The sequence below is a fragment of the Pseudomonas sp. UTLPPB19802 genome (assembly GCF_059730225.1).
This window is the reverse complement of sequence record NZ_AP048545.1, coordinates 2,527,969-2,641,624: the sequence shown is the minus strand read 5'-3', so window position 1 is coordinate 2,641,624 and position 113,656 is coordinate 2,527,969. Positions and strand designations below refer to the sequence as shown.

Here is a 113,656-nt window from a genome sequence, read left to right as displayed (position 1 = left end):
CGACATGGTTGCCCCAAGCGGCGAAGGCGCCGTGCGTTGCATGCAGATGGCAATGTCCACCGTTGACGGCCCGATCGACTACCTGAACACCCACGGCACCTCGACTCCGGTCGGCGACGTCGCGGAAATGAAGGGCGTGCGTGAAGTCTTCGGCGACAAGGCTCCGGCCATCAGCTCGACCAAGAGCCTGTCCGGTCACTCGCTGGGTGCCGCTGGCGTGCACGAGGCGATCTACTGCCTGCTGATGATGGAAGGCAACTTCATTGCCGGCTCCGCCAACATCGAAGAGCTGGACCCGGAAGTCGCCGACCTGCCGGTACAGACCCAGACTCGTGAAAACGTTCAGTTGAACAACGTCATGAGCAACAGCTTCGGCTTCGGTGGCACCAACGCCACCCTGGTCCTGAAGCGCTGGCAGGGCAAGTGAGTCCAGCCTGATCGCGACATGAAAAACGCCCCGACTGGTTCGGGGCTTTTTTTTGCGACAACCGCCAGACTCGCTTGTAGTGCCCAGTGTGTTCAGCACAACAGGCGTGACCATCAAATAAAAGCTGAACACCATCATGACTCGGTGTTCTATAGAATTCAGGGACTTTCCCGCCACGTTCTCCAGGAGGTTCGTCATGACCATCACCATCAATACCGAATCGAACGAAGGTTTTCGTCACAGCGTGCAGATCGACGATCATGAGTTGTTCACCGACGTGCCCAAGAGCATCGGCGGGGAAGGCTCGGCGCCTGAGCCCCACGACTATTTCGACGCTGCGCTGGGCACCTGCAAGGCCCTGACCCTCAAGCTGTATGCGCAGAAAAAAGGCATCCCCCTGACCGGCGTTACGGTCGAGGTCAAGCGTGATAACAGCCAGGAGCAGAAAGGCAAGTATGGCCTGCAGGTCAAGCTGACCCTCAAGGGCGTGCTGAGTGACGCCCAGCGCGACGAACTGCACAAGGTCGCCGACCGCTGCCCGATCCACAAGTTGATGACCACCACCGAAGTGAGCATCGAGACACTGCTGGCCGAAGGCGCCTTCAGTCAGTAAGGGCAGTGACGCAAAAGCGGGTTATGCTCTGCGCATTGCCCGCCTAGCCTGGAAGCCCCATGAGTACACCGTTGGTGATTCGTCCTCGCGCCGAGGATGTCGAAGGTCAACCCATCCTGCGTCCCCTGCCCTCGGCCCAATGCCGCAGTGTCGGCCCGTTCGTGTTTTTCGATCACATGCTGGAAACCCGCTATCCGCCGGGCAGCGGCATGGATATCCGGCAACACCCGCATATCGGCCTGTCGACCCTGACCTACCTGTTCGAAGGCCGGTTGCAGCACAAGGACAGCCTGGGCTCCGACCAGCAGGTCGGCCCCGGCGAGGTGAGCTGGATGACCGCCGGCAGCGCCATCGCCCATGTCGAACGCACACCGGCCGACCTCACCGCCAGCGGCTCGGCGCTGCACGGCCTGCAGGTCTGGCTGGCATCGCCCAGGGAACATGAACAGGGTGCCGGGCACTACAGCCATCATCCGGCGGCCAGCCTGCCAACCAGCGAAAACCTGGGGGTGAAGATCCGCCTGATCGCCGGCAATGGCTTCTGCCTGACATCACCCGTGCCGGTGCTGTCGCCCACGGTCTACGCCGAGATACTGATGGAGTCGGCGACTACCCTGCTGCTGCCCGACGAGCACGAGGAACGGGCGCTGTACGTGTTGGCCGGCGAGGTCGAGCTGGATGGTGAACGCCTGGAGCCACGCAGCCTGGTAGTCCTGCCCAAGGGCGAGAGCCCGACACTGGCGGCCGAGGGTGAGGTGCATCTGGTTTTGATCGGCGGGGCGCCGCTGGATGGGCCGCGGCGGATGAACTGGAACTTCGTTGCCAGCGATCCGGCGCTGATCGACCAGGCTCGCGCACGCTGGGCTGCGGGAGACTGGCCGAAGGTGCCTGGGGAAACCGGGCGGATCGAGTTGCCGCACAAGCCCGGTGCATAACGGTACCGAGCCTGGGGCAGCTTCGTTTACGGCCCCTGGGGCCCCTTCGCAAGCAAGGCCCTGCTCCTACAGATTGTCGTCGCTTACCTTGTATGAGCAGGGCTTGTCGGGACGCTGCATCGCCGCGAAAGCGACCTGAAGATCGCCGGAGATCTCAGCCGGCGAACACTTCCTCCAGCAGGTTGTGCATGGCCGTGAAGGCGCGGCTGGCGGTCTTCGCGTCATACATCATCTTGCCCGGCACATTCGCATGCGGGTCGGTGAACGAATGCACCGCACCGCCGTAGCTCAGTAGTTGCCAATCGACCCCGGCAGCATTCATTTCCTCTTCGAAAGCCGGCAGTTGCTCCTTCGGCACCAGTGGATCGGCAGCACCGTGCAGCACCAGCACCGAACCCTTGATGTTGTTCGCATCCGCCGGGTTCGGCGTGTCCAGCGTGCCGTGGAACGACACCGCAGCCTTCAGCGGCGCACCGGTCCGGGCCAATTCCAGTGCACAGCAGCCACCGAAGCAGAAGCCGAAAGCCGCCAGCCTGGAAGTATCGACCGCCGCCAGCGCCTGCCCCTGCAAGGCTTCAAACGCCCTTTGCATGCGCTTGCGCAGCTCGGCCCGATCATTCTTCAGCGGCATCATTGCCGCACCCGCCTCGTCGCCGTTTTGCGGGCGTACCGCGCTGCCATACAGGTCGGCGATCAATACCACGTAGCCCTTGGCCGCTACCGACTGGGCGATCTTTTCCGCCCCGGCGCTGACACCCATCCAGTTCGGCGCCATCAGCAGGCCCGGACGCGGGCCCTTGTGGCTGGCATCGAAAGCCAGGCGGCCTTCGTAGGATTGGCCATCAATCTGATAGGCCACGGAACTGACAGTGATTTGGCTCATTACATACTCCGTAAAGGCATCCATAAAATGAAAAACCCGCCGAAGCGGGTTTTCCTACAGCGTTATCAGGCCGACAACTCGACCAACAGCTTGTTCAGTCGGCGCACATAGGCTGCCGGGTCCTTCAAGCTGTCGCCGGCCGCCAGGGCCGCCTGGTCGAGCAGGATGTGCGACAGGTCGCCGAAGCGATCCTCGTCCGGCTCGGCATCAAGCTTCTCGATCAGCGGATGGCTCGGGTTGAATTCGAAGATCGGCTTGGAATCCGGAACCTTCTGCCCGCTGGCCTCGAGGATCTGGCGCATCTGCAGGCCCAGGTCCTGTTCACCGATCGCCAGGATCGCCGGCGAATCGGTCAGGCGATGGGACACCCGCACTTCGCTGACAGCTTCGCCCAGGGCGGTCTTGAGACGCTCCACCAGGCCTTCCTTGCTCTTGGCGACTTCCTCGGCAGCCTTCTTGTCCTCTTCCGAGTCCAGATTGCCCAGGTCCAGATCGCCACGGGCGACATCGACGAAGCTCTTGCCATCGAATTCGTTGAGGTAGCTCATCAGCCACTCGTCGATACGATCGGTCAGCAGCAGCACTTCGATGCCTTTCTTGCGGAAGACTTCCAGGTGCGGGCTGTTCTTGACCTGGGCGTAGGTTTCGCCGGTCAGGTAGTAGATCTTGTCCTGGCCTTCCTTGGCGCGAGCCAGGTACTCGGCCAGGGACACCACCTGCTCGCCTTCTTCGCCCTGGGTCGAGGCGAAACGCAGCAGGCCGGCGATTTTTTCCTTGTTGGCGAAGTCTTCCGCCGGGCCTTCCTTCAAGACCTGGCCGAAGTTCTTCCAGAAGCCCTTGTACTGCTCGGGATCGTTCTTCGCCAGTTTTTCCAGCATGTCGAGGACACGCTTGGTCAGCGCCGACTTCATCGAGTCAATGATCGGGTCTTTCTGCAGGATTTCCCGCGAAACGTTCAGGGACAGGTCGTTGGAGTCGACCACACCCTTGATGAAGCGCAGGTACAGCGGCAGGAAGGATTCGGCCTGGTCCATGACGAACACGCGCTGCACGTACAGTTTCAGGCCCTTCGGCGCTTCACGCTGGTACAGGTCGAACGGGGCGCGGGCCGGCACGTACAGCAGCGAGTTGTACTCCAGCTTGCCTTCGACCTTGTTGTGGCTCCAGCTCAGCGGGTTCTCGTAGTCGTGGGCGATGTGCTTGTAGAACTCCTGGTATTCCTCGTCCTTGACCTCGGTACGCGGACGGGTCCACAGCGCGCTGGCACGGTTGACGGTTTCCCATTCCTGCGCCGGCTGCTCCTCGCCTTCGGTGGCAGCGGCTTCCTTCGGCACTTCGATCGGCAAGGCGATATGGTCGGAGTACTTCTTGATGATGTTGCGCAGGCGCCAGCCGTCGGCGAACTCATCTTCACCGGATTTCAGGTGCAGGACGATGCGGGTACCGCGATCAGCCTTGTCGATGGTGGCGACTTCAAACTCGCCCTCGCCCTTCGACGACCAGTGCACGCCTTCGCTGGCGGCCAGGCCGGCACGACGGCTGAACACTTCAACCTGGTCGGCGACGATAAAGGCCGAGTAGAAGCCCACGCCGAACTGGCCGATCAGGTGCGAATCCTTCTTCTGGTCGCCCGAGAGATTCTTCATGAAATCGGCGGTGCCGGACTTGGCGATGGTCCCCAGGTGGGTGATCACATCGTCACGGCTCATGCCGATACCGTTGTCTTCGAGGGTGACGGTCTTGGCGTCCTTGTCGAAGCTCACACGGATTTTCAGCTCCGCGCCACCTTCCAGCAACTCGGGCTTGGACAGGGCTTCGAAACGCAGTTTGTCGACGGCGTCGGAGGCGTTGGAGATCAATTCGCGCAGAAAGATCTCCTTGTTCGAGTACAACGAATGGATCATGAGGTGCAGCAGTTGCTTCACCTCGGTCTGGAAGCCCAGGGTTTCCTTTTGAGTTTCCACACTCATGGTCATCAAACTCCAATTGGATGGCAGTGGCCGCCTTGCAAGGTTGGCGGCGGGTTGTCATCAAATTTGGGGGCTGTGTTGGGGATTTCAAGTGCCCGCTAACGCTTCCTCGATCTTGAAGTGGGCTCGGGCGGTGGCAATCGGTTCTGCCTCGGTACTTTGCCAGGCAGTCACGGCCACGTTCGCAATCCGCCGCCCCTGGCGGCAGACCTGGCATTTGGCATAGGTGTCGCGAAACTGCCCGGCCCGCAGATAGTCGACCGAGAAGTCGATGACCTTGGGCACCCCCGGCGAGCCGGTGAACACCAGCAGGTGCAGGGCTGCCGCCAGCTCCATGAAGCCGGCAATGACCCCGCCATGGATCGCCGGCAATAAAGGGTTACCAATATTGTCCTTGCTCGCCGGCAGGCGGAACAGCAACTCATCGCCCAGCCGCGAGCACTCGATGCCGATCAGCTTGGCGTAGGGAATGCGTTGCAGGAGCTGGCCGTAGTCACCCTGCCGATGAGCCTGCTGGAGTTCGTCCTTGAATGCCTGGCTCATGCTGCACCACCGCTGATCGAACTGCCAAAGCTGCGGCTGCCCTTGAGACCCTTGCCCATGCGCATGAAGGTCCCGACCACATGGGCGATGGGATTGGCTGGATCGTCCTGGTAGGCATGGCCACGGGCAAAGATGATGTCGCGGGTCACCCGATAGCATTCGGCGTAGCCGTGGACGTCCTTGCCCGGTTCGGCCGGGTGCATGTAGTCGATGCGCAGGTCGAGGGTTGGACAGACCTCGAACTCGGGCAGCACGCACAAGGTCGCCATGCCGCAGGCGGTATCCATCAGCGAACTCAGGACACCGCCATGGATCACACCGCTCTGCGGATCACCGACGATCTCGTCGCTGTAGGGCAGGACCAGGGTCAGCCCGCGTTCGTCGACACCGTGCAATCGCAACCCGAGTACCTGGCAATGCCTGAGGGCACTGAGAAAACGCGTGGCGCGCTCAAAAACGGCGGTTTGGCTCATGAATGACAATCCTCGTCGGGCTACCGGTAGCGACAAATTATGGACATTGAAAAAAGTTCCATCTCTCAAACACTTATATATCTTTGGAAATAAAGGAACTTAAGCCATGGGTGGGCGTTCAAAAGGCCAGTAGTCATTATTTCCACAAAGGAGCAACAACCCCATGCGTAAGACTTTAGCTATTGCCTTGATGCTGACCGCTTCCCTGGGTCTCGCTGCCTGCGATAAGAAATCCGAGGACAAAGCTCAAGACGCAAACCAACACGCCGAGCAAGCTCAGCAAAAAATGAACGAAGCTCAGGATAAGGTGAACGACGCCGCCAAGGAAAACGCCGAAGCTGCCAAAGCTCAGGCTGAATCGAACAAGGCTGCCGCCGAAGAAAGCGCCAAGGAAGCCACCGGCTCCTGAGTACGCCAAGTTTCTTCTTTCCAAAGAAGAACTCCTGCAAAAAGTAAAGCCCGCCGAGTGCGGGCTTTACTTTTTGCACAGATAAAATATGTGCTGTTTTTTCCAACTTCCAATAAGCACAAACATACTGCACAGGGCACTTAACTGATCGGCAGCCGTTACCTATATCCCCCCGATACCAACCTCCCCAAAAAACAAAAAGCCCCATGTCGCATCCGACACAGGGCTCCCCGTTCCATCCCGACCCTGCTCATGACAGGCGGACAAAAACCTCACATCAGGCCATTGCCTCGCTGGGCTTGCCCAACATCCGGTCGATGACAAACGCCACCACCAGCATCACCACGGAAGGCACCAACCAGGCCAACCCCTGCTCGCTAAGCGGCAAGTGGGACAGCTGCGAAGGCAACCAATCCGCCAGCCCAGCGCCCTTGAGCGCATCGATCATCCCGAACAGCAGAGAAACCAACATGACAGGCCCGACGATCCGCCCTTGCGAATGCCAGAACTCCTTGCAGAAGCTCAAGGCCACCAACGCAATGCAAGGCGGATAAATCGCCGTCAGCACTGGAATCGAGAACGCGATCAGCTTGGTCAGCCCAAGGTTCGACACCAGCAGCGAAAACGCTGCCAGGATGATTACCAGGGTCTTGTACGACAGCGGCAGGACACGGCTGAAGTACTCGGCACAGGCACAGGTCAGGCCGACCGCCGTCACCAGGCATGCCAGCGAAATCAGTACGGCAAGGAACCCGCTGCCCAGCGAACCGAAGGTATGCTGGACGTAGGCATGCAGTACTGCGGCACCGTTGGTAGCACCCACCGCGACTTCATGGCTGCCGGACCCCAGGCGGAACAGACTGACATACACCAGCGCCAGGCCAACGCCAGCGATCAACCCGGCGATGATCGCGTAGCGGGTGATCAACCGAGGCGACTCCACGCCGCGCGAACGGATGGCGTTGACGATGACGATACCGAACACCAGGGCACCCAGGGTATCCATGGTCAGGTAGCCATTGATGAAGCCCTGGGAGAACGGTGCCGCAACGTACTCGGGAGTGGCCGTGCCGATATCACCGGCCGGCAGCGCAAAGGCCGCGATGCCCAGTACCGCCAGTGCAATGATCTTCAGCGGCGCAAGGAAACGCCCGACAGTGTCCAGCAGGCGCCCCGGATACAGGGAAATGAAGAACACCAGCAGGAAGTACACCGAACTGTAGAGGAACAGCGCCAGCGGGCTTTCGCCGGTCAGCGGCGCCAGGCCCACTTCGAAAGACACGGTCGCGGTGCGTGGCGTGGCAAACAGCGGGCCAACCGCCAGGTAGCAGACTGCAGCCAGCAGGCCACCGGCGACCTTGCCGATCGGGCTGCTCAGGTCATCCATGGCGCCGCCGACCTTGGCCAGGGCCACGACGGTGATGACCGGCAGGCCGACTGCGGTGATCAGGAAGCCCAACGCCGCCATCCAGACGTGAGGCCCGGACTGCAAGCCGACGATAGGCGGGAAGATGATATTGCCGGCGCCGACGAACAGCGCAAACGTCATAAAGCCAAGTGCCAGGATGTCCTGGCCTTTCAACACTTTCATTTAAGGAAATACCACACTGCTGAATCGGAATTTAGAGGGGGATTTCCCTTAGGGTTAGGGAAATGCTGTCGACCCGTATGGGGTTGACCCGTTTAGCGCGCAGCCACCCTTTTGGGGCGCAAACGCAAAATGGCTGCCAGAGTACCGAATTTGCACAAAAAACGCACTGTTTGAGGGCGAGTTGTCCGATAAGCGACACCTGGCTGTCGCGATTTCATATGAAAGCGCAACCCCCCCCCCAGTGCCGATACGCCAGAAAGCACAAAGGCCACCCGAAGGTGGCCTTTGCCTGAAGCAGGAAGTCAGCCGAAGCTTACTTCTTCACTTCCCAACCGGTCAGCTCGGCCAGGGCCTTGCCGATGTCGGCCAGCGAACGCACGGTTTTCACACCAGCGTCTTGCAGGGCAGCGAACTTCTCGTCTGCTGTGCCTTTGCCGCCGGAGATGATTGCACCCGCATGGCCCATGCGCTTGCCCGGAGGAGCAGTCACACCAGCGATGTAGGAAACAACCGGCTTGGTCACGTTAGCCTTGATGTAGGCAGCCGCTTCTTCTTCAGCCGAACCGCCGATCTCGCCGATCATGACGATCGCTTCGGTCTTCGGGTCTTCCTGGAACAGCTTCAGGATGTCGATGAAGTTCGAACCAGGGATCGGGTCGCCACCGATACCAACGCAGGTCGACTGGCCGAAACCGGCGTCGGTGGTCTGCTTCACGGCTTCATAGGTCAGGGTGCCGGAACGGGAAACGATACCGACCTTGCCTGGCAAGTGGATGTGACCTGGCATGATGCCGATCTTGCACTCGCCCGGAGTGATGACGCCTGGGCAGTTAGGGCCGATCAGGGTAACACCCAGCTCGTCGCACTTGACCTTGGCATCCAGCATGTCCAGGGTAGGAATGCCTTCGGTGATGCAGACGATCAGCTTGATGCCGCCGAAGGCCGCTTCCAGGATCGAGTCCTTGCAGAAAGGAGCTGGAACGTAGATCACGCTGGCGGTGGCGCCAGTGGCAGCTACAGCGTCTTTCACGGTGTTGAACACTGGCAGACCCAGGTGCTCGGTGCCGCCTTTGCCCGGAGTTACGCCACCGACCATCTGGGTGCCGTATTCGATCGCTTGCTGGGTGTGAAAGCTACCCTGCGAACCGGTGATACCCTGGCAGATAACCTTGGTGTCTTTATTGATCAGGACGCTCATTATTTGCCCTCCGCAGCTTTGACAACTTGTTGAGCAGCGTCGGTCAGGCTGGTAGCAGCGATGATGTTCAGACCGCTTTCTGCCAGTACTTTAGCGCCCAGTTCAGCGTTGTTGCCTTCAAGGCGCACAACAACCGGGATTTTCACGCCGACTTCTTTCACGGCGCCGATGATGCCTTCGGCAATCATGTCGCAGCGAACGATGCCGCCGAAGATGTTGACCAGTACTGCAGCGACGTTGGTGTCGGACAGGATGATCTTGAACGCTTCGGTAACGCGTTCCTTGGTAGCACCACCGCCCACGTCGAGGAAGTTGGCTGGCTTGCCGCCGTGCAGGTTGACGATGTCCATGGTACCCATGGCCAGGCCGGCACCGTTGACCATGCAGCCGATGTTGCCTTCCAGCGCGACGTAGTTCAGTTCGAACTTGCCAGCGTGGGCTTCGCGCGGATCGTCCTGGGACGGATCGTGGAAGGTTTTCAGCTTAGGCTGACGGTACATGGCGTTGGCGTCGATGTTGATCTTGGCATCGAGGCAGTGCAGGTCGCCGTCGGCCTTGATCACCAGCGGGTTGACTTCCAGCAGGGCCAGGTCGTGGTCCTGGAACAGCTTGGCCAGACCTACGAAGATCTTGGCGAACTGGGCAACCTGCTTGCCTTCCAGACCCAGCTGGAATGCCAGCTCGCGACCCTGGAATGGCTGTGCGCCAACCAGTGGATCGATAGTGGCCTTGAGGATCTTCTCAGGGGTGTCGTGAGCGATTTTCTCGATGTCCACGCCACCTTCGGTGGAAGCCATGAACACGATGCGACGGCTCGAACGGTCAACGACAGCGCCCAGGTACAGCTCTTTAGCGATATCAGTGCACGATTCAACCAGGATCTTGGTGACCGGCTGACCATTGGCGTCAGTCTGATAGGTCACCAGACGCTTGCCCAGCCACTGCTGTGCGAAGGCTTTGGCGTCTTCTTTGCTGCGAACCAGCTTGACGCCGCCCGCTTTACCGCGACCACCGGCGTGGACCTGGGCTTTGACTACCCACTCGGAACCACCGATCTTGTCGCAAGCTTCTGCTGCTTCTTCCGGGGTGTCTACCGCGTAGCCTTTGGATACTGGCAGGCCGTATTCAGCGAACAGCTGCTTACCCTGATACTCGTGAAGATTCATGCTTTTTACCGTCTTCGTTAGGTACTGCGCGTTCGGTGCTGCTCTGATGACCAGGGCCGCACCACCTGTGACTGCTGCTTGCATCGCCTTCCGGTTGCCCGGTGCAACGACGCAAGACTGCGTCCAGCGGATGTTCCGCGGTGAGTCTTGCGCACAAGGCTCGCGACGGGCGATCCGCCGTGGTTTCTTATTATTCGCTTAGCGTTTTTTCTTGTTGGCAATGTGGATGGCACCGCCATTCACTGCCAACGCCGCTTCGTGCAACGCTTCGGACAGGGTCGGATGGGAGAAGACCATCATGCCCAGATCTTCGGCACTGGTACCGAATTCCATACCGATCGCACCTTGCTGTACCAGCTCGGCAGCGCTTGGGCCGATCACGTGGACGCCCAGTACGCGGTCGGTCTTGGCATCGGCGATGACCTTGACGAAACCGCCGGTATCGTTGGCTGCCATGGCACGGCCACTGGCGGCGAACGGGAAGGTGCCGACGTTAACTTCAACGCCTTCAGCTTTCAAGGCCTGTTCGGTTTTACCGACCCATGCAATTTCCGGATGGGTATAGATAACCGATGGGATCAGGTCGTAGTTCATCTGGGCCTTGTGGCCCTTGATGCGCTCGACAACCATGATGCCCTCTTCCGAGGCCTTGTGAGCCAGCATCATGCCGCGAACCACGTCACCGATGGCGTAAACGCCCGGTACGCTGGTGGCACAGTGATCATCAACGAAGATGAAGCCACGCTCGTCGATGGTCACGCCGCTATCGGCAGCCAGCAGGTCGGTGGTCACTGGACGACGGCCTACGGCCACGATCAGCTTGTCGAAGGTGATGGTCTGTTCGCCGTTGGCGTCGGTGTAGTTAACCAGGACTTCTTCGCCATTGACCTTCGAGCCGGTGACGCGAGCGCCCAGCTTGATGTCCAGGCCCTGTTTGGTCAGGGTTTTCAGCGCTTCCTTGGAAACGGCGGTATCGGCAGCCACCAGGAAGGTGTCCAGGGCTTCCAGGACAGTCACCTCGGCACCCAGGCGGGACCACACGGAACCCAGTTCCAGGCCGATCACGCCGGCACCGATCACGCCCAGGCGCTTCGGTACGCTCTGGAATTCCAGGGCGCCGGTCGAATCGACGATCACGTTCTGGTCAACTGGAGCAGGCGGGATGTCGATCGGACGCGAACCTGGAGCCAGGATCACGTTCTCGGCTTCGATCACCTGGACTACGCCATCGGGACCGGTCACTTCGACTTTCTTGCCGGCCAGCAGTTTGCCGTGGCCCTGGATCGAAGTGACGCCATTGGCCTTGAACAGGGTGGCAACACCGCTGGTCAGGTTCTTGACGATGTTGGCCTTGCGACCGACCATCGCCGCGACGTCGATTTTCACGTCGCTGGCGGTGATGCCGTGGACGCCGAATGCCTCCTGGGCTTCATGGTACTTCCAGGAACTGTCCAGCAGCGCCTTGGAGGGAATGCAGCCAACGTTCAGGCAAGTACCGCCGAGGGCCAGCTTGCCCTCTTTGTCCTGGTACTTCTCGATGCAGGCAGTCTTGAGGCCAAGTTGCGCAGCCTTGATGGCAGCCACATAGCCGCCAGGACCCGCACCGATCACTACCACGTCGAATTTCTGAGTCATGTGTCATTCCTTATCGAATCAAACCGGACGGTTCCTTTTGGGAACCGTCGTGGGATGGAGCTGATCATGCGTGCGCAGGCGGGATCGAACACCTTGCCCGCGCCGACGGCAATCAGATATCCAGCAGCAGACGAGCCGGGTCTTCCAGCAGGTTCTTGATGGTGACCAGGAAAGACACGGCTTCCTTGCCATCGATCAGACGGTGATCGTAGGACAGTGCCAGGTACATCATCGGCAGGATGACGACCTCACCCTTGACCGCCATCGGGCGCTCATTGATGTTGTGCATGCCCAGGATGGCCGCTTGTGGCGGGTTGACGATCGGCGTCGACAGCAGAGAACCGAATGTACCACCGTTGGTGATGGTGAAGGTGCCGCCGGTCATTTCGTCGATCGACAGTTTGCCGTCACGTGCCTTCTTGCCGAAGGTGGCGATGCCGTTTTCGATTTCGGCCAGGCTCATCAGCTCGGCGTTACGCAGTACCGGTACCACCAGACCACGGTCGCTGGAAACCGCCACGCCGACGTCGGAGTAGCCGTGGTAGACGATGTCGCCACCGTCGATCGAGGCGTTGACCGCCGGGAAGCGTTTCAGCGCTTCGGTGGCAGCCTTGACGAAGAACGACATGAAGCCCAGGCGTACGCCGTTGTGGGTCTTCTCGAACAGTTCCTTGTACTTCGAACGCAGGTCCATGATTGGCTTCATGTTCACTTCGTTGAAGGTGGTCAGCATCGCCATGTTCGACTGTGCTTCGACCAGGCGCTTGGCCACGGTGGCACGTACGCGAGTCATCGGTACGCGCTTCTCGGTGCGATCGCCGGCAGCGAACACAGGCGCGGCAGCGGCCGGGGCAGCAGCCTTGGCTGGAGCGGCGGCAGGTGCGGCTTTCTTCGCGGCAACGGCAGCGACCACGTCTTCCTTGGTCACGCGACCACCCTTGCCGGTACCGGCAACGGAAGCGATGTTGATGCCGTTCTCTTCAGCCAGCTTGCGGGCAGCCGGTGCAGCGATCGGATCGTCTTCGCCGTCGGCGGCGGCAGGCGCAGCGGCCTGGGCAGCAGGAGCAGCGGCGGCAGCTGGAGCGGCGGCGGCGGCTGGAGCGGCGGCGGCGGCGCCACCTTCCTCGATGGTGCCCAGTACCTGTGCGGACAGGACGGTATCGCCTTCGTTGGCGATGATGGCGCCCAGGACGCCGTCGGCCTCAGCCAGGACTTCCAGGACAACCTTGTCGGTTTCGATGTCGACGATCAGGTCGTCGCGCTTGACCGCTTCGCCCGGCTTCTTGTGCCAGGTGGCAACGGTGCCATCGGCAACCGATTCCGGAAATTGGGGGGCTTTGATCTCGATAGCCATTATCTGTGGTTCCTTAAATTCGGTTTCAGGTGCGCGAGGCGTTAAACAGTAAAGGCATCTTGCAACAGTTTTTCCTGCTGCTCAGCGTGCATCGAGGCATAACCACACGCCGGCGCAGCAGACGCGTCACGTCCGGCGTACTCGAGTACGAGGGACTTGTTGTGACCGCTGAGGATACGGCGGAAGTGATGCTGGCTGCTGTACCAGGCGCCCTGGTTCATCGGTTCTTCCTGGCACCAGACCGCATGCTTGAGGTTGGTGTACGGCGCCAGGATTTCGACCAGGTCGTCCTCGGGGAACGGATACAGCTGCTCGATACGCACGATGGCGATATCGTCACGCTCTTCGGCACGGCGTTTTTCCAGCAGGTCGTAGTAGACCTTGCCGCTGCACAGAACGACGCGCTCGACCTTTTTCGGGTCCAGGGTGTCGATTTCCGGGATAACGGTCTGGAACGAACCTTCCGCCAGATCTTCCAGCGTGGAGATGGCCAGCTTGTGACGCAGCAGCGACTTCGGTGTCAGCACGATCAGCGGCTTGCGCAGCGGACGGATGACCTGGCGACGCAGCAGGTGGTAGATCTGGGCCGGGGTGGTCGGCACGCAAACCTGGACGTTGTGCTCGGCGCACAGCTGCAGGTAGCGCTCCAGACGGGCCGAGGAGTGCTCCGGACCCTGCCCTTCATAACCGTGCGGCAGCAGCATGGTCAGACCGCACAGGCGACCCCACTTGTGCTCGCCACTGGTGATGAACTGGTCGATAACCACCTGGGCACCGTTGGCGAAGTCGCCGAACTGGGCTTCCCAGATAACCAGCGCGTTTGGCGTGGTGGTCGAGTAGCCGTATTCGAAGGCCAGTACCGCTTCTTCCGACAGGAAGGAGTCGTACAGGTCGAAACGCGGCTGCTGGTCGTACAGCTTCTGCAGAGGGATGTAGGTGGTTGCATCCTTCTGGTTGTGCAGGACGGCGTGACGGTGCGAGAACGTACCGCGACCGATGTCCTGGCCAGTCATGCGGATCGGGTGACCTTCGAACAGCAGGGTCGCGTACGCCATGGTTTCGGCGTAGCCCCAGTTGATCGGCAGGCCGCCGGCTTGCATCTTCTGGCGGTCTTCGTAGATTTTCGCGACCTGGCGCTGAACCACGAAGCCTTCTGGTGTTTCCAGCAGCTTGGCGGACAGTTCCTGCAGGGTCTTCAGGTCGAAGCGGGTGTCGTGACGCGCGGTCCAGGCGTGGCCCAGGTATGGACGCCAGTCGACGAACAGTTCCTTGTTCGGTTCCTTGACCAGGCTCTTCACCACGTGCAGGCCGTTGTCCAGGGCGTTGCGGTAATCGTCGACCTTGGACTGGACGCGTGCGTCGTCCAGCACCTTGGCCTGGACCAGACGCTCGGCGTACAGCTCGCGGGTGGTGCGCTGCTTGGTGATCTGCTGGTACATCAGCGGCTGGGTGCCGCTCGGCTCGTCGGCCTCGTTGTGGCCGCGACGGCGGTAGCAGACCAGGTCGATCACCACATCACGCTTGTACTGCATGCGGTAGTCGACGGCCAGCTGGGTCACGAACAGCACGGCTTCCGGATCATCACCATTCACATGGAGGATCGGTGCCTGGATCATCTTCGCAACGTCGGTGGCGTACTCGGTGGAACGCGAGTCCAGCGGGTTGCTGATGGTGAAACCCACCTGGTTGTTGATCACGATGTGGATCGTGCCGCCAGTCTTGAAGCCGCGGGTCTGCGACATCTGGAAGGTTTCCAGGACCACGCCCTGACCTGCGAACGCAGCGTCACCGTGGATGGAAATCGGCAGTACCTTGTCACCGCTGGCATCGTTGCGACGATCCTGGCGAGCGCGCACCGACCCTTCGACCACCGGGGAAACGATTTCCAGGTGGGACGGGTTGAATGCCATGGCCAGGTGGACTTCGCCGCCGGTGGTCATCACGTTGGACGAGAAGCCCTGGTGGTACTTCACGTCACCGGAGCCCAGCTCGACCTTCTTCTTGCCTTCGAACTCGTCGAACAGCTCGCGCGGGTTCTTGCCGAAGGTGTTGACCAGCACGTTCAGGCGGCCACGGTGGGCCATGCCGATGACGATTTCCTTGGCGCCGTAGGAACCGGAACGCTGGATCATCTCGTCCAGCATCGGAATCAGGCTCTCGCCACCTTCCAGACCGAAACGCTTGGTGCCCGGGTATTTGGTACCCAGGTACTTTTCCAGGCCTTCAGCGGCGGTGACGCGCTCGAGCAGGTGGCTCTTGATGTCCGGGGAGAACGCAGGACGGCCACGAACGCTTTCCAGACGCTGCTGGAACCACTGGCGCTGCTCGGAGTCGACGATGTGCGTGAACTCGGCGCCGATGGTGCGGCAATATGTCTGCTGCAAAGCTTCGTGAATTTCGCGTAGGCTCGCTTCCTCTTTGCCGATGAACAGGTCGCCGGCACGGAAGGTCGTATCAAGATCGGCATTGGTCAAGCCGTAATGATTGATCGACAGGTCAGCAGGTGCAGGACGCTGCCAGAGTCCCAGCGGATCGAGCTGGGATGCCTGGTGGCCACGCATCCGGAAGGCCTGGATCAATCGCAGCACTTCAACCTGCTTCTTCTCGTGCTCACTGCTCACGCTGCCGGCGGAAACCGGCTGGGCGCGGCGCTGGTTCTTCGCCAGCAACACGAAATGATCGCGGATCGTCGAGTGCGATACATCAGTGGCAGAGTTGCCGTCGGAAGGCAACGTCTGAAATTTGGTGCGCCATTCTTCTGGCACAGCGTTAGGGTCGTGCAGGTAGAGCTCATAAAGCTCTTCCACATAGGCTGCGTTACCACCTGAAAGATAGCCGCTTTCCCACATGCGCTGCATCACGCTTTCTTGCATGCTTGGTCACCCTCGGTTAGGGGACACCACCGGCGAATACACCAAGCACGCTTGAAGCAGTCGCAATACAGCGACCAAAACAAGCCACTCAGAATCACGCTGATAGTCCGGGTACCAGCCCGGATGCCCCTGCTGGTCTTCATTTCTTCAAAATAAGAGCGACAGCCTTGTAAGCCATTGCTCTGGTTAAACTGCGGCGCCGGTTGAAGCCTGCGCCGCAGCCTCTACGGGTGTTGCGGTCCTACGGTTACAACAGCTGAGTCACACGCCGCTCTGCAGCAGCATGTTACGGATGTGACCAATGGCCTTAGTCGGGTTCAGGCCCTTGGGACATACGTTGACGCAGTTCATGATGCCGCGGCAGCGGAATACGCTGAACGGATCATCGAGCGAAGCCAGGCGCTCGGAAGTCTTGGTGTCGCGGCTGTCTGCCAGGAAGCGATAGGCTTGCAGCAGGGCAGCCGGGCCCAGGAACTTGTCCGGGTTCCACCAGAAGGACGGGCAGGACGTCGAGCAGCAAGCGCACAGGATGCACTCGTACAGGCCGTCGAGCTTCTCGCGATCTTCCGGCGACTGCAGGCGCTCGATGGCCGGAGCCGGCGTGTCGTTCTGCAGGAATGGCTTCACCTTCTCGTATTGCTTGTAGAAGATGCTCATATCGACGACCAGGTCACGGATAACCGGCAAACCTGGCAGCGGGCGAACGATCAGCTTGTTACCCTTGACCACGGCGGACAGCGGCGTGATGCACGCCAAGCCGTTCTTGCCGTTGATGTTCATGCCATCGGAGCCGCAAACGCCTTCACGGCAGGAACGACGATAGGAGAAACCCTCGTCCTGTTCCTTGATCAGCGCCAGCACATCCAGAACCATCAGGTCCTTGCCACCGGTATCGACCTGGAACACCTGGGTTTTAGGTGCCGAATCGGTGTCGGGGTTGTAACGATAAACTTCGACTTGCAACATAGCGGCCACCCTTAATAAGTCCGGACTTTAGGTTCGAAAGTCGGAACAGTCTTCGGCGAGAAGTTCACGGCACGTTTCGCAACGCGTTTCTCACCCGGGAAGTACAGGGTGTGGCACAGCCAGTTTTCGTCGTCGCGGTCTTCGAAGTCTTCACGGGCGTGGGCGCCGCGGGACTCTTTACGCACTTCTGCAGCGATGGCGGTGGCTTCGGCCACTTCCAGCAGGTTCTGCAGTTCCAGGGCTTCGATACGTGCGGTGTTGAATGCCTGGGACTTGTCGTTGATCTTGACGTTGGCGATACGCTCGCGCAGTTGAGCCAACTGGGCGATACCCTTCTGCATGTATTCGCCGGTACGGAATACACCGAAGTAGTTCTGCATGCAGCTTTGCAGCTCGCGACGCAGGGTAGCCACGTCTTCGCCATCGCTACGCTCGTTCAGCGCGGACAGGCGAGCCAGGGCGGCCTCGATGTCGGCGTCGGTAGCGTCATCGTATTCGATGCCGTCGGTCAGGGCTTTTTCCAGGTGCAGGCCGGCAGCACGGCCGAATACCACCAGGTCGAGCAGCGAGTTGCCGCCCAGGCGGTTGGCGCCGTGAACCGATACGCAAGCCACTTCACCCACTGCGAAGAGGCCAGGGATGATGGCGTCTTCGCCGTCGGCGTTCTGGGTGATGGCCTGGCCATGAATGTTGGTGGCAACGCCGCCCATCATGTAATGGCAGGTTGGCACGACCGGAACCGGAGCAACGACCGGGTCGACGTGGGCGAAGGTCTTGGACAGCTCGCAGATGCCTGGCAGACGGCTGTGCAACACTTCCTCGCCGAGGTGGTCGAGCTTGAGCATCACGTGGTCGCCGTTCGGGCCGCAACCGTTGCCGGCGATGATTTCCTTCACCATCGAGCGGGCAACCACGTCACGACCAGCCAGGTCCTTCGCGTTCGGAGCATAACGCTCCATGAAACGCTCGCCGTGCTTGTTGATCAGGTAGCCACCTTCACCGCGGCAACCCTCGGTTACCAGTACACCGGCGCCGGCGATGCCGGTCGGGTGGAACTGCCACATCTCGATGTCTTGTACCGGTACGCCAGCACGCAGGGCCATGCCGACGCCGTCACCGGTGTTGATCAGGGCGTTGGTGGTGGAAGCGTAGATACGACCGGCACCGCCGGTGGCCAGCACGGTGGCCTTGGAACGGATGTAGCTGGTTTCGCCGGTTTCGATGCAGATGGCGATCACACCGACGAACGCGCCGTCCTGGTTCTTCACCAGGTCAACGGCGTAGTACTCGTTCAGGAAGGTGGTGCCGGCTTTCAGGTTACCCTGGTACAGGGTGTGCAGCAGGGCGTGACCGGTACGGTCGGAAGCCGCGCAGGTACGTGCCGCCTGGCCGCCCTTGCCGAAGTCCTTGGACTGGCCGCCGAACGGACGCTGGTAGATACGGCCGGATTCGGTACGGGAGAACGGCAGGCCCATGTGGTCCAGCTCGAACACCGCTGCCGGACCTTCCTGACACATGTACTCGATAGCGTCCTGGTCACCGATGTAGTCGGAACCCTTGACGGTATCGTACATGTGCCAGCGCCAGTCGTCGTTCGGGTCGGCCGAAGCGATTGCGCAGGTGATGCCACCCTGGGCGGATACAGTGTGCGAACGGGTCGGGAACACCTTGGTGATCACGGCCGTCTTGTGACCGCCTTGCGCCAACTGCAGTGCGGCACGCATGCCTGCGCCGCCGCCGCCGATGATGATGGCGTCGAAAGAAATCGTTGGAATGTTAGCCATGAATCAGATACCCCAGAGAATCTGCACACCCCAGACGAAGTACGCGAACATTGCAACGCCGCATACCACCTGGAAAAGGAAACGCACTACAGTCGCGGACTTGCCGAACGCCATCGGCGTCAGGTAGTCGGTCGCGATGGTCCACATGCCGACCCAGGCGTGAGCGCCCAGGGCCACCAGGGCCAGCAGACTGAAGATGCGCATCCAGCCGTGAGAGAACAGCTCGTGCCATTGACCGTAGCCAAGGCCTGGGTTCGCGATGATGTATCCGATCAGGAACAGGAAGTATGCCGCGAGAACAACCGCCGACACGCGCTGCGCCATCCAGTCATAGAGGCCCGAACGCGAGAGGTTCGTGACGTTAGTTACCATATCCAAACTCCTGCCAGAACGATTACCACCACGGAAACGGCGATAACGATTTTCGAGCCCAGCTTGCCGCCTTCCAGCGTCTCACCGATGCCCATGTCCATGATCAGATGGCGCACACCGGCGACCAGGTGATACAGCAAGGCGGACAGGATGCCCCAAATCACTAGCTTGGCTAGCGGACTGGTCAGACACGCTTTCACCTGACCGAAGCCTTCCTCGGAGCTCAGCGACTTGTCCAATGCATAGAGCATGATGGCCAGGCTGACAAAGAGGATGACACCGGAAATACGGTGAAGAATGGACGTGTAAGCAGTGACTGGGAGTTTGATGGTCCTTAGGTCTAGGTTTACAGGTCGTTGGCTTTTCACGGCTTTTTTCACACTGAAGAGCCCCTAACAATCAGGGCAAAGTTGTTGGGCAAGTGCACTGGTCAGGTACCCACCACCCAGGGAGTGACGACCCCCAATAAATCGGGCCCAAAAGCCCATGGCGGTCGGACGCCGAGTATAGACAGTTAGGCTACTAATGACAACGCAAAGGACTACCTCCAATGGTGCATTGCGCTAACCGGATAAAAGGCGTAAATAGCCGTCAATTTCGAGGAAAAATGCTGCTCAAAGCCTTCTGGCGTACGACTTTTGGCAAATTGACTTTCGAATTTATCTCACTATAGTGGTGCGGGCCCTGCGTGGGGGGCCTGTCAGATGATTTCAAGCATAAATAGGAGGCCACATGGCTGACAAAAAAGCGCAGTTGATCATCGAGGGCGCAGCCCCCGTCGAGCTGCCCATTTTAACCGGCACCGTTGGTCCCGATGTAATCGACGTGCGGGGCCTGACGGCCACGGGCCGGTTCACATTCGACCCTGGCTTCATGTCGACCGCGTCCTGCGAATCGAAAATCACCTATATCGACGGTGATAACGGCATTTTGTTGCATCGTGGCTACCCGATCGAGCAACTGGCCGAGAAATCCGACTACCTCGAAACCTGCTACCTGCTGCTCAACGGCGAACTGCCGACCGCAGAGCAGAAAGCCAAGTTCGTCAGCAACGTGAAGAACCACACCATGGTTCACGAACAGCTGAAGAGCTTCTTCAACGGCTTCCGCCGCGACGCCCACCCGATGGCCGTCATGTGCGGCGTGGTTGGCGCCCTGTCGGCCTTCTACCACGACTCCCTGGACATCAATAACCCCCAGCACCGCGAAATATCGGCGGTCCGCCTGGTGGCCAAGATGCCAACCCTGGCAGCGATGGTTTACAAGTACTCCATGGGCCAGCCCATGATGTACCCGCGCAACGACCTGTCGTACGCGGAAAACTTCCTGCACATGATGTTCAACACCCCGTGCGAGATCAAACCGATCAGCCCGGTACTCGCCAAGGCCATGGACCGGATTTTCATCCTCCATGCCGACCACGAGCAGAACGCCTCCACCTCCACCGTGCGCCTGGCCGGCTCCTCGGGTGCCAACCCGTTCGCCTGTATCGCCGCCGGTATCGCCGCACTGTGGGGCCCTGCCCACGGCGGTGCGAACGAAGCGGTACTGACCATGCTCGATGAAATCGGCGATGTCTCGAACATCGACAAGTTCATCGCCAAGGCCAAGGATAAGAACGATCCGTTCAAGCTGATGGGCTTCGGGCACCGCGTCTACAAGAACCGCGACCCACGCGCCACCGTGATGAAGCAGACCTGCGACGAAGTGTTGAAGGAACTGGGCATCAAGAACGATCCGCAGCTGGAACTGGCCATGCGCCTGGAAGAGATCGCCCTGACCGATCCGTACTTCATCGAGCGCTCGCTGTACCCGAACGTCGACTTCTACTCGGGGATCATCCTCAAGGCGATCGGCATTCCAACCAGCATGTTCACCGTGATCTTCGCCCTGGCACGGACCGTCGGCTGGATCTCCCACTGGAAGGAAATGCTCTCCAGCCCGTACAAGATCGGCCGTCCACGCCAGCTGTACACCGGCTACGAGTCGCGTGACATCACCAAGCTGGAAGACCGCAAGTAAGATTTGCCTTGCGTAACACCTTTGCCGCACCGGAAACGGCCTCTACCCAGAGGCCGTTTTCATTTGTGTCATCGTGATCGGCGTTGCCTGGACTGGCGTATTCGCGGGCAAGCCCTGCCCCCTACAAGGTTCGTGTCGATCCGAGTATCCATGGACGACTGAAACCTGTAGGAGCAGGGCTTGCCCGCGAATGCGCCCTCCCGGCGGCCCCTCTCCAATAAAATAAAAATGCCCCGGTCTCTCGACCAGGGCATCGGCTTGCTCACTGCTTATATATAGAAGCCTATACAACCTCTCAGTGGGAAACCGCCCCACTCGCCCCGAGGCCCGTCTGCGAACGCACGAACTGCGGGAAGAACAGCGCCCGCTCATTTTCAGCCGCAGTCGACTTGTCGGTGATGGAGAAGAACCAGATACCGATGAAAGCAATGATCATCGAGAACAGCGCCGGGTACTCGTAGGGGAAAATGGCCTTTTCATGGTGCAGGATCTGCACCCAGATGGTTGGGCCAAGAACCATCAACCCGACCGCACTGATCAGCCCCATCCAGCCGCCAATCATCGCCCCGCGGGTGGTCAGCTTCTTCCAGTACATCGAGAGCAGCAGTACCGGGAAGTTGCAGCTGGCGGCAATGGAGAACGCCAGGCCGACCATGAACGCGATGTTCTGGTTCTCGAACAGGATGCCCAGGCCGATTGCCAGCACGCCAAGCGCGACAGTGGTGATCTTCGAGACGCGGATCTCGTCCTTCTCGTTCGCCTTGCCCTTGCGGATCACGCTGGCATACAGGTCATGGGATACCGCCGACGCACCGGCCAGGGTCAGGCCAGCCACCACCGCGAGAATCGTCGCGAAGGCCACCGCCGAGATGAAGCCGAGGAACACGCTACCACCCACGGCATTGGCGAGGTGTACCGCCGCCATGTTGTTACCGCCCAACAGCGCACCTGCTGCATCCTTGAAGGCCGGGTTGGTGCTGACCAGCAGGATCGCGCCAAAACCGATGATGAAGGTCAGGATGTAGAAGTAGCCGATGAAGCCAGTCGCGTACAGCACGCTCTTGCGCGCTTCCTTGGCGTCACTGACGGTGAAGAAGCGCATCAGGATGTGTGGCAGGCCAGCGGTACCGAACATCAGTGCCAGGCCGAGGGAGAACGCCGAGATCGGGTCTTTCACCAGACCGCCGGGGCTCATGATCGCCTCACCCTTGGGGTGAACCTTGACCGCCTCGGAGAACAGCATGTTGAAGTCGAAGTTGACGTGCTTCATCACCATCAGCGCCATGAACGAAGCGCCCGACAGCAGCAGCACGGCCTTGATGATCTGCACCCAGGTGGTCGCCAGCATGCCGCCGAACAGCACGTACAGGCACATCAGGATACCCACCAGGATCACCGCCACATGGTAGTCCAGGCCGAACAGCAGCTGGATCAGCTTGCCGGCACCGACCATCTGCGCGATCAGATAGAACGCCACCACCACCAGCGAACCGCAGGCCGACAGCGAGCGGATCTGGGTTTGCCCGAGGCGATAGGACGCCACGTCGGCAAAGGTGTACTTGCCCAGGTTGCGCAGGCGCTCGGCGATCAGGAACAGGATGATCGGCCAGCCCACCAGAAAACCGATGGAGTAGATCAGGCCATCGTAGCCGGAAGTGAACACCAGCGCGGAAATCCCCAGGAACGAGGCCGCCGACATGTAGTCACCGGCAATCGCCAGGCCGTTCTGGAAGCCGGTGATCTTGCCGCCTGCCGCGTAGTAGTCGGCTGCCGACTTGTTGCGCTTGGACGCCCAGTAGGTGATGCACAGGGTCGCCCCGACGAACACCACGAACATCACGATCGCCGCGACATTGAGGGGTTGCTTGTGTACTTCACCGGTCAGCGCGTCGGCTGCCCAGAGAGTGGGGGCAAAGGCCATGATGCCCAGGGCCGCAAATAGACGCCGGATCATTGCTGGGCCTCCTTGAGGATTTCATTGTTCAGGTCGTCGAATTCGCCGTTGGCGCGACGCACGTAGATAGCGGTCAGGATGAAGGCCGAGACAATCAGGCCGACGCCCAGGGGTATGCCCCAGGTGATCGACGACGTCGGGCTGAGCTTGGCGCCCAGTACCTGTGGTCCATACGCAATCAGAAGAATGAAAGCCGAATACAAGCCAAGCATGATCGCCGAGAGAATCCAGGCGAATCGTTCCCGCTTCCTGACCAGCTCCTTGAAACGCGGACTGTTCTGGATCGAGAGGTAAATGCTGTCGTTCATTGTTTTTATCCTCGCAGCACAGATGAGATGAAACATTTTTCACTTTAGGCGGGTCTGCAACCGAAACCAGACGACCTTAGTATTAGAACGACACTAGTCCAGTTTCATCATCCCAGCCCGTGCGCAGGCCAACGTTCAACGAGCAGAAACACGAAGGCCGCCGGACGATAACGCCGGGCGGCCTCGGGTAGTGCAGGCTAGAGCCTTCGGGAAATTATTGGGTCCACTCGCTGACGCGATCGGCGTGCTTGGCCACCCAGTCCTTGGCCGCCACTTCAGGCTTGGCACCGTCCTGGATCGCCAGCATGACTTCGCCGATTTCGTCCTTGGACGCCCATTGGAATTTCTTCAGGAACGCCGCCACTTCCGGCGCCTTCTTGTCCAGTTCCTTGCTGCCGATGCTGTTGACGGTCTCGGCCGCGCCGTACACGCCCTTGGAGTCTTCGAGGAAACGCAGCTTCCACTTGGCGAACATCCAGTGCGGCACCCAGCCAGTGACGGCGATCGACTCTTTCTTCTCTTCGGCACGGGTCAACTCGGCGATCATTGCCGCGCCCGAACTAGCCTGCAGTTTGTAGCCGTCGAGACCATAGTCCTTGATGGCCTGCTCGGTCTTGATCATCACGCCCGAGCCTGCATCAATACCGACGATCTTTTTCTTGAAGCTGTCATCGGTCTTGAGGTCGGCGATCGACTGGGCCTTGACGTACTCCGGCACGATCAGGCCAATCTTGGCATCCTTGAAGTTGGGGCCGTAGTCGACCACCTTGTCCTTGTTCTTGGCCCAGTACTCGCCATGGGTCACCGGCAGCCAGGCGGACAACATGGCATCGAGCTTGCCGGTGGCAACCCCCTGCCACATGATCCCGGTGGCCACGGCCTGCAACTTCACGTCATACCCCAGCTTCTGCCTGATCACCTCGGCGGCCACGTTGGTGGTGGCCACGCTATCGGACCAGCCATCGACATAGCCGATGGTCACGGTCTTGGTTTCGGCACTGGCCAGGCTGGAACTGATGGCAAGCACCAGAGCGGCACCTGCGCCTAAGAGTCGTCGCATCTTCATCGTTACTTCCCCGAAAGTGCTGCGCCCGACGGATGCCGGACGGCCTCAACGTATAGTTATGGTGCACGGCGCCCCCTTCACGCCTCACGGCCAAACCCGTTCGATCATCAGCGGAGTACTGATACCCGGATCATCAACCCAGTGCGCCGACCAACCTGATCCGACAGCGACCTCAAGACAGCGAGAAGCGACATCAGAAAGCCAGCAACCAACCGGTTGGGCATGCGCCTCGCCCAGCGCCTGCGGACTTTCCATGACAAAATACTGCGCGAGCCCAAGGCCAAGGCATTTCCGGGTAATATGCGCGGCTTTGCCCCCAGATAGCCCGACCATGCCTGCCACCGCCCGCTTCCCGCTATTGCCCTATCTGTTCGCCTGCCTGCTGGGCCTCCTGGCCCTCTGCGGATTCTGGTACGGCCTCGGCCAACCGGTGATCCTGCCGGACGCGGCGACGCCGACGCACAAGCTGCAATGCGCGTCCTACACGCCGTTCGACAAGGACCAATCGCCGTTCGACCAGCCGTTCAAGCCGCGTCTTGCGCGCATGGATGCCGACCTGGCGCTGCTCGCGACCCGCTTCGAATGCATTCGCACCTACTCCATGACCGGCCTCGAAGCCTTGCCGGAGCTGGCGCGCAAACATGGCCTGAAAATGATGATCGGCGCCTGGGTCAACAGCAATCCGCTGGACACCGCGAAGGAAGTCGACGCACTGATCGCCTCGGCCAATGCCAACGCCGACGTGGTCACCGCAGTGATCGTTGGCAACGAGACCCTGCTGCGCAAGGAAGTGACCGCCGCACAACTGGTCAAGCTGATCCAGAAGGTCAAGGCCCACGTGAAGCAGCCGGTGACCTATGCCGATGTCTGGGAGTTCTGGCTCAGCCACCCGGACGTCGCGCCGGCGGTGGATTTCCTGACCATCCATCTGCTGCCGTACTGGGAGGATGATCCGGCGGGCATCGATGCGGCCATCGACCATGTCGCACAGATCCGCCAGGCCTTCGGCAACCGCTTCGCGCCCAAGGACATCCTGATCGGCGAAACCGGCTGGCCAAGCGAAGGCCGCCAGCGCGAAACCGCGCTGCCGAGCCGGGTCAACGAGGCCCGCTTCATCCGCGGCTTCGTCAACCTGGCCGAACAGAACGGCTGGCACTACAACCTGATCGAAGCGTTCGACCAGCCGTGGAAACGTGGCAGCGAAGGTGCGGTCGGCGGGTACTGGGGGCTGTTCGACGCCGATCGCCAGGACAAGGGTATCCTCGCCGGCCCCGTCTCGAACCTGCCGCACTGGCCACAATGGCTGGCCTTCGGTGCCGCATTGTTCGGCGCCACCCTGTTGCTGGGCGGGCGCGTGCGCAGCACCCGTGGAGCCCTGCTCCTGCCGCTGCTGGGTGCGCTGGCCGCCTGCTCCATCGGAGCCTGGGGCGAACTGGCGCGAGTAACCAGCCGCTTTACCGGCGAATGGATCTGGGCCGGCCTGCTGGTGGGCCTGAACCTGCTGGTAATGGCCCATGCCGCATTGACGCTGGGTGCTCGCTCGGGCTGGCGCCAGGACGCCTTCGAATGGCTGGAGCAGCGCGCCGGCTGGCTGCTGGCCGCGACCGGCTTCGCCGGGGCAGTGATGATGCTGGAGCTGGCGCTGGACCCGCGCTATCGCAGCTTCCCGAGCGCGGCGCTGCTGTTGCCGGCGCTGGTATTCCTGATGCGCCCGGTGCGCGTACCACGGGGCGAGACGGCCCTGCTGGCCTTCATCATCGGTGCAGGTATCGTGCCCCAGTTGTATCGCGAAGGCCTGCAGAACCCGCAGGCCTGGGGTTGGGCGGCGGTCAGCGTGCTGCTGGTTGCAGCCTTGTGGCGCAGCCTGCGCGTTCGCCACTGACTTTCAGGCTGACCAGCAACCCGCAGAAGCATCACCAAACTGTGGGAGCCGGCGGTCCGGCTCCCACAGTGACCGCGCCTGGCATACATTTTGTGTCTACCGCTCTATCGGGCCGCCCGCACCAACCTCAAGCCAGCGATTACCACCGCGAACACCGCCAGGCTGGTGTTGTACAGCGCCAAGGCCGGAAACCCGACCAGCAACGCCAGTGCCCCCAGCCCCCAACCCAGCCGACGCGGCAGCACGAACGCCAGCGCCGCAACGCCCAGGGCAGCCCAGCCCAACACCTTGAAATGAATCAGCCAGCCCAGGTTCGAACGCACCTGGCACTGCCAGCGCAGCGCCTCATCGACGCAGATACCGACCCACTGTCCATCCTCCATCAGCCCATAACGCACGCCATAACTGGCAGCCAGCCACAGCGGCAGGACGAGAACCAACAGGATCAGCGAAAAACGACGGGACATGAACGACTCCGGTAGGCAAAAACGCCGCCCAGCATAATCGCCAAGGCGCTGCTTGCAAGCTTTAACAATGGTTAACTGGCCAGCAAACTGCGGCAAAGTGTATCGTCTATAGGCTATTGTCTGGATGAAGGCAGCACGGCTGCATTTTTTCGTCTTCGGACATGGCACTTCGGCAGCACCCCAGTGGTCATAGCCTGCGACTCCCACTCCGCATTTCCTTATTAAAGGATGTAGTCATGCTCCGTTCCCTGCGCCTCGCCACTTTCGTCGGCGGTCTCATTCTGAGTGCATCCGCGCTGGCGGTCGATGTCGACGCTGCCAGCTATGGCTATCCGTTGACCAACCCGTTTGAAGCGACCATCGCCACCACCCCACCGAACCTGCGTCCGCAACTGCCCGAAGACGATGACATCGATCAGTCGGACTACAGCGTGCAACTGCGTCCGGAACGTGAGTTCATCCTCCCGGACAACTTCTGGGCCGTGAAGAAACTCACCTACCGCGTCGCCCGCCAGGATCACGCCGCACCGCTGATCTTCCTGATCGCCGGTACCGGCGCACGCTACGACAGCAGCCTGAATGAGTACCTGAAGAAGCTCTACTATAAGGCCGGTTACCACGTCGTCCAGTTGTCGTCGCCGACCAGCTTCGACTTCATGAGCGCCGCCTCGCGCTTCGCCACGCCCGGCATTACCAAGGAAGACGCCGAAGACATGTACCGGGTGATGCAGGCCGTGCGCGCGCAGAACCCGAAACTGCCCGTCACCGACTACTACCTGAGCGGCTACAGCCTCGGCGCACTGGATGCCGCGTTCGTCAGCAAGCTGGATGAAACCCGGCGCAGCTTCAACTTCAAGAAAGTCCTGCTGCTCAACCCGCCGGTCAACCTCTATACCTCGATCACCAACCTCGACAAGCTGGTACAGACCGAGGTCAAGGGCATCAACAACAGCACCACTTTCTATGAGCTGGTGCTGGCCAAGCTGACCCGCTACTTCCAGCAGAAAGGCTACATCGACCTCAACGACGCCCTGCTCTACGACTTCCAGCAATCCAAGCAGCACCTGACCAATGAGCAGATGGCGATGCTGATCGGCACTTCCTTCCGCTTCTCGGCGGCAGACATCGCCTTTACTTCGGACCTGATCAACCGCCGTGGCCTGATCACTCCGCCCAAGTACCCGATCACCGAAGGCACCAGCCTGACCCCGATGCTCAAGCGCGCCCTGCAATGCGACTTCGACTGCTACCTGACCGACCAGGTGATTCCGATGTGGCGAGCCCGTACCGACGGTGGCAGCCTGCTGCAACTGATCGACCAGGTCAGCCTCTACGCGCTCAAGGACTATCTGCACGACAGCCCGAAAATCGCCGTGATGCACAACGCCGACGACGTCATCCTCGGTCCTGGCGACCTCGGTTTCCTGCGCAGCACCTTCGGCAATCGCCTGACCGTCTACCCCCACGGTGGTCACTGCGGCAACCTCAATTACCGCGTCAACGCCGACGCCATGCTGGAGTTCTTCCGTGGCTAAACATCTGATGCTGATCGCCGCCCTCCTCTGTGCCGGCTACGCCCAGGCTGACAACAGCAAGGCCCACGACCCGGTGGTACCCGATCCGGACGGTTTCACCGAGCCGCTGAAGAAGCTTAAGTTCAATCCTGGCCTGGACCAGCGTGAGTTCGAGCGCTCGACGCTCAACGCCTTGAACGTCTACGACCCCCTCGAGTCATGGAACCGCCGCGTCTATCACTTCAACTACCGTTTCGATCAGTGGGTGTTCCTGCCGGTAGTCGACGGCTACCGCTACATCACTCCGGGCTTCGTGCGCAGCGGCGTGAGCAACTTCTTCAGCAACCTGGGCGATGTGCCCAACCTGCTCAACAGCCTGTTCCAGCTCAAGGGCAAGCGCTCGCTGGAGACCACCGGCCGCCTGTTGCTCAACACCACCATCGGCGTTGCCGGCCTGTGGGACCCTGCGACCAAGATGGGCCTGCCGCGCCAGACCGAGGACTTCGGCCAGACCCTGGGCTTCTATGGGGTACCAGGCGGGGCCTACCTGATACTGCCGTTCTTCGGTCCCTCGAACCTGCGTGATACCACGGGCCTGGTGTTCGACCTGGCAGCGGAGTCGCAGATCAACTTCCTCAATGTCTCCCAGGCCAGCGAGAACCATCCGGAGATCTACGCCCTGCGCGCCATCGACAAGCGCTACACCACCAGCTTCCGCTATGGCCAGCTGAACTCGCCGTTCGAATACGAGAAGGTGCGCTACGTCTATACCGAATCGCGCAAGTTGCAGATTTCCGAGTAAACCGCGAGGCTATGGGGATACCCTGGCGGGAGCCGGCAATCCGGCTCCCGCAACACAAGGACGAACCATGTACAACCTGATCGCTTCCGACCTCGACGGCACCCTGCTGCTTCCAGACGACCGTATCGGCGAATTTTCCCGCTCGGTCCTCAACCAACTGGTGGCGTCCGGTCGGCACGTGGTGATCGCCACCGGCCGCAGCCGGCCCGAAGTCGAAGCGATCCTCCATGACTACCCACTGCCGGTACACCTGATCACCTCCAACGGTGCCTGCATCACCAGCGCCTGCAAGCAACTGATCGCCTGCGAGCATCTGCCCGAAGATGTCGTCCGCCGAGTACTCGATGCCACGGCAGGGCTGCCGGGGCTGATGATCAACGCCTATTGCGACTCCCGCTGGATCACCAACGCCGACCAGGCGCTGCTCGATACCTTTACCCTGCAGGAGGGCTTCCCACCCACCCTCCTCCAGGCCAGGGATTTTCCGCTGGAGGGCGTCGAGAAAGTCTTCTTCATCCACCCGCAGCACGACCATGAGGCCCTGGTGCGGCTCGACGAACAACTCGGTGAGCTGCTCGGCGATAGCGTGCACAGCACGTTCTCGTCACCGTTCTGCCTGGAACTGATGGCCAGCAACGTGTCCAAGGGCAGCGCCCTGGCACGCCTGGCACAGTTCCTCGACGTACCCTTGAGCCAGTGCATCGCCTTTGGCGACGGCATGAACGATGTGGAAATGCTCACCGTCGCCGGCAAGGGCCTGGTCATGGGCACCGCCCACCACAAGGTGATGCAGGCCCTGCCACGGCATGAAACCATCGGTGCCTGCAGCGAGGAGGCAGTGGCTCGCTACCTGGCCGCCAACCTGCTGGAGCAGCCCGCTCAGCTGGCCGACGCCGCCTGGAACATCACCGCCTGAGGCAAGCCGAGAAACCGGCACAGCTCATCGCGCTTGGCCAACGCATCGCGGCGCCCCAATTCGATCAGCTCACTGCAATAACCGGCCTCGAACAACAGATAGCTGAGCACCCCGGCCCCACTGGTCCGTGTTGCACCAGGCCCGCGCAGGAAGGTGCGCAACGCCGGTGGCAACTCGTGTCGATGGCGCGCGGCTATCTCGTCGAGTGGCCGGCTGGGCGCGATCACCAATACATCGACCGGTGCCAGCCCCAGGCTGCGGGGCTGATGAGGAGGCAACATCCGGCCGAACTGGTTCAGGCGCTGCAACAGTTCGATATCGCTTTCCAGGCTATCAATGAAGGTGCTGTTGAGCATGTGCCCACTGATCTGCGCCAGGCTCGGCTGCTGCCCGGTGAAGGTGCGCTCGACAACTGCATTGGCGTCCAGCCCGCGCGAGTTGCCACTGACCCCGACCACCAGCACGCGACTGGCGCCCAGGTGCAGCGCCGGACTGATCGGCGCCGACTGCCGCACTGCACCGTCGCCGAAGTATTCATGGTCCAGCTTGACCGGTGCGAACAACAGCGGAATGGCCGAACTGGCCAACAGATGATCGACGGTCAACTCGGTCGGTACGCCAATACGCCGATGGCGCAACCAGGAATCGATGGCACCCTTGCCCTGGTAAAAGGTGACCGCCTGCCCCGACTCGTAGCCGAAGGCGGTCACGGCCACCGCCCGCAGTTGCTGGTGCTCGATGGCCTGCTCGATACCCGGTAGATGGATTTTCTCGTTGAGCAGGTCGCGCAGCGGCGAGCTGTTGAGCAAGGCCACCGGTACCTGGGCGCCCAGGCCGAGCAGGCTGTGGCCGAAAAACCGGGTAGCCTGGTGAATCACCCCCGGCCAGTCGCTGCGCAGCACCCGATGGCTGCGAAAGCTCTGCCAGAACGCGCTCAGACGCTCGATGGCCGCGACGAAATTCATCGCCCCGCTGGCGAGGCTGACCGCGTTGATCGCGCCCGCCGATGTGCCGACGATCACCGGAAACGGGTTGCTTGCCCCCGACGGCAGCAATTCGCCAATCGCCGCCAGCACGCCCACCTGATACGCCGCCCGGGCGCCTCCTCCCGAAAGAATCAGACCGGTCACCGGTTCAGTTGGGCTCATCGCGACACTCCGTCAGTCAGCTAGCTACCTGATACACCAGGCCCTTCCCCGACAGCAAGGGGCAACCCCCGCTTATCGTCGTTTTTTGTCGTAGAGTCGTGGTTCTCCCGCCGGCCGGCTCTTGAAGCGCCGATGAGTCCACAGGTATTGCTCGGGACAGGCACGCAAGGAAACCTCGACCCAGCGGTTGATCCGCAGGCAGTCGGCTTCCTCGGACTCAGCCGGAAAGTCCGTCAGCGGCGGATGGATCACCAGCCGATAGCCACTGCCATCGGCCAGCCGCTCCTGGGTGAACGGCACCACCAGCGCCTTGCCCAGGCGGGCGAACTTGCTGGTAGCAGTGACGGTCGCCGCCTGGATACCGAACAGCGGCACGAAAATGCTCTGCTTGATCCCGTAGTCCTGGTCCGGCGCATACCAGATCGCCCGGCCGGAACGCAGCAGCTTGAGCATTCCGCGCACGTCGTCGCGCTCCACCGCCAGCGAATCGAGGTTGTGCCGCTCGCGCCCACGGCGCTGGATGAAATCGAACAGCGCGTTACCGTGCTCGCGGTACATGCCGTCGATGGTGTGTTGCTGGCCCAGCAGTGCGGCGCCGATTTCCAGCGTGGTGAAATGCAACGCCATCAGGATCACGCCCTTGCCTTCGCGCTGGGCCTGCTGCAGATGCTCGAGCCCTTCGACATGGGCCAGGCGCGCCAGGCGCGGCTTGCTCCACCACCAACTCATGGCCATTTCAAAGAAGGCGATGCCGGTGGAAGCAAAGTTTTCCTTGAGCAGGCGTGTGCGTTCGGCGGCGGACTTTTCCGGGAAGCACAGCTCGAGGTTACGCGCGGCAATCCGCCGACGCTCGCCGGCGACCCGGTACATCAGCGCACCCAGGATGCGGCCGATCCGCAGCAGGGCCACATAGGGCAGCTGGACGATCAGCCAGAGCAGCCCCAGCCCCAACCAGAGCAGCCAGTAGCGTGGGTGAAAAAAAGCGGTTCGAAAACGCGGGCGATCCATTAATGATTCCGGACAAACACAGGGCCGTGCATTCTACAACGGTTCGCGGCGGCTTGCGGGTCGCGGGCGTTCTCGTTATAAGTCTCGGCACTTTCAGCGACAAGCAACGTTATGCCGACCATGAGCCAAACCGAACCGCTAGACCAGGATCCCGTGTTCCAGCTGAAGGGCAGCATGCTCGCCATCACGGTGCTGGAACTGGCGCAGAACAACCTCGAAGCCCTCGACCGCCAACTGGCCGCCAAGGTGATCCAGGCGCCGAACTTCTTCAGCAATACCCCGCTGGTGCTGGCGCTGGACAAACTGCCTGCCGACCAGGGCGCCGTCGACCTGCCCGGACTGATGCGGGTGTGCCGCCAGCACGGCCTGCGGACCCTGGCGATCCGTGCCAACCGCATCGAAGATATCGCCGCCGCCATCGCCATCGACCTGCCGGTGCTGCCACCGTCCGGCGCGCGCGAGCGGCCGGTCGATCCGACCGAAGGCGAAGTGAAGAAAATACCGGAAAAACCACCGGAACCAACGGTCAAGCCGACGCGGATCATCACCACGCCGGTACGAGGTGGCCAGCAGGTCTATGCCCAGGGTGGCGACCTGGTGGTGGTTTCTTCCGTCAGCCCCGGCGCGGAACTTCTGGCCGATGGCAACATCCATGTTTACGGACCAATGCGTGGTCGTGCCCTGGCTGGCGTCAAGGGTGACACCAAGGCCCGTATTTTCTGCCAGCAACTGAGTGCCGAACTGGTCTCGATTGCCGGCCAGTACAAGGTTTCCGAGGATTTGCGCCGCGATCCGCTGTGGGGTTCGGGCGTTCAGATCAGCTTGTCCGGCGATGTGTTGAACATCATCCGTCTTTAACGGATACTTGCCGCCATTTCCGAAATGTCGCCTTCTTCGTAGCGAAAATGGCTTGAAGGGTCTAGGAAAACACGAAATGTAAAAATTACCGCCGGTACTTTAAACATTTCGTCGCTTCCAGGGCCAAGCCATGCGACTACAGTTGTTTTTCAGCGACGTTCTTCAGGGGCTAGTAAAGAGTCCTTTTTCCTTAGGGGTGAAACACCTTGGCCAAGATTCTCGTGGTTACATCCGGCAAGGGTGGTGTGGGTAAGACCACCACCAGCGCCGCCATCGGTACCGGCCTCGCGCTGCGCGGCCACAAGACAGTCATCGTCGACTTCGACGTCGGCCTGCGTAACCTCGACCTCATCATGGGCTGCGAGCGCCGCGTGGTGTACGACTTCGTCAACGTGGTAAACGGCGAAGCCAACCTGCAGCAGGCCCTGATCAAGGACAAGCGCCTGGAAAACCTGTACGTGCTGGCCGCCAGCCAGACCCGTGACAAGGACGCGCTGACCAAGGAAGGCGTCGAGAAGGTCCTGATGGAACTCAAGGAAAGCTTCGAGTTCGTGGTCTGCGACTCCCCGGCCGGTATCGAGACCGGTGCCCACCTGGCCATGTACTTCGCCGACGAAGCCATCGTCGTGACCAACCCGGAAGTGTCTTCGGTCCGCGACTCCGACCGCATGCTCGGCCTGCTGGCCAGCAAGTCGCGTCGTGCCGAGCAAGGTGGCGAGCCGATCAAGGAACACCTGCTGCTGACCCGCTACAACCCGGAGCGCGTGAGCAAGGGCGAAATGCTTGGCGTCGAGGACGTCAAGGAAATCCTGGCCGTGACCCTGCTGGGCGTCATCCCGGAATCCCAGGCGGTGCTCAAGGCATCCAACCAGGGCGTACCGGTCATTCTCGACGACCAGAGCGATGCTGGCCAAGCCTACAGCGATGCGGTTGACCGCCTGCTGGGCAAGACCGTCGAGCATCGTTTCCTCGATGCACAGAAGAAGGGATTCTTCGAGCGCCTGTTTGGAGGCAACTAAGCAATGAACCTTTTTGACTTCTTTCGTGCCAACAAAAAAGTAAGTACCGCGTCGGTTGCGAAAGAGCGTCTGCAGATCATTGTGGCGCACGAACGCGGCCAACGCAGCACCCCGGACTACTTGCCCGCCCTGCAGCAGGAGCTGGTGGAAGTGATCCGCAAGTACGTCAATATCGGGTCCGATGACGTGCACGTCGCCTTGGAAAACCAGGGCAGTTGCTCGATCCTGGAACTCAATATCACCCTGCCTGATCGTTGATCGATCCGGCCGGAGCCACGGCGGCCCGGTGATGTTCATGCAATGCTGTTGTAGGAGCCGGCTTGCTGGCGATAGGTTCAACCCGGTTTATCAGGTAAACCGCGTCGAGATGATCGCCAGCAAGCCGGTTCCCACAACGACAGCATCGTGAACATCATCGGGCCGCCGTTGGCGTTTGTTACGAGACCGTTTTAATGCCGCTGTCGAATATCCGCATCATCCATCAGGACGCCGCCGTGCTGGTGGTGGACAAGCCGACCCTGTTGCTCTCCGTCCCGGGCCGGGCCGATGACAACAAGGATTGCCTGATCACCCGCCTGCAGGAAAACGGCTACCCCGAAGCCCTGATCGTCCACCGGCTGGACTGGGAAACCTCGGGCATCATCCTGCTGGCCCGCGACCCCGATACCCATCGCGAACTGTCGCGCCAGTTTCACGACCGCGAGACCGAGAAGGCCTATACCGCGCTCTGCTGGGGCCAGCCGGAGCTGGACAGCGGTAGCATCGACCTGCCGCTGCGCTACGATCCGCCGACCAAGCCGAGGCATGTGGTCGACCACGAGTTCGGCAAACATGCGCTGACCTTCTGGAAAGTGCTGGAGCGCCATGCCGACTGGTGCCGGGTGGAACTGACCCCAATCACCGGGCGCTCGCATCAACTGCGGGTGCACATGCTGTCGATCGGTCACCCGCTGCTGGGTGACGGCCTGTACGCCCACCCGCAAGCGCTGGCAGCCTGGCCGCGGCTGTGCCTGCATGCCAGCATGCTGAGCTTCACCCACCCGCAGAGCGGCGAACGCCTGCGCTTCGAGTGCCCGGCGCCGTTCTGAACGACATACGCAGACCGTGTGGCGAGGGGGCTTGCCCCCGCTCGACTGCAAAGCAGTCGCAACCTGACCGGCTCGATCCCCCTGAATAACGCGGCCGTCTGTTTTTGGGGCTGCCTTGCAGCCCAGCGGGGGCAAGCCCCCTCGCCACAAACGTCCTGTAGGAGCCCGGCTTGCCGGCGAAGGGGACCTTGAGGCTGCTAAAAGCTTCGTCGAATCGCCGCCCGGGGCAAGCCCTGCTCCTACAAGATACGGTAGACTTGGCGCACTGCTGTCTGGAGCCACTTATGCGCGAAGAGTTGAACCAAGGCCTGATCGACTTCCTCAAGGCCTCCCCCACCCCCTTTCATGCCACCGCCAGCCTGGTCCAGCGCCTGGAAGCGGCCGGCTACCAGCGTCTCGACGAGCGCGACACCTGGCACACCGAGGCCAATGGTCGCTACTACGTCACCCGCAACGACTCTTCCATCATCGCCATCAAGCTCGGCCGGGCCTCACCGCTGCTCGCCGGCATCCGCATGGTCGGCGCCCACACCGACAGCCCGTGCCTGCGCGTCAAGCCGCAGCCGGAGCTGCAGCGCCAGGGCTTCTGGCAACTGGGTGTCGAAGTCTACGGTGGCGCCCTGCTCGCACCGTGGTTCGACCGCGACCTGTCCCTGGCCGGCCGCGTCACCTTCCGCCGCGACGGCAAGGTCGAAAGCCAACTGATCGACTTCAAGGCGCCCATCGCGACCATTCCCAACCTGGCCATTCACCTCAACCGTGAGGCCAACCAGGGCTGGGCGATCAATCCGCAGAACGAACTGCCGCCGATCCTCGCGCAGTTCGCCGGCGACGAGCGCGTGGATTTCCGCGCCGTCGTCACCGACCAACTGGCCCGCGAACACGGTCTCAGCGCCGACGTGGTGCTCGATTACGAGCTGAGCTTCTACGACACCCAGAGCGCTGCGGTGATCGGCCTCAACGGCGACTTCATCGCCGGCGCCCGCCTGGACAACCTGCTGTCCTGCTACGCCGGCCTGCAGGCGCTGCTCAACGCCGACAGCGAGGAAACCTGCGTGCTGGTCTGCAACGACCATGAGGAAGTCGGGTCCTGCTCCGCCTGCGGCGCCGACGGCCCGATGCTCGAACAGACCCTGCGCCGCCTGCTGCCGGAAGGCGAGGACTACGTGCGCACAATTCAACGCTCGCTGCTGGTTTCGGCCGACAACGCCCATGGTGTACACCCCAACTACGCCGAGAAGCACGACGCCAACCACGGCCCGAAACTCAACGCCGGCCCGGTGATCAAGGTCAACAACAACCAGCGCTACGCCACCAACAGCGAAACCGCCGGGTTCTTCCGCCACCTGTGCATGGCCGAGGAAGTCCCGGTGCAAAGCTTCGTGGTGCGCAGCGACATGGGTTGCGGCTCGACCATCGGCCCGATCACCGCCAGCCACCTGGGCGTGCGCACCGTGGATATCGGCCTGCCGACCTTCGCCATGCACTCGATCCGCGAACTGGCGGGCAGCCACGACCTGGCACACCTGGTGAAAGTCCTGAGCGCGTTCTACGCCAGCCACGAACTGCCCTGAGTCCCAGGGCAACCCCTGAGCCCGAGAGCAACCCCTGGGCCACAGCAACACTCAGGGCTGTGGGAGCAGGATTTATCCTGCCCCCACACTATCTACCCTTCCCTCTGCATCAGGCCCCATCAGCCGGCCTGATCACGCCTGATACACATCAACTCCTCCTCCGCCAAACCGACCTAAACTGAATGTGTATCCCTTCGACAAGGCCGTCGTCATGATCACACCGTTCGAGTTTCACTCGATGCTCATCCCGATCCTGGGAGGCATGCTGTTGCTGGCCGTGGGGTTCAGCTTCCGCGAGGGCCGCTCCGGCCCGGTGTTGATGTGGCTGGGCATGCTGTTGATCCTCGCCACGGTGGTCTACAAGATCCTCGCCAAACTGGCTGAATAAATGCGCGCAGCCCGGGGCTGGCGTACACTCGGTCGATCCGCATCTGTATGGTTGATTGCCTAGTGTTATCCCGTCTCCTTGCCCTGCGCACCTGCCTGTTCATCTGTCTATTGACGCTGCTGCCCCTCGCCCCTGCCCAGGCCGTCGGCCTGCCCAGCCTGTTGGGCAGCGCCGAGAAAACCCAGCCGCAACCTACCGAGCCGCTGGCCCAGTCCCTCGACGAGGTGATCAAGAACCTGGAGAACGACCAGCAACGCAGCAAGTTGCTCAGCGACCTGAAAAAGCTCCGGGACAGCACGAAGAAGGCACAACCCGCCGCCGAAGAAGGGGTACTGGGGCTGATCGGCAGCACTCTGGCCGACTTTGAAAAGCAGTTCACCGGCAGTGACAGTCCGCTCAATCGCTGGTCGCTGGAGTTCGACCAGGCCAAGCAGGAAATGCTGGCGCTGATGCTCCCGGCCAGTGAATGGCTGCCGATCATCTCGGCGTTCGCCCTGATCCTGCTGCTCTGGAGCTGCCTCGCCTGGGCGATGATCTGGCTCGGCCACCGGGTACGCCTGCGTTTCGGTCTGACCGAAGAGTTGCCGCAACACCCGCGCACCGTCGACCTGCTGCGCTTCGCCCTGCGCAAGCTCGGCCCGTGGATGATCGCGCTGCTGATCACCGTCTACCTGACCTACGCCCTGCCCTCGTCCCTGGGCAAGGACCTGGCGATGGCCCTGGCCTATGCGCTGGTGGTCGGCACCTGCTTCTCGGCGATCTGCGTGATCGCCTTCTCGCTGCTCGATGGCCCACACCGCCACCAGGCGCTACACATCCTCCGGCGCCGGGCGTTCCGCCCGTTGTGGCTGGTCGGCAGTTTCGCCGCGTTTGGCGAGGCCCTGGGCGACCCACGCCTGATCGCCAGTCTCGGCAGCCACCTGGCCCACACTGCCGCGACCTTCATCAACGTCATGGCGGCCCTTTCCACCGGGCTGTTCATCCTGCGTTTCCGCCGCCCTATCGCCCACCTGATCCGCAACCAGCCGCTGTCCCGGCGCCTAACCCGGCGTGCCCTGAGCGACACCATCGATATCCTCGGCAGCTTCTGGTTCGTCCCAGCGCTGATCCTCGTGGCGATTTCGCTGTTCGCGACCTTCTTCTCCGCAGGCGACACCAGCACTGCCCTGCGCCAGTCGCTGATCTGCACCGTGCTGGTGGTGCTGTGCATGGTGATCAACGGCCTGGTCCGGCGCCACGCCCTCAGGCCCCAGCGCGGGCACAAGCGCCACACGCTGTATTCCGAACGACTGAAGAGTTTCTGCTACACCCTGGTGCACCTGCTGGTCTGGCTGGTGTTCATCGAGCTGGGCCTGCGGGTCTGGGGCATGTCGCTGATCCGCTTCACCGAGGGCGAAGGCCACGAGGTCAGCATCCGCCTGTTCAGCCTCGGCGGTACCCTGATCTTCGCCTGGCTGATCTGGATTCTCGCCGACACCGCCGTGCACCACGCCCTGACCCGCTCGCGCAAGGGCCTGGCCAATGCCCGGGCGCAGACCATGATGCCGCTGATCCGCAACGTGCTGTTCGTGGCGATCTTCATCATCGCGCTGATCGTCGCCCTGGCGAACATGGGCATGAACGTCACGCCCCTGCTGGCCGGTGCCGGCGTGATCGGCCTGGCCATCGGTTTCGGTGCACAGTCGCTGGTGGCGGACCTGATCACCGGCCTGTTCATCATCATCGAGGATTCCCTGGCCATCGACGACTACGTCGACGTCGGTGGACACCTGGGCACTGTCGAGGGCCTGACCATCCGTACCGTGCGGCTGCGGGACATCGACGGCATCGTCCATACCATTCCGTTCAGCGAGATCAAGAGCATCAAGAACTACTCACGGGAGTTCGGCTACGCGATCTTCCGGGTGGCGATTCCCTACAACATGGCGATCGACGATGCGATCAAGCTGATGCGCGATGTCGGCCAGAAGATGCGTACCGACCCGCTGCAGCGGCGCAACATCTGGTCGCCGCTGGAAATCCAGGGCGTGGAAAGCTTCGAGTCCGGCAGCGCGATCCTGCGGGCCCGCTTCAAGACCGCGCCGATCAAGCAGTGGGAAGTGTCGCGGGCCTTCAACCTGGCGCTGAAACGGACCATGGACGAATCCGGCCTGGACCTGGCGACCCCGCGCCTGAGCGTGCAGGTGGTCACGGCCGGTGGTGGCGCAGAAAAAGAATAAGCCGGATTTTGCACACATGTGGCGAGCGGGCTTGCCCGCGCTCGATTGCGCAGCAATCGCGAGACCTGGGAATGGGGTCTGCCTGATGTAACGGGGATTTGGATTCAGGGGGGCGTTGCCCCCCAGCGCGGGCAAGCCCGCTCGCCACAAAAGCCACTCCAGCTAGCAGCCAGCAGCCAGCAGCCAGCAGCGATCAGACCACATCCACCCCGACATGAATCGCATCATGCCGCCAGAACTCCAGGTCGCAGTCGATCAGTCGCTGGTGCTGGTCGTAGTTGACCCGGGCAATGCGCAACCCCGGGCTGCCGGAGGACACCCGCAACGCCGCGGCAGCCTCCAGTGGCAATGAGGTCGGCACGATCTCGAAGCGCACCCGGCCATAGTGCAGGTCGTAGTGGCGGGCATACAGTTCGGTGATCGACTGGTTCAGGTCGAACTCGAGAATCCCCGGAAAGTACTGCGGGTTGAGGTAGTGCTCGACATACAGCACCTGCCGTTCGTCGATCCGCCGTATCCGACAGACCTGGATCACGCTGGACAGCGCCGGCAGCTGCAACCACTCGCACACCGCCGCCGACGCCGGCTGCAGCCGTGCCGACAGTACCTGGGTGGAAGGCACCCGCCCCTGGGCACTGACCATCGCATGAAAGTGGCTACGCTGCATCAGGTTGTAGGCCAGCCGGGGCGGCGAGACGAACCAGCCGCGGCGCTCCTCGCGGTAGATCAGGCCCTGGGCTTCCAGTTGCAGCAACGCCTCGCGCACGGTGATCCGGGTGGTGCTGAACAGTTCGCTGAGCTTGCGCTCGGCCGGCAGCTTGCTTCCGCCAGGCAATAGCCCGTGTTCGATCTGCTCATGGAGCGCCAGACCGATGGCTGTCACCGCCTTGGGTGCCTCTTCACGCATCAACGTTACCTATCTGGACTAGTCCAGCACTGTTTCGGGGCAGGACCGCGCAGCACCACGGTCTCCGGTTGCAGCACCCAGCCTAGGCAATGCTCATGACTGATATGTGACAAAGCGACGAAACGGTGCACGGGGACGGTCGTCTAATAACATTAAGTTCTATAAATATCAGTCACTTACAAATGGTCTACGCTTACTTCGGCGGTCACGGGTGCGATTGGGGAAAAACCTTGCAGGACCGATGCCGACATTAAAGTGTCATCCAGCAGGCTTAAATTGGCTCAGGTATTGCTGACCTAGACCAAACGTCCAACCGCCGCACTACGCATATAAAAACTGTCGATCAAGATCTTCGCGTTGAACAACGCCCAAAGGAGCTTCGGATGAAACAGCTTTTCCTGGCATCACTGTTAGGCTCGACCATCGCCCTGTGCACCAGCGCCATGGCCGCCGGTACCGATTTGCAGGCCCTGGAGGCCGCCGCCAAGAAAGAAGGTGCCGTCAACAGCGTCGGCATGCCCGATGACTGGGCGAACTGGGCCGGCACCTGGAAGGACCTGAGCGACAAGTACGGCCTCAAGCACATCGACACCGACATGAGTTCGGCCCAGGAAATTGCCAAGTTCGCCGCCGAGAAAGACAACGCCAGCGCCGATATCGGCGACGTCGGTGCGGCCTTCGGCCCGATCGCGACCAAGCAGGGCGTGACCCAGCCGTACAAGCCAAGCACCTGGGAACAGGTTCCGGCCTGGGCCAAGGACCAGGACGGCAACTGGGCGCTGGCCTACACCGGCACCATCGCCTTCATCGTCAACAAAAAGCTGCTGCACGGCTCCGAAGTGCCCAAGAGCTGGGCTGACCTGAAGGGTGGCAAATACAAGGTTTCCATCGGTGACGTGAGCACCGCGGCCCAGGCCGCCAACGGCGTCCTCGCCGCGGCACTGGCCAATGGTGGCGACGAGAAGAACATCCAGCCAGCACTGCTGCTGTTCGCCGACATCGCCAAGCAGGGTCGCCTGTCGCTGGCCAACCCGACCATCGCCACCATGGAAAAGGGTGAAGTGGAAGTCGGCGTGGTCTGGGACTTCAACGGCCTGAGCTACAAGGCCAAGATGGCCAGCCCGGACGACTATGTGGTGCTGATCCCGTCGGATGGCTCGGTGATTTCCGGCTACACCACCATCATCAACAAGTACGCCAAGCACCCGAACGCTGCCAAGCTGACGCGCGAATACATCTTCAGCGACGCCGGGCAGATCAACCTGGCCCGTGGCAATGCCCGGCCGATCCGCGCAGAGCACCTGACCCTGCCGGAAGACGTGAAGGCCAAGCTGCTGCCTAACGAGCAGTACAAGCACGTCACCCCGATCAAGGATGCCGATGCCTGGGAGAAGACCTCCAAGGCGCTGCCGCAGAAGTGGCAGGAAGAAGTCATCATCAACATGCAGTGATGCTCGACAACTGACGGTTGCACACCACTGAACTGTAGGAGCAGGGCTTGCCCGCGAAAGGGCCCTAGAGGGCGATAAAAGCTTCGCGGGCAAGCCACGCTCCTACAGTTTTTTGCATACTCCTTGAAACAGGGGCCCGGCTCATGCAGCACAACGTCATCCTGGTCGTGCTCGATGGCCTGAACCACGAGGTCGCCCGGCACGCCATGGGCCATCTCCAGGCTTACGCAGGCGCAGGACGCGCAGCGCTGTACAAACTGGAATGCGAGTTGCCCTCGCTCTCCAGACCGCTCTACGAATGCATCCTGACCGGTGTCGCGCCGATCCACAGCGGCATCGTGCACAACCACGTCACGCGCCTGTCCAACCAGCGCAGCGTATTCCACTACGCCCGCGACGCCGGCCTCAGGACTGCGGCGGCGGCCTATCACTGGGTCAGCGAGCTGTACAACCGCTCGCCTTTCGTCGCCGCCCGTGATCGCCACACCCATAACGAAAGCCTGCCGATCCAGCACGGGCATTTCTACTGGATGGACCACTACCCCGACTCCCATCTGCTCGCCGATGCCGAAAGCCTGCGCCTGCAACACGCGCCGAACTTCCTGCTGGTGCACCCGATGAACATCGACGACGCCGGCCACAAGCACGGCCTGGACAGCAGCCAGTATCGCAACAGCGCGCGCTCGGCCGACATCATCCTCGCCGACTACCTGCAAGGCTGGCTCGATGCCGGCTACCAGGTGCTGGTAACAGCCGACCACGGCATGAACAACGACCGTTCGCACAACGGCCTGCTGGCCGAGGAACGGGAAGTGCCGCTGTTCGTCCTCGGCGACGCCTTCAGTTTCAATCCCGATGCCGCCCCCCGGCAGACCGAGCTCTGCGGCACGATCTGCACCCTGCTGGGCGTGCACCACGACAAACCTGTATGCCGGGAGCTGTTGAAGTGAATTCAATCACCCGTGGCAAATGGCTCGCCCTGCTCTGCCTGGCACCATTTGCCCTGTTCTTCATCGTGTTCGAGATCGCACCGCTGGTGTGGGTGCTGATCAACAGCCTGCAGTCGGAAGACGACGGCTGGGGGCTGGCCAATTTCAACAAGATCTTCGGTTCGAAGTTCTACCTGCAAGCCATCCAGTACAGCCTGGAGATCAGCTTCTGGTCGAGCGTGTTCGGCATGCTCATTGCCCTGCTCGGCGCCTACTCGCTGCGACGGGTCGACTCGCGCCTGCGCGACTTCGTCAACGCCTTCGCCAACATGACCAGCAACTTCGCCGGCGTACCACTGGCCTTCGCCTTCATCATCCTGCTCGGCTTCAACGGCACCATCACCATCCTGCTGAAACAGGCCGGGGTCATCCAGGACTTCAACCTGTACTCGAAGACCGGGCTGATCATTCTCTATACCTACTTCCAGATTCCCCTCGGCGTACTGCTGCTCTACCCGGCCTTCGACGCCCTTCGCGAAGACTGGCGCGAGTCCGCCGCGCTGCTCGGCGCCAACGGCTGGCAGTTCTGGCGGCACATCGGCCTGCCGGTACTGACCCCGGCACTGCTCGGTACCTTCGTGATCCTGCTGGCCAACGCCCTGGGCGCCTACGCCACGGTCTATGCCCTGACCACCGGCAACTTCAACGTGCTGCCGATCCGCATCGCCGCAATGGTGTCCGGCGACATCAGCCTCGACCCGAACATGGCCAGCGCACTGGCAGTGATCCTGGTCGGGCTGATGACCTTCGTCACCGTCATCCATCAATGGCTGTTGAAAAGGAGCCACCATGTCGCGCGCTGAACCCGGCTCCGCCAGCCTCTACCACCGCGTGGTGGTCTACCTGCTGTTCCTGATCCTGCTGCTGCCGCTGCTCGGGACCTTCGTCTATTCCATCGCCAGCAGTTGGTCGGCGACCGTGCTGCCCAGCGGTTTCACCGTCAAGTGGTACCTGCAACTGTGGAGCGACCCGCGCTTTCTCAGCGCGTTCGGCCAGTCGCTGGTCGTCTGCGTCGGTTCGCTGGTGCTGTCGGTGGTGCTGATCCTACCGCTGCTGTTCGTGGTGCACTACCACTTCCCGCGGCTCGACGCGTTGATGAACATCCTGATCCTGCTGCCCTTCGCCGTGCCGCCGGTGGTGTCCTCGGTGGGCCTGCTGCAACTGTACGGCTCCGGGCCGCTGGCCATGGTCGGCACGCCGTGGATTCTGATCGGCTGCTACTTCACCGTGGCCCTGCCGTTCATGTACCGGGCGATCACCAACAACCTGCAGGCGATCAATCTGCGCGACCTGATGGATGCCGCCCACCTGCTCGGCGCCAGCACCTGGCAGGCGGCGTTCCTGGTGGTGCTGCCGAACCTGCGCAAGGGCCTGATGGTGGCGTTGCTGCTGTCGTTCTCGTTCCTGTTCGGCGAGTTCGTGTTCGCCAACATCCTCGTCGGCACCCGCTACGAAACCCTGCAGGTGTACCTGAACAACATGCGCAACAGCAGCGGTCACTTCACCAGCGCACTGGTGATCTCCTATTTTCTCTTCGTCCTGGTCCTGACCTGGGTCGCCAACCGTTTGAACAAGGACAAAAGCCAATGAGCTTCATCAGCGTCCAGAACCTGAAAAAGACCTACGCCGGCACCACCGTGTTCAGCGACATCAACTGCGAGATCGGCAAGGGCGAGTTCATCACCCTGCTCGGCCCGTCCGGTTGCGGCAAATCCACCCTGCTGCGCTGCATTGCCGGCCTGACCCCGGTTGACAGCGGCAAGATCCTGCTCGACGGCCAGGACATCGTCCCGCTGAGCCCGCAGAAACGCGCGATCGGCATGGTGTTCCAGAGCTATGCGCTGTTTCCCAACATGACCGTGGAACAGAACGTCGCCTTCGGCCTGAAGATGCAAAAGGTCAACGCCGACGACAGCCACAAGCGGGTCAGCGAAGCCCTCAAGCTGGTGGAACTGCACGACTTCGCCGCCCGTTACCCGCATCAGCTCTCCGGCGGCCAGTGCCAACGCGTGGCCCTGGCCCGTTCACTGGTGACCCGCCCGCGCCTGCTGCTGCTCGACGAACCGCTGTCGGCCCTCGACGCACGGATCCGCAAGCACCTGCGCGAGCAGATCCGTGCGATCCAGCGCGAACTGGGGCTGACCACCATTTTCGTCACCCACGACCAGGAAGAAGCCCTGACCATGAGTGACCGGATCTTCCTGATGAACCAGGGCCAGATCGTCCAGAGCGGCGACGCCGAATCGCTCTACACCGCGCCGGTAGACGTGTTCGCCGCCGGTTTCATCGGCAACTACAACCTGCTCGAGGCCGACGCCGCCAGCCGCCTGTTGCAACGGCCGGTCAGCAGCCGCATCGCCATCCGCCCGGAAGCCATCGAGTTGCACACCGACGGCGAGCTCGACGCACTGATCCGCGGCCACAGCCTGCTGGGCAACGTCATTCGCTACCGGATCGAGGCCCGTGGCGTCGAACTGGTAGTCGACGTGCTCAACCGCTCGGCCGCCGACCTGCACCCCGATGGTCGACGCCTGGCACTGTCCATCGATCCGACGGCCCTTTGTGAGGTAGCCTGATGCCTCGTTTGAAGCCTGTCCCTTTGAAGAGAGAGCTGCACTGATGGCCCTGGCAATTTTTGATCTGGATGAAACCCTGATTCACGGCGACTGCGCCACGCTCTGGAGCGAGCAGATGGGCCGCCTGGGCTGGGTCGACCCGGAATCGTTCATGCGCCGCAACAACGAACTGATGGACGCCTACAGCAAGGGCGAACTGGCCATGGAAGAGTTCATGCTGTTCAGCCTGGAGCCAATGGCCGGGCGCACCCCGGAGGAAATCGAGCACCTTGTCGAGCCGTGGGTCGAGGACGTGATCGAACCGCTGATCTACAGCGATGCCTGCACCGCCATCGCCGCCCACCGCGCCGCCGGTGACCGCATCCTGGTGATCTCCGCCTCGGGCACCCACCTGGTCAAGCCGATCGCCGAACGCCTGGGCATCGACGAAGTACTGGGCATCGAGCTGGAAGTGCTGCACGGCGTCTACAGCGGCCATACCACCGGCATCCTGACCTACCGCGAGGGCAAGATCACCCGCCTGCTGGAATGGCTCGACGCCGAAGGGGAAAACCTCGAGGGCGCCAGTTTCTACTCCGACTCGCGCAACGACCTGCCGTTGCTGCTCAAGGTCGATCACCCGCACGTGGTCAACCCGGACCCGGTGCTGCGCGAACAAGCGGAAAAGGCCGGCTGGCCGATTCACCAGTGGAAATGAACGCGGCGGCCGTTCAGCCGCCGGCCCCGACAAAATGACGATTGGCGATCCGCCGCAAGCCGAGGTTTTCCCTCAAACTGCGGCCTTCGTACTCGCGCCGGAACAGGCCCACCCGCTGTAGCTGCGGCACCACCCCCTCGACAAAATCGTCGATGGCCCCCGGCAGATGGGTAAACAGCACGTTGAAACCGTCGGCCGCCTCGGCCTCGTACCAGGCGGCCAGTTCGTCGACGATCTGCGTCGGCGTTCCCACCAGCACCTTATGCCCACTGGCCGACAGGCTGCGCAGCAATTGCGCCACGGTCGGGCGCTCACGGCGAATCAGCTCAATGACCAACTGCTGGCGGCTCTTGTGCCGCTCGGTCGACGACACCTGCGCCGGCAGCGGCACCCGGGCATCGAGTGGCAGTGCCGAGAGGTCGAAGCCAAGGTCCAGCAGATAGGACAGGCCCTTGAGCTGCGCCTGCGGATCGAGTAGCTCCTGCAGGGCCTGGTATTTTTCCTCGGCCTCGCTCACGGTCCGCCCCACCGTCGGCGCAATGCCGGGGAAAATTTTCAACGCATCCTCATCACGGCCATGCCGCGCCAGGCGTGCCTTGAGGTCGGTGTAGAAGGCCTGGCCATCCTCCAGCGTCTGCTGCGCGGTGAACACCAGTTCCGCCGTTCGCGCCGCCAGCTCGCGCCCGGCCTCGGAGGAGCCGGCCTGGGCGATCACCGGCCAGCCCTGCAATGGCCGTGGCGCGTTCAGCGGGCCGCGCACCTGGAAGTGCCGGCCCTGATGCTCCAGCACGCGCATCTTCGCCACATCGAGCCAGAGCCCGGAGGCCTTGTCCCGCACGAAGGCATCATCGGCCCAGCTGTCCCACAACCCGCTGACCACCTCGAAGAACTCCTCTGCGCGCTGGTAACGCTCGGCGTGCTCCAGGTGCTCGTCACGGTTGAAGTTCTCGCCACCGATCAGCGCAGTCACCAGATTCCAGCCGGCGCGACCGCCGGACAGGTGATCCAGCGAGGCGAAACTGCGGGCGAGGTTGTAGGGCGCGTTGTAGCTGGTGTTGGCCGTGGCGATCAGGCCGATATGCCGGGTGGTCATGGCCAACGCCGGCAGCAGCGTCAGCGGGTCCCAGCGCAGGCTGTGGGCACTGTGGGCGAGGACCTGCGGATCGAGGCTGCCGACCGCGACATTGTCGTTGAGGAACAACGCATCGAATCGCCCCCGTTCCAGGGCCTGGGCGTATTCGACGTAGCGCTGCACGTTCAGCGAGGCGTCGGCATCCGCATCCGGATGCCGCCAACTGGCGCCATGGGCACCGGCGCCCGACAGAAACGCGCCGAGGCGAATCTGCCCGGCGCGCCTAGCCACGGCTGGAACCCTCGGCCAGCGCCTGCGCCGCCGGGGCCCGCAACAGGCCACTGACCAGCGCCCAACCGGCCACCACCACCAATGCCAGGAACAGCATCACCGCGCGATAGCCGTGGATGAAGGCACCTTGCACGTCATCCGCCGCTTGCCCGGAAAACCCGTGGTAGATGCCCACCCCGACCGCCAGGCCCAGGCCACCACCGATATTGTGCAGGGTCATCAGCGACCCCATGGCCACCGACGAGACGTTCTGCGGCACCGAGGACAGGCCCAGCACCGTCGACGGGCCGAGAATACTGGCCCAGCCCAGGCCCATGACGACGAATGCCGCCAGCAGGTACACCAGTGACGTCTGCCGGTCGAAGCCGGCCTGCAGCAGCGCCGACAGCAGGAACAGCAGCAGGCCGGACTTGATCAGCAAGGCCGGGCCTTTACGGTCCACCAGGCGTCCGACCACCGGCGACAATACCGCCACGCCCAGGGTCGTCGGCAGCAACAACAGGCCGCTGGCCTGTACGCTTTCACCGCGGACCAGAGCCAGGTACAGCGGCATGACGAAGAACGCCACGCAATAGAACACCGCCAGGCTGAAGCTGGCGACGACCCCGGCGACAAAACGCCGGTTGGCGAACAACTGCAAGTCGATGATCGGTGCCGCCACGCGTTTCTCCACCGCAACGAAGGCCGCCAGCACCACCACCGCCAAGGCAATCAGGCCCAGGGTCAACGGCGTGCTCCAACCCCAGGCGGCGCCCTGGACGATCACCAGCACCAGGCTCGGCAAGCCGACCAGCAGCAACGCCGCCCCGAACCAGTCGAGCCGGGCGCCCTCCTCCTGGGAACGCGACTCAGTGACGCTGAAACTGCTGATGCCCAGGCTCAGCAGGACGAAGGGCACGTTGATCAGGAAGATCCACTGCCAGCCGAAGGCACTGGTGATCAACCCGCCCAACACCGGCCCTACCGCCAGGCCGACGCCGTTGACGCCGAACAGGATGCCGAAGGCCTTGCCCTGCTCGGCAGTGTCGAAGGTATTGGCGACGATCGCCCCCGACGCGGTATAGAGCACCGCGCAGGCGGCGCCCTGGAGAATCCGTGCGGCGACCAGCGTGTCGATGCCATTCGCCAGCCCGGCCCCCAGGGAGGCCAGCCCGAACACGCCCAGGCCGATGAACAGAACGCGCTTGCGTCCGTGCAGGTCGGCCAGCCGGCCCACCAGTACCATGAAGCTCGATAGCGCCAGGATGAAGCCGTTGATCACCCACTGCAGGCTGTCCACCGAGGCGTTGAGGTCGGCCTGCAGGGCCGGCAGCGCCGTGTTGACGATGGTGAAATCGACGCAGCCGAGAAAACTGGCAATGCTCACGCCGAGCAATGCCCACCATTTGCGTTGCTGTTGCGCAAAAACGCTCATGGGGAAACTCCTTTTTTCAGTTGAATATCGGGGGGACCGTGTTGATGCCTTCGCGGGCAAGCCCAGCTCCTACAGGGCCAGTGCGTACGCAAACCTTATGTACAACGCAAACCTGTAGGAGCCGGGCTTGCCCGCGAAGAGGCCCGAACGGCCCACACAAGGACTCAGATGGCAATCGCGCTACTGGACCAGTTCGGGTGCACGATCCCCGGCAAGGTGAACGGAATCGGAATCCCGCGTTTCTTGAACTTCAGCGGCAGCCAGCGCACCCGGTCCGGGCTGTGGGGGGCGATCAGCAGGTCGCGGCTGGTCGCCATCGCCGCCGTCATCTGCTGCGGATAGAGCACATAGTGATAGCCCTCGTCCGCCCACAACGGCAGGATGATCGGGATCTCTTCGAGGATGTATTCGCGGCACTGGGCCGCGGCCTTTTCGATGTCGGCGTGTTCGTCACGCAAACGCAATCGCTCGGTGAACACCCCGATGGTTTCCTCGATGGCCGAGCGCAGTTCCTCGCGAGTCCGGTAGACCTCGTTCAGTTGCTGGCGCAGTTCGGCATAACGGTCGCTGGCCAGCTCCTGGTTCCAGCGCGTGACGTGATAAGGCACCCGCAGCCCGTCGAGAATGCCCTGGTTGCGTGCCAGCCAGGCATCACCGTCGCGGATCGACGCCGACAGCGCCTCGCCCGGCGACTTGCCGTGCTTGTTGTGGCGTTGCAGGGTATCGGCCACCACCACTTTCACGTGGCTGAAGCCGGACTGGTTGATCAGGTGGATGGTCGAACGCAGCTTCTGGTCCTCGTGGTATTCCTGGCCGACGCTGACGGCCAGCACCACACGCTTGCCGTCGAACTCGTGTTCTTCGCCGCCCTTGTTGAAATACGCCTTGAGGTTGATTTCTTGCACAGTGCTCATGGGATTAGCTCCAGTAGGCCAAAGGCTGGTGTTCGCCGTAGTAACCGATAAAGACGCCGAGGGTGACACGGGTGCTGGTGGCCGACGGGCGCACCGCATGGATCAGTCGCGGATTGAGCAGGATCAGGTCGCCCGGCTCGGGCTTGACCACGAAGTCCGGTGGCGGCAGCAGATGGCGTTCGATGCCATAGGCGCGCTCGCCACGCAGGCGCTTGTACTCCTCCTCGTCGGGCTCGATCCCCCAGATCTCCAGCTCGCCGCCGTCCTCGGGGATCTGCAGGTAGATGTTGGTGGACAGTTGGCTCAACAACTGCCGGCCATGGCCCGGCGGCGTATTGCGCTCCAGATCGTCGGTATGCGGCGTGAGGTCGACACCCGAGCCCTGAAACCGGGCGATGCCGACGAAGCACTTCTGCCCTTCCACCTGCAGCAGGTGCGCCCCGCTGGGCCAGACTTCGTCCAGCAGCAGGCGCAGCTCGTCGATCGGCGAGGCCAGCGGCCGGAACAGCTCGCGGATCTTGCGGATATTGGGCAGTGCCAACGCGTGGTACTCGGCCCGACTCTGTTCGTCGTCGATTTCGATGTAGGCCTTGCCGACCCGGACGAACTCGTTCTGCCCGCTGAAGGCACTCTTGAGCCCGGCGAGCTTTTCCCTGGCCAGTTGCAGGGTGTCCGGCGGGCAGAAGCCCTTGAGCTGGACCCCGTAGGACCGTTTCTCCACGACATCGAGGATATGTCGTGCCTCAAGCTGTTCGGCAGTGGTCACGGTAAACATGAAACCCCCTTCAATTCCCTGAAAGTGATGGACTGGGTACGGACGTGTTGAAGCGTTGATCGAAATGCTGGTCGGCCTTGAACGCGGCCTGGATGACGCCCTCCTCCCGATACAGGTCGGCGGTGTGTTGCACGTCGTCGATCACCGTCGGCCCAACGTCGATGCGATGGGCCTGGGCGAAGCGATTGGAACGTTCGTGGATTTCCAGCGGCAGGCCGCTATAGCCGGCCTGGATCGCGGAAAAGGCCGACTGGTGGGCATTGGCCCAGTCGTAGGCACGGGCCAGGCGGCGCAGGAAATCGTCGATCTGCGCCGGCTTGTCGCGGATCGCCGCGTCGTTGGCGACCAGCAGCATGTGCCCGGCGAACAGCCCGGCACCGCTGACCAGCACCCGCGTGCCGCCTTCGAGTTGGACCATGCTGGTGTAGGGGTCCCAGGCCGACCAGGCATCGGCCTGGCCGTTGGCGAGCAGGGTCCGCGACTCGCCGGGGGCGAGAAAGATGAACTGTGCATCGCCGCCGTGCAGCCCCGCCGAACGCAGCGCCGCCAGGGCCAGGAAATGGCCGATAGAACCGCGGGTGGTGGTGATGCGGCGGCCCTTGAGATCGGCGGCGTCCTTGAGCGGCGAGTCGTCCTTGACCACGATGGCCACGGCGGTCGGGGTGACGTTGACCTTGATCACCCCGACGGTTTTCAGCGGCGCCCCGGTCGCAGCGGCGAACGCGAACGGCGCATCGCCCAGGCTGCCGATATCCACCGCCCCGGTCGCCAGGGCTTCGGCCGTGGGCGCAGCGGCGGCGAACGAGGCGAACTCGATCGGGTACGGCAGGTTGTCCAGTTCACCGGCTGCCTGCAGGAGGATCTTCAGCGACTGCTTCTGGCTGGAGACCCGCAGTGGCTCGGTGGCCTGGACGCCGGTGCAGAGCAGCAGCGCTGCCAGCAGTCCGGCACCCAGAGTGTTCGCACGCAGGTTCATGCTCAGAACGCCAGGCTGATGCGGCTGTAGTAATACCCGCCACCCAACCCGTACGGCGAGAACATGCCGTACTCATAGGTGCCGGCCCAGGCCTTGAGGCCGATCTTGTCCGGGTACACGTCGAACAGGTTGTTCGCGCCCACCGCCACGGTCAGGCTCTGGTTGACGTCATAGGCCACGTCCAGGTCGGTGATCCACTTGGCGCTGTAGGTGCGGTCGTCCCGCGGATTGTTGGCGCCCTCGGTGTACTCGCCGAAGCGGGTCAGTTGCAGGTTGGTGGTCCAGTTGCCGAGCTTGTAGTTGCCGGACAGGATCCACTTGTCCTTGGGGGTCGCCTTGGTCAGGTCAGTCTGTTGCTGGCGGTCGAACAGCACGTACTGCGAGCCCAGGCTGGCCAGGGCCGCCGGGGTGTCGGCGAGGCTGCGGATGGTGGTCTTGTTGCGGTTGTAGGCCACACTCCATTTCGCCGCACCGTACTCGCCGAAGGACTGGCTGTAGTCCGCCACCAGGTCGACGCCCTTGGTCCGGGTATCGGCGGCGTTGGCGTAGTACTGCCCGGCCAGGTTCGGCGACAGGCCGTTGTTGACCAGGATCTGCGAGACCGCCGTGCCACTGAGGATGCCGGTCTGCAGGATCCGCTTGTCGATGTCGATCAGGTAGAAGTCCGCCGTCAGCCGCAGGCGTTCCGCCGGCTCGGCGGTGAGGCCGATGCTGTAGTTGCGCGAGGTTTCCGGCTCCAGGTCCTTGGCCCCCAGCGCGCGGCCTTCGGGCGAATCCGGACGCATCTGCTTGGTGCGCACGTTGGTAGTGCTGCCGCTGGTGAACTGGGTCACGGTGCTGGTGGTGGAAAACACGCTCTGGGCCAGCGACGGTGCCCGGAAGCCGTTGCTGACCGCCGCCCGTACGGCATAGCCGGGCAGGAACTCGTAGCGGGTGGTGAGCTTGCCGCTGGCAGTCTCACCGACCCCCAGGTTGTATTTTTCGTAGCGCGCCGCCGCGCCCACATACCACTTGGGCGTGATGTTCAGGCCCAGGTCGATATAGGCCGCGTCGCTGTGGCGCTTGAGCGAATAGGCATCTTCCGGCGTAGTGCCGTTGACCGAGAACAGCCCCGGATCCGGCACCCGCCCGGCAAACGGCCCGGTGGTCGGTACGTAGCTGCCAAAGTTGTAGGAGTTCGGCTCGCCTTCCTCCAGGGCATATTTTTCCCAGCGGTGCTCGATGCCGAACGAGGTTTCCAGCGGGCTGCTCCAGCCGATGTCCAGTGCCCGGCTGAAATCCAGGTTGGTGGTCCACTGGTCGAAGATCAGGTTGCCCAGGTGGAAGTCATGCTGGCCGTAGGGGCCGTTGGAGATGTTCAGGTTGTTGGCGGTATCGAGTACCGCGCGGTCTTTGCCGTAGGTGCTGCTCAGGTCCCAGTCCCAGTCGCCCACCAGGCCCTTGGCGCCGCCGGCGATCTGGAAGTCGACCTCGTGGATCTCGCGCCGGGCCTGGCCGCCGTTGGGATACGGTGCATCGGGGATGCCGGCCAGGCTGGTGATATCCGTCGGGCGGCGGTGGCCCAGGTCCTTGTTACTGTTGCGGTAGCTGAGGGTGGAGAACGAGTACAGCTTGAGTTCGTCCTGCAGCGGCAGCTCCAGGTTGTAGGCCACGCTGCTGGTACGGTCGCGGCCCAGGCCGTATTCGCCACCCCAGCCATGCCGGTTGCTCTCGCGTGGGTCGGGCGAACCGTCGGCCTGGTTGAAGTACAACTGGCCACTAGCGGCGGCGGCGCGCTCGTAGGGTTCCTGGAGCTTGCCGTCGAAGGACAGGTTGAAGAAGCCGCCGTTTTCCCCCAGCGCCGAACCCCAGTTGATCGCCTCATGCCCGGTGGCGCCGTCGCCGTCGTAGTACTGGCCGACGGTAGTGTCGGACGTCAGCCCATCGGCATTGCGCTTGAGAATGATGTTGATCACCCCGGCGATCGCGTCCGAACCGTATTGCGCGGCCGCGCCATCGCGCAGCACCTCGATGCGCTCGATGGCGGCGGTGGGGATCAGGTCGAGGTCGACCGGCACCGAGGCGTTGCCGACCCGCGCGCCGTTGTTGATCAGCGCTGAGTTGTGGCGGCGCTTGCCGTTGACCAGGATCAGCACCTGGTCGCCGCCCAGGCCACGCATGCTCACCCCGCGAACCAGAAAGGCGGTACCGCCGCCGTTGATGGTCGGCACGTTGAACGATGGCAACAGGCGCCCGAGCATTTCCTTCAGGCCGTTCTGGCCGATGGTGCGCAGTTGCTCGCCGCTGATCACGTCGATCGGTGCCGGGCTGTCGGTGACCGTGCGTTGCTGACTGCCACGCACGCCGGTGACGACCACGGTATCGAGGGTAGGGTCGGCGGCGAACAGCGCCTGGGAAGTCGCCAGGCTGAGTACCGCGGCGCTGAACGGCGCGGTAAAACGGGTGTTGCCAAAAGAGGTGGAAGCCATGACTCGAATATCCTTCCTGTGGATCGGCTCAACGCGCCTTGGCGGCAACGGTTTCAACTTCGATCAGCGCGCCGGGCAGCACCAGGCCGGCCACCTGCACCGTGGTGCGGGCCGGCTTCAGCGGTTGCTTGTCGGTGCCGAAGAATTCGCGGAAGGCGGTTTGCAGGCCGTCGAAATCCAGCTTGCCGCCCAGTGCAGGGTCGCCCACCAGATAGATGCGCAGTTGCACCACGTCGCCCAGCCCCAGGCCTTGGCTGGCGAGGATCGTCTCGACCTTGTGCAGCACTGCGCGGGCCTGGGTCTCGGTATTGCCGGCGGTATGGATCTGGTCCTTGGCGGCCTTGGGATCGACCGGATCGGGCAGCAGGCCGGAGAGGTAGGTGACCTCGGCATTACCCGACAGGGTCACCGATTGCAGGATCGGCGAATTCGGATAGGTGGACGGTACCCGGTGGATCGAGGCGGCCTGCGAGTTGCTCGCGGCGAACAGGATCCCCAACCCCAGCAAGGCTTTCTTGAATGACATAAGGACACTCCAAGGTATTGTTTTATGCCGGCCTCGGAGGTCCGCTACCCGGCAAATCGGTGTGGCTGTTTTAGTGAGAGCGCGGCTTTTTCAGGCCGTTTGCTTGATGGGCGAGCCTTGTGCCCGCTCGAATAGATGACGGACCACCCGGCGGGCCGCGCCCGCGGCGGCTTCCTGCCAGATCCCGACGCCACTGTGGGCCAGGCCATCGCTGGTCAGGTAAACCCGGCCCTGGGCCTGGTTGAGCAGGCTGTAGTCCGGGTCGGCGACTTCGTGGTTGATCCACGGACCAAGGTTGTAGGGAATCCGGGCCCAGGCGATCGCCAGCGGCTTGCGCAGTTCCTGGCCGTGGCCGGGGTGCAGCAGTTCCACGGCCTGGCGCGACAGCTCGATCTGCTCGGCCAGGCTCTTCTCGCCGAACCGGCGGGCGGTTTCGCCATTGTTGTAGGCCGCAACCAGCACGCCCTCGGCCTGGTTGAAACCGCCGCTGGGGTACCACAGGCCGGAAGACTCCTGATTGATGAAGGAAAGCCCACCGTAGATCTGGTAGTCGCGCTCCCAGAAACGCCGGGACTGCCAGGCGACCTTGTTGGCGTAGCCGAATTGCACCGCGCCGATCGCCTGCTGGACCGGCTTGGCCAGGTTGTTCTCGACCTTGGCCAGCAACGGCAGCGGCAGGCTGCTGATCACGTAGTCGGCTTTCAACGCGTGCTTGCGCCCACTGAGGCGATCGCGGTAACCGACCTCGACGAAATCCGCCTGGTTGTCGATCGACAGTACCTCGCTGCCCAATCGCAAGTGCGCCTTCAGGTGGCGTTCGAAGGCCTTGGCGATCCGATCCATGCCGCCCACCGGCTGGAACATGGTCGGAGAGAATTCCGGGTATTCGTCGATCATCAGCGCCGTGGTCAGCGCCGGGTTGAGCAGGGTCTGCAGCGGCAGCGGGTCGCGCTTCTGCGCCAATTGATCACCCGCTCCCGGCCAGACCTTGTAGCCGGAGCGCGCCGAGCCGAGGTATTCAAGCTTGTCGGAAAGGTCGCCCCAGGTTTTCAGGAAGCTCAACAGGTTCTCACGGTCGGCGGGGCTCAGTTCCTGGTCCAGTGCGTGACGATTGACTGCCTTGGCCAGCAGCTCGGAGAAATGCCCGCGGCTGTCGTTGACGGCCTGGCGGATCTGGAGGGTCGGCGCGTTGAGGTCGGGACGCACAAGGGCATTGCGGCTGGTGTTGACCAGCACTTCCAGCTCCACCCCGAGTTCGCGGCAATAGCCGAGCATCAGTTGATGGTGGCTCGGCAGACGGCCGGGGCCGGCATTGAGGTAGAAGCCCTGGTCGAAGTCGGCAACCTGCACGCTGCCATCTGTGTATTCGACCCGGTCACCCTGGCGCACGGTCCAGTTGCGGCCACCGACGCGGTCACGGGCTTCGAGCAGGGTCACCTTGAAACCGGCCTTGTTCAGCTCGTAGGCACTGACCAGGCCACCGATGCCGGCACCAATCACGATCACACTGGCGCCCCGGCCGACAGAGGCCGTCGGCAAGGCGGCGTAGTTCTCTTCGCCGGCCACGGCCTGGCGGTTCACCCCGAGCAGGCCCATCACCGCCGTTGCCGCCTGCAGGCCGCCAACGGCGGCGACACGGGCGATCAGTTGTCTTCTGGTCAACGGCATGCAAGCGCTCCCTGCCTGTGTAGTGGATAGTTCATTCCGTTATAGCCCGCCGAAACATTCAGTTACTTCGGTCTATGGAAGCCATCCTAAGGAGCGCAACTTAATAAGAGAAATACATTTTAGGCATATGCAAATATTACTTTGTTTCATATTTTATGACGCGAATATTGCGAGAAATGCATACAGCCATGACGGGGGCTATTGAGAAGAACAGGCGCTTGAACGACCTTCATGGCGAACGGAAATTTTGTTGCGAACGGTTTCCTGTGGCGAGCGGGCTTGCCCGCGCTGGGCTGCAAGGCAGCCCCAAAACCTGAGACCTCGTACTTTACAGACGCCCCGCAGTGGCTGCCTTTGGGGCCGCTTCGCGCCCCAGCGCGGGCAAGCCCGCTCGCCACAACAAGCTCACCTGCCAAAAAATCTCACTCATCCCCAACCAGTCCGCCTGCCACAAAGGGTACCCTGGCTAGTGCTCTGCGCGTGCCTGGGCCTGGGCCAACACCCGCAACAGATTCCCACCCCAGATGTTCGCCAAATCCCGCTCCCCATAGCCCGCCGCCAGCAACCGCTCGGTGATCCTGGGCAACTGCGAGACATCCTCCAACCCCTGGACCCCACCGCCGCCATCCCAATCCGCGCCAATGCCGACATGCTCCGGCCCGACCACCTCCAGGATATGCAGCAGGTGCTTCATGTAGTCATCAAGGGTCGCCCGCGGTTCGGGAAATTGTGCCTCGACCTGGCGAATCCGCGCCGCCAGGTCCGCGACCTGTGCTGGCGTCATGCTCGCCGCCAGGCGGAACTCCTTGTACAGCGGCCCCAGCGCCTTGCCGCGCTCGGGATCGGGCCGCTGGTCGATCAGGTCGCTGGGAAAACTGTTCACCTGGACCACCCCGCCCCTGGCCGCCAACGCTTTCAAGCGTCGATCATCGAGGTTGCGCGGGTGCGCCGTAATCGCCCGGCTGGAGGAATGCGAGGCGATGATCGGCGCCGTGGACTGCGCCAGCACCTGGTCGAACACCTGGTCCGAGGCATGGGAAACATCCAGCAGGATGCCCAGCCGGTTGGCCTCGGCCACCAGCGCCCGGCCCTGGGGACTCAGGCCATGCCATTGCGGTAGCGCGGTGGCCGAATCGGCGAAATCGTTGTTCGCCGAATGCACCAGCCCGAGCATGCTCAGGCCCAGCCGTCGATAGGTCAGCAGGCGTCCGGGATCGGCGGCCAGCGGTTCGGCGTTTTCCATGCTGATAAACACCACCCGCTGCCGCCGGGCGATGATCGCCGGGACATCCTCGGCCTTGAACGCCAGGGCGAACTGCTGCGGATGGGCGGCGACCATGTCGCGAATCCGCGTGAGTACCGCCAGGCCGTGCTCGCTGGCGAGGGTCCGCCCCTCGGCGGTCAGCGGCCCCTGGGGGGTGAAGATGGCCCAGAAACCACCGTCCAGCCCGCCCTCCTCCATGCGCGGCAGGTCGACCTGGGACAGGTCGTCTTCGTAGCGGTGCCGTTGGCTGATGTCCCAGCCCGGTCGGGCCAGTTGCATCGGTGTGTCGAGGTGGCTGTCGAGAACGGTGAGGCGTTGGTGCAGGGTGTCGGCGGCCTGGGCTTGCGAGGCAAGCAGCAAGGCCACGGCAATGGCTTTCTTCAACATCGGGAGCGTCCGTGAATGCCAGGAAAAATGTGTCAGGCCGGGCCCCAGCTGAAACTGCGATCCCACAACCCCGTCACATCCAGCTTCTGCGGCAGCACCCCGGCTTCGAAGAACAGGTCGGCAACATCCTGCTGCGAACGCACTGCGGCATCGTCCACCGGCTGCAAGATCCGCGGCCCGCTCTGGGCCTTGTACTGCGCCAGGAACACCTCCCGAGGCATGCCGAGAATCTTCGAGCTCTTGGTTGCCCATTCCTCGGGATGTGCGGCAATCCACTGCCACGAACGGTACTCGCGCAGGATGTAGTCGGTGATCGCCGCATGCTTGAGCGGATCGGCGATGCTGTTCTGGTTGGCCGCAATCACGTAGTTGCCCGACAGGTAGCCCTGCCCGGTCTTCAGCACCCGCGCCCCGGCACGCAGCTCGGCCAGCTGGATGAAGTAGCCGAAGCTGACCCAGGCATCCACCGCGCCGTTCTGGAACGCGGCGAAACCATCCTGTGGCGTCAGGGCCATCGGCACGATGTCGTTGAACCCCAGCCCCTGCTCTTTCAGCGCCTTGAGCAGGAAGTAGTGGGAGCTGGTGGAGCGGATATAGGCGATGCGCTTGCCCTTGAGCTCGGCCACCGACTGCACCGGCGAGCCCTTGGGCACGATGAAGGCCTGGTTGTTGACGTCGCCGGTCAGCACGGCAATCAGCTTCACCGGGGCATGGTTCTTGATCCCGAAGATCGGCGGGATCTCGCTCATCGGCGAAATGTCCAGGGTGCCGCTGACCAGCGCCTCGAAACTCAGGTTGCCGCCGTTGAACTCGGCATACTTGACCTGGTACGGCGCCGGACCGATGCCGGCCTCGGCGAAGAATGAAGGCGCCGCGCCCTTGTAGGTCGCAACATTCAGGGTCACCCCGCTGAGGTCCTGGGCCAGGCCCAGGCTCGGCAATGCGGCACCAAGCCCGGCCAGGGCAGACAGCTGCAGAAAACGACGACGGTCCATCACGCTGACTCCTGTCACAGAAAGGCATCCGGTTCGTTGCGCAGAACCCGATCCCAGTAAGGTTGGAAACTGAACCAGCCACCGAACTCGGTGCCCACCTGGCGCGCGGTGTGGCGCGCCACTTCGGGCGGAATCGGTCGGGGTGAGCCGGCGGCTTCGGCCAACAGTTGGGTGTGGGCGGCGTTGTCCATGGCGATGAAGCGCCAGACCGCTGCCTCGACCGTCTCGCCCACGGTCAGCAGGCCATGGTTCTGCAGGATCAACGCCTTGTGCTGGCCGAGGGTACGGGCAATCCGCGAGCCTTCGCTGCTCTCCAGCACCACCCCGGAGAAGTTGTCGAACAGCGCATGTTTCTCATAGAAGGCGCAGGCGTCCTGGGTCAGCGGATCGAGCAGGCGCCCCAGGCTCGACCAGGCCTTGCCGTGCAGCGAGTGTGCATGGGCCGCCGCCGCCACATCCGGACGCGCCTCATGCAAGGCGGCATGGATGGCAAAGGCCGCCAGATTCAGCGCCCCTTCGCCCTCGACGATCTCGCCGTGGGGATTGACCAGCAGCAGGTCGGATACGCGGATATGGCCGAAGTACACCCCCACCGGGTTGACCCAGAAATGATCGTGGCGCTGTGGGTCACGCACGGTGATATGCCCGGCACCGCCCATGTCGAAACCGAGCCAGGCGAACACCCGGAACGCCGCCGCCAGGCTTTGCTTGCGGCGCAGGCGTTCCAGTTCGACGGTCGGTTGCTGGGGTGGATGTTCCCAGCGGAACACGGTGTGCCCGTCACGGGGCAGCCCGTAGGCGCTCGGTTGATGTCTCGGCGATTCAATAGCCACGTTCGGCCTCCACACGGTTTTCCAGGGGCAGGCCATTGGCCTCGCGTTCGATGTTGTCCAGCAACAAGTTGGCGAGGTTCAGATAGACCTGGGGTGAGTTGGCGCTGGTATGCGGCGATAGGCGGATGCGCGGATGCCGATAGAACGCGTGCCCTTCAGGCAGCGGCTCAGGGTCGCTGACATCCAGGCTGGCGAGCCCCAGTTGCCCTCGATCCAGCGCTTCCAGCAGAGCCTCCTGGTCGAGCAGGCCGCCTCGGGCGATATTGATCAGGTGCAGGCCCGGGCGCGCCGAGCCGAGTACGTCACGATCGATGACACGCAGGGTCAGCTCAGTGGCCGGCACCGCCAGCAACAGGTGGTCGGAACGGGCGAACAGTTCATGCAGGTCAGCCACCGACTGCACACCGGGCACCTCGAATGGCGCCGACGAACGCCTCAACGCCAGCACCTGCATGCCCAGGGCCAGCGCCTTGGGTGCCAGGGCCTGGGCGATGCTACCGAAGCCGAACAGCCCCAGGGTACTGCCCGCCACCGGCGCCAGCGGTCGTTGCCGCCAGTTCGCCGCGTCATCGATCCAGATTTCCGGCACCTGCTTGGCCGCCGCGAAGATCGCCGCCAGGGCGAACTCGGCGATGCTTTCGGCAGTGACGCCACGGGCGCTGGCCACCGGCAGGCTGTCGAACAGCCAGCGGGGAAAGTAATCCAGCCCGGAGGACACCAGTTGCACGAAGCGCAGCCCGAACGGCCAGCCTGTCGGTGCCTGGGCCGCGTCGCGAAATTCGGCATGGGGCGCCGCCAGCAGCACCCGCACATCCGCTGGCAGATCGCGAGGCAGGCCACGGGGCAATTCGAGGACCTCCAGGCCGAGGCTACGCAAACGGCCATTGAACGCTGCGTCCAGCTGGCTGGCGACGCGTACCCCGCTCACGCCTGTCCGCCCCGGTTGGGCAAGGCGAACGCCGCGCGGCCGACCGCCGCCAGAATCGCATCGTTCTGCGGTGTATGAATCCGGCTGCACAGCACGTCGCGGTAGTGCCGCTCGAGCGGATTGCCACGAGCCAGGCCCGGATTGCCGATGGCCTCGATGGCCAGTTCCACCGCGCTGATGGCATTGCCGGTCACCAGGTACTTGACCTGGGTCGCCTCGCTCGCGGCGATCCGCCCTTCGGCGGCGGCATCGAGCAGCACCCGGTTGGCCAGCAACAGCGCATCGATCTTGCCGATCAGTTCATGGAAACGTGGCAGGCTCGACAGCGGTGCGCCGAGGTTGGCCGGAGTCCGTTCACCCAGCCAGACCACCAGCCAGTCGCGGGCCGCCCGGGCCACGCCGTCATAGATCGACGACAGCAGTACCGCCAGCCAGAGCACGCCGCTGCTGTCCAGTTCGGACGGACGCGGGGTGCTGGCGGGCTGGATATCCACGGCGAACTCGCTGGCGACGAACACATTCTCGAACACCACGTCATGGCTGCCGGTGGCGCGCATGCCGAGGTGATCCCAGGTCTCCTCGATACGGATGCCCGGCGTATCGCGATGCACCAGCCAGGTGCCGACCCGTGGTTCGGGCTCGTCGCTGCGGGCCCACACCGACAACCAGGTCAGGCCGGGGATGCCGGTGGAGTAGATCTTGCGGCCATCGAGCCGCCAGCCGCCCTCGACCCGCCGGGCGATCGTGCCAGGCAGCCCGCCACGGGCCGGCGTGCCGAGATCCGGTTCGACCCGCAGGGCATTGATCAACGCACCCTGCTCCACCGCTTCACGGGCGACCCGCTGGCGCAGGTGCAGCGGCCAGGCCTGGTTGCCTTGCAGGCGGGTGTGTTGCAGGTACTGCATCACCAGCACCAGCGCCGTCGACGGCTCGCCCCGGGCTACCGCGCCGATGACCCGTCGGGCCTGGGCCAGGGTCGCCTCACTGCCACCCAACTGGCGCGGCACCGTCAACGCCAGCAGGCCATGCTCGTGCAGACGATGCAGGTTGGCGTGGGGGAACTCGCCATGCCGGTCGTAATAGCTGGCGGTGTCGGCAAACTCCTGGCTGAGTCGCTCGAGCAGGTCAGTGAAGGCCGGCGAATCGAGATCGGGCGTCTGTCCGGCATGGGTCGGGCGCGATTGCACGGTGGTTGGGCTCATCGATGGGCGATCCTGCTGAGAAAATGAAGGCGACCGTCGTCGACGGCGACCACGGGTTGTTCGACGCCGAGCAGTCCCAGCAGGCGCGCGCGCAGTTCCTGGAAGGTCGGGCTGGCCACTTGGCGCGGACGCGGCAGGCGGATGGAAATCTGTTCGGCGATACGGCCGTTGGCCAGGACCACCACGCGGTCGGCCAGCAAGACCGCCTCGTCGACATCGTGGGTCACCAGCAACACCGCCGGCTCGTGGGCTCGCCACAGGTCGATGATCAACTGGTGCATGCGAATCCGCGTCAGCGCATCGAGGGCGGCGAAGGGTTCGTCAAGTAACAGCAGTTTCGGCTCGCGGACCAGCGCCCGTGCCAACGCCACCCGTTGCGCTTCGCCACCGGACAGGGTGTGCGGCCAGGCGCCGACCCGATGCGCCAATCCAACTTCTGCCAGGGCAGCCAGGGCACGCGCCCTCGGCTCGGTACCCCGCAGGCCAAGGGCGACATTGCGCCAGGCGCGTTTCCACGGCATCAGCCGGGGCTCCTGAAACACCGCCGCCAGTGGCTGCGGCACCGTCAACAGGCCTTCGTCGATGCGATCCAGGCCGGCCAGGGCACGGAGCAAGGTGGTCTTGCCCGAGCCACTGCTGCCCAGCAATGCGACGAATTCGCCAGGGGCGATATCCAGGTCGAGGCTGTCGAGGACCGCCTGCCCGCCGAAACGGCGACTGACCTGACGGCACTCGACGGCCGGGCGCAGGGAACGGGAAAGAGGCAAGGTCATGGTCAGTTCCTGATGAAGGATGGGCGCCAGGCCAGGGACAGGCGCTCCAGCAACCGCACCAGGCCATCGATACCCAGGCCCAGCACGCTGTAGATCAGCAGGCAGATCACGATCACGTCGGTGCGCATGAAGTCCCTGGCATCGTTGACCAGGTAGCCGATACCGGCGCTGGCGTTGATCTGCTCGACCACCACCAGGCCCAGCCAACTCAGGCCGAAGGCGTAGCGCAGGCCGACGAAAAAGGACGGCAAGGCCCCCGGCAGGATCACGTGCCAGATCCGCTCGCTGCGGGACAGGCCGAGCAAAGTCGCCGCCTCGAGCAGCTTGGGGTCCAGGCCGCGGATGCCGGAGAACAACGTGAGATAGACGGGGAACGTGGTGCCCAGGGCGATCAGGGCGATTTTTGGGGTTTCGCCCACGCCAAACCAGAGAATGAACAGCGGCACGATGGCGAGAAATGGCAGGGTCCGCAGCATCTGCACCGGCGAATCGATCAGCAGCTCACCGCGCCGGGACAGCCCGGAAAGCAGGGCCAGGGTGGTGCCGATACTGACGCCGATGGCCAGCCCGCCCAGGGCCCGTTGCAGGGAAATCCACAGGTGACGCCCCAGCTCGCCGCTGCCGAGCATCTGCCACAGGGTGCCGCCGATGGTGCTGGGGGCGGCGATGATCCGGCTCGGCAACAGCCCGGTGCGCGACGCCAGTTCCCAGAGCAGCAGCAATACCAATGGGCTGACCAGGCGCAGCGCCGGTTCACGCCAGCCGGTCCAGCGGGCCAGCGCCCGCAGGCCGGATCGAGGGGAGACAAAGTCTTGCGCGGGCATGCTGACGTCCTGTTCTGTAGCGCGTGGTTCACCATGCTAACTACATAAAAAACGTCCGTGAAATTCGCTTTGGTTCTAATCTAATATACAAAAAATGCATTTATAAAAATGATAATTATGCAAATCATGGATTAACCAGAGAATGAAGACGGCTTTTGTGGCGAGCGGGCTTGCCCGCGCTGGGCTGTGAAACAGCCCTAAAAACAGCCACCGCAATATGCCTGAAGAAACGAGGTGCCAGGATTCAGGGCTGCCCTGCAGCCCAGCGCGGGCAAGCCCGCTCGCCACAAAAAGCCCGCTACACCCACCTCACTCAGCGGCCACCGCCAGACGCTGCGGGTTGCGAAGCAGCCCTAAAACACAGCCACCACGATGGGCCTGAAGAAACGAGGTGCCAGGATTCAGGGCTGCCCTGCAGCCCAGCGCGGGCAAGCCCGCTCGCCACAAAAAGCCCGCTACACCCAAACTCACTCAGGACTTGCCCACCCGCTGCGCAACCATCTCACCGAACGCACTCACCGGTTCCTGCAGGTTGCCGAGGAAACGCGGGTGGATCAGCCACAGGTCGATCACCGGCTTGAAGTCCGATACCGGCACGATCTCCAGCCGCTCGCGATGGCTGCTGTTCTCCAGCAACGGCGCCGGTACCAGGCCATACCCCAGGCCATTGGCGATCAACCCCAGTTGCAACTCGGTACCAAAGGTTTCCAGGTTGATCTGCAATGACAGCCCCTGGGCACTCAGAGCCCGCTGCAAGCCGGCGCGAAAGCCACAGCCATCGGGGTTGAGCACCCAGCCACGCTGGTAGATATCGGCCAGCTTGCACGAGCGTCGGGTCATCTCTCCCTTCGCCGCGACCACCACCAGGCTCATGCTGCCCAGGGAACGGCCGACCACCCCTTCCGGAAACACCTTGCCCGCCGGGAACAATGCCGCCACCACGTCCAGTTCGCCGTTCTCGACCTTGCCCAGCAGATGACTGCCCCAGCCGGTGGCGACCGAGGTCTGCAGTTGCGGATAAAGGCTCTTCAACTGGCTCAGGGCGTCGAGCAACACCACATCGCCGATGGTCTGTGGCACACCGATACGCAAGGCGCCGCTGGGCGCGCCGTCATTGGCCACCAGCTCACTCAGGCCATCGAGGGCCCGCAAGACTTCCAGGCACTGCCCATAGACCCGCAGGCCCATGCTGGTAGGCTTGAGCGGCTTGGTGTTGCGGTCGAGCAGTTCCACCCCCAGCGCTTCCTCGAAATTCTGCACGCGGCGGGTGATGGCCGGCTGGGTCAGTTGCAGCGAATCGGCGGCCTGGCTGATGGTCTGGCAACGGATCACCGCCACGAATGCATTGATATCATCTATCTTCATTCTTTATTCGCATAATAAATAAGTGGAAAAATGCCAGGAAAGAATAATACCTTTTAGCCCACTCGTGTAGTTCACGTCGTATCCGACTGTCCACGGAGGGACCCCGATGCCTCAAACCGCCCATCGAATCGCAACCCCGCAAGCCGCACCGAACCTTGGCCGACTACGCCAGTTCATCGATCAACTGGCCGCCCTGCTGGCCACCGAGCCCGGCGAAGAACAGGTGCTCGAAGACGCCGGCCGACTGCTGCAGCAACTGGTTGCCCATGATGACTGGCTGCCCGAGGCCTTCGCCCAACCCGACCCGCAGCGCTACCAGCAGTTCCTGCTGCACGCCGATTCACGCCAGCAGTTCTCCATCGTCAGTTTTGTCTGGGGGCCTGGCCAGAGCACGCCGGTTCATGATCATCGGGTCTGGGGCCTGATCGGCATGCTGCGCGGTGCCGAGTATTCCCAGGGCTTCGAACGTCGGGCCGACGGCAGCCTGCATGAGGCCGGCGAAGCGATCCGCCTCGATCCGGGCCAGGTCGAGGCCGTCTCGCCACGCATTGGCGATATCCACCGGGTGTCGAATGCATTCGACGACCAGGTCTCCATCAGCATCCACGTCTATGGCGGCAACATCGGTGCGGTGAAACGCGCGGTGTACGGCCAGGACGGCAGTGAAAAAGCGTTTATTTCCGGCTACTCCAACAGCCTGCTACCTAACCTCTGGGACCTGTCGAAGGAGCCCCTGCAATGACCGAAATCCGCACCCGCCGTTACCAGGATATCCGCCAGGCCCTGCTGGCCCGCGAGGAACTGGCCCTGCTCGATGTACGTGAAGAAGCCCCGTTCGCCGAAGCCCACCCACTGTTCGCGGCCAATATCCCACTGTCGAAACTGGAGCTGGAAGCCTATGCCCGGATTCCCCGGCGGGATACGCCGGTGACGCTGTATGACGATGGCGAGGGCCTGGCCACTCGGGCCGCCGAGGTGCTGCGCGGCCTGGGCTACAGCGATGTGGCCCTGCTCGAAGGTGGCCTGGCCGGTTGGCGAGAGGCCGGTGGCGAACTGTTCCAGGACGTCAACGTACCCAGCAAGTCCTTCGGCGAACTGGTGGAATCCGAGCGCCACACGCCATCGCTGGCCGCCGAGGAAGTCCAGGCGCTGCTGGATGCCGAGGCCGACCTGGTGATACTCGATGCCCGTCGTTTCGACGAATACCAGACCATGAGCATCCCCGGCGGCATCAGCGTGCCCGGTGCCGAGTTGGTGCTGAGGGTCGCCGAGCTGGCACCCGATCCGCATACCCGGGTCATCGTCAATTGCGCCGGGCGCACCCGCAGCATCATCGGCACCCAGTCGCTGGTCAACGCCGGCATTCCCAATCCGGTCGCGGCGCTGCGCAATGGCACCATTGGCTGGACCCTGGCCGGGCAGACCCTGGAACATGGACAGGCGCGACGCTTCGCCGAAACCGGAGCGGATAACCGACAGGCCGCGCAAAAGGCCGCCCGGGCCGTGGCCGACCGGGCTGATGTCGGCCGCGCGAGTCTCGCCGAACTGCGCCAATGGCAAGCCGAGAGCAGCCGCACCACCTACCTGTTCGACGTACGCACCCCGGAGGAATTCGACGCCGGTCACCTGCCCGGCGCCCGCTCCACGCCTGGCGGCCAACTGGTGCAGGAGACCGATCACTTCGCCAGTGTCCGTGGCGCCCGGCTGGTGCTGGTGGACGATGACGGCGTGCGGGCGAACATGAGCGCTTCGTGGCTGGCGCAGATGGGCTGGCAGGTGAAGGTGCTGGACGGCACCACCGCGAGCGACTTCAGCGAACAGGGGCCCTGGCAGGCTCCACTACCCTTGCGCCCCGCAGCCCAGGCCGTGGATGCCCCGACCCTGGCCGACTGGCTACGGGAACCGGGCACCCAGGTACTCGACTTCACCGCCAGCGCCAACCATGTGCAGCGGCACATTCCCGGTGCCTGGTGGACGTTGCGCAGCCAATTGAGCGAAGCCCTGGCCCGGATTCCCCAGGCGGAACGCTACGTACTGACCTGTGGCAGCAGCCTGCTGGCCAACTTCGCCATCGCCGAAGTCCAGGCGTTGACCGGCAAGCCGGTCTGGCTGCTGACCGGCGGGACAGCCGCCTGGGTCGCCGCCGGGCTGCCGGTGGAAGCCGGCGAGCAGCGCCTGGCCTCGCCACGCATTGACCGCTACCGCCGCCCCTACGAGGGCACCGACAACCCACGTGAAGCCATGCAGGGCTACCTGGATTGGGAATATGGGCTGGTGGCCCAGCTGGGCCGGGATGGTACCCATGGTTTCTTCGTGATCTGATTCCCGCATCCGCAGCGGGGCAAGGCGGATGGCGCTGTTCGCGGGCAAGCCCTGCTTCTAAAAGGTCCGCGTCGTATGCGAGTTCTGAGTACGACACAGATCCTGTAGGAGCAGGGCTTGCCCGCGAACGGCCCTCAAGACCGAAGAGCAGTTTTATTTCATACAAGACAAATAGCAATAATTCTCGATATCATTCACGACCCAGCCCCTGCCACCTGAAGTCGTGAAGGATCGCCATGCCTCGTCCCAAGCCCGACCCCCTGTCGGCTGAAGCCTTTCGCGGGTTCTATGCGGACATCCTGCATTTCCTGCGCAAACGTACGGACAACGCCAGCGACGCGGCGGACATGACCCAGGACGTCTTCACCCAATGGCTGGACTACGACCAGCAGGCCAAGGTCGAGCAGCCACGGGCCTTTCTGTTCCAGATGGCGCGCAACCTGCTGCGCGATCACTGGCGCAAGCAGAAGGTCAGGCAGGCGGTGCACAGCGAACAGGCCGACCCCGAGCAGGAAGCCGTGGCGGACGAGCACGCCGACCCGCTGGCCGCCGCCCAGCGCCTGCAACGCCTCGAACAATTGAAGGAGGTTCTCGCTGAACTCTCGCCTCGGCGCCGAGAAGCCCTTATGCTTGCCCGTTTCGAGGGCCTGAGCCAGGCCCGGATCGCTGAACGCATGGGGATTTCCGTCAGCATGGTGGAAAAACATATCGCCTTTGCCTTGCTGCACTGCAAACAGCGCCTGGACCACGGCAAGGAGCAGCCGGAATGACCCACACTACCGATATCGAGTTCGATGAAAACAGCATCGATGCCCAGGCCGCCAGTTGGTTTGCGCGCAATCGCAACGAGCCGGCCGGCGGCACCGACAAGGACTTCGAGCAATGGCGGGCGACACCGGCCCACGCCAAGGCCTACGCCGAGTTCGAGGCCTTGTGGGCCGATCTCGCCGAACTGCGCCAGTTGAACAAGCCGGTACCCCTGCCGGCACGACGCAGGAATCCCTGGCGCCCGGCCCTGGCAGCGGCTGCCGCCTTGGTCTGCGCGGTATTGACCACCCACCTGGGCGCGCCGAACAGCCCCTACCGAAATGAGGTCGCCGCGCGCGCCGAAGGCACCCGGACCCTGAAACTGCCGGATGGCAGCATCCTGTACGTCAACGCCAACACACGCGTACGCATCAACTTCCGCAGCCTGCAACGGGACATCTACCTGGACCAGGGCCAGCTTTACCTGGAGGTCGCCGCCGACAAGGAACGACCGCTCTGGGTGCACGCCGGCAACGCCCGGGTGCGCGTGGTAGGGACCGCGTTCGATGTGCGGCGCGGCCAGAAACAGCTGGTGGTCAGCGTCGCCCATGGCCTGGTGGCGTTCGAACCCGAGGGCGATCCGGGCACCGCGACCCTGCTCGAGGCCCACCAGCGCGGGACCTACGATTATGCCAAGGGCACCCTGCTGCAACAGACGGTGAGTGGCGAGGAGGTCGCCGACTGGCGCAGCGGCCACTTGTCCTTTCGCAATCGCGAACTGCTCAGCCTGATCGACGAATTGAACCTGTACCGCAGCAAGCCAGTGCAATTGGCCGATGGGCCATTGGCGCATTTCAAGGTTTCCGGCAGCCTCGACGCCAAGGATCCGGATGCACTGCTCAATGCCTTGCCGGCGCTGATACCGGTCAAGACCGTAGCGCTGGACGACGGCCAGGTACGGATCGAAAGCCGCAAATGAATACATATGCGAATATTTTTCATTCGCAGGTGAGGTTTTTTTTCACTGCCGCGTCTTCCTCCCCGATTGCGTTCTGAACGAACGCCTTTTTGGCCTTTGGCCACATCGGGGGATTCCATGTTTCGCGCTGCTCACGAACTGTTCCATCACTGTTCCCGTCCAACCCTGGTCGCCGCCTGCCTGGTGGCCAGCCTGCAAGTGCAGGCCGCCGAGAAGGTCGCCATGAGCCTGCCGGCACAGTCCCTGGCGACCTCCCTCAGCCAGGTGGCACAGAAGACCAAAATCCAGCTGTTGTTCGACGAGGACCAGTTGCACAACATCCAGGCCCGGGCACTGGAGGGCCAGTTCACCGCCCAGGAAGCCATCGGCCTGCTGCTCAAGGGCGGCAACTTCAAGCTGATCATGGTCGGCAACACCTTCGTGATCCGCAAGACCGACTCCGACCCGGCACCCGACAAGAGCGCCATCCAACTGGGCGCGGTGAGCATCCTCGGCGACGGCAAGGAAGTCGACTCCAGCAGCGTCGGCCGTTCGACCCTGACCAAGAACGATATCGAGCGCGCCCAACCGAGCAACATTCCCTCGCTGCTCGGCACCCTGCCCGGCATCAGCATGGGCGGCTCGATGAAGCCGGGTGGCCAGACCATCAACATCTGGGGCCTGGGCGACGCCGAGGACGTGCCACTGACCGTGGACGGCGCGACCAAGAGCAGCTTCGAACGCTACCAGCAGGGCACCATCTTCATCGAACCGGAGCTGATAAAGAGCATCGAGGTGGAAAAGGGCCCGCACTCGCCGGAAACCGGAAACGGTGGTTTCGGCGGCACGGTGCACATGGAAACCAAGGATGCTCCCGACCTTCTGGAAGAGGGCCGCAACAGCGGCGCCATGGTCAAGTATGGCTACGCCAGCAACAACCATGAACAGACCTACAGCGGCGCAGCCTATGGTCGTACCGACGATGGCAAGATCGATGGCCTGGTGTTCCTGACCAAGCGCGACGGCGGCGACATGAAACTGGCCGAGACCCCGCCTGACCCCAACCACCTGTACCCGGTCAATCCCAAGCGCATCCCCAATACAGCCCAGGACCTGGATGCGGTGCTGCTCAAGCTGAACCTGAACCTCACTGACGAGCAGAGTCTCAAGCTCTCTTACTCGCGCTCCAACAGCGAGCGCTGGACGCCCTTCTCGGCCCAGAGCTACCCGACTCCGCCGACTGCGTCCAACATCCGCCTATATGGTTACGAAGGCGCCTTGAAACGCCTGCTGGCCAATCGCGAAACCATCGACACCACCTGGTCGGGCAAGTACGAATACAAGCCACTGGACAACCCGCTGGTGGACCTGCAGATCAAGTACTCCGAGTCCAACACCGACCAGACCGACGAGCGTAGCGCCACCGCCTTCTTCAGCCTGGCCACTGGCGGGCGCAAGATGGACACCGACTACAAGGACCGCGAGCTGGAAATCAAGAACACCAGCCTGTTCGATACCGGTTCCCTGCAACACGCCCTGACGGTGGGCACGCAGATCCGCAAGCACGCCCGCGAAACCGAGATGTGGATGCCCGGCACCACCTACAACACCGCCCGCTACAACTACGGCCACTTCCAGCCGGCCTTCATGCCCCACGGCAAGGTCGACGCCAATGCGTTCTTCATCGAGGACGCCGTGACCCTGGGCGACTTCACCCTGACCCCGTCGCTGCGCTATGACCATGTACGCAACCGTGGCGAAGCCAACGACGCGCCGTACTACTCCAGTTCCGATCCGGCCATCGGCCACGACTACAGCGACCGCACCTACACCGGTTGGTCGCCGCGCCTGGCTGCGTTCTGGCGCGTGACGCCGACCCAGGGCCTGTACGCCAACTACAGCAAGACCTGGCGCGCACCGGTGATCGACGAGCAGTACGAAGTGCAAGGGCTGGGCAGCCGCACCGCGACCAGTGTCGACCTCGATCCCGAGCGCATTACCGCATTGCGTTTCGGCACCATCAGCAACTTCTCCAAGCTGCTAACCGACAACGACGACCTGATGATCCGTACCACCTTCCTGCGCAACCGGATCGAGGACGAGATCTTCAAGGCCACCGGCGTAGGTTGCGAAAACCAGACGATCGTCGGCGGGACCATCAGCACTTCCTGCCCAGCGGGCCCGATGTCCAACTACCGCAATGTCGGCGGCATGACCATCAAGGGCTTTGAGGTCGAGAGCTTCTACGATTCCAGCTACCTGTTCGGCCAGTTGTCGTACAGCTACCTGACCGGCAAGCGCGACAACCCGTACACCAACCCCTGGGGTTCGTCGGTCTGGGCACGGGACATTCCTCCGGCCAAATGGGTGGTGATGCTGGGCACCAAGATCCCCGCCATCGATACCCGCGTCGGCTGGCAGGGTGTCTATGTCCGCAAGACCGACCGCCTGCCCAGCGACAAGTACAACAGTGGCCCGGGCACCAGCGTTGGCGACGCCTTCTACGACCAGTACGCGAACGACAGCTATGTGGTGCAAAGCGTGTTCGCCCAGTGGAAACCGCAGCAGCGCTACCTGAAGGGCACGGAAGTCAACCTGACGGTGGATAACCTGATGAACCGCAACTACCGCCCGGAACTGAGCGGCGACCGCGCCTACAGCGTGGGACGCAACCTGAAGGTCAGCCTGACCCGCTACTTCTGACCGCCTTGTGGGAGCCGCCTCGCCGGCTCCCACAAGTACTTGCATCAGCCAGCGTTCGCCCGCACCACGCTCAACTCCCGGACCTGAGCCCGTTTCTGGCTCAGGTAACGGGTACAGCCAACCCGCAGGAACGAAGCGAAATTCACCACCTCGCCGCGAAAGTCCATCACCTCCTCGTACAGGCGGGTGATCATCTGGTTGGTAGTCACGCCCTCCCCCTCGGCCATCTCGCTGAGAATGTCCCAGAACTGGTTCTCCAGGCGCAGGGTGGTGACCACGCCACCGATGCGCAGTGAGCGGGAACGCGACTCGTAGAGAATCGGGTCGGCTTTGACATAGAGCTCGCACATGGGCGCAGCCTCCTCCTACAAGGTGATGTGGGTGCCCAGCAGGCCAAGGAATGCCGCCAGCCAGCTCGGATGGGCCGGCCAGGCCGGGGCGGTGGCGAGATTGCCCTGGACGTGGGCCTTGTCGACCGCGATATCGATGTAGCGACCGCCGGCCAGGCGCACTTCCGGGGCGCAAGCCGGATAGGCACTGCACTCGCGTCCTTCAAGGATACCCGCCGCCGCCAGCAATTGCGCGCCATGGCACACCGCGGCAATCGGCTTGCCAGCCTTGTCGAAGGCCTGCACCAGTTGCAGCACCTTGTCATTCAGCCGCAGGTACTCCGGGGCGCGGCCACCAGGCACCAGCAACCCGTCATAGTCGGCGGCATCGACCTGGGCGAAATCGAAGTTCAGCGCGAACAGATGACCGGGCTTCTCGCTGTAGGTCTGGTCGCCCTCGAAATCATGGATCGCCGTGCGCACGGTCTGTCCGGCGGTCTTGCCAGGGCACACCGCATGCACCTGGTGACCGACCATCTGCAGCGCCTGGAACGGCACCATCACTTCATAGTCTTCGGCGTAATCGCCAACCAGCATCAGGATCTTTTTCGCAGCCATGGGGTGGACTCCTCCAGGTGAACGCTTGGGCAGACAAGAGTAGCCAAGGTAGTCGCTGTACAGCGGGACGGGTAATCGCCGGCTACTACGGCTGCCTGCCGGGGCGAAACTGTACGGACAACTCTGCACCTATCTGTAGCAGCCGCCATCGCCGGCTTTATGGCTAGATGAACACTCGTTCCCTACCCTACTTTCGGTTCCCGCTTATGTCTTCCCGTGAAAACACCGGCATGCTGCTTGGCCTGCTGGGCGTCGTGATCTTCAGCCTGACCCTGCCCTTCACCCGCATCGTGGTGCAGGAAATCAACCCGCTGCTCAATGGCCTCGGCCGAGCCCTGGTGGCGGCGATTCCGGCGGCGGCGCTGTTGTTGTGGCGACGGGAGAAATGGCCGACCTGGAGTCAGTTCAAGGGCCTGTGGCTGGTGATCGCCGGGGTGATACTCGGCTTCCCGGTGCTTTCGGCCTGGGCCATGCAGAGCCTGCCGGCGTCCCATGGTGCGCTGGTCAACGGCCTGCAACCGTTGTGCGTGGCGCTGTATGCAGCGTGGTTGTCCCACGAGCGGCCGTCGAAAGCCTTCTGGGCCTGCGCAGCCCTGGGCAGCGCGCTGGTACTGGGTTATGCCTTGCTCAGCGGTGCCGGCAGCATCCAGGCCGGTGACTTGCTGATGCTCGGCGCCATCGCGGTTGGCGGCCTCGGTTACGCCGAAGGCGGCCGTTTGGCCAGGGAAATGGGCGGCTGGCAAGTGATCTGCTGGGCACTGGTGCTGTCGGTGCCGGTGTTGATCGGTCCGGTGCTCTACCTGGCCTGGCAGCATCAGGGAGCGGTTTCCGCCAGGACCTGGTGGGCCTTCGGCTACGTGGCGATGTTCTCGCAGTTCCTCGGTTTCTTCGCCTGGTACGCCGGGCTGGCCCTGGGCGGCATCGCCCGGGTCAGCCAGATCCAGTTGCTGCAGATCTTCTTCACCATCGCCTTCTCGGCGCTGTTCTTCGGCGAGCATGTGGAGCCGGTGACCTGGCTGTTCGCCGCCGGGGTGATCGTCACGGTGATCCTGGGGCGCAAGGCCGGGGTGCGCCCGGCGCAACCGGGCCAGTTGCCGTCCGGGGTTCAGCTCAAGTAGCCATCGGCGCGCAGCAGGGTTTCCAGGCAGTGTTCCTGGATGGCGTAGAACGCCTTGAGTTCGTCGATCTTCGCCAATAGCCGGGCGGGGTCCTGGGGCTCGGCCCGCTTGACCGCGAGGATCATTTTGTTCTTGTTGGTGTGCTCCAGCGAGATGAACTCGAAAACCTTGGTCTCGTAACCACAGGCTTCCAGGAACAGCGCCCGCAGGCTGTCGGTGACCATCTCCGCCTGCTGGCCCAGGTGCAGGCCGTATTGCAGCATCGGCTTGAGCAGCGCCGGGCTCTGGATCTGCTGGCGGATCTGCTTGTGGCAGCATGGCGAGCACATGATGATCGACGCTCCGGAACGGATGCCGGTATGGATCGCGTAGTCGGTGGCGATATCGCAGGCATGCAGGGCAATCATCACGTCCAGCTCGCTCGGCGCCACGCTGCGCACGTCGCCGCACTTGAACACCAGGCCCGGATGCTCCAGGCGCGCCGCCGCCGTGTTGCACAGGCTGACCATGTCCTCGCGCAACTCGACACCGGTTACCTCGGCCTCGGCCTGTTGGGTATTGCACAGGTAGTCGTGGATGGCGAAGGTCAGGTAGCCCTTGCCTGAGCCGAAATCCGCCACCCGCACCGGCCGGTCCAGCTGGATCGGTGAACTGCCCAGGGCGTGGGAAAACACCTCGATGAACTTATTGATCTGCTTCCACTTGCGCGACATGGCCGGGATCAACTCGTGCTGCTTGTTGGTCACGCCGAGGTCGATCAGGAACGGCCGGCTCAGTTCCAGGTAGCGGTTCTTCTCCCGGTTGTGTTCGGCGGATGGCACTTCCCGCGCCTGCCGGGCCTTGCCCTTGAACAGCGTGCTCTTGCCCTTCTTGCTGTATTCGAGCTGGATCTCGTCGGTCAGCGACAGCAGGTGGGCATTCTTGAACGACGCCGGCAGCAGCGCGCCAATGGTCGCCACGCCCTCGGCGAGGGGAAAGTTCTTGGTGATGTCGCGGGTCTTGTAGCGGTAGACGAAGGACAGGCACGGCTGGTCCTTGACCGTCAGTTGCTTGATGATCAGCCGCTGCAGGTCCGCCTCGTCACCGACGTATTTGGCCAGCACCAGCTTGATGAACGCGTTCTGCGCCAGGCTGATGTCGAGCAGTTCGAGGAACTGGGCATGATGGTCCGGCACGGACTGGGCGGGTTTTGCAGTAACAGACATGAAGGAAGCGCCTCGGGCGTGCGGGAATCGGATCAGGGAATGCCGGGCATTGTATCAGCCCAGCACCACCAGGCGGTTCGGCAACTCGTTGCGCGATTGGGTCAACGGCACATGGGTGGTCAGCAGTTGGCCGCAGTCCTCGATGCAGGAGACGAAGCCCTGCAGCGTCTGCCCCTGCCTCACCCGCTCGGTGAACGCCTTGACGATGGGCTCCCAGACGCTGTTGTCCAGGCGCCGGGCAATGCCCTCGTCCACCAGGATTTCCACGTAGCGCTCGGCCTCGCTGACGAAGATCAGCACCCCGGTGCCGCCGACGGTGTGGTGCAGGTTCTGTTCGAGGAACTGCCGCCGCGCCAGCCCGGAGGCGCGCCAGTGCCGCACCGAGCGTGGAATCAGCCGGCTGGTGACCGAGGGAATGCGAAACAGCAGGCACAGCAGGATGAAACTGCTCCACTGCACCGCCAGCAGGGTATGGCCGTTCAGCCAACCGAAGACGAAATTGACCACGCCCGGCACCAGCAGCGCCAGCAGGCTGGCCCAGAGCAACGGAATATAGGCGTAGTCATCGGCACGGCGGGCCAGCACCGTCACCAGTTCCGCATCGGTCTGGCGCTCCACCCGCGCGATCGCCTCGGCGACCTGGCGTTGTTCGTATTCACTGAGTAAGGCCATGGTTGTGCTGCTCTCTCGTTATTATGCCTACCAACTGCCCGATGATCCGCCGCCACCGAAGCTGCCGCCGCCACCGCTGAAACCACCACCGGAGCGCCCGCCACCACTGCTCGACCCGCCCGAGCCACCGCCCCTGGGGCCGTAGCCCATCAGTTGCATGATCGCGCAGAACAACACGAACAGCACGAACAGCAAGCCCGTCAGGAACGGATGCCGCGAACCGAAATCGCCCTCCGGCTCGCTGGTTTCCTGCACCTGGCCGCCCAGCGTATCGAGCATCGCCTCGACCCCGGCGCGGATGCCGTTGGACACATGGCCACGCTTGAGCTGCGGCACGATCAGCTGATTGATGATCAGCGACGCGCGGGCATCGGTCAGGCGGTCTTCCAGGCCATAGCCCACTTCGATACGGACCTTGCGCTCATCGCGGGCGACGATCAGCAGGGCACCGTTGTTCCGGTCTTTCTGGCCGATGCCCCAGTGCCGGCCCAACTGGTAGCCGAATTCCTCGATGGTGGCGCCCTGCAGGTCCGGCAGGGTGACCACCACGACCTGCTCGCCGGTGGCCTTTTCGTGATTCTGCAGCTCCTGGGTCAGGGCTGCGGCCACCGGGGCCTCGATCATGCCGGCGTTGTCCACCACCCGCCCGGTCAGCTCGGGAAACTGCAAGTCGGCCCTGGCCACCAGGACCAACGTGCAGAGCCAGAGCAACAGGACGCTCTTGAATATGCGCATGGCTACCTCATCCGTGATGACCGGGTGGTCAGAACTTCACTTGTGGCGCCTTGTCGGCGTCTTGGGCGGTCGCCTCGAAGTTCGGCCGCAGCGGCAGGTCGCTGTACATCAGGCTGTGCCAGAGGCGGCCGGGAAAGGTACGAATCTCGGTATTGTACTTTTCCACACTGAGGATGAAGTCACGCCGGGCCACACTGATACGATTCTCGGTGCCTTCGAGCTGCGACTGCAGGGCTAGGAAGTTCTGGTTCGACTTGAGGTCCGGATAACGCTCCGACACTACCATCAGTCGGCTCAGGGCACCGGTCAACTGGCCTTGGGCGTCCTGGTACTGCTTGAGCCTGCCGGGGTCGTCCAGGATGCTGGCATCGACCTGCACCGAGGTCGCCCGCGAGCGGGCCTCGACCACTGCGGTCAGGGTGTCCTGCTCCTGCTTCGCATAGCCCTTGACCGTTTCCACCAGGTTGGGAATCAGGTCCGCACGGCGCTGGTACTGGTTCTGGACCTGGGCCCAGTTGGCCTTGACCTGTTCGTCGTAGGTGGGAATGTTGTTGATGCCGCAACCCGCCAACACGCTGGCCAGCAAGACCAGGGCAGCGACTCTCAAGCTCGAATATGGACCCGACGATGCCTGCATGCTCGAAACGCTCCTTGAAACGATAGGGGACGGAACCTGGGGCTTTCATGCCAATGACCAGGACATAATCCGCCACCGCCACTGGAATGTCTGAAGCCAATCAGCTAAAAGATGCCCAGCGCGAAAAACAGTTCAGCAGTGTGCTGGATTTATTGGCACAACAATAGTCGCTCCCTATAACTAAACAGCCCGGCCAGTGTTCGAAGAGCAGCGGCTGTACCGGGCTCCCGAGATAATCATTCATGAAGAAGCTGTGTTTGCTGGGCCTCGCTATCGGCCTGGCCAGTCTCCCGGTTGCGGCGGACACCAAGCCCGTCCCCGTCGAAAACAAGGACGCCTTCATCGCCAACCTGATGAAGCAGATGACCCTCGAGGAAAAGATCGGCCAGTTGCGCCTGATCAGCATCGGCCCGGAAATGCCCCGCGAGCTGATCCGCAAGGAAATTGCCGCCGGCAACATCGGCGGTACCTTCAACTCGATTTCCCGCCCGGAAAACCGTCCGATGCAGGACGCGGCCATGCGCAGCCGGCTGAAGATCCCGATGTTCTTCGCCTATGACGTGATCCACGGCCACCGGACCATTTTCCCGATCAGCCTGGGCCTGGCCTCCAGCTGGGACATGGACGCCATCGGCCACTCCGGGCGCATCGCCGCCCAGGAAGCCAGTGCCGACAGCCTCGACATCACCTTCGCGCCGATGGTCGACATCTCCCGCGACCCACGCTGGGGCCGGACCTCCGAAGGTTTCGGCGAAGACACCTACCTGGTCTCGCGCATCGCCAAGGTGATGGTCCAGGCCTACCAGGGCAAGAGCCCGGACCAGGCCGACAGCATCATGGCCAGCGTCAAGCACTTCGCCCTGTATGGTGCGGTGGAAGGCGGCCGCGACTACAACGTGGTCGACATGAGCCCGGTGAAGATGTACCAGACCTACCTGCCGCCCTATCGCGCCGCCATCGATGCCGGCGCTGGCGGGGTGATGGTCGCGCTGAACTCGGTCAACGGCGTTCCCGCCACCTCCAATACCTGGCTGATGCAGGATCTGCTGCGCAAGGACTGGGGCTTCAAGGGCCTGGCGGTCAGCGACCACGGGGCGATTTTCGAACTGCTCAAGCACGGCGTCGCCAAGGACGGTCGCGAAGCGGCCAAACTGGCGATCAAGGCCGGTATCGACATGAGCATGAACGATTCGCTGTATGGCAAGGAACTGCCGGGGCTGATCAAGTCCGGCGAAGTGCCGCAAAGCGACCTCGACAACGCCGTGCGTGAAGTGCTCGGTGCCAAGTACGACATGGGCCTGTTCAAGGACCCGTACCTGCGCATCGGCAAGGCCGAGGATGATCCGGCCGACACCAACGCCGAAAGCCGCCTGCACCGTGCCGAAGCCCGCGACGTGGCCAAGCGCAGCCTGGTACTGCTGAAGAACGAGAAGCAGACGCTGCCGCTGGCCAAGTCGGCGAAGATCGCCGTGGTCGGCCCGCTGGCCAAGGCCCCGATCGACATGATGGGCAGTTGGGCCGCCGCCGGCCTGCCGGCGCAATCGGTCACCCTGTTCGACGGCATGAGCCGTGCGTTGGGCGACAAGGGCCAACTGGTCTATGCCCGCGGTTCGAACATCACCACCGACAAGAAGGTCGTCGACTACCTCAATTTCCTCAACTTCGATGCCCCGGAAGTGGTCGATGACCCGCGTCCCGAGCAGCAACTGATCGACGAAGCGGTCAAGGCCGCGCAGCAGGCCGACGTGGTGGTGGCCGCGGTGGGCGAATCGCGGGGCATGTCCCACGAATCGTCGAGCCGTACCGACCTGAACATTCCCGAGACCCAGCGCAAGCTGATCGCCGCCCTCAAGGCCACCGGCAAGCCGCTGGTGCTGGTGCTGATGAACGGCCGTCCGCTGACCATCGGCCAGGAACAGGACCAGGCCGATGCGGTGCTGGAAACCTGGTTCAGCGGTACCGAAGGCGGCAACGCCATCGCCGACGTGCTGTTCGGCGACTACAACCCGTCGGGCAAGCTGCCAATCACCTTCCCGCGTTCGGTCGGCCAGGTGCCGATGTACTACAACCACCTGACCATCGGCCGGCCATTCACGCCGGGCAAGCCGGGCAACTACACCTCGCAATACTTCGACGAGGAAAACACCCCGCTGTATCCGTTCGGCTACGGCCTGAGCTACACCGACTTCAGCCTGAGCAACATGGCGCTGTCCTCGACCACGCTGAACAAGAGCGGCAAGCTCGACGCCAGCATCACCGTGCGCAACACCGGCAAGCGTGATGGCGAGACCGTGGTCCAGCTGTACATCCAGGACGTGGCGGGCTCGATGATCCGTCCGGTCAAGGAGCTGAAGAACTTCCAGAAAGTGCTGCTCAAGGCCGGTGAAGAGAAGGTCATCCACTTCACCATCGACGAGAACGACCTGAAGTTCTACAACACCCAGCTCAAGTACGTCGCCGAGCCGGGCAAGTTCAACGTGCAGATTGGCCTGGATTCCCGGGACGTGACGCAACAGAGCTTCGAACTGCTGTAACCCTCCCCCCTGTGGGAGCCGCCCGGCCGGCTCCCACAACTCAGCGTCGGCCTGGACAGGCGTGTTATCTTTCCTGCCCTCTCTCAAGCCTGTCGCTATCCGCATGCCGCCGATCCCTCGCTCCCTGCGTCTGCTGCTCCACACCCTGCTGATCCTCGCCGGAACCGGGCTGGCAGCCGGTTGGGCCATGCACCGTGCCACGCAACAGGCACTGCTGGATGACGCCGTCCGTGGTCACGGCCAGCTGGCACTGTACGCCAACTCCCTGCATACCCTGATCGAACGCTACCGCGCACTGCCAGCGGTGATCGCCCTGGACCCGGAACTGCGCGAGGCCCTCGACGGGACGATCACCCCGCAGCAGCAGGACGCGCTCAACCGCAAGCTGGAGCGCATGAATGGCGCGGCACGCTCGTCGACCCTGCAACTGCTCGACCGCAACGGCCTGTCGGTGGCCGCGAGCAACTGGCGCCTGCCCAGCAGCTATGTCGGTCACTACTACGGCTTTCGCCCCTACTTCAACCAGACCCGTAGCGAAGGCAGCGGGCATTTCTACGCGGTCGGCGTGACCAGCGGGATTCCCGGCTACTTCCTCTCCAGCGCGGTACTCAACGACAGGGGCGAATTCATCGGCGCCATGGTGGTGAAGCTGGAGTTCCCCGAGATCGAGCGCGAGTGGGGCAAGGGCAACGATATCCTGCTGGTCAGTGATTCCCGTGACATCGTATTCATCGCCAACCATCCGGACTGGCGCTATCGCCTGTTGCGCCCGCTGTCGGACAACGACCGCAGTGAAATCGGCCGCACCCGCCAATACGACAAGCAATCCCTGGGCACCATCGAACACCAGACCCTGCAGGTGTTCGACAGCCAGAGCTTCCTGAGCCGGGTCGCCACCCCCGACGGCAGCGCCGAACTGCTCTGGGAGTCGCTGCCCCTGGACACCGAAAACTGGACCCTGCACCTGCTGCGCAAGCCGCAGCTGGCCGCCGAGGAGCGGCGCAATGCCGGGCTCGCTGGCGCCGGCCTGTGGCTGGCCCTGGTGTTTCTCGCTCTGTTCCTCAACCAGCGCTGGCGCCTGGCCCGCATGCGCCAGCGCAGCCGCGCGGAACTGGAGCGCCTGGTGGAGGAACGCACCCGCGACCTGCGCACCGCACAGGATGGCCTGGTGCAGTCGGCCAAGCTGGCGGCGCTGGGACAGATGTCCGCTGCCCTGGCCCACGAAATCAACCAGCCGCTGACCGCCCAGCGCATGCAGCTGGCGACCTTGCGCCTGCTGCTCGACCATGGCCGGCTCGACGCGGCCCGGGAAGCGCTGGCGCCGCTGGAACAGATGCTGACGCGCATGGCGGCACTGACCAGTCACCTCAAGACCTATGCCCGGCAAAGCCCCAGCGGATTGCGCGAGCCACTGGACCTGGCTGCCGTGGTCGATCAATCGCTGCAACTGCTCGATCCGCGCCTGCGCGAAGACAACGTCAGCATCGTCCTGCACCTGACCCGACCGGCCTGGGTCCGCGGCGACGCAATCCGCCTCGAACAGGTGCTGATCAACCTGCTGCGCAACGCCCTCGACGCCATGCACGACAAACCGCTCAAGCGCCTGGAAATCCGTATCGAGGCCGACCAGCGACTGTGGCTGTTGACCGTGGCCGACAGCGGCGGTGGAATTGCCGAGGAACACCTGGCCAAGGTCTTCGATCCGTTCTTCACCACCAAGCCGGTCGGCGAAGGCCTCGGGCTGGGGTTGGCGGTGTCCTATGCGATCATCCATGAGCAGGGCGGCCGCCTGAGCGTCGTCAATCGGCACGGCGGAGCCTGCTTCACCCTGGCCCTGCCGATTGCCTTGGAGGTCTGCGCACCATGCTGAACGCGGTGATAGTGGTCGATGACGAAGCCAGCATCCGCACGGCCGTGGAACAGTGGCTGAGCCTCTCGGGGTTCTCGGTCCAGCTGTTCGGCCGTGCCGAGGAATGCCTGGCACAGTTGCCCGCACATTTTCCCGGCGTGATCATCAGCGACGTGCGCATGCCCGGCCTCAGCGGCCTCGACCTGCTGGCACGGGTCCGGGCGCTCGACGCCGACCTGCCGGTGATCCTGCTGACCGGACACGGCGATGTGCCGATGGCGGTCGAAGCGATGCGTGACGGCGCTTACGACTTCCTGGAAAAACCCTTCAGCCCCGAAGCCCTGCTCGGCAGCCTTGGCCGCGCTCTGGAAAAACGCCGGCTGGTGCTGGAGAACCGCCGCCTGCATGAACAGGCAGACAGTCGCTCGCGCCTCGAGACCAGCCTGCTCGGGGTTTCCCGCAGCCTGCAGACCTTGCGCCAACAGGTACTGGAGCTGGCACCGTTGCCGGTCAACGTGCTGATCCGTGGCGAAACCGGCAGTGGCAAGGAGCTGGTCGCCCGTTGCCTGCACGATTTCGGACCGCGCTCGACCAAGCCGTTCGTCGCCCTCAACTGCGCGGCGATTCCCGAGCCATTGTTCGAGGCCGAGCTGTTCGGCCATGAGAGTGGCGCCTTCACCGGCGCCCAAGGCAAGCGCATCGGCAAGCTCGAGTACGCCGACGGCGGCACGCTGTTTCTCGACGAGATCGAGAGCATGCCGCTGGCCCAACAAGTGAAACTGCTGCGAGTGCTGCAGGAACAGAGGCTAGAGCGCCTGGGCTCCAACCAGAGCATCCCGGTCGACCTGCGCATCGTTGCCGCGACCAAGCCCGACCTGCTGGAAGAAGCCCGGGCCGGGCGTTTTCGCGAAGACCTGGCTTATCGGCTGACCGTAGCCGAACTGCGCCTGCCGCCCTTGCGCGACCGCCGCGAGGACATCCCGCTGCTGTTCGAACACTTTGCCCAGAGTGCCGCCGAACGCCTTGGACGCAGTGCGACGCCATTGAGCGGCTCGCAACTGAGCCGCCTGCTCAGCCACGACTGGCCGGGCAACGTCCGCGAACTGGCGAATGCCGCCGAGCGTTCGGTACTTGGCCTGGGTGAGCCGGAACCGGTGAATATCGATCCCGGCCAGTCCCTGGCCGCCCAGCAGGAAGCCTTTGAAGCGCAGTGCCTGCGCTCGGCGTTGACGCGGCACAAGGGCGACATCAAGGCCGTACTCGAAGAGCTGCAACTGCCGCGGCGCACCTTCAATGAAAAAATGCAACGCCACGGCCTGACCCGCGAAAGCTTCCTGCGGGACGACTGACCGAGCCCCCGCGGCTGCGGCTCCGTGGCGAGCGGGCTTGCCCGCGTCGGGTCGCAAAGCGGCCCTGAAGCCTGCAATTGCGGTGTATCAGGCCTGACCCGGATGATGATTCTGCGACTGCGCCGCAGTCGAGCGCGGGCAAGCCCGCTCGCCACAGGGCAGCGGCTCAAGATCGGCGGAAATCCGCTCATGGCCCTCGCCAGCATAAGCGGATTTCCGCTCATAAAATCCTGCCACCCCCTCTAGGACGGGCCCTACAGCCCTGGCACGGCTCCTGCTATGGAGCGCACAAGCTGCGTTCACGCGCGCTCCACAAAAACAATACTCACAAGGTTCCCTCGATGGATAACTCCACTACCCTGCCCCTGGGGTCGGCGGCCGCGCCGACACAAAAAAGAACCACCGCCAGCCGCCTGAAATCGATTTTCAGCGGATCGGTCGGCAACATGGTCGAGTGGTACGACTGGTACGTCTACGCGGCGTTCTCGCTGTACTTCGCCAAGGTCTTCTTTCCCAAGGGTGACACCACCGCCCAACTGCTCAACACCGCCGCAATCTTCGCCGTGGGCTTCCTGATGCGCCCGATCGGTGGCTGGCTGATGGGCCTGTACGCCGACCGCAAGGGCCGCAAGGCCGCACTGATGGCCTCGGTTCTGCTGATGTGCGCAGGTTCCCTGATCATCGCCCTGACCCCAGGTTATGAAACCATCGGCGTCGGCGCGCCGATCCTGCTGGTGGTCGCTCGCCTGATGCAGGGGCTGTCGGTCGGCGGCGAATACGGCACATCCGCCACCTACCTCAGCGAGATGGCGACCAAGGAGCGTCGCGGTTTCTACTCCAGCTTCCAGTACGTGACCCTGATCTCCGGCCAGCTCATCGCCCTGGCGGTGCTGATCGTGCTGCAACAGGTCCTCAGCGTCGAGCAGTTGCAGGACTGGGGCTGGCGGATTCCGTTCGGCATCGGCGCGCTGTGCGCGGTGGTCGCGCTCTACCTGCGCCGTGGCATGGAAGAAACCGAATCGTTCGTGAAGAAGAAGGAAGCGCCGAAAGAGAGCCTGATGCGCACGCTGCTGCGTCATCCCAAGGAACTGCTGACCGTGGTCGGCCTGACCATGGGTGGCACCCTGGCGTTCTACACCTACACCACCTACATGCAGAAGTACCTGGTGAACACCGTCGGCATGAGCATCTCCGACTCCACCACGATCTCGGCCGCCACGCTGTTCCTGTTCATGTGCCTGCAACCGGTGGTCGGTGCGCTGTCGGACAAGGTCGGCCGGCGGCCGATCCTGATAGCCTTCGGGATTCTCGGCACACTCTGCACCGTCCCGATCCTCAGCACCCTGCACACCATCCAGACCTGGTGGGGCGCGTTCTTCCTGATCATGGCGGCGCTGATCATCGTCAGCGGCTACACCTCGATCAACGCGGTGGTGAAGGCCGAGCTGTTCCCCACCGAGATCCGCGCCCTGGGCGTGGGCCTGCCCTATGCCCTGACCGTCTCGATCTTCGGCGGCACCGCCGAGTACATCGCGCTGTGGTTCAAGAGCATCGGCATGGAGACCGGTTACTACTGGTACGTAACCGCCTGCATCGCGGTATCACTGCTGGTGTACGTCACCATGAAGGACACCCGCACGCACTCGCGGATCGAGACTGACTGATAGCCACCGCCATCCCTGTCGATCCTCAAGCCGAGGATCGACCCCTCCCAGCGTCCGCAAAACCCGCCTGTCATTCGTGCAAGCCCAGAAGAAGCTCCGGAATTAATAGCGACTTAATTCCCATCCCCCATCCTGACCCTACGCCAAATCGACTTGCACATCTGCCCCCAGGCATCCAGTAACCGCTGCCTGATCGCACCGGCGAATACATCTATCTATACGATTGATTTAAGCATTTATTTGCGCTTTTTAATCAATTTAATAGGCGTAGTATGACTTCCACACCCACTGAACAAAACGAATACCCGACTGGAGCAACCACCATGAAAACCAAACTGATCCTTGCACTGACCCTTTCCGTACTGGCCGCCAACACCTATGCCGCCGATGGCTATGACCATACTCCTGGCGCCTACAGCGTCGCTGCCGATGGTTATGACAAAACCCCAGGCGCCAACGCAGTTGCTGCTGACGGCTACGACAAGACTCCAGGTGCCAACGCTATCGCTGCCGATGGTTACGACAAGACTCCAGGTGCCAACGCTATCGCTGCTGATGGCTACGATAAGACTCCAGGCGCCGCAGCAATCAGCTGATCAATGCGGATGGCATCACAGCCCGGCTCTAGCCGGGCTTAGTCATTTCTGGAGACAAGAAAAATCCCGTGTGGCGAGGGGGCTTGCCCCCGCTGGGCTGCGCAGCAGCCCTAAAAAACAGGCTCCGCGATCCGCCAGAAAAACCCGTGTATCCAGGTTACGACCGCTTCGCGCTCGAGCGCGGGCAAGCCCGCTCGCCACAGGGGAACCCGCGAATTTTGCAGGATCAGGGAAAACCTGCAATTTCCGCCGGCCAGACCGTGCCCGCCGAACCACCTATCGTCCTTTTCCTCATTTCTGGGCGCCAGGAAAATCCCGTGTGGCGAGGGGGCTTGCCCCCGCTGGGCTGCGCAGCAGCCCTAAAAAACAGGCTCCGCGATCCGCCAGAAAAACCCGTGTATCCAGGTTACGACCGCTTCGCGCTCGAGCGCGGGCAAGCCCGCTCACCACAGGGGAAAGCGCAACATTTTCAGGATCAGAGAAAACCTGCAATTTCCGCCGGCCAGATCGTGCCCGCCGAACCACCTATCGTCCTTTTTCTCATTTGTGGGCGCCAGGAAAATCCCGTGTGGCGAGGGGGCTTGCCCCCGCTGGGCTGCGCAGCAGCCCTAAAAAACAGGCTCCGCGATCCCCCAGGAAAACCCGTGCCTCCGGATTACGACCGCTTCGCGCTCGAGCGCGGGCAAGCCCGCTCGCCACCAGGGATATCTGCAACCCTGGCGAGAACCTGCAGCCCTGGAGAAAATCCCTCAAAGGGAAACCTGCAATCCGCTCCATCCAGGACCACACCTGCGAACTGCCTATCGCCTTTGGCCCAGATGCCAAGCACACTATCGATCCCCCGAATTCCCTGCGGAACCCGCGAACCATGCCTGACGATATCCACTACTACGAACCCGCCAACGGCCACGGTCTGCCCCACGACCCATTCAACGCCATCGTCGGCCCGCGGCCCATCGGCTGGATTTCTTCACAGGACGCCGAAGGCCGGCTGAACCTGGCGCCCTACAGCTTCTTCAACGCCTTCAACTACATCCCGCCGATCATCGGGTTCTCCAGCGTCGGCCGCAAAGACAGCCTGAACAATATCGAGCAGACCGGCGAATTCGCCTGGAACCTCGCCACCCGCCCGCTGGCCGAGGCGATGAACCAGAGCTGCGCCGCCGTCGCTCCTGAAATAGACGAATTCCAGTTGGCCGGCCTGACGCCCGTCGCCTCGAAAGTCATCAGCGTGCCGCGGGTACAGGAAAGCCCGGTGTCCTTCGAATGCAAGGTCACCCAGATCATCCAGCTGCAACGCGCCGACCAGGCCCTGGTGCCCAGTTGGCTGATCCTCGGCGAAGTGGTTGCCGTGCATATCGCCAGGCATCTGCTCAAGGATGGGGTCTACGATACCGCCGCCGCCGAACCGATACTGCGCGGTGGCGGCCCGGCGGACTACTTCCAGTTAGGCCCGCAAGCCCTGTTCAAGATGTACCGCCCGCAGTGACCGACTGATCACTCCGGACCACGGCGATCACCAGGACAGTTCGCCCTCGGCGTCGACGTCCACCAGCCGCGCCAGTTCCTGCTCGGCGGCCTGGTCGGCTTCGAGGGCAGTCTTGAATGCCTGGTCTGCAAGGACTTTGTGAAAGCGTGGCGGCTCGAAACCGCCCAGGGCCTTGACCGCAATGGCGGCGTTGTAGCCGGTTTCACCGCGAACCGCTGCGGAAACTGCTTCGAACTGTGCGAACTCTCTACGTGACATGCCTGTTTATCCCGGCCAATTGATCGGCCGGCATTCTAAATCAGCTGGCCAGCCGTTGCAGGGAACCTGTGCTGGACAAGTGATAGTCGCACTGGGCACGGGCAGCGGACACCTCGCTGAAGGTGTGGAAATCCAGGCTGTTGACCAGCAGGTCCTGCACCAGCTCGGCGAACACCTGCATGGCCGGGGTGTTGAAGTAGGCGGTCATCGCCGCCTGGCTGACCCAGAAACCGGAGACCAGCCAGAGATCGGCATCGGCCAGGGAATGCTGCAACGAAAACTGCAGGCAACCGGGTGCCTGGCGGGAAGGTTCGATCAGGCTGCTCAGGCGGGCGCCCAGCTCGGCGGATTGTCCCGGGCGTGCGCGAATGAAGGCCATGTGACTGACAGGGATATGCTTGGACATGCTCGACTCCCCCGAAAGGAATGTTGTTCTCGCGCCGTCAACCGCCGGAATGACGGCGACGGGAACATAGATTAGTGCCCCCGGCGAGCGCTCGTTAGTCGATTCCTGTCGGCTTATTGCACAATCCTGCCGCAGCGCGTCATCCCTTCCGTGCGGTAGGCAGCCAGCGGTTTTTCCGATGATCCGGCGTTTTAAGCAAGCACGTTCCACGGCCAAGGCCGTCATCCGGCAGTCATATGCACTCACGGCAGGATCAGGCAAGAATTGCGCAGGATCCGGCTGGCGATCGCCATTGCCCAAACTTAAGCTATGTCTCGTTGAACGTGACTTTCCGAGGGGATCCTGCATGCCACTGTCCGAACATCCGCAAGAACCGATCCCCCTGGAGATGGAAAAACAGCGCCTGGAACTGGCCGATATCATTCGGCGCCATGCCGTCGAGGATGGCAACTACCAGACCGCCGTCGGCTCGCTGGTGCTCGGGCGCCACAGCCATCCCTATGATTTCGCCCCCGTCCTGGCACAACCTGCGCTGTGCATCATGGCCCAGGGCCGCAAGGAAATCCGCCTGGGCGACGGCCATTTCATCTATGACCCGCTGCATTATCTGGTGGTCTCGGTGTCGATGCCCCTGGCCGGGCGGGTGGTGAATGTCTCGCCCGAATCACCGATCCTCGCCCTGCGCCTGGATATCGACCCCAACGAAATCAGCGCGCTGATCGCCGAGGCCGGGCCCTTGGGCGTGCCCAGCCGGCCGACCGGACTTGGGCTGTATGTCGAGCGCGTGGACACGCAGATGTTCGACGCCCTGTTGCGCCTGGCGCGGCTGCTCGATGCACCGAAGGACATCCCCATGCTCGCGCCGCTGGTGCGCCGGGAAATACTCTATCGACTGCTGCGTAGCCCACAGGGGCATCGGCTGTATGAGATTGCGATTGCCAACAGCCAGGGGCATCGGGTGAATCAGGCGATCAAGTGGCTGAACGGCAACTTCGAGCAGCCGCTGCGCATCGATGACTTGGCACGGGAGGTCAACCTGAGTGTTTCGACCCTGCATCACCGGTTCAAGGCGATGACCGCCATGAGCCCGCTGCAATACCAGAAGCAACTGCGCCTTCAGGAAGCGCGGCGCTTGATGCTCGCCGAAGGACTGGATGCCTCGGCGGCGGGTTATCGGGTCGGCTACGAGAGTCCGTCGCAGTTCAGCCGCGAGTACAGCCGGCTGTTCGGCGCCCCACCGCTCAGGGATCTGGCGCGGCTGCGCCAGAGTGTCTGAACAGCGGGCCCTTAGCGGGCCCGCACCACGTGCTTGATCTCCTGGAATGCCTGTAGCCCCCAAGGTCCCAGCTCACGGCCCAGGCTGCTCTTCTTGTAGCCGCCCCACGCGGTCTGCGGGAAAATCACCTGCGGTGCGTTGATCCATACCAGGCCGGCCTGCAAGGCATTGGCAATGCGGTCCGCCGCCTCGCCATCGGTCGTGACCACACTCGCCACCAGGCCAAAATCGCTGTCGTTGGCCAGGACGATCGCCTCGGCCTCGCTGGCAAAACTGCGCACGCACACTACCGGCCCGAAGATTTCCTCGCGCCACAATGCGCTGTCCAGCGGCACCTCGGTAAATACCGTCGGCTGCAGGAAATAGCCACGGGACAGCTCTGGCGGACGCCCGCCACCGCAGACCAGCCGCGCGCCCACGCTCAGCCCGCGGTCGATATGCCCCAACACCCGCTGGTACTGCGCCTGGTTGACCAGCGCCCCCATCTCCACATCAGGGTCGAACGGGTCGGCCACGCGAATGGCTTCGGCCCGCGCCTTCAGGCGCAGCAGGAACTCGTCGGCGATCTCGTCGGCCACCAGCACCCGGCTGGTCGCCGAGCACATCTGCCCGGCATTGAAGAACGCGCCACCGCTGGCGACTTCCACCGCCAGCTCAAGGTCGGCATCGGCCATGACCAGCAGCGACGACTTGCCACCCAACTCCAGGCTGACGCCCTTGATGGTTTCCGCCGCCCGCTGCATGACCTGGACACCCACCGCATTGCTGCCAGTAAAGGAAATCTTCGCCACCCGCGGGTCGGCCGAAAGCGGCGCCCCCACTGCCAGCCCGGTGCCGCAGACGAGGTTGAACACCCCGGCCGGCAAGCCGCTGTCGGCAATGATCGAAGCCAGCTCCAACTCCGCCAGCGGCGTCACCTCCGACGGCTTGAGTACCACGCAGCAACCCGCAGCCAAGGCCGGCGCGAGCTTCCAGGCGGTGGTGACCATCGGGAAATTCCACGGCACGATCAGGCCGACCACGCCGCAGGGCTCGCGACGCACGCGGGCGGCGAAATCGTCGCTGGGCAGCGCCACTTCCTGGTCCTGGCGCTCATCCAGGCCCTCGGCCAAACCGGCGTAGTACTCGAAGGTGGCGATCACGTCATCGACGTCGATGGCCGCCTCGAATAGCGGCTTGCCGTTGTTGGTCGACTGCAGCTGGATCAGTTTTTCCCGGCGCTCGCGCACGCCTTCGGCAATCTTGCGCAGCACCGCGCCACGCTCGGCACCACGGCTGGCCGACCAGCCGGCAAATGCCCGCAGCGCCGCCGTCACCGCCTGCCCCACCGCCTGTTCATCACCACCGGAAACACTGCCGAGCAGCGCCTCGGTCGCCGGGTTGATCACCCGCAACTGCTCGCTGCCGGAACGCCACTGGCCATCGATGTAGAGGCCGTCCTGATTCATTTGCGCTTTCATCACACCACCATTCCTTTCATCCAGAGAGCCTGGTCGACTTCAATCAGTGTCGGCCCCGAACGCGCCGCCGCCGTCCGCAATGCGCTGCGCAGGCTTTCCTCAGTGCCTGCCGCCTCGGCGGCGCAGCCCAGCCCCTTGGCTACCGCAACGAAGTCCGGGGTATGGATATCCACGCCCACCGGGGTGATGGCGCGGTTGACCATGTATCGCTTGATCTCCTCGTAACCCTGGTTATTCCACAGCAGGACAATCACCGGCGTGTTCGCCTCGACCGCGCTGGCCAGTTCCGGCAGGGTGAATTGCAGGCCGCCGTCACCGATCAGGCAGACCACCGCGCCGCGCTCGTCACGCCTGGAGGACCGGCCGAGCCAGGCACCGATTGCCGCCGGCAAGGCGTAGCCGAGGGTGCCGTAGCCGGTGGATGAGTTGAACCAGCGCCGCGCATGCCGTGGGTTCAGGGTCAGGTTGCCGGTGTACACCGGCTGGGTCGAATCGCCCACCAGCACCGCATCCGGCAGCACGTCGAGAATGGTTTCGAGAAAGCGGGTCTGAGCACAGGTCGGCAGGTCCCACTGGCTGTCGAGTTCGGCCCGCAGGGCGGCGGCACGCTGCGGTCCCCAGTCGTCACGACGCGGCGCCAGGTTCCTGCCATCGAGCGCGGCGAGTAGCGCTTCGGCCGCCACCTGGGAGTCGGACACCAGGGCGACCTTCGGCGGGTAATTGCGCACGGTCTGGTCCGGGTCGATATCGACGCGCAACAAGGTGCCGGGAATCTCGAAACCACCGGCGAAGGTGGTGTCATAGTCGGTTTCCGCCAGTTCGGTGCCGATCGCCAGCACCACGTCGGCCTCGGCCACCAGCGCGCGGGTGGCGACCTGGGTCTGGGTCGAGCCGATCAGCAACGGATGTTCGCCCGGCAGCATGCCCTTGGCGTTGATGGTCAGGGCCACCGGTGCCTCAAGCTGTTCGGCGAGGCGAGTCAGTGCTGGCGCGGCATCGATGGCACCACCACCGGCCAGAATCAGCGGACGCTGGGCGCTCGCGAGCAGCTCGGCCATCTGCGCCACCGCGGCCGGCGCCGCACCGGCACGGGAAATGTTCACCGGCTGGCTGCCGAGCAAGGCATCGGCATTTTCCACCAGCACGTCGAGCGGAATCTCGATATGCACCGGGCGCGGCCGCCCGGCCTGGAACAGGGCGAACGCCCGGGCCAGCACCGCCGGCAGTTCTGCCGCCGACATCAGCGTGTGGGAGAACGCGGCCACGCCAGCCACCAGGGTGCCCTGGTTCGGCAACTCGTGGAGCTTGCCGCGCCCGCCGCCCAACTGGCTGCGCGATTGCACGCTGGAGATCACCAGCATCGGGATCGAATCGGCATAGGCCTGGCCCATCGCGGTGGTGATGTTGGTCATGCCGGGGCCGGTGATGATGAAACAGACACCCGGCTTGCCGCTGGTGCGCGCATAACCGTCGGCCATGAAACCGGCGCCCTGTTCATGGCGCGGGGTGATGTGCTCGATGGGCGAAGCCGCCAGGCCGCGGTACAGCTCCACGGTATGCACGCCGGGAATGCCGAACACCTGCTCGACCCCGTAGCCTTCGAGTAACTTGACCAATACTTCGCCGCACGTCGCCATCTGTTCCACCCTTATTGTTCGTCTTGACCGTGGCAGCGCAGGCCACGGCGGTGGCGATATTGGAGCGTCTGGGCAATGGCGGGCACAACGCAAAAATAGTCATACTAGCCATGTCCTGTCGTCATGCCTGAGTCCGCCATGAAACGTCTTCCGCCACTGCCGGCGCTGCATACCTTCCTGATCACCGCCCAGTGCTGCAACTTCACCCGGGCCGCCGAGCAGTTGCATATCACCCAGGGCGCGGTGAGCCGGCAGATCGCGGGGCTGGAGCAGCACCTGGGCTACGCGCTGTTCCAGCGCCAGGCCCGTGGCCTGAGCCTGACGCCCCAGGGGCGCGAAATGTTTCCACGGATACAGGAGGTGTTCCGCCAGATCGAGGACGCCGTCGAACAGGTGGGCGCCCAGCATCCGGCACTGAAGCTCAAGGCGCCGATCTGCATGATCCGCTGGCTGCTGCCGCGCCTGCTGCAATGGCGCAAGGAGCGCCCGGACGTGCCGGTGGAACTGACCACCAGCCTGCAGCACGGCGTCGATTTCCGCCGCGAGGACTTCGACGTGGCGGTAATCTACGGCACACCGCCAGGACCGTCGGTGACCGCCTACCACCTGTTCGACGAGCAACTGACGCCGGTCTGCTCGCCGCAGTTGAAGCAGGGTGCGATCGCCCTCGAACAGGTCAGCGACCTGGAACAGCACACCCTGTTGCACCCCACCCTGGACCAGCAGGACTGGCAGACCTGGCTTGATGCCGCCGGGGTGAGCCTGGGCAATATCGGCCGGGGCCAGCATCTGGAGACCATGGACGTGGCGATGTCCCTGGCATCCCAGGGCACGGGCGTGGCGATCGGCGATTGGGCGTTGATCGGCGAGGACCTGAGTGCCGGACGGCTGATGATGCCGTTCGAATTGCGGGTGCGTACGGGGCAGGCGTATTACCTGGCGTACCCGAAGCGCTCGGAGGGATCGGCGGCGTTGCATGAACTGCGGGAGTGGCTGGTCGGCCAGGCGACGCAGCGGATGGACATGTAGGGGCGGCCAACCCACGTTGGCCGCCCCACGACGGCGTCAGTAGCCGACAGCGAAACGCTGGCGCGAATGAGCCGGTTTCTCGATTTCATCCAACAGCGCGATTGCGTAGTCGGCGAAGGTGATCCAGCTGCGACCTTCGGCACTCACCAGCAGGTGATCCTTGCCCAGGCGGAAACTGCCGGTGCGCTCGCCTTCGACGAACTCGGCCGATGGCGACAGGAAGGTCCAGTCCAGCTCCTGCTCCTGGCGCAGGGTTTCCAGGAATGCCGCGCCAGCGCTGGCTTCAGCCTTGTATTCAGCCGGGAAACCGGGGCTGTCGATGACCCGGCTGTTATCCGGCAGCAACAGCGAGCCCGCCCCTCCCACCACCAGCAGGCGTTTTACCCCGGCCTTCTTCACCGGCCCGGTTACCGCCGCCGCCGGCAAGGTGGCGAAGTGCGCCGCACTGATCACTACGTCGTGGCCGGCAACCGCCGCTTGCAGCGCTGCGGCATCCAGGGCATCGACCGCCTTGCTGGTGACGCCGGGGCGAGCCGCGATCTTCGCCGTGTTGCGGGCGATGGCCGTCACGCTGTGACCGCGACGCAGGGCTTCTTCCAGCAATTGGCTACCGGCACGACCGGTGGCACCGATGATTGCAATCTTGCTCATGACACTCTCCAGTTCCAATCGAATGACGCTGTGCGTCGAGGGGGTCGTCCTGCCTTGGGAACAGGACGGTTGATTCGCAAAACTTTCCGTCAGTGGCCGAACCGGCTCACCACTTCATTTCGCCCTTGGCGACCTTGGCGCTGAGTTCCAGCGAGGACTCCTCGCCGAGGTTCGGATAACGCTGCTTCATGGCCGCGATCAGTTGCGCGGAGTCCTTGGCCTTGGCCGTTTCTTCGTCGAAGGCCTTGATGTAGTCCGCCGTGAACTGCGCGGCGGCCACCGAGTGCGGGCCATCGCCGAGGTAATGGCCCGGCACCAGGACCTTTGGTTGCAGCGCCTGGATCCGTTGCAGGGTAGCCAGCCAATCCTGATGGGATTGGGCGGTCTGGGTGTCGGCCATCCACACATGGATGCCCTGCGCCACTACCACGCCGCCAACCACCGCCTTCAGCGACGGGATCCAGACGAAGCTGCGATCCGGCTGCGGGCCATCCAGGCCGATTACATCCAGTTCACGCCCTTCCAACATCAGCCGATTGCCCTTGAGTACCTCGGGCACGATGGTCTTGGCAGGAACGTCGGCACCCATTTTCGGGCCCCAGAACGCCAGCTTGCCGTCAACCGTGGCCTTGATGTGGGCCACGGTCGGCGCCGAGGCCAGCACCTTGGCCTTGGGGAACGCGCGGGTGATGGTGTCCAGGCCGAAGTAGTAGTCCGGGTCGCCGTGGCTGATGTAGATGGCGGTCAGTTGCTTGCCGCTGGCGCGGATCTTCTCCACCACCTGTTCGGCCTGGGCCTTGCCGAACTGGGCGTCGACCAGCACCGCTTCCTGGCTGCCACTGACCAGCACCGAGCTGACCGGGAAGATCGCCGAGGTGCCGGGGTTGTAGACATCCAGGGTCAGCGCCGGCTCGGCCGCTGCCCCATGGGCCGCGAAACCCAGCACGGCGCTGGCGAGCAGGAGGCGGCGAAGTGTGGTGAATCCAATCATGTGATGCTCCGGTATCCGTGGGCCGTGATCGGCGATGGAGAGAGCTTAGTTGCCCGAACCGATACAAAAAATGCGATGCTGGGACATAGTTTGTTTCTCAAAGCGAGCAAATCATGGATCGTCTCACGGCAATGCGGGTGTTCGTCACCGTGGTGGACCTGGGCAGCCAGTCGGCGGCGGCCGACCACCTGGAGCTGTCACGCCCGGTGGTGTCGCGCTACCTGGCGGAACTGGAAGACTGGATCGGTGCACGACTGATGCATCGCACCACCCGCAAGTTGAGCCTGACCGCCGCCGGCAGCGAGACCCTGCCGCGCTGCCGGCAGTTGCTGGAACTGTCCGGCGACATGCAGGCAGCCGTGAGCATTCCCGACGAAGCGCCCCGTGGCCTGCTGCGGATCAGCGTCAGCACCTCGTTCGGCCAGGCCCAGTTCGCCGACGCGATGACCGAGTACGTCCGGCGTTTCCCCGGCGTCAACGTCGACCTGCAGATGCTCGACCGCACCGTCAACCTGGTGGACGAACGCATCGACCTGGCGATCCGCGCCAGCAACGACCTGGACCCGAACCTTATCGCCCGGCGGCTGACCGTCTGCCGCTCGGTGATCTGTACCTCGCCGGCCTACCTGCGCGAACACCCGACGCCACAGCGGGTGGAGGACCTGAGCCGCCATAACTGCCTGACCCACTCCTACTTCGGCAAGAGCCTCTGGCACTTCGAGCAGGACGGCGAGCCGGTGTCGGTCCCCGTGCAGGGCAACATCAGCGCCAACGAGGCCAGCACCCTGCTGCGGGCTGCCGTGGCCGGCGCCGGCATCTCGATGCTGCCGACCTACCAGGCCTGGGAATACCTGCGCAGCGGCGAACTGGTGCGCCTGCTGGCCCATGCCGAACCGCGGACCATGGACATGTACGCGGTGTACGCCTCGCGCAAGCACATGCCAGCGACGCTGCGCAGCATGCTCGATTTCCTGGTGGTGCGCTTTCCCGAGACTCCGGCCTGGGACAAGGACCTCTGATCACCGATAAAGCTGGCAAGTCGCGGCAACTGACCTAGTCTTCAACTCAGTACCTTCTAGCGAACCGAGTTCGACAGTCAGAGGTCTGCGCCATGAATATTCTTAGAACAAGAAAGTGTGCTGCCGTGCTTGCCATCAGCGCCGTCCTGGCACTGTATGCCACCGCTGCCTGGCGGGTTGAACAGACCAGACAGGCCCCCCGCTCCGTCGCCACCTGCAACCTCGAGCACTGCGTACCGCATACCGCGAGCCTGAGCGCGCTGAGGTAAGCACGCTAGCGGGCGATATCGGCGCGAAAGGCGCTGGGCGACAGCCCGGTCATGCGCCGGAAGAACCGGGCAAAATAGGCCGGATCGGCAAATCCCAGCTCGTCCGCCACCCGGCCGACACTCATGCGCGTGTAGATCAGGTTGCGCTTGGCCTCCAGCAGCAGCCGCTGGTGGATCAGTTGCAACGCCGACTGCCCCGCCCATTCCCGGCAGATGCTGTTCAGGTGCGCCACGGAAATCCCGACCTGATGGGACAACTGCTCGACCGTCGGATGCTGGCGAAAATTCGCTTCGACCAGCCCGTTGAAACGGCTCAGGTACTCGCGCCCACGCTCGGCTGACTGCCCGGCCGCCTCGCGGTGGATCACCTGACGACTGAGCCATACCAGCAATACACTGACCAGCGAGCGCAGGAGCATGTCCCGCGCCGGCTGGTTCGCCGCGTATTCACTCTGCAAGGCGCTGAACAGCCGATTGAGGTAAGCGCGGTCGCGGCCAGCCGGATAGCTCGCGGCCAGCGCCAGCGCGTCCGGCGAACTGCCCAGTTGCTGTTGCAACTGCGTCACCAGCGGCGCCGCCAGGGTCAGCACATACCCATCGATGTTCTCGGAAAACTGGAAACCGTGTACGCACAACGGCGGTACCACCTGGATCGCCGACTCGCGCAGGGTACTGCGCTGCCCCTCGATATCGACCCGGGCCTGGCCCTTGTTGAGGAACAGCAACTGGCAGAGATCGGCATGCCGATGCGGCTGGATTTCCCAATGATGCAGGCGGCTGCGCTTGGGAATGGTCTCGCAGTGCAGTAGGTCCGGGGCGATCCAGTCCTGGTTTTCCCCGTAGAGCTTGAACACCGGAATCGGCGCCGCCACTGGCTTGTTCATCAGCGCATGAGTCCTGGGCGATAATCGCCCTTATTGTTGAAAAGCACCGATAAAGCCGCATTTTTCACCTTCTAAAACGCCTTTTTCAAGCGAAAAATGCAAGCACAACCATAACAACCCACTCACCGGCGCGCCGCGTGAGGCTTGCAGGGAAAACAACAATGAAAACTCAAGTCGCCATTATCGGTGCCGGTCCGTCCGGCCTGCTGCTCGGCCAGTTGCTGCACAATGCCGGCATCGACACCGTGATCATCGAACGCCAGGCTCCGGACTACATACTCGGCCGCATCCGCGCCGGCGTGCTGGAACAGGGCATGGTCGACCTGCTGCGCCAGGCCGGGGTCAATCGCCGGATGGAGGCCGAAGGCCTGGTTCATGGCGGCTTCGAGTTGGCCTTCGATGGACGCCGGGTACATATCGATCTCAAGACCCTGACCGGCGGCAAGAGCGTGATGATCTACGGCCAGACCGAAGTCACCCGCGACCTGATGGCCGCCCGCGATGCCGCTGGCGCGCAGACCATCTACAACGCCGCCAACGTCCGCCCCCATGGCATGAAGACCGACGCACCCTGGCTGACCTACGACAAGGATGGCCAGACCCACCGCCTGGACTGCGACTACATCGCCGGATGCGACGGCTTCCACGGCGTGGCCCGACAGTCGATCCCGGCCGAGTCGCTGAAGGTCTTCGAACGGGTCTATCCCTTCGGCTGGCTGGGGATTCTCGCCGACACCCCGCCGGTCAGCGAAGAGCTGGTTTACGCCAACCACGAACGCGGCTTCGCCCTGTGCAGCATGCGTTCGCCGACCCGCACCCGTTACTACGTGCAGGTGCCGGCCGACGAGAAGGTCGAGGACTGGTCCGATGCGCGCTTCTGGGACGAACTCAAGGCGCGCCTGCCGGACAGCCTTGCCCAGAGCCTGGTCACCGGCCCATCGATCGAGAAGAGCATCGCCCCACTGCGCAGCTTCGTGGTCGAGCCCATGCAGTATGGCCGGATGTTCCTGGTCGGCGACGCCGCCCACATCGTCCCGCCCACCGGCGCCAAGGGCCTGAACCTGGCGGCAAGCGACGTCAGCACGCTGTTCGACATCCTGCTCAAGGTCTACCGCGAGGGGCGCCAGGAGTTGCTGGAACAGTATTCGCAGGTCTGCCTGCGGCGGGTGTGGAAGGCCGAGCGCTTCTCCTGGTGGATGACCTCGATCCTGCACCGTTTCCCCGACACCGACGCCTTCAGCCAACGGCTGCAGCAGACCGAACTGGAGTACTTCGTCGGCTCCGAAGCCGGGCGTCGGACCATCGCGGAAAACTACGTCGGCCTTCCTTATGAGGCTATCGAATAGCAAGCTATCGAGTAAACTGACACGCATCCCCGCACACACACCACCGCCCGTGTGCGGGCCCACTTCCGCGTGCAGGTTATACCGTGACCAACCTCAATCAGCCCGGCCAGACGAAGCCGGCGATTCGCAGCCTATTGATCGCCCTGATGCTGGCGATTTTCCTCGGCGCCCTCGACCAGACCATCGTCGCCGTGTCGATGCCGGCCATTTCCGCGCAGTTCAAGGATGTCGGCCTGCTGGCCTGGGTGATTTCCGGCTACATGGTCGCCATGACGGTCGCCGTACCGATCTACGGCAAGCTCGGCGACCTGTATGGCCGCCGCCGGCTGATGCTGTTCGGCATGGGCCTGTTCACCCTGGCCTCGCTGTTCTGCGGCCTGGCCCAGAGCATGGAGCAACTGGTACTGGCGCGGATCATCCAGGGCATCGGTGCTGGCGGCATGGTTTCGGTCAGCCAGGCGATCATCGGCGATGTCGTTCCGCCACGGGAACGTGGCCGCTACCAGGGTTACTTCAGCAGCATGTATGCGCTGGCGAGCGTCGCCGGCCCGGTGCTGGGCGGCTACATGACCGAATACCTGTCGTGGCGCTGGGTGTTTTTGATCAACCTGCCACTGGGACTCGGGGCCTGGTGGGTGGCCCACCGGGTGCTGGTCGGCCTGCCGGTCCCGCAGCGCAAGCCGATCATCGACTACCTCGGCACACTGCTGATGATCGTCGGCCTGACCGCCCTGCTGCTGGGCATCACCCGGATCGGCCAGGGCCACCCCTGGAATGACGGCGATGTGCTGGGCCTGCTGGCCACGGCGGTGATCGGCCTGACGCTGTTCGCCCTGCATGAGCGGCGCACCGCCGAACCGCTGCTGCCGATGCACCTGTTCGTCAACCGCAATACCGTGCTGTGTTGGTGCACGGTCTTCTTCACCAGTTTCCAGGCGATTTCCCTGACCGTGCTGATGCCGCTGCGCTTCCAGAGCGTCACCGGCGCCGGCGCCGACAGTGCGGCGCTGCACCTGCTGCCGTTGGCGATGGGCCTGCCCATGGGCGCCTACTTCGCCGGCCGGATGACCTCGGTAACTGGCTACTACAAGCCGTTGATTCTGAGTGGCGCGCTGCTGATGCCGCTGTCGATTCTCGGCATGGCTTTCACCGCGCCCCAGGCGGTGCTGCCGAGCAGCCTGTTCATGCTGCTGTGCGGCATTGCCGGTGGCCTGCAATTCCCAACTTCACTGGTCGGCACGCAGAACTCGGTGGAACAGCGCGATATTGGGGTCGCCACCAGCACCACCAACCTGTTCCGCTCACTTGGCGGCGCCGTTGGCGTGGCATTGATGTCGGCATTGCTGCTGGCGCTGGTGCAGGATTCCGGCCTGACGCACCTGGCCGGGACAGCGATGATCGGCGAAGGCAGTTCAGGCAATGCCCTGCTCGACGGCCTCAACGCCGCCTCCGGCCCGGCGCAGGAAGCGCTGCGCGCCGAGTTGCTGCTGACCTTCCGTCACCTGCTGTTGATCAGCGCCGGAGTCGCCCTGCTGGGCCTGGCCGCCGCCATCGCCATGCCCAACCGGGTGCTACGTGGGCGGGAAGACAAGGCCCGCTGACCGCTTGTGGCGAGCGGGCTTGCCCGCGCTGGGGCGCAAGGCGCCCCCAAAGCCTGCGAGCGCGGTGTGCCAAATGAACGCGGGAAGCCGGTCTGCGGCTGCCTTGCAGCCGAGCGTGGGCAAGCCCACTCGCCACAGGTAAAGCCCCCCGCCCTGGTGTTCACTCCTGGCTCTCAAGGGCGGTAGTAACCGACCGCCACCAGCAATTGCCCGACGCGCTTGAGGTAGGTGTGCTTGTTCTCGACCTTTCCGGTCACCGGGTTCTTCCAGCGATACTCGTACTCACCCTCCGCCTGCCGATTCATCAACGCCAGGATCGGTTCCCCTACCGGCTTGCCATCCGGGTCCCGGACCTTGGCGAAGTCGGTATTCACCAGGCGCTGGTTGCTGCCATGGGCCAGATAGCGCCGGCTCTTGAGATCCACCACGAAGACATACAGGTCGTCCTGCAGGAAACCACCCGGCAAGGCATTGATCTCATCCAGCAGCCCCTGGCGGTCCTTGCCCAGCTCGGTCGTCGCCCGGTCCAGAAATGCCCTGGCCTGCTCCGCCGACGCGCGGGGCAGGTAGTACCCAACCGCCAGGATGCGTTCGCCAATCCGCTGGTAGAACACCCGCTTGCGTTCGACCTTGCCATCCTTCCAGTTCTGCCAGCGATATTCGGCTTCCTCGATGGTGCCGTTATCCGGTGTCTTGAGCGCATCCTTGAACGCCTTGCGCAAATCCGCCCCGAGTACCTCGGAAACATCCCGGCCGATCAGCGCCGAGGACGGCCCGCCACTGGCCAACATCACGCCATGGGTGTCGACCACGAAGACATAACGGTCCTGGTCGACGAACTCGCCCTGGCGGCTGAACACCGCGAATGCCTTGTCGCCCTGGGCCTGGTAATAGGCCACGGCCTTTTCCAGCAGCGCCCTGGCCGCCGGTGCCTCATCGCCCGGCGCAGGCGCCGCCAGCACCGGTCCCAGGCACACCAGCAACAACCAGCCTGACAAGCCCCGAATCAAACCCCATCCCATGACGCATCTCCCCGTTCCCGTTGACTGCCAGAAGCGTAGCCCGCCGTGGCCTATACGGAAGCATTCAGCAATCCGGGGTAACGCCGCCAGCCGGGAGCCGCGGGAAAAATTGAGCAGTTATTTTCCAGAGGCCGCACTAGAATGCGTCCACCGCATATCCGCCGATGGAATCGTGATGCCGCTTCGCTCAGTGCTCTACTCGCAACGTTCGCTGGCCGTAACACTGATCGCCCTGCTCGGCTGCGGCTTCCTGGCCACGTCGCTGCTCAGCTACTACGCTTCGCGCACCTCGATCCGCGACGGCATCATCAATACCGAATTGCCGCTGACCTCCGACACGGTCTACTCGGAAATCCAGAAGGACCTGGTCCGGCCGATCCTGATTTCCTCGATGATGGCCCGCGACACCTTCCTGCGCGACTGGGTCATGGCCGGTGAGCGCGACCCGCAGCAGATGACCCGCTATCTCAACGAAGTCATGTCCCACTACGGTGCGTACACCGCCTTCTTCGTCTCCAACAGCAACCTGACCTACTACCAGGCCAAGGGTGTGCTGAAAAACGTGCGCGTCAACGAACCACGGGATCTCTGGTACTTCCGCGTGCGGGACATGAAAGAGCCGTACGAGATCAACGTCGACCCGGACATGGCCAACCATGACAGCCTGACGTTCTTCATCAACTACAAGGTGTTCGACTACGAGGAAAACTTCATCGGCGCAGCCGGCGTCGGCCTCACGGTGGATGCGGTGATCAAGCTGATCGACAAATACCAGCAGCGCTACCAACGCGGGGTGTACTTCGTCGACAACTTCGGCCGGCTGGTACTGACCGGTGCCGACGGTGGCCCCGAAGGCGCGCGGGTCGGCCAGTCGCTGAACAACCTGGAAAGCCTGAAGAACCTGCAGGTCAAACTGCCCAAGCCCCACGACGGCAGCTACGAATACGCCGAGCCGGACGGCAAGAAGCATTTTCTCAACGTACGTTTCATTCCGGAACTGAACTGGTACCTGTTCGTCGACAAGCGTGAAGACGGCGCCCTCAGCGGCATTCGCCAGTCGTTGTACCTGAACCTGCTGATCTGCCTGGTGGTGACGGTGATCGTGCTGGTCCTGCTCAACCGCGTGGTGCACCGTTACCAACGCAAGATCCAGGCCCTGGCGACACTCGACAGCCTCACCGGCCTGCCCAACCGTCGCGGCTTCGACCTGCTGGCGGCCCAGGCCATCAACGAAGCACAGCGCGAGCCCAAGCCACTGACCGCGCTGCTGCTGGACCTGGACCACTTCAAGCAGCTCAACGACAGCCATGGCCACCTGGCCGGCGACGTGGTGCTGAGCGGCTTCGCCCGCAACCTGGAAAGCTGCCTGCGCCAGTCGGACATCATCTGCCGCTGGGGCGGCGAGGAGTTCATCGTCCTGCTCAAGGACACCGACAGTGCCCACGCCCAGGTGATCGCCGAGAAGATCCGCCAGCACGTCGAACAGCAATGCCACGGCTACAACGGCCAGCGCCTGCAACTGACCGTCAGCATCGGCCTGACCTCACTGCGTGCCGACGACACCCTGCATACCCTGCTGGCCCGCGCCGACCAGGCGCTGTACCGGGCCAAGCAGGGTGGACGCAACCGCGTCTGCAGCGACGTGGCGATCCCCGCCCATGCCTGAACCCAGCCTCTGCCCGGCCTGCGGTGCGCGCAACGACTGCAGCCTGGCCGACCCTCGCACCGTCGACCAGCCCTGCTGGTGCTATAGCGTGACTATCGATCCAGCCGTGCTCGAAGCCCTGCCCGCCGAGCTGCGCAACGCAGCCTGCCTGTGCCCGCGCTGCGCCCGGGTGGACGAACAGCTGAAGCGGCAGCCGTCGTCATGACGTAGAATGCCGGCCCGTTCTTCGACGATCCTCACTCCATGCGCCTGGACCGTTTCCTCAGTAACCTGCCCCGCTTCAATCGCCAGCAGGTACGCCTGTTGCTGGTCGAGCGCCGGGTGCGGGTTGACGGCCAGGCCACTGGCGACCCGCACCATGAAGTGCGCGAGTTCAGCCGGGTCGAGGTCGATGATGAGGTCCTGCAGGCTGGTCGCCCGGCACGCTACTTCATGCTGCACAAGCCCCAGGGCTGCGTCAGTGCGACCCGCGACCCGCAACATCGCACCGTGCTTGATCTGCTTGAGGAGCCGGATATCGACGAACTGCATATCGCCGGCCGCCTGGACTTCAACACCACCGGCCTGATGCTGCTGACCAACGATGGCCAATGGTCGCGGCGCCTGACCCAGCCGCAGACCAAGCTGCCCAAGGTCTACCATGTGGAGACCGAGCAGGACATCGGCGCGCACTACGCCGAGACGTTCGCCAAGGGCCTGTACTTCGCCTTCGAAGACCTCACCACCCAACCCGCCGAACTGCAACTGCTGGGGCCGCGCAGTGCCCGGCTGAGCATCGTCGAAGGCCGCTATCACCAGGTCAAGCGCATGTTCGGCCACTTCGACAACAAGGTCGTGCGCCTGCACCGCGAGAGCATGGGCCCGCTGGTGCTCGACAACGCGCTCGCCCCCGGACAGTACCGCCTGCTGACCGCCGACGAAGTTGCCCTGGTCTGAGTCACATACCGTTGGGCAGAAGTGAGCAGCTTATGCCAAATCGCTCCTTGCGCAATCGCCGGAGCGCTGCTTGAATCAGACCGTCAGCCAAAAAATGACTGACAGGTCACAACCTAGCTGAAAAACTTTTTGTCGGGGCCAAGGCTTGCCAGCCGTGGCTTTCCGGCCGATTGCCCGCCTATAACAACACCCGCCGGCCAGCGTTTCACCGGACCGGCATGGGCTGCAGAATTCCAGGCAAATGCCTACCTGTCATATATCTCGTGCACAGTCAGTTGCGCGCATACCCGCTTGCCAGGAGTCTTTGACATGACGCCAGAAATCGCTGTGTTGGATATACAGGGTCAATATCGGGTCTACACGGAGTTCTATCGCGCGGATGCCGCGGAAAAGACCATTATTTTGGTCAATGGCTCGATGGCTACGACTGCGTCATTCGCCCAGACCGTGAAAAACCTGCACCCGCAGTACAACGTCGTGTGCTACGACCAGCCCTATGCCGGAAGGTCCCGAGCCCACAACCACCACGAGAAGATGCTCACCCGGGCAGTCGAGGCGCAGATTCTGCTGGAGCTGATCGACCACTTCGCCGCCGAGCATGTGATGTCGTTTTCCTGGGGTGGCGCGGCAACACTGGTCGCCCTGGCCGAACAGCCGCGGCGCATCGAGAAAGCCGTGATCAGCTCGTTTTCGCCGGTGATCAACGAACCGATGCGCGACTACCTGGAGCGTGGCATCAAGCACCTGGGGGCCTGTGACCGGGCCGAAGTCGGCCAACTGGTCAACAGCACCATCGGCAAGCACCTGCCATCACTGTTCAAGCGATTCAACTACCGTCATGTCAGCAGCCTGGCCGAACATGAATACGGCCAGATGCACTTTCACATCCGCGAAGTGCTCGAAAACGATCGCCAGGGTTGCCTGAAGATCGCGAACAGGATCAACATCCCGGTGCTGTTCATGAACGGCGAATGGGACGAATACACCACGGCCGCGGATGCCAGGCAGTTTGGCAAACATGTGCGTCATAGCCATTTCAGCACCATTCCCACGGCCGGACATTTCCTCGACATGGAGCACAAGTCCGCCTGCCGGGATTCTCGTCATGCCCTGCTGGACTTCCTCAAGCCCAGCCACCAGGAAAGCCGGGCGCGCTACTACCGATACGTCCAGGAACACCATGCGCAAGCCATGTGAGCAGGCCAGGTCACGGGCAACGGTCCCGCCCTGCAACCGTTTGCCCGCGATCAGCCTCGGCGCAAAGCGCGTCCGGGACAGTCGCTAAAACACAGATTTTCAAAGAAAAACTTCAATTGCACGGCAACATCTGGTACAAAGTGGCCACCCGAGCGGGTGTCATGAATGGCATCACGTCAGCGGTCCGGACTGATGACGAGTGTTCTCGCCTGGACAAGCCGCTTCGGTGAGCAAGAGAGATGTAAAAAGCGGGTATAGTTTAGTGGTAAAACGAAAGCTTCCCAAGCTTTAGTTGAGGGTTCGATTCCCTCTACCCGCTCCAGAAATCAAGTCCGACGTTGCTTGAAATGGCGACGAAGACATAAAGAACCGGCTCCCAGCAGCCGGTTTTTTTATGGGCGGATTTTGAACCCTGCCCTGGATCAATGTTTATCCGCCCACCCCTCACCAACGAACAGCCTGTCGTAGTATTCTTGCGCCCAAACTTGATTTCGCTTTGGCATTCACCGTGAATCCAGGGAAATCCCGCCACGCAAAACACTTGACCTGAGCCTAGGATCCGCTGAATGGACGCCCCTCAAATTGCTGCTCTCATTGTTGAACGCTTGAACGAGCTGAGCGCCGACATCCAAAGCCAATGGAATAACCCGCAAGGTACACAGACACGGCACTTCATCATCGACGGACTACTCTCCGACGAGATGGCTCAACAGATTTACGATGCATTCCCGAAAAACGCCGACGGTTTCTACGACAGGCAGTCATTTCGTGAAAAGAAGAAAACCTTGGGCGACCTGTCCGAACATCCCGAGATCCTCAGCTCGATCACCTTCGCGGTACAGCACCCGTCCGTCGTGGGCAGGATTGCAGAACTGGTGGGCATCGAGGGCATCCTGCCCGACCCGACCCTCTACGCCGGCGGCCTGTCGATGATGTTCAAGGATGACTTCCTCAACCCTCATATCGACAACAGCCATGATGCCGCGCGCGCCCTGTATCGTCGGCTGAACCTGCTCTACTACGTGGCACCGGACTGGTCCCTGGAGAACGGGGGGAACTTCGAACTGTGGGACCCACAGGTAAAAGTGCAGAAAACCCTGGTGTCGAAGTTCAATCGCCTGGTGGTGATGGAAACGAACAAATACTCCTGGCATTCGGTGAGCAAGGTTCAAGTGGAGGGGCCACGCTGCTGCGTCTCCAACTACTACTTCTCCAAGGAGTCGCCTGATGCAGAGGACAAGGAATATTTCCATGTAACGTCATTCAATGGCCGACCGGATGAGCCCGGGCGTCGTGCACTTGGCGTTGTCGATAACACCCTGCGCAACGCCGTCTCAAAGCTACTGCGTTTCGGTAGGGGGAAGGACCAGGCGGGTAAACCCAAGTCTTGAAAAAGGGGGCCTGAGAGTCGCAGCCCCTCCGCAGTATTCTCAGTGCCCATCTACCAAACACTCGCCGGCGGCTTGTCAGCCTTCCAGCGGCGCCCCCTCGGCTGAGCCACCACTCGAAGCGACCTTCGCCGTAACCGAAACGGGATCGGTTGCAAGCGCTGGTGTCGGCTTTTGCTTCATCAGGCTGAACAAAGTCGCGGTGGCGCTGGTCAGCGAGGCGCTGAGCGTCGCCAGTTCGCTGTTCAGCGCTCCCAGTTGCTGGGCCTTCTGTTCGTCGTTCAAATGCCCGCTGGCCAGTGCCTGAATCTGCGCACGTTTTTCTTCGATCTGTTTCTGCAGGTCGGCCATCATTTTGTGCAGCCTTTCGATCTGCTTGGCTTGGGCGGTCACCGAAGTCTTCGAAGCGGTTCCGGAAGCATTCGATGCCGCCAGTCCCTCGGACGAAATCTTCACCTTGACCCCTTCGACCGCCTGGCCCGAACGGCTGACAGGCTTGTCTTTCGCGGCAGCGGACAAAGTCGGCGCCGATTGCTGGGTCGGACTGTGAATGGAAACGCTGCTGATGGAAACCATGTCGATACTCACTCAGATCCCTGTATCGGCTTATCGGCGTCCGGGAAACGGACTTGAGCGAAATGCAAGCACGCCGATACATGGCAACAGGCGGCTCCCCCGCTGCCCCTGAGTTCAACCACAACAATTACGGCCAGAGCCCTGCAAGACCGAGAGATATTGCCCTTCCAAGAAACAACCAGCGGTTCATTGGAGTTGCCTGGCAGTGCCTCCAGAGTCGGTCGTCTCAGCAGAACGCTTCATCCCGTACATCGCCTCATCCGCATGCTTGAACAACTGCTGCGCCTCCTCGCCATTCTCCGGATACAGGGCAATGCCGATGCTGGGCATGATGCTCAGCTCGTACCCGTCCCAGACCATCGGTTCGTTCAGCAATCGGCGGATCTTGTCGGCGACCTGTGCCGCCGACTCTCCCAGGTGCAACTGCTCCAGCAGGATGACGAACTCATCGCCACCGATACGTGCGACGGTATCGGTTTCGCGCACGCACTGCTGCAGCCGTCGGGCAACTTCCTGTAGCAACAGATCGCCGACCGCATGGCCGAAGTTGTCGTTGACCTGCTTGAACTTGTCCAGGTCGACATACAGCAGGGCCAATTGCTTCTGTTCCCGCCGAGCCCTGCCCAGGGCCAACTTCAAGCGCTCCTGCAGGAAGCTCCGATTGGGCAGGTGAGTCAGTTGGTCGTAACGCGCCATGTACTGCAGACGCGCATGCAACTGCTTGCGCTCGATGGCCGCCGCCACCTGGGCCGAGACGAACTGCAGCAGGTCCTGGTCGTGTCCACTGTAACGCTCGCCCCCCGAACTCTTGGCCAACAATGCGCCAATGATGCCGTTCTGCGACGACAGCGGCACACCGAGGCAAGGCGCCTCGTCTTCGTTATGCAGCAATGGCTGGCCACTGCGCACGATCTGCGCACAGTGACCGTCGACGTTGCATGACGTGCGCCGGTCATCCATGTGGTAGGGAAAGCTAAGCTGGTCACGCGTATTGTCGTACAGCGCCACGCAGAAACTCTGCGCCGGCAGCCACTCGCCCACGATCTGGTGCACCCGCTGGAACAGCGTCAACAAATCTTCGGTCGCGTGGGCCGCCTCGGAGATCGCGTAGAGCGCCGCCTGCTTCGCTTCGGCCAGTTTGAGTTCGGTAATGTCCCGGGCGACGGCAATGCGCAACTGGTCGGCCTGCGACCAACGGGCCGACCACATGATGTGGACCACCTGGCCATCCTTGCGCACGTAGCGGTTTTCAAAATGCGGCTTGGGCTCACCGGCCATGATCTGTGCAGCAGCCTTGAGGGTGCGCTCACGGTCGGCAGGCAGGACCAGTTCGATCATCGACGTGCCGACCAGTTCCGCCGGGGTGTAGCCGAAGATCCGCTCGCAGGCCGCACTGACGAAAACGAAGCGGCCTTGGACATCGACGGCGCAGACGGCATCAAGCAGCAGGTCGAAAAAGCTGGAGACTGGTGTGACAGTTTTACTTTCCATCAGGAAGACGTCGCCCGAAAAATTTAGCGTCAGTATCTGTCCCTGGGAAAATTCCGGCGTCCTGCCCTCCGCCGTCAACTCAAGCCTTGTTCGGCAACAACCCCGGCAATGCATGAGCCAACGCATTTATGGCAAAGCCGATGAACATCACCCCACATAAACGCGTGATCATCAATTCATGTCGCTGGTACAACACCCGGACCCGCTGCGCACCGACAACACCGATGAGAATAGCGTATGCCGCCACCCCGCCAAGGAAACTGAGAAAAATCAGCCCCGGCAGCATCGACCAGCTCAGCAGTTCGGCACGGCTGGAAAGCAGCGCAGTGAAGGTTGCGACCGCCACCGGGTAGGCCTTGGGATTGGTCAGGCCGAACAGGATGCCGTGCCAGAACGGCTGCCGGGCCGCGCCCTGTGGCGCGTCACCGCTGGCACGACGGCTGCGCAGGGCTCGCCAGCCCAGCCAGAACAGGTACAGGCCACTGATCACTCCGAGCATATCGAAGGCGCTGCTGCCGATTTCCCGGGCGCCGACGATCGCGACCAGGGCCGTGCTGCACCAGATCACATCGCCCAGCAGGTGGCCGCAGAGAAATCCAGCGCCGGCCCGTCGTCCCCGTGCCGCACCGATACCGAATACCGCCAGCACGCCGGGGCCCGGAGTGATGCCATAGATGAAGCCCGAGGCAAGCACGGCCATGAGCAACGAAGGGGTCATAGAAACTCCGGAACGAGGGGCGAATGGATTGGAGTCTATCCCAGGCCAATCCGTCGCAATACCCTCGGATGCGGCTGATCAGTTCCGTCGGTCGAGTACGTTCGCCACCAGGCGGTCGACCCACCCCCAGATCCGCTGCTTGACCCGGCGCCACAGCGGTCGCTTCTTCCAGTCCGCGAGACTGACCGGCTGGCTGAGTTCGAAGTCGGCCACGAAACTGGCCACCACTGCGGCAGTCAGGGCCGGGTCCAGGGCCTCGAGATTGGCCTCCAGGTTGAAGCGCAGGTTCCAGTGGTCGAAGTTACACGAACCGATGCTGACCCAGTCGTCGACCAGCACCATCTTCAGGTGCAGGAAACACGGCTGGTATTCGAAGATCCGTACCCCGGCCCTGAGCAGACGCGGATAGTAGCGATGACCGGCATAACGCACCGAGGGATGATCGGTACGCGGCCCGGTCAGCAGCAACCGCACGTCCACCCCGCGCTGGGCGGCCCGGCGCAGCGAGCGCCGGACCTTCCAGGTCGGCAGGAAATACGGGGTCGCCAGCCAGATCCGCTGCTTGCCACTGTTTAGCGCACGCACCAGCGATTGCAGGATGTCGCGATGCTGCCGGGCATCGGCATAAGCCACCCGCCCCAAACCCTGCCCCGCCGCCGGCAGCCTGGGCACGCGCGGCAGGCCGAAGTGGGCAATGGGTTTCCAGGCCGCACGTTGTTCGTTGGCCAACCATTGGCGGTCGAACAGCAATTGCCAGTCGAGGACCAGCGGTCCCTCGATCCGCACCATCACCTCATGCCATTCGAAGCGATCGTCGCTGGGAGTCCAGAACTCATCGGTGACACCCGTGCCGCCGACCACCGCCAGCGCACTGTCCACCAGCAACAGCTTGCGATGGTCACGGTACAGGTTGCGAATGCCCCGCCGCCAACGCAGGCGGTTGTAGAAACGCAGCTCGACGCCGGCCTCGACCAACCGTCGGCGCAGCCCCAGGGTGAAAGCCAGGCTGCCATAGTCATCGAACAGGCAACGCACACGGACCCCGCGCTCGGCAGCCTGGACCAGCGCCTGGACCATGGCCTCGGCGCACTCGCCGGCCTCGACCAGGTAGAGTTCCAACTCGACCCGCGACTCGGCCCGGGCGATCGCCACCAGCATGCGCGGGAAAAACGCCGGGCCATCGACCAGCAGTTCGAAGGCGTTGTCGTTGCGCCAGGGAAAGACCGCGCCGGACATGGTTCAGCGCGCCGTGAAAATCAGCACCGCACCCACCGGCACCGACAGACTGATGGCCGACAGGCCGGCAAGCTTGCGCAACTCCGCCAGGCCCGGCAGCAGGTCGAAATCCTCGGCGTGCACCACCAGCGGCTCCAGAGTCACCACTTGGAAACGCCGATCGTCCAGCCGGGTCGCCAGCAACTCGGCGTTATAACTGTGCTCCTTGCCGTGCAGGCGCACCACCAGTGGCAGCCGCAGTTCCAATTGGGCACCGGGGGCCAGATCGTTGATCGGCTGGATGTTGATCTGCGCGACGACCTGCGCCTCGGGATACTGTCTGATCTCGAACAGCTCGCGCCGCAGGCGCTCATCGCGCAGTGGAATCCCGGTGCTGACCGACTCCAGTTCGACATCGAGCGTTGCCACACCCTGGCGATCGATCTTGCCATGCAGGGTCAGGAAACGATGGACTTCGGAAATATCGGCATTCTTGGTGCTGACAAACGACAGGCGTGAGGACTCGTTGTCCAGGTACCAGTTGGCGTGGGCCGGCAAGGCCAGCACCCCGAGCAGGGCCAGAAGAAGGCGGGACCGGTGCATGCAAGCTCCTGATTGAACGTAGGCGCCACCTTACCCGGCCACGAGGGCGCTAGTAAACGGTGTTCAGGGTTTGAGCCGGCAGCCTTCGCGTTCGTTCACCCAGACTGCCGTGGCCTCGCGCCCCAGGCCCTCGGCGCTGACCCGACGTTGGCGAGGGTCATCCAGCAGGCGACTGACCGGCACCGATTGCTTCACATAACCCAGGCAATAGTCGGCGGCGTTGTTCATCACATACCGGCAGGAGCAGTACTCCTTGGCGGTATAGGCGCTGATGATCTGCGGGAACGCGCGCAGGGCCACGCGCTCGTGCCAGATCCAGCCGAGCAGCGCCACCAGCAGCAACACCAGCAGGCTGATGAAAGGGTGACGACGAACGAAGCGGGTTGACCTCATGGCAACACCTTCGGCCCGAAAGCCGCCATGGCCAGCTTGAGCAGTTCGTTGTGACGATAACTGCCATCGCGGTCATCGCCGTAACGCACGATCACCAGGCCGGCACTGGGGATGACATACAGCGCCTGGCCCCAGTGCCCGAGGGCGGCGAAGGTGTCGGAAGGTGCATCCGGCCAGGGTTTGCGTGCGCCATCGATTGACCGATTGAGCCACCACTGGCCACCACCCACCGCTTCATCCTGCCCCGGCTTGTAGCCGGAAAACGCCCGGCGATTGAACTCGACCCAGGCCCTGGGCAGCAGTTGCCGGTCCTGCCAGCGACCGTCGCGCTCCATCAGCAGGCCGATGCGAGCCAGGTCGCGAGCAGTCAGGTAGGCATAGGAGGAAGCGACAAAGGTGCCGTTGCCATCACGCTCCCAGACCGCCCCGTGGATACCTAGTGGATCGAACAGTGCCGTCCACGGGTAGTCCGGGTAGCGCTTGGCCCCGACGACTCCGCGCAGGGCCGCCGCCAGGGCATTGCTGTCGCCGCTCGAATAACGAAAGGCCTGGCCGGGTGCAGCGTATTCGCCCTGCCTGGCGGTATAGCCAGCCATGTCGGCATGACCGAGGGTATAGAGCATTGCCACCACCGAGGAATTCAGCGGAGCGTATTCATAGTCTTCCTGCCAATCGATACCGGACGACCAGTGCAACAGGTGTTCCAGGGTGATCTCCGGGTGCGCCTGGAACGCCGGATAGAACTTCGCCACCGGATCGTGCAACTGGAACAGGCCCTCGCCATAGGCGACGCCGAGGACCGTGGCCATGATGCTCTTGCTGATCGACCAGGTCAGGTGCGGCGTGTCGACATGAGTCGGCCCGGCATAACGCTCGTAGACAATCTGGCCATGATCGATCACCAATAGCGCATCGGTGCGCACACCCTTGCGGGTATCGTCATCCCGCGCCGGGAAGGCATAGGCCTGCAAGGCTTCGACAGCGGGACCGGCAGCCTGTGAACCGTGCGGCCATTCAGCGCCGGGCCAGCTCTCGGCGCGAGTGGTGGAACTGACAATCAGCAGGAAAACCGCAAGAAAGGTCGAACCCTTGGGCATGTGACAAGCTCGGAGAAATAGCTTGCGACCAGTCTAGCGGGACTTGATGACAGTTGCGCTCACGCTCACGCTCACGCCAACGCCTTCGCCAGGCGCTTGGCACGGGCGCCTGCGGCAACGTCCAGCACGCCGCGGTCGCGCATCCACATATCCCGCCAGTCCGACGGACCTGCCGCGAAGGCCGACTCCAATTCCGCCTTGAGCCCGTCGAACTGGGCGAACAGGCCACCGAGCAGGATATGCCCCGCAGTCGAGGCCGGATTTTGCCGACTGGCTTCGGATAACCCGGCCAGCAGGCCGAGCAGGCGCAATTGCAGGGCCTGCGGCCAATCGCTGTCCTGGCCGACGCCCAGTAACCACGCGGTCAGCGCACTGAGGACATAGACGTCCTCCAAGGTACGGAACGGCTTGACGTAGGCATCCCAGCCATCACCGGCCAGGCGTTCGCAGGCCGCCTGGTCGAAATGCACCCGACCGTGGCTGATATCCGGCATCAGCGGCAATGGCGGCAGGCTCTCCAGGCGAATGCCCGGCTCGCCAGGGTAAACGACCGCCAGGCTCAACCGCGGTGATTCGCCCGGTTCTTCACTGCGGGCGGCAACCAAAAGCCAGTCGGCGGCCTCGCCAGCCGTGACGAAATCCTTGCGACCGCTCAGCCGCAGGCCTTCGAGGCGCGTCTGCATGTCGGCCGGGCGCAGGCTGTGCTGTTCGGTGGCGCACAACGCGCCGAGGCTGGCCGGGGCACTGGGCCACAAAACACGCAGGGCCGCCTGGTATCCCACCAGGAATGCCAGGCCCGGGGAGGCCATGACGTGGCCGCCACGGACCGCCAGCTCGAACGGCGTCACCGCTCCCAGCGTCTCCAGCCACTGCACGTAGCCCTCCGCCAGATCGCTTGGCGCAGGCTGGCGTTGGGGTGGGTCGATCAGAAAGGACCAAGGCATGGCGGGCTCCTGGGGGGCTGTCATATAAGCATCACCAAAGCTTCATGGCGATGACACCGGGGCTACATAGCCTGACTTTGCACAACAAAGTCGACTGGCCGCAACCCTGGCCGGCAACCGGAGACGCGTCATGACTCAGATCGCCCGCATCAGCGACACCGGCAATGAACGCCGCCTGCAAGCCGAACGCCTGTTGGGCGCCGCGGCCTTGCAAGAAGCCCAGGCCTTGCGCTTCAACGTTTTCAGCGGCGAGTTCAATGCCAAGCTGAAAGGCGCCGAGCTCGGGTTGGACATGGATGATTATGATGTGCACTGCACCCACATCGGTGTGCGCGACCTGAACAGCGGTCGGCTGGTGGCAACCACCCGCCTGCTCGACCACAAGGCCGCCAACACGCTTGGACGGTTCTACAGTGAAGAAGAATTCAGCCTGCATGGCCTGGGCCACCTGCAGGGCCCGATCCTGGAAATCGGCCGTACCTGCGTCGATCCGGCCTACCGCAACGGCGGCACCATCGCCGTGCTCTGGGGCGAACTGGCCGAAGTGCTCAACCAGGGCGGCTACAGCTACCTGATGGGTTGCGCGAGCATCCCGATGCAGGATGGCGGCATCCAGGCCCACGCGATCATGCAACGCCTGCGTGAACGCTACCTGAGCACCGAACACCTGCGCGCCGAACCGAAGAAGCCGCTGCCAACCCTGGACATCCCCGGCAACGTCATCGCTGAAATGCCGCCGCTGCTCAAGGCCTACATGCGCCTGGGCGCGAAGATCTGCGGCGAACCGTGCTGGGACGAAGACTTCCAGGTAGCCGACGTGTTCATCCTGCTCAAGCGCGACGAGTTGTGCCCGCGTTACGCCCGGCACTTCAAGGCGGCCGTGTAATGAGCCGGCTGCGGGTATACGGGCGGATCGCCCGGGTACTGCTGGTGGTGACGCTCGGCTTGAGCATGGCCAGTGTGTTTGGCGCCTTCGAACGACTGGGGATCGCCAACTCGATGGCGCGTCGGCAGAGCTGGTCGCGGTTTTTCATGGCCCGCCTGAGCAATGCCCTGCCCTTTCGCGTGACGGTGCGCGGCCAACTGCCGACACAGCCGATGCTGTGGGTCAGCAACCACGTATCGTGGACCGATATCGCCCTGCTCGGCGCGCTGACGCCACTGTCGTTCCTGTCCAAGGCCGAGGTGCGCACCTGGCCGGTGGCCGGCTGGCTGGCAGCAAAGGCTGGCAGCCTGTTCATCCGCCGGGGCTCGGGTGACAGCCAGTTGGTGCGCAAGCAGATGACCCGTCACCTGGAGCAGGAACATCCCTTGTTGATGTTCCCGGAAGGCACCACC

General features: G+C 63.0%; 105 protein-coding genes and 1 tRNA gene (2 of these 106 running past the window's edge). 47 read left to right on the top strand and 59 right to left on the bottom strand.

Annotation, left to right across the window (positions count from 1 at the left end; all coding sequences use genetic code 11):
* The 3 genes from fabB to AC6I6U_RS11965 form a co-directional block, all read left to right on the top strand.
* Positions 1–427, top strand: partial view of a beta-ketoacyl-ACP synthase I gene (gene fabB, locus AC6I6U_RS11975; protein WP_497882145.1) — the final stretch only. It extends 794 nt beyond the left edge of the window; the window shows 427 of its 1,221 coding nt (coding positions 795–1,221); its start codon lies off the left edge, out of view; the stop codon is at positions 425–427.
* Between the two features lie 196 nt (positions 428–623).
* Positions 624–1,040 carry an OsmC family protein gene (locus AC6I6U_RS11970; RefSeq protein WP_497882144.1) on the top strand — a complete coding sequence of 139 codons (417 nt, stop codon included), beginning with the start codon at positions 624–626 and terminating at the stop codon, positions 1,038–1,040.
* 59 nt (positions 1,041–1,099) lie between these two features.
* Positions 1,100–1,975, top strand: coding sequence for a pirin family protein (locus AC6I6U_RS11965; RefSeq protein ID WP_497882143.1), 876 nt, complete (start codon positions 1,100–1,102; stop codon positions 1,973–1,975).
* A gap of 154 nt (positions 1,976–2,129) precedes the next feature.
* On the opposite strand, the gene AC6I6U_RS11960 is transcribed toward AC6I6U_RS11965, so the two are convergent.
* The 4 genes from AC6I6U_RS11960 to AC6I6U_RS11945 all read right to left on the bottom strand — a co-directional run bounded on the left by AC6I6U_RS11960 (position 2,130) and on the right by AC6I6U_RS11945 (position 5,844).
* Positions 2,130–2,858: a dienelactone hydrolase family protein gene (locus AC6I6U_RS11960; RefSeq protein WP_497882142.1), complete on the bottom strand. Its 729-nt coding sequence runs from the start codon at positions 2,856–2,858 to the stop codon at positions 2,130–2,132.
* 65 nt (positions 2,859–2,923) lie between these two features.
* Positions 2,924–4,828: a molecular chaperone HtpG gene (htpG, locus tag AC6I6U_RS11955; protein ID WP_497882141.1), complete on the bottom strand. Its 1,905-nt coding sequence runs from the start codon at positions 4,826–4,828 to the stop codon at positions 2,924–2,926.
* Positions 4,829–4,915: 87 nt separating this feature from the next.
* Positions 4,916–5,371, bottom strand: coding sequence for a PaaI family thioesterase (locus AC6I6U_RS11950; RefSeq protein ID WP_497882140.1), 456 nt, complete (start codon positions 5,369–5,371; stop codon positions 4,916–4,918).
* On the bottom strand, positions 5,368–5,844 hold the full coding sequence (locus AC6I6U_RS11945; RefSeq protein ID WP_497882139.1) for a PaaI family thioesterase: 477 nt from the start codon (positions 5,842–5,844) through the stop codon (positions 5,368–5,370). Before AC6I6U_RS11945 ends, AC6I6U_RS11950 begins: the two co-directional genes overlap by 4 nt.
* A gap of 163 nt (positions 5,845–6,007) precedes the next feature.
* On the opposite strand from AC6I6U_RS11945, the gene AC6I6U_RS11940 reads away from it, so the two are divergent.
* Positions 6,008–6,253, top strand: a complete 246-nt coding sequence (locus tag AC6I6U_RS11940) for a hypothetical protein (RefSeq protein ID WP_010449061.1) — start codon at positions 6,008–6,010, stop codon at positions 6,251–6,253.
* Between the two features lie 277 nt (positions 6,254–6,530).
* Here AC6I6U_RS11940 and brnQ read toward each other — a convergent pair whose 3' ends face one another.
* From brnQ to sdhC, 10 genes are all read right to left on the bottom strand, one after another.
* Positions 6,531–7,844, bottom strand: a complete 1,314-nt coding sequence (gene brnQ / locus AC6I6U_RS11935; RefSeq protein ID WP_497882138.1) for a branched-chain amino acid transport system II carrier protein — start codon at positions 7,842–7,844, stop codon at positions 6,531–6,533.
* 313 nt (positions 7,845–8,157) lie between these two features.
* Entirely contained in the window at positions 8,158–9,042 is an 885-nt protein-coding gene (gene sucD / locus AC6I6U_RS11930; protein WP_017902724.1) for a succinate--CoA ligase subunit alpha, read from the bottom strand.
* Positions 9,042–10,208 (bottom strand): ADP-forming succinate--CoA ligase subunit beta, encoded by a 1,167-nt coding sequence (gene sucC / locus AC6I6U_RS11925; RefSeq protein ID WP_010449065.1) that lies wholly within the window; start codon positions 10,206–10,208, stop codon positions 9,042–9,044. The genes sucD and sucC overlap by 1 nt, the downstream gene beginning before the upstream one ends.
* Before the next feature lie 198 nt (positions 10,209–10,406).
* Complete coding sequence (gene lpdA, locus AC6I6U_RS11920; protein WP_497882137.1) at positions 10,407–11,843, bottom strand: dihydrolipoyl dehydrogenase; 1,437 nt, start codon at positions 11,841–11,843, stop codon at positions 10,407–10,409.
* 112 nt (positions 11,844–11,955) lie between these two features.
* Positions 11,956–13,197, bottom strand: a complete 1,242-nt coding sequence (gene odhB, locus AC6I6U_RS11915) for a 2-oxoglutarate dehydrogenase complex dihydrolipoyllysine-residue succinyltransferase (RefSeq protein WP_497882136.1) — start codon at positions 13,195–13,197, stop codon at positions 11,956–11,958.
* Between the two features lie 41 nt (positions 13,198–13,238).
* Positions 13,239–16,070, bottom strand: coding sequence for a 2-oxoglutarate dehydrogenase E1 component (locus AC6I6U_RS11910; RefSeq protein WP_497882135.1), 2,832 nt, complete (start codon positions 16,068–16,070; stop codon positions 13,239–13,241).
* 261 nt (positions 16,071–16,331) lie between these two features.
* A complete protein-coding gene (locus tag AC6I6U_RS11905; protein ID WP_497882134.1) occupies positions 16,332–17,036 on the bottom strand; it encodes a succinate dehydrogenase iron-sulfur subunit in 705 nt (234 codons plus the stop codon).
* A gap of 11 nt (positions 17,037–17,047) precedes the next feature.
* Positions 17,048–18,820 (bottom strand): succinate dehydrogenase flavoprotein subunit, encoded by a 1,773-nt coding sequence (gene sdhA / locus AC6I6U_RS11900; protein WP_497882133.1) that lies wholly within the window; start codon positions 18,818–18,820, stop codon positions 17,048–17,050.
* A gap of 3 nt (positions 18,821–18,823) precedes the next feature.
* A complete protein-coding gene (sdhD, locus tag AC6I6U_RS11895; RefSeq protein WP_017902730.1) occupies positions 18,824–19,192 on the bottom strand; it encodes a succinate dehydrogenase, hydrophobic membrane anchor protein in 369 nt (122 codons plus the stop codon).
* Positions 19,186–19,572, bottom strand: a complete 387-nt coding sequence (sdhC, locus tag AC6I6U_RS11890) for a succinate dehydrogenase, cytochrome b556 subunit (RefSeq protein WP_177057650.1) — start codon at positions 19,570–19,572, stop codon at positions 19,186–19,188. Before sdhC ends, sdhD begins: the two co-directional genes overlap by 7 nt.
* Positions 19,573–19,924: 352 nt before the next feature.
* Between sdhC and gltA the strand changes: the two genes are divergently transcribed.
* On the top strand, positions 19,925–21,214 hold the full coding sequence (gene gltA, locus AC6I6U_RS11885) for a citrate synthase (protein ID WP_186682249.1): 1,290 nt from the start codon (positions 19,925–19,927) through the stop codon (positions 21,212–21,214).
* Between the two features lie 295 nt (positions 21,215–21,509).
* Here gltA and AC6I6U_RS11880 read toward each other — a convergent pair whose 3' ends face one another.
* The 3 genes from AC6I6U_RS11880 to AC6I6U_RS11870 all read right to left on the bottom strand — a co-directional run bounded on the left by AC6I6U_RS11880 (position 21,510) and on the right by AC6I6U_RS11870 (position 24,542).
* Positions 21,510–23,168, bottom strand: coding sequence for a cation acetate symporter (locus AC6I6U_RS11880; RefSeq protein ID WP_497882132.1), 1,659 nt, complete (start codon positions 23,166–23,168; stop codon positions 21,510–21,512).
* The gene (locus tag AC6I6U_RS11875) at positions 23,165–23,476 is read right to left on the bottom strand and encodes a DUF485 domain-containing protein (RefSeq protein WP_497882131.1); all 312 of its coding nucleotides are present in this window, start codon (positions 23,474–23,476) and stop codon (positions 23,165–23,167) included. The genes AC6I6U_RS11880 and AC6I6U_RS11875 overlap by 4 nt, the downstream gene beginning before the upstream one ends.
* Positions 23,477–23,690: 214 nt before the next feature.
* Entirely contained in the window at positions 23,691–24,542 is an 852-nt protein-coding gene (locus AC6I6U_RS11870; protein ID WP_497882130.1) for a glycine betaine ABC transporter substrate-binding protein, read from the bottom strand.
* 331 nt (positions 24,543–24,873) lie between these two features.
* Here AC6I6U_RS11870 and AC6I6U_RS11865 point away from each other — a divergent pair, with 331 nt between their 5' ends.
* Entirely contained in the window at positions 24,874–26,424 is a 1,551-nt protein-coding gene (locus AC6I6U_RS11865) for a glycoside hydrolase family 17 protein (protein WP_497882129.1), read from the top strand.
* 104 nt (positions 26,425–26,528) lie between these two features.
* Here AC6I6U_RS11865 and AC6I6U_RS11860 read toward each other — a convergent pair whose 3' ends face one another.
* Positions 26,529–26,891 carry a hypothetical protein gene (locus tag AC6I6U_RS11860; RefSeq protein WP_497882128.1) on the bottom strand — a complete coding sequence of 121 codons (363 nt, stop codon included), beginning with the start codon at positions 26,889–26,891 and terminating at the stop codon, positions 26,529–26,531.
* Positions 26,892–27,127: 236 nt separating this feature from the next.
* On the opposite strand from AC6I6U_RS11860, the gene AC6I6U_RS11855 reads away from it, so the two are divergent.
* The 3 genes from AC6I6U_RS11855 (at position 27,128) to AC6I6U_RS11845 (ending at position 30,123) form a co-directional block, all read left to right on the top strand.
* Positions 27,128–28,426, top strand: a complete 1,299-nt coding sequence (locus AC6I6U_RS11855) for a serine/threonine protein kinase (RefSeq protein ID WP_497882127.1) — start codon at positions 27,128–27,130, stop codon at positions 28,424–28,426.
* Positions 28,419–29,207, top strand: coding sequence for an MlaA family lipoprotein (locus AC6I6U_RS11850; protein WP_497882126.1), 789 nt, complete (start codon positions 28,419–28,421; stop codon positions 29,205–29,207). The genes AC6I6U_RS11855 and AC6I6U_RS11850 overlap by 8 nt, the downstream gene beginning before the upstream one ends.
* Before the next feature lie 67 nt (positions 29,208–29,274).
* Positions 29,275–30,123: a Cof-type HAD-IIB family hydrolase gene (locus AC6I6U_RS11845; protein WP_497882125.1), complete on the top strand. Its 849-nt coding sequence runs from the start codon at positions 29,275–29,277 to the stop codon at positions 30,121–30,123.
* Here AC6I6U_RS11845 and AC6I6U_RS11840 read toward each other — a convergent pair.
* Together AC6I6U_RS11840 and AC6I6U_RS11835 are read right to left on the bottom strand one after the other, a co-directional pair.
* On the bottom strand, positions 30,087–31,271 hold the full coding sequence (locus AC6I6U_RS11840; RefSeq protein ID WP_497882124.1) for a patatin-like phospholipase family protein: 1,185 nt from the start codon (positions 31,269–31,271) through the stop codon (positions 30,087–30,089). The two genes, AC6I6U_RS11845 and AC6I6U_RS11840, sit on opposite strands and share 37 nt — an antisense overlap.
* A 72-nt stretch (positions 31,272–31,343) precedes the next feature.
* Positions 31,344–32,279: a lipid A biosynthesis lauroyl acyltransferase gene (locus AC6I6U_RS11835; RefSeq protein ID WP_497882123.1), complete on the bottom strand. Its 936-nt coding sequence runs from the start codon at positions 32,277–32,279 to the stop codon at positions 31,344–31,346.
* Positions 32,280–32,399: 120 nt separating this feature from the next.
* On the opposite strand from AC6I6U_RS11835, the gene minC reads away from it, so the two are divergent.
* The 7 genes from minC (at position 32,400) to AC6I6U_RS11800 (ending at position 39,425) form a co-directional block, all read left to right on the top strand.
* On the top strand, positions 32,400–33,137 hold the full coding sequence (gene minC, locus AC6I6U_RS11830) for a septum site-determining protein MinC (RefSeq protein WP_497882122.1): 738 nt from the start codon (positions 32,400–32,402) through the stop codon (positions 33,135–33,137).
* Positions 33,138–33,343: 206 nt separating this feature from the next.
* A complete protein-coding gene (gene minD / locus AC6I6U_RS11825; protein WP_017904738.1) occupies positions 33,344–34,156 on the top strand; it encodes a septum site-determining protein MinD in 813 nt (270 codons plus the stop codon).
* Between the two features lie 3 nt (positions 34,157–34,159).
* Positions 34,160–34,414 carry a cell division topological specificity factor MinE gene (gene minE / locus AC6I6U_RS11820; RefSeq protein WP_497882121.1) on the top strand — a complete coding sequence of 85 codons (255 nt, stop codon included), beginning with the start codon at positions 34,160–34,162 and terminating at the stop codon, positions 34,412–34,414.
* Between the two features lie 194 nt (positions 34,415–34,608).
* Entirely contained in the window at positions 34,609–35,244 is a 636-nt protein-coding gene (locus tag AC6I6U_RS11815; protein WP_010449126.1) for an RluA family pseudouridine synthase, read from the top strand.
* A 284-nt stretch (positions 35,245–35,528) separates the two neighbouring features.
* The gene (locus AC6I6U_RS11810; RefSeq protein WP_497882120.1) at positions 35,529–36,818 is read left to right on the top strand and encodes a M18 family aminopeptidase; all 1,290 of its coding nucleotides are present in this window, start codon (positions 35,529–35,531) and stop codon (positions 36,816–36,818) included.
* Positions 36,819–37,029: 211 nt separating this feature from the next.
* Positions 37,030–37,206, top strand: coding sequence for a hypothetical protein (locus AC6I6U_RS11805; protein ID WP_497882119.1), 177 nt, complete (start codon positions 37,030–37,032; stop codon positions 37,204–37,206).
* Positions 37,207–37,253: 47 nt separating this feature from the next.
* Positions 37,254–39,425: a mechanosensitive ion channel family protein gene (locus AC6I6U_RS11800; RefSeq protein WP_497882118.1), complete on the top strand. Its 2,172-nt coding sequence runs from the start codon at positions 37,254–37,256 to the stop codon at positions 39,423–39,425.
* A 193-nt stretch (positions 39,426–39,618) separates the two neighbouring features.
* On the opposite strand, the gene AC6I6U_RS11795 is transcribed toward AC6I6U_RS11800, so the two are convergent.
* Positions 39,619–40,332: a UTRA domain-containing protein gene (locus tag AC6I6U_RS11795; RefSeq protein ID WP_497882117.1), complete on the bottom strand. Its 714-nt coding sequence runs from the start codon at positions 40,330–40,332 to the stop codon at positions 39,619–39,621.
* 383 nt (positions 40,333–40,715) lie between these two features.
* Here AC6I6U_RS11795 and AC6I6U_RS11790 point away from each other — a divergent pair, with 383 nt between their 5' ends.
* The 6 genes from AC6I6U_RS11790 to AC6I6U_RS11765 all read left to right on the top strand — a co-directional run bounded on the left by AC6I6U_RS11790 (position 40,716) and on the right by AC6I6U_RS11765 (position 46,045).
* On the top strand, positions 40,716–41,783 hold the full coding sequence (locus AC6I6U_RS11790; protein WP_497882116.1) for an ABC transporter substrate-binding protein: 1,068 nt from the start codon (positions 40,716–40,718) through the stop codon (positions 41,781–41,783).
* Between the two features lie 143 nt (positions 41,784–41,926).
* Positions 41,927–42,733, top strand: coding sequence for an alkaline phosphatase family protein (locus tag AC6I6U_RS11785; RefSeq protein ID WP_497882115.1), 807 nt, complete (start codon positions 41,927–41,929; stop codon positions 42,731–42,733).
* Positions 42,730–43,575: an ABC transporter permease gene (locus tag AC6I6U_RS11780; RefSeq protein WP_497882114.1), complete on the top strand. Its 846-nt coding sequence runs from the start codon at positions 42,730–42,732 to the stop codon at positions 43,573–43,575. Before AC6I6U_RS11785 ends, AC6I6U_RS11780 begins: the two co-directional genes overlap by 4 nt.
* A complete protein-coding gene (locus AC6I6U_RS11775) occupies positions 43,562–44,362 on the top strand; it encodes an ABC transporter permease (RefSeq protein ID WP_497882113.1) in 801 nt (266 codons plus the stop codon). The genes AC6I6U_RS11780 and AC6I6U_RS11775 overlap by 14 nt, the downstream gene beginning before the upstream one ends.
* A complete protein-coding gene (locus AC6I6U_RS11770) occupies positions 44,359–45,348 on the top strand; it encodes an ABC transporter ATP-binding protein (RefSeq protein ID WP_497882112.1) in 990 nt (329 codons plus the stop codon). The genes AC6I6U_RS11775 and AC6I6U_RS11770 overlap by 4 nt, the downstream gene beginning before the upstream one ends.
* A 43-nt stretch (positions 45,349–45,391) precedes the next feature.
* Positions 45,392–46,045, top strand: coding sequence for an HAD family hydrolase (locus tag AC6I6U_RS11765; protein WP_497882111.1), 654 nt, complete (start codon positions 45,392–45,394; stop codon positions 46,043–46,045).
* Positions 46,046–46,058: 13 nt separating this feature from the next.
* On the opposite strand, the gene AC6I6U_RS11760 is transcribed toward AC6I6U_RS11765, so the two are convergent.
* The 16 genes from AC6I6U_RS11760 to AC6I6U_RS11685 all read right to left on the bottom strand — a co-directional run bounded on the left by AC6I6U_RS11760 (position 46,059) and on the right by AC6I6U_RS11685 (position 64,720).
* On the bottom strand, positions 46,059–47,408 hold the full coding sequence (locus AC6I6U_RS11760; protein ID WP_497882110.1) for an LLM class flavin-dependent oxidoreductase: 1,350 nt from the start codon (positions 47,406–47,408) through the stop codon (positions 46,059–46,061).
* Entirely contained in the window at positions 47,401–48,822 is a 1,422-nt protein-coding gene (locus AC6I6U_RS11755) for an MFS transporter (RefSeq protein ID WP_497882109.1), read from the bottom strand. The genes AC6I6U_RS11760 and AC6I6U_RS11755 overlap by 8 nt, the downstream gene beginning before the upstream one ends.
* Positions 48,823–48,986: 164 nt before the next feature.
* On the bottom strand, positions 48,987–49,736 hold the full coding sequence (locus AC6I6U_RS11750; protein WP_497882108.1) for a tRNA-dependent cyclodipeptide synthase: 750 nt from the start codon (positions 49,734–49,736) through the stop codon (positions 48,987–48,989).
* A gap of 4 nt (positions 49,737–49,740) precedes the next feature.
* Entirely contained in the window at positions 49,741–50,511 is a 771-nt protein-coding gene (locus AC6I6U_RS11745; protein ID WP_497882107.1) for a 2OG-Fe(II) oxygenase, read from the bottom strand.
* A gap of 10 nt (positions 50,512–50,521) precedes the next feature.
* Complete coding sequence (locus AC6I6U_RS11740) at positions 50,522–51,487, bottom strand: aliphatic sulfonate ABC transporter substrate-binding protein (RefSeq protein WP_497882106.1); 966 nt, start codon at positions 51,485–51,487, stop codon at positions 50,522–50,524.
* A gap of 2 nt (positions 51,488–51,489) precedes the next feature.
* Positions 51,490–53,955: a TonB-dependent receptor plug domain-containing protein gene (locus AC6I6U_RS11735; RefSeq protein WP_497882105.1), complete on the bottom strand. Its 2,466-nt coding sequence runs from the start codon at positions 53,953–53,955 to the stop codon at positions 51,490–51,492.
* Positions 53,956–53,983: 28 nt separating this feature from the next.
* Positions 53,984–54,481, bottom strand: coding sequence for a RidA family protein (locus AC6I6U_RS11730; RefSeq protein WP_497882104.1), 498 nt, complete (start codon positions 54,479–54,481; stop codon positions 53,984–53,986).
* A 90-nt stretch (positions 54,482–54,571) separates the two neighbouring features.
* Positions 54,572–56,149, bottom strand: coding sequence for a flavin monoamine oxidase family protein (locus AC6I6U_RS11725; protein WP_497882103.1), 1,578 nt, complete (start codon positions 56,147–56,149; stop codon positions 54,572–54,574).
* Positions 56,150–56,615: 466 nt separating this feature from the next.
* Positions 56,616–57,800: a dipeptidase gene (locus AC6I6U_RS11720; protein ID WP_497882102.1), complete on the bottom strand. Its 1,185-nt coding sequence runs from the start codon at positions 57,798–57,800 to the stop codon at positions 56,616–56,618.
* Positions 57,801–57,832: 32 nt separating this feature from the next.
* A complete protein-coding gene (locus tag AC6I6U_RS11715; RefSeq protein WP_497882101.1) occupies positions 57,833–58,795 on the bottom strand; it encodes an ABC transporter substrate-binding protein in 963 nt (320 codons plus the stop codon).
* Positions 58,796–58,809: 14 nt separating this feature from the next.
* Complete coding sequence (locus AC6I6U_RS11710; protein ID WP_497882100.1) at positions 58,810–59,628, bottom strand: class II aldolase/adducin family protein; 819 nt, start codon at positions 59,626–59,628, stop codon at positions 58,810–58,812.
* On the bottom strand, positions 59,618–60,556 hold the full coding sequence (locus AC6I6U_RS11705) for an NAD(P)-dependent oxidoreductase (protein ID WP_497882099.1): 939 nt from the start codon (positions 60,554–60,556) through the stop codon (positions 59,618–59,620). Before AC6I6U_RS11705 ends, AC6I6U_RS11710 begins: the two co-directional genes overlap by 11 nt.
* Positions 60,553–61,758 (bottom strand): acyl-CoA dehydrogenase family protein, encoded by a 1,206-nt coding sequence (locus tag AC6I6U_RS11700; RefSeq protein ID WP_497882098.1) that lies wholly within the window; start codon positions 61,756–61,758, stop codon positions 60,553–60,555. The genes AC6I6U_RS11705 and AC6I6U_RS11700 overlap by 4 nt, the downstream gene beginning before the upstream one ends.
* Positions 61,755–62,531 (bottom strand): ABC transporter ATP-binding protein, encoded by a 777-nt coding sequence (locus tag AC6I6U_RS11695; protein ID WP_497882097.1) that lies wholly within the window; start codon positions 62,529–62,531, stop codon positions 61,755–61,757. Before AC6I6U_RS11695 ends, AC6I6U_RS11700 begins: the two co-directional genes overlap by 4 nt.
* A 2-nt stretch (positions 62,532–62,533) precedes the next feature.
* Positions 62,534–63,355, bottom strand: a complete 822-nt coding sequence (locus AC6I6U_RS11690; protein ID WP_497882096.1) for an ABC transporter permease — start codon at positions 63,353–63,355, stop codon at positions 62,534–62,536.
* 471 nt (positions 63,356–63,826) lie between these two features.
* Positions 63,827–64,720 (bottom strand): LysR family transcriptional regulator, encoded by an 894-nt coding sequence (locus tag AC6I6U_RS11685; RefSeq protein WP_497882095.1) that lies wholly within the window; start codon positions 64,718–64,720, stop codon positions 63,827–63,829.
* Positions 64,721–64,826: 106 nt separating this feature from the next.
* On the opposite strand from AC6I6U_RS11685, the gene AC6I6U_RS11680 reads away from it, so the two are divergent.
* The 5 genes from AC6I6U_RS11680 to AC6I6U_RS11660 all read left to right on the top strand — a co-directional run bounded on the left by AC6I6U_RS11680 (position 64,827) and on the right by AC6I6U_RS11660 (position 71,450).
* Positions 64,827–65,462 carry a cysteine dioxygenase family protein gene (locus AC6I6U_RS11680; protein ID WP_497882094.1) on the top strand — a complete coding sequence of 212 codons (636 nt, stop codon included), beginning with the start codon at positions 64,827–64,829 and terminating at the stop codon, positions 65,460–65,462.
* Positions 65,459–67,042, top strand: a complete 1,584-nt coding sequence (locus tag AC6I6U_RS11675) for a rhodanese-related sulfurtransferase (protein ID WP_497882093.1) — start codon at positions 65,459–65,461, stop codon at positions 67,040–67,042. Before AC6I6U_RS11680 ends, AC6I6U_RS11675 begins: the two co-directional genes overlap by 4 nt.
* Before the next feature lie 236 nt (positions 67,043–67,278).
* A complete protein-coding gene (locus AC6I6U_RS11670) occupies positions 67,279–67,812 on the top strand; it encodes an RNA polymerase sigma factor (RefSeq protein WP_497882092.1) in 534 nt (177 codons plus the stop codon).
* A complete protein-coding gene (locus AC6I6U_RS11665; RefSeq protein WP_497882091.1) occupies positions 67,809–68,768 on the top strand; it encodes a FecR family protein in 960 nt (319 codons plus the stop codon). Before AC6I6U_RS11670 ends, AC6I6U_RS11665 begins: the two co-directional genes overlap by 4 nt.
* Before the next feature lie 117 nt (positions 68,769–68,885).
* A complete protein-coding gene (locus AC6I6U_RS11660; protein WP_497882090.1) occupies positions 68,886–71,450 on the top strand; it encodes a TonB-dependent receptor in 2,565 nt (854 codons plus the stop codon).
* 44 nt (positions 71,451–71,494) lie between these two features.
* On the opposite strand, the gene AC6I6U_RS11655 is transcribed toward AC6I6U_RS11660, so the two are convergent.
* A complete protein-coding gene (locus tag AC6I6U_RS11655) occupies positions 71,495–71,800 on the bottom strand; it encodes a ribbon-helix-helix domain-containing protein (protein ID WP_010449149.1) in 306 nt (101 codons plus the stop codon).
* A 15-nt stretch (positions 71,801–71,815) separates the two neighbouring features.
* Positions 71,816–72,397, bottom strand: coding sequence for a DJ-1/PfpI family protein (locus AC6I6U_RS11650; protein ID WP_497882089.1), 582 nt, complete (start codon positions 72,395–72,397; stop codon positions 71,816–71,818).
* Between the two features lie 206 nt (positions 72,398–72,603).
* Between AC6I6U_RS11650 and AC6I6U_RS11645 the strand changes: the two genes are divergently transcribed.
* Complete coding sequence (locus AC6I6U_RS11645; RefSeq protein ID WP_497882088.1) at positions 72,604–73,515, top strand: DMT family transporter; 912 nt, start codon at positions 72,604–72,606, stop codon at positions 73,513–73,515.
* On the opposite strand, the gene AC6I6U_RS11640 is transcribed toward AC6I6U_RS11645, so the two are convergent.
* From AC6I6U_RS11640 to AC6I6U_RS11625, 4 genes are read right to left on the bottom strand one after another with little or no spacing between them, the layout of a single operon-like run.
* Positions 73,503–74,720, bottom strand: a complete 1,218-nt coding sequence (locus tag AC6I6U_RS11640; protein ID WP_497882087.1) for a class I SAM-dependent methyltransferase — start codon at positions 74,718–74,720, stop codon at positions 73,503–73,505. The two genes, AC6I6U_RS11645 and AC6I6U_RS11640, sit on opposite strands and share 13 nt — an antisense overlap.
* A 54-nt stretch (positions 74,721–74,774) precedes the next feature.
* Positions 74,775–75,392, bottom strand: coding sequence for a TPM domain-containing protein (locus AC6I6U_RS11635; protein WP_497882086.1), 618 nt, complete (start codon positions 75,390–75,392; stop codon positions 74,775–74,777).
* A 27-nt stretch (positions 75,393–75,419) separates the two neighbouring features.
* A complete protein-coding gene (locus tag AC6I6U_RS11630; RefSeq protein ID WP_497882085.1) occupies positions 75,420–76,127 on the bottom strand; it encodes a TPM domain-containing protein in 708 nt (235 codons plus the stop codon).
* A gap of 28 nt (positions 76,128–76,155) precedes the next feature.
* A complete protein-coding gene (locus AC6I6U_RS11625) occupies positions 76,156–76,764 on the bottom strand; it encodes a LemA family protein (RefSeq protein WP_497882084.1) in 609 nt (202 codons plus the stop codon).
* Between the two features lie 242 nt (positions 76,765–77,006).
* Here AC6I6U_RS11625 and bglX point away from each other — a divergent pair, with 242 nt between their 5' ends.
* From bglX to AC6I6U_RS11595, 6 genes are all read left to right on the top strand, one after another.
* The gene (gene bglX / locus AC6I6U_RS11620; RefSeq protein ID WP_497882083.1) at positions 77,007–79,298 is read left to right on the top strand and encodes a beta-glucosidase BglX; all 2,292 of its coding nucleotides are present in this window, start codon (positions 77,007–77,009) and stop codon (positions 79,296–79,298) included.
* A gap of 103 nt (positions 79,299–79,401) precedes the next feature.
* Entirely contained in the window at positions 79,402–81,168 is a 1,767-nt protein-coding gene (locus AC6I6U_RS11615) for a sensor histidine kinase (protein WP_497882082.1), read from the top strand.
* Positions 81,162–82,496 (top strand): sigma-54-dependent transcriptional regulator, encoded by a 1,335-nt coding sequence (locus AC6I6U_RS11610; RefSeq protein WP_497882081.1) that lies wholly within the window; start codon positions 81,162–81,164, stop codon positions 82,494–82,496. Before AC6I6U_RS11615 ends, AC6I6U_RS11610 begins: the two co-directional genes overlap by 7 nt.
* 341 nt (positions 82,497–82,837) lie before the next feature.
* On the top strand, positions 82,838–84,160 hold the full coding sequence (locus AC6I6U_RS11605; RefSeq protein ID WP_497882080.1) for an MFS transporter: 1,323 nt from the start codon (positions 82,838–82,840) through the stop codon (positions 84,158–84,160).
* A 323-nt stretch (positions 84,161–84,483) separates the two neighbouring features.
* Positions 84,484–84,756: a hypothetical protein gene (locus tag AC6I6U_RS11600; protein WP_497882079.1), complete on the top strand. Its 273-nt coding sequence runs from the start codon at positions 84,484–84,486 to the stop codon at positions 84,754–84,756.
* An 868-nt stretch (positions 84,757–85,624) separates the two neighbouring features.
* Positions 85,625–86,245, top strand: coding sequence for a flavin reductase family protein (locus AC6I6U_RS11595; protein WP_497882078.1), 621 nt, complete (start codon positions 85,625–85,627; stop codon positions 86,243–86,245).
* A 27-nt stretch (positions 86,246–86,272) separates the two neighbouring features.
* Here AC6I6U_RS11595 and AC6I6U_RS11590 read toward each other — a convergent pair whose 3' ends face one another.
* Both AC6I6U_RS11590 and AC6I6U_RS11585 read right to left on the bottom strand, forming a co-directional pair.
* Positions 86,273–86,503: a hypothetical protein gene (locus AC6I6U_RS11590; RefSeq protein WP_497882077.1), complete on the bottom strand. Its 231-nt coding sequence runs from the start codon at positions 86,501–86,503 to the stop codon at positions 86,273–86,275.
* A gap of 40 nt (positions 86,504–86,543) precedes the next feature.
* Complete coding sequence (locus tag AC6I6U_RS11585; protein ID WP_497882076.1) at positions 86,544–86,909, bottom strand: antibiotic biosynthesis monooxygenase family protein; 366 nt, start codon at positions 86,907–86,909, stop codon at positions 86,544–86,546.
* 346 nt (positions 86,910–87,255) lie between these two features.
* Between AC6I6U_RS11585 and AC6I6U_RS11580 the strand changes: the two genes are divergently transcribed.
* Positions 87,256–88,185, top strand: coding sequence for an AraC family transcriptional regulator (locus AC6I6U_RS11580; protein WP_497882075.1), 930 nt, complete (start codon positions 87,256–87,258; stop codon positions 88,183–88,185).
* An 11-nt stretch (positions 88,186–88,196) separates the two neighbouring features.
* Here AC6I6U_RS11580 and AC6I6U_RS11575 read toward each other — a convergent pair whose 3' ends face one another.
* The gene (locus AC6I6U_RS11575) at positions 88,197–89,645 is read right to left on the bottom strand and encodes an aldehyde dehydrogenase family protein (RefSeq protein ID WP_497883020.1); all 1,449 of its coding nucleotides are present in this window, start codon (positions 89,643–89,645) and stop codon (positions 88,197–88,199) included.
* A complete protein-coding gene (locus tag AC6I6U_RS11570) occupies positions 89,645–91,282 on the bottom strand; it encodes a 5-guanidino-2-oxopentanoate decarboxylase (RefSeq protein WP_497882074.1) in 1,638 nt (545 codons plus the stop codon). The genes AC6I6U_RS11575 and AC6I6U_RS11570 overlap by 1 nt, the downstream gene beginning before the upstream one ends.
* 138 nt (positions 91,283–91,420) lie before the next feature.
* On the opposite strand from AC6I6U_RS11570, the gene AC6I6U_RS11565 reads away from it, so the two are divergent.
* Positions 91,421–92,311, top strand: a complete 891-nt coding sequence (locus AC6I6U_RS11565; protein WP_497882073.1) for a LysR substrate-binding domain-containing protein — start codon at positions 91,421–91,423, stop codon at positions 92,309–92,311.
* A 36-nt stretch (positions 92,312–92,347) separates the two neighbouring features.
* On the opposite strand, the gene AC6I6U_RS11560 is transcribed toward AC6I6U_RS11565, so the two are convergent.
* Complete coding sequence (locus AC6I6U_RS11560; RefSeq protein WP_497882072.1) at positions 92,348–92,962, bottom strand: NAD(P)-dependent oxidoreductase; 615 nt, start codon at positions 92,960–92,962, stop codon at positions 92,348–92,350.
* A gap of 106 nt (positions 92,963–93,068) precedes the next feature.
* Positions 93,069–93,953, bottom strand: coding sequence for an MBL fold metallo-hydrolase (locus tag AC6I6U_RS11555; protein ID WP_497882071.1), 885 nt, complete (start codon positions 93,951–93,953; stop codon positions 93,069–93,071).
* A 113-nt stretch (positions 93,954–94,066) separates the two neighbouring features.
* Between AC6I6U_RS11555 and AC6I6U_RS11550 the strand changes: the two genes are divergently transcribed.
* Entirely contained in the window at positions 94,067–94,972 is a 906-nt protein-coding gene (locus AC6I6U_RS11550) for a LysR family transcriptional regulator (RefSeq protein WP_497882070.1), read from the top strand.
* Between the two features lie 274 nt (positions 94,973–95,246).
* Here AC6I6U_RS11550 and AC6I6U_RS11545 read toward each other — a convergent pair whose 3' ends face one another.
* Complete coding sequence (locus AC6I6U_RS11545; protein WP_497882069.1) at positions 95,247–96,125, bottom strand: helix-turn-helix domain-containing protein; 879 nt, start codon at positions 96,123–96,125, stop codon at positions 95,247–95,249.
* Positions 96,126–96,286: 161 nt separating this feature from the next.
* On the opposite strand from AC6I6U_RS11545, the gene pobA reads away from it, so the two are divergent.
* A complete protein-coding gene (pobA, locus tag AC6I6U_RS11540; RefSeq protein WP_497882068.1) occupies positions 96,287–97,471 on the top strand; it encodes a 4-hydroxybenzoate 3-monooxygenase in 1,185 nt (394 codons plus the stop codon).
* Between the two features lie 83 nt (positions 97,472–97,554).
* A complete protein-coding gene (locus AC6I6U_RS11535; RefSeq protein ID WP_497882067.1) occupies positions 97,555–99,072 on the top strand; it encodes an MDR family MFS transporter in 1,518 nt (505 codons plus the stop codon).
* A 173-nt stretch (positions 99,073–99,245) separates the two neighbouring features.
* Here the strand turns inward: AC6I6U_RS11535 and AC6I6U_RS11530 are convergent, their stop codons facing one another.
* Positions 99,246–100,094 (bottom strand): cache domain-containing protein, encoded by an 849-nt coding sequence (locus AC6I6U_RS11530; protein WP_497882066.1) that lies wholly within the window; start codon positions 100,092–100,094, stop codon positions 99,246–99,248.
* Between the two features lie 175 nt (positions 100,095–100,269).
* Here AC6I6U_RS11530 and AC6I6U_RS11525 point away from each other — a divergent pair, with 175 nt between their 5' ends.
* The 6 genes from AC6I6U_RS11525 (at position 100,270) to AC6I6U_RS11500 (ending at position 105,284) form a co-directional block, all read left to right on the top strand.
* Complete coding sequence (locus tag AC6I6U_RS11525; RefSeq protein ID WP_497882065.1) at positions 100,270–101,760, top strand: sensor domain-containing diguanylate cyclase; 1,491 nt, start codon at positions 100,270–100,272, stop codon at positions 101,758–101,760.
* Positions 101,753–101,965, top strand: coding sequence for a cysteine-rich CWC family protein (locus AC6I6U_RS11520; protein ID WP_497882064.1), 213 nt, complete (start codon positions 101,753–101,755; stop codon positions 101,963–101,965). Before AC6I6U_RS11525 ends, AC6I6U_RS11520 begins: the two co-directional genes overlap by 8 nt.
* A gap of 38 nt (positions 101,966–102,003) precedes the next feature.
* Positions 102,004–102,696, top strand: coding sequence for a pseudouridine synthase (locus tag AC6I6U_RS11515; protein WP_497882063.1), 693 nt, complete (start codon positions 102,004–102,006; stop codon positions 102,694–102,696).
* Positions 102,697–103,005: 309 nt separating this feature from the next.
* Positions 103,006–103,893 carry an alpha/beta fold hydrolase gene (locus AC6I6U_RS11510; protein WP_497882062.1) on the top strand — a complete coding sequence of 296 codons (888 nt, stop codon included), beginning with the start codon at positions 103,006–103,008 and terminating at the stop codon, positions 103,891–103,893.
* Positions 103,894–104,141: 248 nt separating this feature from the next.
* Positions 104,142–104,215, top strand: a tRNA-Gly gene (locus AC6I6U_RS11505).
* A gap of 244 nt (positions 104,216–104,459) precedes the next feature.
* Complete coding sequence (locus tag AC6I6U_RS11500) at positions 104,460–105,284, top strand: 2OG-Fe(II) oxygenase (RefSeq protein ID WP_497882061.1); 825 nt, start codon at positions 104,460–104,462, stop codon at positions 105,282–105,284.
* A gap of 75 nt (positions 105,285–105,359) precedes the next feature.
* Here AC6I6U_RS11500 and AC6I6U_RS11495 read toward each other — a convergent pair whose 3' ends face one another.
* From AC6I6U_RS11495 to AC6I6U_RS11460, 8 genes are all read right to left on the bottom strand, one after another.
* Positions 105,360–105,857: a hypothetical protein gene (locus tag AC6I6U_RS11495; RefSeq protein ID WP_497882060.1), complete on the bottom strand. Its 498-nt coding sequence runs from the start codon at positions 105,855–105,857 to the stop codon at positions 105,360–105,362.
* Positions 105,858–106,043: 186 nt separating this feature from the next.
* Positions 106,044–107,348 (bottom strand): diguanylate cyclase domain-containing protein, encoded by a 1,305-nt coding sequence (locus AC6I6U_RS11490; protein ID WP_497882059.1) that lies wholly within the window; start codon positions 107,346–107,348, stop codon positions 106,044–106,046.
* Between the two features lie 79 nt (positions 107,349–107,427).
* Positions 107,428–108,066, bottom strand: coding sequence for a LysE family translocator (locus AC6I6U_RS11485; protein WP_497882058.1), 639 nt, complete (start codon positions 108,064–108,066; stop codon positions 107,428–107,430).
* Positions 108,067–108,144: 78 nt separating this feature from the next.
* Positions 108,145–109,302, bottom strand: coding sequence for a phospholipase D-like domain-containing protein (locus tag AC6I6U_RS11480; protein WP_497882057.1), 1,158 nt, complete (start codon positions 109,300–109,302; stop codon positions 108,145–108,147).
* Between the two features lie 3 nt (positions 109,303–109,305).
* Positions 109,306–109,884 carry a YceI family protein gene (locus AC6I6U_RS11475; protein WP_497882056.1) on the bottom strand — a complete coding sequence of 193 codons (579 nt, stop codon included), beginning with the start codon at positions 109,882–109,884 and terminating at the stop codon, positions 109,306–109,308.
* Positions 109,885–109,947: 63 nt separating this feature from the next.
* Positions 109,948–110,277 carry an amidase gene (locus AC6I6U_RS11470; protein ID WP_497882055.1) on the bottom strand — a complete coding sequence of 110 codons (330 nt, stop codon included), beginning with the start codon at positions 110,275–110,277 and terminating at the stop codon, positions 109,948–109,950.
* Positions 110,274–111,374 (bottom strand): serine hydrolase domain-containing protein, encoded by a 1,101-nt coding sequence (locus tag AC6I6U_RS11465; RefSeq protein WP_497882054.1) that lies wholly within the window; start codon positions 111,372–111,374, stop codon positions 110,274–110,276. The genes AC6I6U_RS11470 and AC6I6U_RS11465 overlap by 4 nt, the downstream gene beginning before the upstream one ends.
* 71 nt (positions 111,375–111,445) lie before the next feature.
* Positions 111,446–112,318: an acyl-CoA dehydrogenase middle domain-containing protein gene (locus tag AC6I6U_RS11460; protein ID WP_497882053.1), complete on the bottom strand. Its 873-nt coding sequence runs from the start codon at positions 112,316–112,318 to the stop codon at positions 111,446–111,448.
* Positions 112,319–112,448: 130 nt separating this feature from the next.
* Between AC6I6U_RS11460 and olsB the strand changes: the two genes are divergently transcribed.
* A complete protein-coding gene (gene olsB, locus AC6I6U_RS11455; protein WP_497882052.1) occupies positions 112,449–113,204 on the top strand; it encodes an L-ornithine N(alpha)-acyltransferase in 756 nt (251 codons plus the stop codon).
* On the top strand, positions 113,204–113,656 hold the 5' portion of the coding sequence (locus AC6I6U_RS11450) for a lysophospholipid acyltransferase family protein (protein WP_497882051.1). Its footprint extends 354 nt past the window's final position; 453 of the gene's 807 nt are visible here — the first part of the coding sequence; its start codon is at positions 113,204–113,206; the stop codon falls past the right edge of the window. The genes olsB and AC6I6U_RS11450 overlap by 1 nt, the downstream gene beginning before the upstream one ends.

Bases quoted from the DNA above. Each gene is read 5' to 3' on its own strand.
- AC6I6U_RS11470 (WP_497882055.1), bottom strand. From the start codon at position 110,277: ATGAGGTCAACCCGCTTCGTTCGTCGTCACCCTTTCATCAGCCTGCTG.
- AC6I6U_RS11645 (WP_497882088.1), top strand. From the start codon at position 72,604: ATGTCTTCCCGTGAAAACACCGGCATGCTGCTTGGCCTGCTGGGCGTC.
- AC6I6U_RS11745 (WP_497882107.1), bottom strand. From the start codon at position 50,511: ATGTTTACCGTGACCACTGCCGAACAGCTTGAGGCACGACATATCCTC.
- AC6I6U_RS11595 (WP_497882078.1), top strand. From the start codon at position 85,625: ATGCCTGACGATATCCACTACTACGAACCCGCCAACGGCCACGGTCTG.
- AC6I6U_RS11640 (WP_497882087.1), bottom strand. From the start codon at position 74,720: ATGTCTGTTACTGCAAAACCCGCCCAGTCCGTGCCGGACCATCATGCC.
- AC6I6U_RS11865 (WP_497882129.1), top strand. From the start codon at position 24,874: ATGCCTGCCACCGCCCGCTTCCCGCTATTGCCCTATCTGTTCGCCTGC.
- AC6I6U_RS11675 (WP_497882093.1), top strand. From the start codon at position 65,459: ATGACCGAAATCCGCACCCGCCGTTACCAGGATATCCGCCAGGCCCTG.
- AC6I6U_RS11465 (WP_497882054.1), bottom strand. From the start codon at position 111,374: ATGCCCAAGGGTTCGACCTTTCTTGCGGTTTTCCTGCTGATTGTCAGT.
- AC6I6U_RS11910 (WP_497882135.1), bottom strand. From the start codon at position 16,070: ATGCAAGAAAGCGTGATGCAGCGCATGTGGGAAAGCGGCTATCTTTCA.
- AC6I6U_RS11770 (WP_497882112.1), top strand. From the start codon at position 44,359: ATGAGCTTCATCAGCGTCCAGAACCTGAAAAAGACCTACGCCGGCACC.
- AC6I6U_RS11545 (WP_497882069.1), bottom strand. From the start codon at position 96,125: ATGAACAAGCCAGTGGCGGCGCCGATTCCGGTGTTCAAGCTCTACGGG.
- AC6I6U_RS11960 (WP_497882142.1), bottom strand. From the start codon at position 2,858: ATGAGCCAAATCACTGTCAGTTCCGTGGCCTATCAGATTGATGGCCAA.
- AC6I6U_RS11515 (WP_497882063.1), top strand. From the start codon at position 102,004: ATGCGCCTGGACCGTTTCCTCAGTAACCTGCCCCGCTTCAATCGCCAG.
- AC6I6U_RS11840 (WP_497882124.1), bottom strand. From the start codon at position 31,271: ATGAGCCCAACTGAACCGGTGACCGGTCTGATTCTTTCGGGAGGAGGC.
- sdhD (WP_017902730.1), bottom strand. From the start codon at position 19,192: ATGGTAACTAACGTCACGAACCTCTCGCGTTCGGGCCTCTATGACTGG.
- AC6I6U_RS11610 (WP_497882081.1), top strand. From the start codon at position 81,162: ATGCTGAACGCGGTGATAGTGGTCGATGACGAAGCCAGCATCCGCACG.
- AC6I6U_RS11685 (WP_497882095.1), bottom strand. From the start codon at position 64,720: ATGAAGATAGATGATATCAATGCATTCGTGGCGGTGATCCGTTGCCAG.
- AC6I6U_RS11945 (WP_497882139.1), bottom strand. From the start codon at position 5,844: ATGAGCCAAACCGCCGTTTTTGAGCGCGCCACGCGTTTTCTCAGTGCC.
- AC6I6U_RS11660 (WP_497882090.1), top strand. From the start codon at position 68,886: ATGTTTCGCGCTGCTCACGAACTGTTCCATCACTGTTCCCGTCCAACC.
- minE (WP_497882121.1), top strand. From the start codon at position 34,160: ATGAACCTTTTTGACTTCTTTCGTGCCAACAAAAAAGTAAGTACCGCG.
- AC6I6U_RS11970 (WP_497882144.1), top strand. From the start codon at position 624: ATGACCATCACCATCAATACCGAATCGAACGAAGGTTTTCGTCACAGC.
- AC6I6U_RS11950 (WP_497882140.1), bottom strand. From the start codon at position 5,371: ATGAGCCAGGCATTCAAGGACGAACTCCAGCAGGCTCATCGGCAGGGT.
- AC6I6U_RS11765 (WP_497882111.1), top strand. From the start codon at position 45,392: ATGGCCCTGGCAATTTTTGATCTGGATGAAACCCTGATTCACGGCGAC.
- AC6I6U_RS11580 (WP_497882075.1), top strand. From the start codon at position 87,256: ATGCCACTGTCCGAACATCCGCAAGAACCGATCCCCCTGGAGATGGAA.
- pobA (WP_497882068.1), top strand. From the start codon at position 96,287: ATGAAAACTCAAGTCGCCATTATCGGTGCCGGTCCGTCCGGCCTGCTG.
- AC6I6U_RS11730 (WP_497882104.1), bottom strand. From the start codon at position 54,481: ATGTCATTCAAGAAAGCCTTGCTGGGGTTGGGGATCCTGTTCGCCGCG.
- AC6I6U_RS11965 (WP_497882143.1), top strand. From the start codon at position 1,100: ATGAGTACACCGTTGGTGATTCGTCCTCGCGCCGAGGATGTCGAAGGT.
- sucC (WP_010449065.1), bottom strand. From the start codon at position 10,208: ATGAATCTTCACGAGTATCAGGGTAAGCAGCTGTTCGCTGAATACGGC.
- AC6I6U_RS11815 (WP_010449126.1), top strand. From the start codon at position 34,609: ATGCCGCTGTCGAATATCCGCATCATCCATCAGGACGCCGCCGTGCTG.
- minC (WP_497882122.1), top strand. From the start codon at position 32,400: ATGAGCCAAACCGAACCGCTAGACCAGGATCCCGTGTTCCAGCTGAAG.
- AC6I6U_RS11680 (WP_497882094.1), top strand. From the start codon at position 64,827: ATGCCTCAAACCGCCCATCGAATCGCAACCCCGCAAGCCGCACCGAAC.
- AC6I6U_RS11520 (WP_497882064.1), top strand. From the start codon at position 101,753: ATGCCTGAACCCAGCCTCTGCCCGGCCTGCGGTGCGCGCAACGACTGC.
- AC6I6U_RS11870 (WP_497882130.1), bottom strand. From the start codon at position 24,542: ATGAAGATGCGACGACTCTTAGGCGCAGGTGCCGCTCTGGTGCTTGCC.
- AC6I6U_RS11460 (WP_497882053.1), bottom strand. From the start codon at position 112,318: ATGCCTTGGTCCTTTCTGATCGACCCACCCCAACGCCAGCCTGCGCCA.
- AC6I6U_RS11605 (WP_497882080.1), top strand. From the start codon at position 82,838: ATGGATAACTCCACTACCCTGCCCCTGGGGTCGGCGGCCGCGCCGACA.
- AC6I6U_RS11510 (WP_497882062.1), top strand. From the start codon at position 103,006: ATGACGCCAGAAATCGCTGTGTTGGATATACAGGGTCAATATCGGGTC.
- AC6I6U_RS11800 (WP_497882118.1), top strand. From the start codon at position 37,254: ATGGTTGATTGCCTAGTGTTATCCCGTCTCCTTGCCCTGCGCACCTGC.
- AC6I6U_RS11785 (WP_497882115.1), top strand. From the start codon at position 41,927: ATGCAGCACAACGTCATCCTGGTCGTGCTCGATGGCCTGAACCACGAG.
- AC6I6U_RS11875 (WP_497882131.1), bottom strand. From the start codon at position 23,476: ATGAACGACAGCATTTACCTCTCGATCCAGAACAGTCCGCGTTTCAAG.
- AC6I6U_RS11940 (WP_010449061.1), top strand. From the start codon at position 6,008: ATGCGTAAGACTTTAGCTATTGCCTTGATGCTGACCGCTTCCCTGGGT.
- AC6I6U_RS11795 (WP_497882117.1), bottom strand. From the start codon at position 40,332: ATGCGTGAAGAGGCACCCAAGGCGGTGACAGCCATCGGTCTGGCGCTC.
- AC6I6U_RS11735 (WP_497882105.1), bottom strand. From the start codon at position 53,955: ATGGCTTCCACCTCTTTTGGCAACACCCGTTTTACCGCGCCGTTCAGC.
- AC6I6U_RS11790 (WP_497882116.1), top strand. From the start codon at position 40,716: ATGAAACAGCTTTTCCTGGCATCACTGTTAGGCTCGACCATCGCCCTG.
- AC6I6U_RS11720 (WP_497882102.1), bottom strand. From the start codon at position 57,800: ATGTTGAAGAAAGCCATTGCCGTGGCCTTGCTGCTTGCCTCGCAAGCC.
- AC6I6U_RS11575 (WP_497883020.1), bottom strand. From the start codon at position 89,645: ATGAAAGCGCAAATGAATCAGGACGGCCTCTACATCGATGGCCAGTGG.
- AC6I6U_RS11670 (WP_497882092.1), top strand. From the start codon at position 67,279: ATGCCTCGTCCCAAGCCCGACCCCCTGTCGGCTGAAGCCTTTCGCGGG.
- AC6I6U_RS11565 (WP_497882073.1), top strand. From the start codon at position 91,421: ATGAAACGTCTTCCGCCACTGCCGGCGCTGCATACCTTCCTGATCACC.
- AC6I6U_RS11480 (WP_497882057.1), bottom strand. From the start codon at position 109,302: ATGTCCGGCGCGGTCTTTCCCTGGCGCAACGACAACGCCTTCGAACTG.
- AC6I6U_RS11750 (WP_497882108.1), bottom strand. From the start codon at position 49,736: ATGAGCACTGTGCAAGAAATCAACCTCAAGGCGTATTTCAACAAGGGC.
- AC6I6U_RS11700 (WP_497882098.1), bottom strand. From the start codon at position 61,758: ATGAGCCCAACCACCGTGCAATCGCGCCCGACCCATGCCGGACAGACG.
- AC6I6U_RS11495 (WP_497882060.1), bottom strand. From the start codon at position 105,857: ATGGTTTCCATCAGCAGCGTTTCCATTCACAGTCCGACCCAGCAATCG.
- AC6I6U_RS11835 (WP_497882123.1), bottom strand. From the start codon at position 32,279: ATGGATCGCCCGCGTTTTCGAACCGCTTTTTTTCACCCACGCTACTGG.
- lpdA (WP_497882137.1), bottom strand. From the start codon at position 11,843: ATGACTCAGAAATTCGACGTGGTAGTGATCGGTGCGGGTCCTGGCGGC.
- AC6I6U_RS11625 (WP_497882084.1), bottom strand. From the start codon at position 76,764: ATGCAGGCATCGTCGGGTCCATATTCGAGCTTGAGAGTCGCTGCCCTG.
- AC6I6U_RS11615 (WP_497882082.1), top strand. From the start codon at position 79,402: ATGCCGCCGATCCCTCGCTCCCTGCGTCTGCTGCTCCACACCCTGCTG.
- odhB (WP_497882136.1), bottom strand. From the start codon at position 13,197: ATGGCTATCGAGATCAAAGCCCCCCAATTTCCGGAATCGGTTGCCGAT.
- AC6I6U_RS11635 (WP_497882086.1), bottom strand. From the start codon at position 75,392: ATGGCCTTACTCAGTGAATACGAACAACGCCAGGTCGCCGAGGCGATC.
- AC6I6U_RS11690 (WP_497882096.1), bottom strand. From the start codon at position 63,355: ATGCCCGCGCAAGACTTTGTCTCCCCTCGATCCGGCCTGCGGGCGCTG.
- AC6I6U_RS11725 (WP_497882103.1), bottom strand. From the start codon at position 56,149: ATGCCGTTGACCAGAAGACAACTGATCGCCCGTGTCGCCGCCGTTGGC.
- bglX (WP_497882083.1), top strand. From the start codon at position 77,007: ATGAAGAAGCTGTGTTTGCTGGGCCTCGCTATCGGCCTGGCCAGTCTC.
- sdhA (WP_497882133.1), bottom strand. From the start codon at position 18,820: ATGGCTAACATTCCAACGATTTCTTTCGACGCCATCATCATCGGCGGC.
- gltA (WP_186682249.1), top strand. From the start codon at position 19,925: ATGGCTGACAAAAAAGCGCAGTTGATCATCGAGGGCGCAGCCCCCGTC.
- brnQ (WP_497882138.1), bottom strand. From the start codon at position 7,844: ATGAAAGTGTTGAAAGGCCAGGACATCCTGGCACTTGGCTTTATGACG.
- sucD (WP_017902724.1), bottom strand. From the start codon at position 9,042: ATGAGCGTCCTGATCAATAAAGACACCAAGGTTATCTGCCAGGGTATC.
- AC6I6U_RS11650 (WP_497882089.1), bottom strand. From the start codon at position 72,397: ATGGCTGCGAAAAAGATCCTGATGCTGGTTGGCGATTACGCCGAAGAC.
- AC6I6U_RS11560 (WP_497882072.1), bottom strand. From the start codon at position 92,962: ATGAGCAAGATTGCAATCATCGGTGCCACCGGTCGTGCCGGTAGCCAA.
- AC6I6U_RS11485 (WP_497882058.1), bottom strand. From the start codon at position 108,066: ATGACCCCTTCGTTGCTCATGGCCGTGCTTGCCTCGGGCTTCATCTAT.
- AC6I6U_RS11600 (WP_497882079.1), top strand. From the start codon at position 84,484: ATGAAAACCAAACTGATCCTTGCACTGACCCTTTCCGTACTGGCCGCC.
- AC6I6U_RS11755 (WP_497882109.1), bottom strand. From the start codon at position 48,822: ATGAGCGTTTTTGCGCAACAGCAACGCAAATGGTGGGCATTGCTCGGC.
- AC6I6U_RS11860 (WP_497882128.1), bottom strand. From the start codon at position 26,891: ATGTCCCGTCGTTTTTCGCTGATCCTGTTGGTTCTCGTCCTGCCGCTG.
- AC6I6U_RS11665 (WP_497882091.1), top strand. From the start codon at position 67,809: ATGACCCACACTACCGATATCGAGTTCGATGAAAACAGCATCGATGCC.
- AC6I6U_RS11585 (WP_497882076.1), bottom strand. From the start codon at position 86,909: ATGTCCAAGCATATCCCTGTCAGTCACATGGCCTTCATTCGCGCACGC.
- AC6I6U_RS11555 (WP_497882071.1), bottom strand. From the start codon at position 93,953: ATGATTGGATTCACCACACTTCGCCGCCTCCTGCTCGCCAGCGCCGTG.
- AC6I6U_RS11550 (WP_497882070.1), top strand. From the start codon at position 94,067: ATGGATCGTCTCACGGCAATGCGGGTGTTCGTCACCGTGGTGGACCTG.
- AC6I6U_RS11475 (WP_497882056.1), bottom strand. From the start codon at position 109,884: ATGCACCGGTCCCGCCTTCTTCTGGCCCTGCTCGGGGTGCTGGCCTTG.
- AC6I6U_RS11490 (WP_497882059.1), bottom strand. From the start codon at position 107,348: ATGGAAAGTAAAACTGTCACACCAGTCTCCAGCTTTTTCGACCTGCTG.
- htpG (WP_497882141.1), bottom strand. From the start codon at position 4,828: ATGAGTGTGGAAACTCAAAAGGAAACCCTGGGCTTCCAGACCGAGGTG.
- AC6I6U_RS11845 (WP_497882125.1), top strand. From the start codon at position 29,275: ATGTACAACCTGATCGCTTCCGACCTCGACGGCACCCTGCTGCTTCCA.
- AC6I6U_RS11905 (WP_497882134.1), bottom strand. From the start codon at position 17,036: ATGTTGCAAGTCGAAGTTTATCGTTACAACCCCGACACCGATTCGGCA.
- AC6I6U_RS11715 (WP_497882101.1), bottom strand. From the start codon at position 58,795: ATGGACCGTCGTCGTTTTCTGCAGCTGTCTGCCCTGGCCGGGCTTGGT.
- AC6I6U_RS11590 (WP_497882077.1), bottom strand. From the start codon at position 86,503: ATGTCACGTAGAGAGTTCGCACAGTTCGAAGCAGTTTCCGCAGCGGTT.
- AC6I6U_RS11655 (WP_010449149.1), bottom strand. From the start codon at position 71,800: ATGTGCGAGCTCTATGTCAAAGCCGACCCGATTCTCTACGAGTCGCGT.
- AC6I6U_RS11810 (WP_497882120.1), top strand. From the start codon at position 35,529: ATGCGCGAAGAGTTGAACCAAGGCCTGATCGACTTCCTCAAGGCCTCC.
- AC6I6U_RS11775 (WP_497882113.1), top strand. From the start codon at position 43,562: ATGTCGCGCGCTGAACCCGGCTCCGCCAGCCTCTACCACCGCGTGGTG.
- AC6I6U_RS11525 (WP_497882065.1), top strand. From the start codon at position 100,270: ATGCCGCTTCGCTCAGTGCTCTACTCGCAACGTTCGCTGGCCGTAACA.
- AC6I6U_RS11880 (WP_497882132.1), bottom strand. From the start codon at position 23,168: ATGATCCGGCGTCTATTTGCGGCCCTGGGCATCATGGCCTTTGCCCCC.
- AC6I6U_RS11570 (WP_497882074.1), bottom strand. From the start codon at position 91,282: ATGGCGACGTGCGGCGAAGTATTGGTCAAGTTACTCGAAGGCTACGGG.
- AC6I6U_RS11855 (WP_497882127.1), top strand. From the start codon at position 27,128: ATGCTCCGTTCCCTGCGCCTCGCCACTTTCGTCGGCGGTCTCATTCTG.
- AC6I6U_RS11695 (WP_497882097.1), bottom strand. From the start codon at position 62,531: ATGACCTTGCCTCTTTCCCGTTCCCTGCGCCCGGCCGTCGAGTGCCGT.
- AC6I6U_RS11805 (WP_497882119.1), top strand. From the start codon at position 37,030: ATGATCACACCGTTCGAGTTTCACTCGATGCTCATCCCGATCCTGGGA.
- AC6I6U_RS11740 (WP_497882106.1), bottom strand. From the start codon at position 51,487: ATGAACCTGCGTGCGAACACTCTGGGTGCCGGACTGCTGGCAGCGCTG.
- AC6I6U_RS11500 (WP_497882061.1), top strand. From the start codon at position 104,460: ATGGACGCCCCTCAAATTGCTGCTCTCATTGTTGAACGCTTGAACGAG.
- olsB (WP_497882052.1), top strand. From the start codon at position 112,449: ATGACTCAGATCGCCCGCATCAGCGACACCGGCAATGAACGCCGCCTG.
- AC6I6U_RS11630 (WP_497882085.1), bottom strand. From the start codon at position 76,127: ATGCGCATATTCAAGAGCGTCCTGTTGCTCTGGCTCTGCACGTTGGTC.
- AC6I6U_RS11530 (WP_497882066.1), bottom strand. From the start codon at position 100,094: ATGGGATGGGGTTTGATTCGGGGCTTGTCAGGCTGGTTGTTGCTGGTG.